Below are 112,502 nucleotides of genomic sequence, written 5' to 3'. Positions count from 1 at the left end.
CAAGGGGGTCAGGTCGGCGGGCATGGGCTCGACTGTAGCGAGCCTGCAGATGCTGCGTGATGGACAGTCAATGTCGCTGTGCGCGGCGCGACTCGAACCAGTCGACCAGCAATTCGAGTTCGGAGGACTTGTCGAAGAAGGCGTCGACGCCCAGCGCCTGGGAGCGCTCGCGCATTTCGGCCGTGGCGTAATTGGTGAGGACGATGACTTGCTGGTTCTTGCCACGGTCACGGCAGGCCTTGATGACGCCGAAGCCGTTGCCCTGCAGCAGGAAGAGATCGACGATCGCCAACTCCCATTCATCGCGATGCGCATGCAGCCAAGCGACGGCCTCGTTCTCCGAATCGGCGCAGGCCACGACTTCCGCCTCGGCCACATCCTCCAGGAATCCGACCAGGTTCTCCCGGATCAATGCACTGTCTTCAACGAGGTAGGTCTTGCAAGCCATGTGCACACGATGCGCGTGCGCAAGCGAGTTGTCGGTGGGCCATGCGGTTCAAAGTGGGTAGGCGCTCGCCTACCCATTCACTCGATGTTCAGGGAGAAGGAGTCAACCTAAGCAGCCACCGCCGCCCGGCTCCGGATTCCCAGCCGCGCCGGCGACACATACTGCTCCCGATAAATCTCGAAAGGCATCGTGTCCGCCGCCTCGATAGCCGCCTGGGCGTCCAGCGAGTCCTGCGTCATCTGCTCGAAATGCGCCAGCTGGTGCGGCTCGAGCGGCAGGTCGAGGATCGCCTGGCGGGTACGCTCGGACTGCGCCCGGACGAAACCGACGAAAGAGTTGTCATGCGACTCGGCCATCGCCGCCAGCACGCGCGCCGAGGGCAGGCTGTCGGGGTTGCGCAGCCCCTCTGTCGCAGCGGCCAGTGCGTCGGCATGGTCATGCCCGCCATGCGCCGCGTCCAGCGCGGCGGCGATCGGCGCGAACTCGTCCACCAGCGTCGCTCCCCATTCGGCCAGCGACACCTCGGCGCCCGCCTTCCGCAACTTGAGTCCAGGCTCGCGGCCGCGTGCAGCGGTCAGGTGCTGGTTGTGGGCCAGTTCGGCGATTTCCTGCGGGGTGTCGTCCGGGCTGTCGCTCAGCAGGCAGTGCAGCAGGAACATGTCGATGAAGCGCATGGTCTGCGCCGAGATGCCGACCGGCTCGAAGGGGTCCAGGTCCATCAACCGCACCTCGACATACTCGACGCCGCGCTCGCGCAGCGCATGCAGCGGGCGCTCGCCCGAATAGATCACGCGCTTGGGCCGGATGGTGCCGTAGAACTCGTTCTCGATCTGCAGCAGGCTGGTGGCGAGCTGGTTGTAGTCGCCGCCGAGGTTCTGGATGCCGATGGCTTCGTAGGCCGGCCAGGGCTTGGTCAAGGCCTCTTGCAACGAGGCGCCATAGCCGTCCAGGCTGTTGTAGCTCACGGCCAGCGAAGCCTGCGCCTCGCTCTGGTAGCCGAGCCGCCCCATGCGCAGCGAGGTGCCGTGCGGCATGTACATGGTGCCACCGTCGCCGAGCGGCTGCAGTTCATGCGGACGGCCGGCGACGAAGGTCGAACACAGGGCCGGCGAGGCGCCGAAGAGGTACAGCAGCAGGAAGGCATGCCGGCGGAAATTGCGGATCAGCGCGAAGTACTGTTCGCTCGACACATCGGGCAGGGACCAGTTGTAGTGGATGCCCGAGATGGTCTGCATGCGCCGCCCATAGCGGTGGCTCAGGCCCATGCGGTAGACGCTCTTGGCACGGCCGACGTTGGACGAGCCGTAGCGGCCGATCGGGATGGTTTCATCGGTCGGCAGGCCGCAGGGCATGCTCGACACCCAAAGCCGCTCGTCGCCAAGCTCGGCCAGCACGCGGTAAGTGAATTGATGGACGTGCACCAGCTCGTCGAGTGCGGCCTCGGGGCTGGCATGGACGCCGGTGATCAGTTCGAGCTGGGACTCGCTGAAGTCGGTCGTGATGTGCGGATGCGTGAGCGCCGAACCCAGCGCCAACGGATGCGGTGTGGCCGCGAGCTTGCCGTCGGCCTGGGCCCGCAGGCTTTCCTTCTCGATACCGCGTCGGATTCCCTTCAGCCGCGCGGGCGAGAGCGCATTCAACCGCTCCGTCAATTTGCTCATAGGTTTCTTACTCGGTTCTTTTGTGGGGCAGGAAGGTAGCACGGGCCGGCAATGGCCGCTGACGTGCGCTGGATGGGCTGGTGCCGGCGCGGGGAACCGACGCGCGTCACGCTGTTTTACCAGCAGATGGGGGGCTGCGTCAGATGGACGCTGGCGTGCATTTTCGCATTGAATCGAGGCGGCGCGGGGTACAGTCCCGGCATGTCCAGCCAACGCCTGTCCAGCCCCGCCGCCGAACGCAACGGCCAGCCCATCCTCGATGTGCTGCGGCGCCTGCTACCGGCCGAGGCCCGCGTGCTGGAAATCGCCAGCGGCACCGGCCAGCATGCGGCCTTCTTCGCTGCGGCGATGCCTGGCTGGCAATGGCAGCCGAGCGATGGCGATGCGACGTCCCTGGATTCCATCGACGCATGGCGCACGGATGCGGCCAACGTGCTGCCGCCGGTCGCGCTCGACGTGATGGCTGCCGACTGGCCGGTGCAAGGCCCCTTCGACGCGGTGTTCTGCGCGAACATGCTGCACATCTCGCCCTGGGCCACCTGCGCGGCCTTGATGCAAGGCGCGGCGCGGCTGCTGAAGCCGGACGGCCTGCTCGTCACCTACGGGCCCTACCTGCAGGACGGCGTCGTGACGGCGCCGGGCAACATCGCCTTCGACGCCAGCCTGCGCGACCGCAATCCCGCCTGGGGCATTCGCCGGGTCGAGGACGTGGCGCGGGAGGCCGAGGCGGCAGGCTTCCTGTTGAATGAGAAGGTCGCGATGCCCGCCAACAATCTCGTCCTGGCCTTCGTGCGACCCGTTAAATAGCCGAATCGACCCGTCAGTGGACCGTCAGGCGGGCCGGCGCACACTCCGCGCCCCTCAGACTCTCCAGGAGATCGAGATGGCCACCGGCACCGCACGCGTCCCCGTACCCGGCAGCGACAAGAAGGCCGTTGCCGGTGCCCAATCTACCGGACTGGTTCCCAACGACGAGCGCATCGACGTCACTGTGCGCATCCGGCCCAGGACGGCAATCCAGAGCCTGGCACAGGGATCGGTCCAGGCCGACGCCCTGCCCGCGCAGCGCACCTACCTGAGCCGCGAGGAATACGGCGCCAGCCACGGCGCGGACCCGCAGGACATCGCCAAGGTCGAGGCCTTCGCCAAGGCCCACAAGCTGAGCGTGGTCGAGGCGAACGTCGAGCGGCGCAGCGTCGTGCTCTCGGGCGATGCGGCCGCGATGTCGGCGGCCTTCGGCGTCACGCTGCACCACATGGAGCACGATGGCGGCACTTATCGCGGCCGGACCGGCAGCATCTCGGTGCCGGCGGAGCTGGCGGACGTGGTGGTGGGCGTGTTCGGGCTGGACGACCGACCGCAGGCCGATCCGCACTTCCAGCAGAAAGTGCTGGGCCGCGCCTTCACGCCGCGCGCGGGCTCGACCTCCTTCACGCCGCCGGCGCTGGCCAAGCTCTACGACTTTCCGACCGGCGTCGACGGCTCGGGCCAATGCATCGGCATCATCGAACTCGGCGGCGGCTTCCGCCCCGCCGACATCAAGGCCTACTTCGCCGGGCTGGGCATTCCGGCGCCCAGCGTCAAGGCGGTGCTGGTCGATGGCGCGCACAACCATCCGACCACGGCCAACGGGGCCGATGGCGAGGTCATGCTCGACATCGAAGTGGCCGCGGCCGTGGCGCCCAAGGCGAAGATCGCGGTCTACTTCGCACCCAACACCAACCAGGGCTTCCTCGACGCGATCACCCACGCGGTGCACGACAAGGTGAACAAGCCCTCCGTGATTTCGATCAGCTGGGGCTCGGCGGAAAAGAACTGGACCGGCCAGGCCATGACGCAGTTCGACCAGGCCTTCCAGGCTGCCGCGGCCATGGGCGTCACGGTCTGCTGCGCGGCCGGCGACAACGGATCGGGCGACGGCGTGGGCGATGGCGCGGCGCATGTGGACTTCCCGGCGTCCAGTCCCTTTGCACTGGGGTGCGGTGGAACGCGGCTCGCGGCCTCGGCCGGGAAGATCACGTCGGAAGTGGTGTGGAACGAAGGCACGGACAGCTCGACCGGCGGCGGCGTGAGCACGACCTTTGCGCGTCCGGGCTACCAGGCCAATGCGCATGTGCCGGCGGCGCCCAACAAGTTCGTCGGGCGCGGTGTACCCGACGTGGCCGGCGACGCGGACCCGGCCAGCGGCTATGAAGTGCGGGTGGATGGCCAGAACATGGTCATCGGCGGCACCAGCGCCGTGGCGCCGCTGTGGGCCGGCCTGATCGCGCTGATGAACCAGAAGATCGGCAAGCCGGTGGGCTTTTTGAACCCGCTGATCTACGGGCAGTTGGCGGGCAAGGGCCTGTTCAACGACATCACCGTCGGCAACAACGGGGCCTACCACGCGGCGGCCGGATGGGACGCCTGCACCGGCTGGGGTTCACCCAATGGGGCGAAGCTGCTGAAGGCGCTGGGCGGGTAGTCAGATCTCGACCCGCGTGCCGAGTTCGATCACGCGATTGGCCGGCAGCTTGAGGTAGTCGGCCACATTGCCGATGTTGTGGGCCATGGTCGCGAACAGCTTCTCGCGCCAGAGCGGCATGCCCGCGCCCAGCGTGGGCACCACCGTCGCGCGGCTGAGGAAGTAGGAACTGCGCAGCGGTTCAAGCACCAAGCCATGCGCGCCACAACCCTGCAACGCCAACGGCACGTCGATCTCGTCCTTGAAGCCGTAGCTGATCGTGACCTGGTAGCACTCGGGCGCGAGCATGCTGACGGTGATGCGCTCGCTCTCGGGCACGTTCGGAATCTCCTGGATGGACACCGTCACGAACAGCACACGGCCATGGAGCACGGCGTTGTGTTCGAGGTTGTTCAGCAGGGCATGCGGCACCACGTCAGGGTTGATCGACATGAAGATCGCGGTGCCGGCGACGCGCACCGGCTGTTGCGCGAGCAGCGAGTCCATGAAGGGCTTGAGCGGTGTCGCGCCGGCGCGGGCACGGGCTTCGTCCAGCATCATCTGGCGCCCTCGGCCCCAGGTCGCCATCACCGTGAAGATCAGCAGGCCGATCAGCAATGGGAACCAGCCGCCTTCCACGATCTTCAGCAGGTTGGCACTGAAGAAGGTCAGGTCGATGACGAAGAAGAAGCCGGTGGCCATCACGCACAGCCACCAGTTGTAGTGCCAGGCGTAGCGGATCACGTAGAAGGTCAGGCAGGTGGTGATCAGCATGGTGCCGGTCACCGCGATGCCGTAGGCCGCGCCGAGGTTGGTCGACGAGCCGAAGCCGATCACGGCGGCGATGACGGAGGCCAGCAGCATCCAGTTGATCGCGGGCACGTAGATCTGGCCGATCTGCTCGTCGGAGGTGTGCTTCACGGCCATGCGCGGCAGGAAGCCCAGTTGCACCGCCTGCTTGGTCATCGAGTAGGCGCCCGAGATGACGGCCTGCGAGGCAATCACCGTCGCCACCGTCGCAAGGATGACCATCGGCACCAGCGCCCACGGCGGGAACATGTGGAAGAAGGGGTTGTCGAGCGCTTTCGGATCACGGATCAGCAAGGCGCCCTGCCCCAGGTAGTTGAGCGCCAGCGCCGGGAACACCAGCACGAACCATGAGAGACGTATCGGCGGCGCGCCGAAGTGGCCCATGTCCGCATAGAGCGCCTCGGCACCGGTGAGCGCCAGCACCACCGAGCCGAGCGCGACAAAGGCCAGCCAGCCGTGGTGCGCGCAGAAGGCCAGCGCCTCGAAGGGGTTGAGCGCCTCGAGGATCGCCGGCGTCGCGAGCGTGTGCATCAGCCCGCTCACTGCCAGCACCCCGAACCAGGCCGTCATCACCGGGCCGAACACCGCGCCGATGCCGGCCGTGCCCCACTTCTGCGCGACGAACAGGCCGACCAGCACGGCCAGCGTGATCGGGATCACGTAGGGCGCGAGTTTGGGCGCCGCGATCTCCAGCCCCTCGACCGCGCTGAGCACGGAGATGGCCGGCGTGATCACGCCATCGCCATAGAACAGCGCCGCACCGAAGACTCCCAGCAACAGCAGGATGTGGCGCAGTCGCGGACGGTCCGACACCGACGAGGAGGCCAGCGCCAGCAGGGCCATGATGCCGCCTTCACCGTGGTTGTTGGCCCGCATGATCAGCACCACGTACTTCAGCGACACCACCAGCATCAGGGACCAGAAGATCAGCGAGATCACGCCGAACAGATTGGCTGGGTCCAGCGGCAGGCCGTTGGCCGGATCGAACACAGTCTTCATGGTGTAGAGCGGGCTGGTGCCGATGTCGCCGAAGACCACGCCGATGGCGGCCAGCGCCAGTCCGGGCAGCGCTGCGCGACCATGCGCTCCATGCGCGGAGGTCGCTGCGTTATGTGTGACTGCGGATGCTGTCATGTCGTGTCTCCTCCTGGGTGGAAACGGCCCCGCCCTTTCAGCCGTTTGCAGTATGGGCCTGCGAACCTGACCTGGGGCCACTCCGACGATCGTGCGGGCCTGCGGCATAGACTGCCCGCCCATATGGATCACTATCGGGTGCTGGTGATTGGTGGGTATGGCTTCTTCGGCCGCAGGCTGGTGGAGCGGCTGGCGAGGCAGGAGCGCCTGCATGTGACCGTGGCGGGGCGCTCTGCGAGGAAGGCCGAGGGCCTCGTGGCCGCGTTGCGCCCGAAGGCGATGGCGAGGCTGGACAGCGTCGAGTTGGATGCGATGGCGGACTCACTGCCGGGCCTGTTGGGGCAATTGCGGCCCGGACTGGTCATCCACACGTCCGGCCCGTTCCAGGGGCAGGACTATCGCGTCGCGCTCGCCTGCATGTCGGCCGGCGCACACTACGTCGACCTAGCGGACGGCCGGGCTTTTGTGCAAGGCATCGGGGCGCTGGATGCGGGCGCGAAGGCCTCGGGCGTGCTGGTCACGAGCGGGGCCAGTTCCGTGCCGTCGCTGTCATCGGCGGTGGTGGATCGACTGGCGCGGGGCCTGCGTGAAATCAAATTCATCGACATCGGCATCAGCCCCGGCAACAAGACCGAGCGCGGGCTGTCCACGGTGGCCGGCATCCTGAGCTATTGCGGCAAGGCGTTGCCTGCCAGCGAAGGCCGCGAAGTGTTCGGCTGGTCGGGCGCGTATCGCCATCGCTATCCGGCGCCAGTCGGGTCACGGCTGCTGTCGCCTTGCGATGTGCCCGATCTGGCGCTGTTGCCAGGACGGTATGCGGGGCAGCCCACCGTGCGATTCGGCGCGGGGCTGGAACTGGAGTTTCTTCATCACGGCATGAACCTGATGGCCTGGCTTGCGCGCATCGGCCTGGTCAGGGACTGGTCGGCCTACGCGAGCTTGTTGAAACGTGCGGCGGACCTGTTCAAGACCTGGGGCTCGGACGCGGGGGCCATGCATGTCTCGGTCAGCGGCACGGGCAGCGAAGGCACGACGCTGCAAAGGCACTGGGCGCTTGTCGCGACGGATGGCGACGGACCGTACGTGCCCACACTGGCCGCGTCGGCGCTGGCGCGCAAGCTGGCCGCGGGGACGCTGTGCACGACAGGCGCCGTGCCTTGCATGGGACTACTCTCGCTGGAGGATTTCGAGGACGAGGCGCAGGGGTTGAAGATCACCATGACCGGCGATCCCGCATGACCACCATTGCGCTTGGCAAGCGTCAGCCCAGCACCTTCCGCAGCCACGCCCCCAGGTCCGCAATCTCCTCCAGGCACACCGAATGCTCCATCGGGTATTCGTGCCATTCGATCGCATAGCCCAGCGCCTTCAGCGCATCGCGCGAAGCGGTGGCGCGCGACATCACCACCACGCCGTCGTGCTGCCCGTGCGCCATGAAGATCGGCACGTCGCGGTTCATGGGCGTGGCCTCGGCGGCGGTGGTGGCGGCCAACGGCAGATAGCCCGACAGCCCGACGATGCCCGCGAGCCGCTCCGCATGCCGCAGGCCCGTCAGCAGCGCCATCGCGCAGCCTTGCGAGAACCCGGCGATCACGATGCGGCTGGCCGGGATGCCGCGCGTCTTTTCCTTCGCGATCAGGGCCTCGATGCTGGCCATCGACCGGCGCAGCCCGGCCTCGTCCTCGCCCTTGTCGCCGATCGGGCCGTAGATGTCGTACCAGGCCGGCATCGGATAGCCGTTGTTGATGGTGACCGGCATCACCGGCGCGTTGGGGAACACGAAGCGAACCGGGCCGATGCCGCTGAGGTCCAGTTCATTGCAGATCGGCACGAAGTCGTTGCCGTCGGCGCCGAGGCCGTGCATGAGGATGACCGAGGCGGTGGGGCGCGGGCCGGTTTCGATTTCGATGGGGGCGAGGGACATGGTGTGGTGTGCTGGATAGGCGCCGGGAACGGCGAGGCCGCGATTTTGTAGCATCGCCCCGATGTCCGCCCTGCCCGTCCTCTACTCCTTCCGCCGCTGCCCCTATGCCATGCGCGCACGCTTCGCGCTGATGGCGAGCGGCCAGCGCTGCGAGCTGCGCGAAGTCGTCTTGCGCGACAAGCCGGCCGAGTTGCTGACCGTGTCGCCGAAGGGCACCGTGCCGGTCCTCGTCGACACGGACGGCACGGTGATCGAGCAGAGCCTGGACATCATGTTGTGGACGCTGCATCGCCACGACCCCGACCAGTGGCTGCAGCCCGAGCGCGGCACGCTGGCCGACATGCTGGCGCTCGTTGCGCTATGCGACGGCGACTTCAAGCAGCAGCTCGACCGCTACAAGTACCCGAACCGGTTCGAAGGCGCCGATGCCGCGGTGCATCGGTCCAACGGTGCGCTGTTCCTCGCCGAACTCGACCTGCGGCTGCGCGACACACGCCATCTGTTCGGCGACCGCCCCGCGCTGGCGGACTACGCGATCGCTCCCTTCGTGCGCCAGTTCGCGCAAACCGACCTGCCCTGGTTCATAGCCCAGCCGTGGCCGGCGCTGCAAGCCTGGCTCGCCACGCTGACCGAATCCGCCTTGTGGTCCAACGCGACGCAGAAGTACGCGGCTTGGAAGGCCGGCCAGGCGGGCGTCACATTCCCCGCGTAGTCAGCGCTTCGTCGCCGCCTCCCGGCAGCGCTGCAGATTGCCGTCGAACTTCGCCGCCAGCCCCGGCTCGCATTCGCTGCCCTTGGGCATCACGCGGCAGAGGCCAACGATCACGAATTCATTCACGGCATCCGTGCACATCGAGTAGCGCGCCAGCTCGGGGTTGGCCGCCGTCTTGAAACCCCACACGCCCGAGAACTCGATCATGCGGCCCATGGCCTGCTCGAAATAGTCGCGGTCGCGTTCCTTGACCGCGTTGTCCATCTGAGGCAGTTCGTTGTCCAGGAATCGCACGGCGGCGGCCGGAAACTCGTCGGCCGTTGCCTGTGCCTGGGCGCCGGATGCGAATGCGGCCATGAGCGCCAGCGCGGCCAAGGTGCGCGCCGCCGGTTGAAGAAAGTTGCGAAGTGCCATTCGTTGCATGCGGTGTATTCGACTCGATTGGAGCGCGGATTGTCCAACACGGGCAAGACCCTCTCCCGCCGCACATCCGTACGTCAAGCAGTCCGCACCATGGCCTCGAAGCCCTTGTTAAGCTCCCCCGATGCCCCCGCCGCCCTCCCCCGCCAACCTCCCCACCTTGCAGGCGCCCGACGACGATCCGCAGCGCTGGCTCGAAGACATCGACGCGCACGCAGCCGTGCAATGGGCCGACGCGCAGACCAGCCGCACCCTGGCCGCATTCGGCGACGAGCGATTCAAGCAGGACCGCGATGCCCTGCAGGCCATCTACGACCGCGACGACAACCTGCCGATGATCACGCGGCGCGGCGCGCTGCTGTTCAACTTCTGGAAGGACGCGGCCCATCCGCGCGGCATCTGGCGCACCACGACGATGGCGCGCTTCAGGGCCGGCACGCCTGAGTGGGACGTGCTGCTCGACCTCGATGCGCTGGCCGCGGCCGAATGCGAAGACTGGGTCTGGGGCGGCGCCAGCACCCTGCCGCGCACGCACGACCGGGCCATGCTGCGCCTGTCGCGCGGCGGCGGCGATGCCGTCGTGCTGCGCGAGTTCGACATTCCCTCGCGCAGCTTCGTCACGGGCAGCAATGCGTTCACGCTGCCCTCTTCCAAGGGCGGCGTCGAATGGCTGGAGCGCGACACCCTGCTGCTGATCTCCGCACTGGGCGACGACAACGCCACGGAATCGGGCTACGGCCGCAAGGTGTGGCGCCGGCAGCGCGGCGCCGATCCGCTGCAGTCCCCGTTGCTCTTCGAAGTGCCGGCCACGCACATGTCCGCAGGCATGCAGGCGGGCCGCACCGGCGAACGTGAATGCGTCTGGTACTTCGCGCGGCCCGACTTCCGCAAGCTGGTGCTGTGGATGGGCGACCGCCACGGCCCGAAGACCCTCATCGACATCCCTGCCGACGCCATCCCGGAGATCTTCGAGGACTGGATGGTGCTGCGCCTGCGCAGCGACTGGACCCTTGGCGGCACGACGTGGCGCGAAGGCAGCGTGCTCGGCATAGGCCTCGCCGCGTACATCGGCGGCAGCCGCGCGATGACCTTGCTGTTCGAGCCATCGGACCGGCGTGCCGTGCAAGGCTTCTCGTGGACTGGCGGGCAACTGTTGCTGTCGATCCTCGACAACCTGAAGCCAGTGTTCCAGCGCTGGACACCCACCGCCCAAGGCTGGGCCTGCACGATGGTGACTGGCCTGCCGGACGACGGCACCGCCTACCTCTGGCCGCTCGATGCCTGCGAGGAAGAATCCACCGGCGATGCGCTCGCGATGTGCCTGGGCCCGCTCACGCCCGAGTCGCTCTACCTGCTGCCCGCAGACGCCGACAGCGCGCAACTGTTGCAACGCGCGCCGGAGCGCTTCGACGCAAGCGGCCTGGTCACGACGCGGCACGAGGCGATCTCCACCGACGGCGTCGCCATCCCTTACGTGATGACCGGCCCGGCCGACCCCACGCGGCACGAACCCGGCCGCGCGCCCGTGCACCTGTACGGCTACGGTGGCTTCGGCATCTCCGTGCTGCCCGGCTACAACGCATCCATCGGCAAGCTCTGGCTGGAGCGCGGCGGCGTGTCGGTCGTCGCGCAGATCCGCGGCGGCGGCGAGTTCGGCCCGGCCTGGGAGGACGCCGGCCGGCGGGAGGGCAAGCGCCAGTCGCATGACGACTTCGCAGCCGTGGCTGCCGACCTGGTGCGCCGCGGCGTGACCGTGCCCCGGCGCATCGCTGCGGAAGGCGGCTCCAACGGCGGCCTGCTCATCACCAACATGCTGACGCGCTATCCGGAGCGTTTCGGCGCGCTGTTCTGCACCATCCCGCTGGTCGACATGCGGCGCTACAACAAGCTGCTGGCCGGGGCGAGCTGGGTGGCCGAGTACGGCAACCCCGACATCGCCGAGGACTGGGCTTTCCTGCAGCACCTGTCGGCCTACCATTGCGCGGAACCGGGCCACGGCTACCCGCCGATCCTGCTGGCCAGCAACCGGCGCGACGATCGCGTGCATCCCGGCCACGCGCGCAAGATGGCTGCAAAACTGCAGGCCCTCTCGCAGGCCGCGTGGCTGCTCGAACTCGACGCCGGCGGCCATGCCTACGGCAAGAACAACGCCGAGCGCGCCACGTTCACGGCGCTTGGCTATGCCTTTCTGCGGAGATCCATCGAATGGCAATGATCAAAGACAACGCGCAACTGTTGCCACGCGGCATCGCCTGCATCCTGATCGGCCTGGCCGTGCTGCTGGCGCCGAACTTCCTGCAATCGCAGGCCTATCGCGAGATGTTCGCGGGCGCCTACGTGGTCGGCTGGTTCGCCATCGTGCTGGGCGTGGCGCTGATCGTGGTGGGGCTGGTCAAGCGGGCCAAGGGGCGCTGAGACAGGTTCTCGAGCCGCCGCAACCACACCCCGCGGCACGCGTCAACCTCAGTTGAGGTCTTGGCCGTGACCGCGTCCGGCCTTAGCGTCTCCTTTCCACTTCAAAGGAGATCGCGATGAAGGCTCGCACATCATGGTGCCAACGTTGCTCCCATTTGCCGTGGTGTCGGAGCTGTCACAGGCACTGGACGCTCCCGCTCGAATCTGCCTGAGCGAAGCCGACATGGAGCAGAACTTCAACGCTTCGGATGCTTCAGTGATCGCAAGCGTCCGGCAAACCCATCCCGAGTTCGCGGTATGAGCAAAGGTTGCGCGTATTCACCAACTCTTGATGGACACATGCACACCATCTCACTTCTGCCTTCCGGTGATCGCCGGCGACGCTGGGTGCACGACGCGCAGGTGCAACCAGTCCGGGGATCCAACCATCGAATGAGGGAACGCTGGGCGGGATTGTGCGTCTTGGCGGCGCTGGTGTCAGGTTGCGCGCCGATGCAGTCGCGGCCCCAGTATCGACAGCGGCCTGCGCCGCCGCCTGTGATGGTCAGTCTGATCGTCGAGCCGCACGCAGCCACTACCCAGGCCGAATTCGACCGGATGTATCCGTACTGCCAACGGGTCGCCGGACTCGTGCAGGGCTTCGACGGCATAGTCATCGATTGCTTGCGCGACTTGGGGAACACAGTATCGGTTCGTTGGTCGGACGGATTGGTATCGACGTATGGACCGACACGGATTCTGCAGCCGCCAATGCCCGAGGACCGGACGCAATCCGGATCGCTCCTGGGTCAAGCTGGCGGGGCGACGCTACCGCCACCGCCACCGCCACCGCCACCGCCACCGCCACCGCCACCGCCACCGCGACCACCACCACCACAGCCACAACCACAACCACAGCCACCACCACCGCCATTCCGATCTCCAGCCGCACCAACGGCGCTCACACCGGCAGACAAGAAGGCCATCGAGGATCTCGGCAAGTCGCTGCTAAAGGGCTATGTGTCTTGCAAGATCACGAAGAGCACCGCCATGAAAAGATGTGTCGCCGCTGTGGTTACCACCGGCATGATCGAGAACGTCGGGCCGCTCTTCTGCGCACATCCGGGCCAAGCTCGGAAAATCATGAGCGAGGAGGCTCTTGCGGCTGCGGTGCAATTTCTGGACTGTCCCCCGGGCACGCTTGAAGTCTTGCGTGCCGACTTCCAACGCTGATGGCTTCGCGCCAGTCAATGCCGAGTCCGGAGCCGTGGGTACGGGACCGACGATGACGCTTCATCGCAACGCGGCCCGCCGTCATCTCCGGATCAAGCAACCCCCGACTTCAGAACCAACTCCACATGCACGAGGAATTACGCCCGATTCGGGCTCGAGTCAAGCAGGACGATCAAGTGGGAACAAGCTGAGGTGGGCGACAGCGTCTGCCGGCCCCACTCAACCCCTGGCGGCTTCGCCGTGGATCCATCCCAGGAAAGCCTCGACCGAGGGCCGCTTCGCGTGACGCGGCGGATACACGACGAAGTGCGCCTTGACCTTGATGGCCTGGTCGAGGCCGAACAAGGGCTTGAGCTTGCGCTCCGCGATGTGCCTGGCCGCGATTGTCGTGCTCTCCAGCGCGACGCCCAGTCCCTGCGTGGCGGCATCGAGTGACATCTGCGCCCGGTCGAAGCGCACGGGAAACCACTCCGGCGCCCGCTTGTCACTGAACTGCGCATACCAGTCCGACCACTGCACCACGCTGACGTTGCTCTGGATCAGCTTCACGGTGGAGAGTTGCCCGATGCGCTTCAGGCCATGCTGCCGGATGAAGTCAGGGCTGGCGAGCGGCACGATGCTTTCCTCGAAAAGCGGCTCCACCACAAGGTCCGGCCAGTTCGGTATGCCGTAGCGAATGTCGATATCGGCCTGCCCGAGCGTGAAGTCGCTCGGCGTGTGGGCCGCTGAAAGGTTGAGCGCGATGTCCGGCCAGGCCTGCGCAAAGCCGCGCAACCGGTGCATCAACCAGAGGCTCGCGATGCTCGGCGCCGAGTGCACGTAAAGGCTGTTGCTCACGCCCTGGCGCAAGTCCTCCGTCGCCGACGCGATGGCCAGCAGCGCGCCCCCCACTTTCGACAGGTACATCTCGCCCGCAGCGCTGAGCCGCACGCCGTGCGCGCTGCGCTCGAACAGCCGTACGCCCAGGTGCGTTTCCAGGCGCGCCACCTGGTGGCTGATCGCCGAGGCGGTGAGGTGCAGCTCGGAGGCCGCAAGTGCAAAGCTGCGCCGACGCGCGACCGCTTCGAAGGCTTGCAGGTTGGTGACGGCGGGCAAGGTGGACATAGGGTCAACCCGGTCGTTGGATGATGAACCGTCATCTTACGCTGAAAACACATCGCTTGTCGTCATGCATGCATCTGACGACCATTGGCCCACACGAAGCCAATCCACTTCGCGGCACAGCGGCCACCGACCCCACATCGCATGTCGGAGCCGCATCGGAATCACCTCACTCTGGAGACAAAGCAATGCTTCTCAAGGACAAAGTTGTCGTCATCACCGGCGGCGCCGGGCTCAACGGCCTCGGGTTCGCCACGGCGCGCCTCATGGCCTCCCACGGCGCCCGCGTGGCCGTGCTCGACCTGGAGCGGGCCGATCCGGCCGCAGCGGCAGCGCAGCTCGGCCCGGACCATCTGGGCATCGTCGCCGACGTGACCGACAAGGACTCATGCGAGGCCGCCGCCGCAGCCGTGCTCAAGGCCTTCGGCCGCATCGATGCACTGGTCAACAACGCGGGCATCACGCAGCCCGTGAAGACGCTGCAGATCAGCGGCGCCGACTACGACCGCATCCTCGACGTCAGCTTGCGCGGCACGCTCTACATGTCGCAGGCCGTGCTGCCCGCCATGCAGCAGCAGACCAGCGGATCGATCATCTGCATCTCCTCGGTCTCGGCGCAGCGCGGCGGCGGCATCCTGGGGGGGCCGCATTACTCGGCGGCCAAGGCCGGCGTGCTGGGCCTGGCCCGTGCCATGGCCCGCGAGTTCGGCCCCAAAGGCATCCGCATCAACAGCATCACGCCCGGCCTCATCGGCACCGACATCATCAAAGGCAAGCTCACCGAGGAGAAGAAGGCCGAGATCGCCGAGACCATCCCGCTGACTCGCCTGGGCCGCGCCGAGGACATCGCCGGCGCCTGCGTCTTCCTCAGCAGCGACCTCTCGCTGTACTGCACCGGCATCACGCTCGACGTGAACGGCGGCATGTTGATCCATTGAGCCGACGAACTTCATTTCAACGAACAGGAGACAAGACATGAACAAGCTGACAACCACCGGACTCCACCGTCGCCAGTTGCTGAAGGCAAGCGCTGCGTTGCCGCTCATTTCCATCCTCACGCACCGCGCCGACGCGGCCGAGTTCGAACTCAAGTACGCCACCGGCCAGGACCCGACACACCCGGTCAACCTGCGCGCCAAGGAAGCGCTCGACCGCATCCGCGAGGCCACTTCGGGCCGCGTCAACATCAAGCTCTTCCCGGCCAACCAGTTGGGCAGCGACACCGACCTGCTGTCGCAGGTGCGCAATGGCTCGGTCGAGTTCTTCAACCTCTCGTCGCTGATCCTGTCGACCTTCGTGCCGGTGTCGGGCATCACCAGTGTCGGCTTCGCGTTCAAGAACTACGACGACGTCTGGAAGGCGATGGACGGCGACCTCGGCAACCACATCCGCGCCGAGATCGCGAAGACGCCGATCTTCACCGTCTCCAAGATCTGGGACAACGGCTTCCGCCACGTGACCTCCTCCGGCAAGGAGATCAAGAGCGCGGCCGACCTCAAGGGCTTCAAGGTGCGCGTGCCCGCCGCGCCGCCCTTGACCTCGCTGTTCAAGGCGCTGGATGCCGCGCCCTCGCCCATCAATTTCAACGAGGTCTACACCGCGCTGCAGACGAAAGTGGTGGAAGGCCAGGAGAACCCGCTCGCCATCATCGCCACCGCGCGCCTCTACGAAGTGCAGAAGAGCTGCAGCCTGACCGGCCACGTGTGGGACGGCTACTGGGTGCTGGGCAACAAACGCGCCTTCGACAAGCTGCCGCAGGACGTGCAGCAGGTCATCAAGCGCGAGCTCGACAAGTCGGCCACCGACCAGCGCGCCGACGTGGCCAAGCTCAGCACCAGCCTGATCACGGACCTCAAGGCCAAGGGCATCAACTTCGTCGACGTGCAGCAAGACGACTTCCGCAAGAAGCTCGCGAGCACGGGCTTCTACGGCGAGTGGAAGTCGAAGTACGGCGCTGCGCCGTGGGAACTGCTGGAAAAGGTCTCCGGCAAGCTCGGTTGACCGGCGGCACCTCGCGCCGGTGAACGCCGGGGCGGGGTGGCTCTTTCACACAACTCCTGATCGGGAAGCCGCGCGTTGCCGCGCAGGCCCACGGCCCCCTGTCGCCTGAAAGAAAGCTATGAACATTCCTCATGACGATCCCGCGCTGGCGGTTGATTTGAGCCGGCCAGCGCCAGTAGCCTGGCTGGAGACGCTCAACAAGGCGCTCGCCACGATGGTGGAGTTTCCGGCCGCGCTGCTGGTGCTGGCCGAAGTGGTGGTGCTGCTGATGGGCGTGACCAGCCGCTACGTGCTGCACGAGCCGCTGGTCTGGTCGGACGAACTGGCATCGATCCTGTTCCTGTGGCTGGCGATGCTGGGATCGGTCGTCGCGTTCCAGCGCGGCGAGCACATGCGCATGACGGCCATCGTCGGCAAGCTGGAGCCGCGCAAGCGCGCCTTCCTGGACCTGGTCGCCATCGCCTCGGCCATCGCCTTCCTGGCCTTCGTGGTCCACCCGGCCTACGAGTTCGCGCAGGACGAGGTCTATGTCACGACGCCGGCGATGGGCATCGTGAACTCCTGGCGGGCGGCTGCCTTGCCGATCGGCCTCGGGCTGATGCTGCTGGTCGGCGTGATGCAGATCTTCCGCCTGGGCACGATCAAGGATGCGCTGCTGGCGGTCGGTCTCGTTGCCCTCGTCCTTGGCGTGATTGCGCTGGCCGGGCCGCTGCTGGTCAAGCTGGGCAACTGGAACCTGCTGATCTTCTTCGTGTTCGGCGTGGGTGCCATGGTGCTGCTTGGCCTGCCCATCGCGTTCGCATTCGGACTGGCGACCTTCGGCTACATCGCGTTGACCACCTCCACGCCGACGGTCGTCGTCGTGGGCCGCATGGACGAAGGCATGAGCCACTTGATCCTGCTCGCTGTTCCACTGTTCGTGCTGCTGGGACTGCTCATCGAGATGACGGGCATTGCCCGCGCCATGGTCAACTTCCTGGCCAACCTGCTGGGGCATGTGCGCGGTGGACTGTCGTATGTGCTGATCGGGGCGATGTACCTGGTGTCCGGCATCTCGGGCTCCAAGGCGGCGGACATGGCGGCCGTTGCACCGGCCCTGTTCCCGGAGATGCGCAAGCGCGGCGCCAAGCCCGGCGACCTGGTGGCCCTGCTGTCCGCAACGGGTGCGCAGACCGAGACGATTCCGCCCTCGCTGGTGCTGATCACGATCGGGTCCGCCACGGGTGTATCGATTGCGGCGCTGTTCACCGGCGGCCTGCTGCCCGGCGTGGTGGTCGGTGCGACGCTGGCCGCACTCGTGTGGTGGCGCTATCGCGGCGAATCGCTCGAAGGCGTACGCAAAGCGTCGGGTCGCGAGATCGGCAAGTCGCTGATGATTGCCGTCCCCGCGCTGGCCCTGCCTGTCGTCATCCGCGCCGCGGTGGTCGAAGGCGTCGCCACGGCGACCGAGGTGTCCACCATCGGCATCGTCTACGCGATCGTCGCCGGGCTGCTCGTGTACCGGCAATTCGACTGGAAGCGGGTCTACCCGATGCTGGTGAGCACGGCGTCGCTGTCAGGCTCCATCCTGTTCATCATCGGTGCGGCCACCGGCATGGCCTGGGCGCTGACGCAGTCCGGCTTCTCGACGGCGCTGGCCGATGCGATGAAGGCACTGCCGGGCGGTGCGATCACCTTCATGGCGGTCTCGGTGGTGGCTTTCATCATCCTGGGCTCGGTGCTCGAAGGCATCCCGGCGATCGTGCTGCTCGGCCCGCTGCTGTTCCCGATTGCCCGCCAGGTCGGCATCCACGAAGTGCACTACGCCATGGTCGTCACGCTGGCGATGGGCATCGGGCTCTTCGCCCCGCCCTTCGGTGTCGGCTACTACGCGGCTTGCGCGATCAGCCGTATCCATCCGAACGAGGGCATGAAACCCATCGTGGGCTACATGGTCGCCCTGTTCATCGGGACGGTAGTCGTCGCTGCCATTCCCTGGATTTCGACTGGCTTCCTCTGATTGCTCCCTGCCAACCCGCGCTTCCAAGTTCAACTCACACAAGGAAATTCCATGACTGATTTATCCACGCTTCAACAAAGCGCCTACCGCATCCGCCGCTACGCCCTGCGCATGGGCGAAGTCCAAGGCCAAGGCTACATCGGCCAGGCCCTCGGCTGGGCCGACGTGCTCGCCGTGGCTTACAAGCACGCGATGACCTACAAGCCGGAAGATCCGGAATGGGAAGGCCGCGACCGCTTCCTGCTCTCCCATGGCCACTACGCCATCGCCGCGTATGCCGCCTTGATCGAAGCCGGGATCATTCCCGAGGAAGAACTGGAAACCTACGGCAGCGACGACAGCCGCCTGCCGATGTCGGGAATGGTCACCTACTCACCCGGCATGGAGATGTCCGGCGGCTCGCTCGGCCAGGGCCTGCCGATCGCCGTGGGCATGGCGCTCGGCCTGCGCCTGAAGGGCAACCCGGCCTTCGTCTACAACTCGATGTCCGATGGCGAACTCGACGAAGGCTCGACCTGGGAAGCCGCCATGGGCGCCGCCCACCACCGCCTGTCGAACCTGATCTGCCTCATCGACATCAACAACCAGCAGGCCGACGGCCCCTCCGGAAAGATCATGGGCTTCGAGCCGCTCGCCGACAAATGGGCCGCCTTTGGCTGGCACGTACAACGCGTCGACGGCAACGACCTGCCCGCCGTCATCGCCGCCTTCGATGCGGCCCGCGCGCTGGAAGAGGACAAGCCCCGCGTCATCCTCTTCGACACCTTGATGGGCAAGGGCGTGCCCTTCCTCGAGACCCGCGACAAGAACCACTTCATCCGAGTCGATCCGCCTGAATGGCAACAAGCCATCGGCCATGTCGACAGCACCCAAACCGAAGGAGCCCTGTCATGAACGCCGTGATCGAAAACAAGAAGCCGAGGCTCACCACCTCCGCCATGATTGCCTCCATCGCCAGCGAGGGCCAGCGCGTCACCGCGGCGCCCTTCGGCAAGGCCATGGTCGAGCTGGGTCGCAACCGCCCCGAAGTCGTCGGCATGACGGCCGACCTCGCCAAGTACACCGACCTGCACCTGTTCGCCAAGGAGTACCCCGAGCGCTTCTTCCAGATGGGCATGGCCGAGCAGTTGCTGATGGCAGCCGCGGGCGGCATGGCCAAGGAAGGCTTCATCCCCTTCGCGACCACCTACGCCGTGTTCGGCACCCGCCGCGCCTATGACTTCGTGCACCAGGTGATCGCCGAGGAAAACCTCAACGTCAAGATCTGCTGCGCCCTGCCCGGCCTGACCACCGGCTATGGACCGAGCCACCAAGCCACGGAAGATCTCGCACTGATGCGCGGCATCCCCGGCCTGACGATCATCGACCCTTGCGATGCACTCGACATCGAACAGGCCGTGCCGCAGATGGCCGACCACCAGGGCCCCGTCTACATGCGCCTGCCGCGCGGCAACGTGCCGCTGGTGCTCGACGAGTACGACTACAAGTTCGAGCTCGGCAAGGCCAAGCTGATCCGCGACGGCAATGGCGTGCTGGTGATTTCCAGCGGCTTCATGACGATGCGTTCGCTGGAGGTTGCGGACAAGCTGAAGGCCGATGGCATCGATGTCGCCGTGCTGCACGTGCCGACGATCAAGCCGCTTGACGAGGCGACCATCCTGGCCGAAGTCCGGCGCCTGGGCCGGCTCGTCGTGGTGGCGGAGAACCATTCGGTGATCGGTGGTCTCGGCGAGGCGGTGGCGGGCCTGCTGATGCGCTCGGGCGTCACGCGGCCCTTCAAGCAGATCGGCTTGCCGGATGCGTTCCTGGACGCGGGCGCCCTGCCGACACTGCACGACAAGTACGGCATCTCCACGGAGGCGATGGGCCGGCAGATCAAGGGCTGGCTCTGAACATGACCGCCGCGACCAAGGTGGGCTTCATCGGCCTCGGCGCCATGGGCCGCGGCGCCGTCGGCAACCTGCTGGCCAAGGGCTTCGAGGTGGTGGGCTGCGACGTGCGGCCCGACGCGCTCGACTGGCTGCGGGAGAAAGGCGGCACGCCCGCCGGTTCGCTGGCGGAGATGGCGGCGCAGGTCCGCATCGTGGTTTGCTTCGTGGTCAATGCGCAGCAGACGGAGGCGGTGCTGTTCGGTAAAGGCGGACTGGTCGGCAACTTGCCGGCCGGCGCCGTGTTCATCGCTTGCAGCACCATGGACCCGGGCTACGTCCGCACGCTCGAAGGCCGGTTGGCGGCGCATTCGATCTCGCTGGTCGATGCACCCGTGACCGGAGGCGCGGTCGGTGCCGAGCGCGGCACCCTGACGATCATGGGCTCGGGCACGCCCGAAGCCTTCGAACTCGCACGCCCCGTGCTCGAGGTCTTCGGTGCCAAGGTGCACTACCTCGGCCCGGCGGGCAGCGGCGCGCAGATGAAGGTCCTGAACCAGTTGCTGTGCGGCGTTCACCTGGCCGCCGCGGGCGAGGCGCTGGCCTTGGCAAAGCGACAGGGACTGCCGCTCGACCTGACGCTGGAGATCCTCGGCAGTGGCGCGGCAGGTTCCTGGATGCTGGCGGACCGCGGCCCGAGGATGATCGCGGGCGAGTTCGACAAGGTGACTTCTGCGGTTGACATCTTCGTCAAGGACATGTCGCTGGTGCTGGACGCCACGCGCGAGTCGCGTTTTCCGGCGGCGCTTGCGCATGCGGCGTACCTCGCTTTCCTGGGCACCACCGCGCGGGGACTGGGCACGCAGGATGACGCGGCCGTGACGACAAACTACGACATCGCCAGAAGCGCCGCCTGACAGGGCAAGCTACTTCTTCAACACCTTCTTCACCACCTCGACCCCACCCAGCACCACCGCACCGGCAATCACACCCACCACGCCATCCACCACCATCGTCAGCAGCGATCCACCGATCCCTCCGATGCCCGCAGCCCAGGCCTCGACCGCATGGCCCATGGCGGGCACGCCATGGATCAGGATCGAGCCGCCCACCAGGAACATTGCGGCCGTGCCGGCCACCGACAGCGCCTTTATGAGCCAGGGCGCGAAGGCCAGCAGGCCGCGGCCCAGCGCGCGTTGCGCCGCACCCGCGCGCTGGCTCAGCCACAGGCCGGCGTCGTCGAGCTTGACGATGCCGGCTACCAGGCCGTACACGCCCACGGTCATGAGGAGCGAGATGCCGACCAGCACCGCAAGCTTCGACCCGAAGGGCTGGTCCGCCACGGTGCCCAGCGTGATGACGATGATCTCGGCGGACAGGATGAAGTCGGTGCGCACCGCGCCCTTGATCTTTTCCTTCTCGGCCGCCACCACGTCGACCGCCGGCGTGGCGATCGCTTCGACGTGCTGCTTGACCTCGGCCTCGTGCTCCGCCTTGTGCAGGTACTTGTGCGCAAGCTTCTCCACGCCCTCGAAGCAAAGGAACGCACCGCCGATCATCAGCAGCGGAATCACCGCCCATGGCAGGAAGGTGCCGATGAGCAAGGCCAGCGGCACCAGGATCGCCTTGTTGATCAACGAGCCCTTGGCCACCGCCCACACCACCGGCAATTCACGGTCGGCCTTGACGCCGGACACCTGCTGCGCATTCAGCGCCAGGTCGTCACCGAGCACGCCGGCGGTCTTCTTGGCCGCCACCTTGGTGAGCACGGAGACGTCGTCAAGCACCGTGGCAATGTCATCCAGCAACAGGAACAGGCTCGCTGCCATCGGCAACCCTTCGTAAAAACAAAATCAAAGATTGGTCAAGGCCAGCGTCAACAGCGCGGCCAGCGACAGGCCGAACAGGCTCAAGCCCAGCTTGCGGCGCCGATGTGTCAGCAGCCACAAGGTCACGCCCGAGAGCGACAGGAAGATCAGGCTGCCCGCCAGCGTGTCGATGAGCAGGATCCAGGCCACCGGCATGCCGGTGCCCTTGTGCATGTTGGTCAACGTGGCGATCAGGCCGTTGCTGGTGGTCGCCACGCCCACCGAACGATTGCCTTGCCAGTAGTCGACCTGCACCGTCTCGCGCGGACCGCCGAAGTTGAAGATCCAGTGCGCCGGCTGCTTGAGCGCAGGCGCGGTCTTGTCGCCCTTCTCGGCCCAGGCCACGTCGCGACCGGGTTCGATGCGCGTGTTGTTGGGCGGACCTTTCAGGCGCAACGCATCCTGTAGCCAGGCGGCCATGGCCTCCGGCGTGTCCGGCACCGGATCGGGCAACGCCAGTTGCGCGCGAGTGCGCTCCTGCGCCTGCGGCAGCTTGAGCACGTTGCGGTGGTTGAGCCAGATGCCGCTGAAGCCCATCACCAGCCCCAGCACCGCGCCCCAGAGGCCGAACCAGCCATGCATGTCGCGCAGCCAGCGCACCAGCGCCGTGCGACGCTGCTGCGCCGTGTCGCGCCCGGGAAACGTGGTGCCGATGTTCATCAGGCGACGCTGCGCTTGAGACGGACTTCCTCGATTTTGACGCCGCCGACCGACGTGGTCCGGGCGGTCTTCATCTCGCGCTTGAAGCCGGCGAGTTCATGGAAGCGGATCGCGCGGTCGTTGCGCAGCGGCACCCAGACGGTGACGGTGGTGCAGCCCTCTTCCTCGAGGCCTTCGCGCGCGGCATCCCACAGCGCGACGCCCACGCCCTTGTCCCAGTGCTCGGGCTTGACGTAGATGGCCCAGATCTCGCCGGCGGTGGACGGGGTCTTGGGGTCGCGGGAACGGTCGAAGCCGACGAAGCCGACGACCTGGCCGTCGAGTTCGGCCACATGGACCTGCGGCTCGCTGAATTCGATGGCCTCGCGCCACTTGGCTTCACGGGTGGCCGGGGCCAGCGCCTTCAGTTGCTCTTCGGGCAGCAGGCCTTCGTAGGCGGCGCGGGCGGCGGCGGCATGGACTTCGGCGACGGCGCGGGAATCGCTCATCTCGGCGGGGCGGACTTGGTAATCGGACATGGAATCGAACAACAAACTGAATTGGGGCGCTATTGTCGCCGCGTCGCTAAACTCGTCGGCTTCTTATCCCCCTGCATCCGGAACGGAGTTCGTCATGGCCAAAGGTCAGCAAAAGAGCAACAAGGAAGCGAAGAAGCCGAAGAAGGACACTTCACCGCCCAAGGCGCCCTCCGCCGGCGGCGGCGAACTGGTGCGCCCCACCGTCACCACGGCGGTGATCCCGCGCGGCAAGCTCAAGAACAAGTGAAGCCCGCGCCGCCCGCCCAGCCACGCAATCCGCTGCACGGCCTGACGCTGGAAGCCATCGTCACCGCGCTGGCGGATCACTACGGCTGGGAGGGGCTCGGCCAGCGCATTCCGGTGCGCTGCTTCACGCATGACCCGAGCGTCGGGTCGAGCCTCAAGTTCCTGCGCAAGACGCCCTGGGCTCGGGACAAGGTCGAGAGCCTCTACCTTTTCATGCTGCGCGACATCCGGCGCAACAAGCTGGCCGAGCCCGGCGACAGTCCGTGAGTGAAGAGACTCCAGCGCCGCCACGCTGGACGGTGCGCATCGAGCCGGCCGGCTATTCCTTCGAGGCCGCGCCCGGCCAGACCCTGCTGCGCGCCGCGCACGAGTCCGGCGTGGAACTTCCCAGTTCATGCCGCAACGGCACCTGCCGCACCTGCCTCTGCCGCATGGTCGAGGGCAGCATCCACTACCAGATCGATTGGCCCGGCGTCAGCCTCGACGAACGGGACGAGGGCCTGATCCTCCCCTGCGTGGCCGAGGCCACCAGCGACCTCACGCTCGACGTGCCCCTCGCGTACCAGTTCCTGTAGCTGGCCGTTGAAATTCAGCGCAAGGGGAATCGATGGGCCTTCTCGCGGACGCCAGGTCGCCGAAGATCAGCCAGGATCACCCGCCGTTCTCGTCGAAGAGCTTCTGGATCAAGGCGGAGTCGAGGTACGCGCGCACCTGGACGATCTTGTCGTTCTCGAAGCGAACGACCCAGCAATAGCGGTTGTCGAATCGCATGCCGTTCAATGCGGTGGCCATCGACTGCATCTCGACGGTGGCCCAGTCGCCGCTGGTCATGACGTGGACGACCCGAAGCTGCGTGCCACCGCGCAGAATCCTGGCGATCCGCGCGAAGGTGGCATCGATGAATTCGCGCTTCGTCCGAAAGTGGCCTGCCAGCGGATGGGTGCCGTGGACGGTCCAGTCCACCTTGTCGGCCACATGCGTGAAGAAGGCGTCGTAGCCGTGCTCCAGGAGCGAGAAGATCTTGCGAACGGATTCGATGTCGAGGGTCTGGGTCATGGTTGGTTTCCGGAAGTAATGGTTGTCTTGGGCCTGCGAGCCATCGCTGCGGCCAGCCCCATTGGTTCGTCGCGAAAGAGCTGTGCGTCCATCTGCACAGGGGCGACCACCAGGGGTGCGAAATCCATGCGGTCGAGGATGTCGCGCTGCAGGTCGACACCCGGTGCGATCTCGATCAGTTCAAGCCCGGTTGGCGTGAGCCTGAAGACGCAGCGTTCGGTCACGTAGAGCACCTCCTGCCCGCGCGCGGCCGCGTGCCCACCTGAAAACGTCCGCTGCTCGACCCGTGCCGGGAACTTGCAGGCCTGGCCATCGCATTCGATGGCCAGTTGACCGTTACGCACCCCGATGCCTGGCGCCGCCGACGTGAAGGTGCCCGCGAAGACCACCTTCCTGGCGTTCTGGCTGATGTTGATGAAGCCGCCGGCGCCCGCAATCTGCGTGCCGAAGCGCGACACGTTGACGTTGCCTTCGCGGTCGACCTGCGCCATGCCGAGAATCGCGAGGTCGAGCCCGCCGCCGTCGTAGAAGTCGAATTGGTAGGGCTCGTCGATGATCGCCTGGGCATTGATGACGGCGCCGAAGTTCAGCCCGCCGGCCGGCACCCCGCCGATCACACCGGGCTCCGCCGTGAGCGTGACGAGGTCCGCGATCTGCTCCTCGGCTGCCACGCAGGCCACGCCCTCGGGCATGCCGATGCCGAGGTTGACCACGCTGCCGGCCTCCAGTTCCATGGCCGCGCGCCTGGCGATGATCTTGCGAACACTCATCGCCAGCGTGGACGCATCGTCGAGCGGCACACGCATCTCGGCGGCGAATGCTGCGTTGTAGGCCGTGGCATAGGTCTGGCTGTGATGCTCGGGCGTGGCCACGACCACGCAATCCACGAGGATGCCCGGAATCTTGACCTGCCTCGGATTGAGCGTTCCCCTTTCGGCGATGCGTTCGACCTGGGCCAGGACGATGCCGCCCGAATTGTGCGCCGCCATCGCGAGGGACAAGGTCTCCAGTGTCAGTGCTTCCTTCTCCATCGTGATGTTGCCGTCCGCATCGGCGGTCGTGCCGCGCACGATGGCGACGTCGACGGGCATGGTCTTGTAGAACAGGAACTCTTCGTCGCCCAGCTTCACGAGGGAGACCAGATCGTCGACGGTGCGTTCGTTGAGCTTTCCTCCTTCGAATCGCGGATCGACAAAGGTGCCCAGGCCGACCCGGCTGAAGTGGCCGGGCCGACCTGCGGCGATGTCCCGGTACAGATGCGTGATGACGCCCAAGGGCAGGTTGTAGGCCTCGATCCTGTTGTCGATCGCCAGCTGCTGCAGCCGGGGCAGCAGGCCCCAGTGGCCTCCGATGGCGCGTCGCACCAGGCCTTCGTGGGCCAGATGGTTCACCCCCCGTTCCTTGTGATCGCCCTGCCCGGCAGCGAACAGCAAGGTGAGATTGCGCGGACGCTCCGGCGCGGGTCTTGCGTCGCCGGCGTCGAGGAACAAGGCTTCCAGCGCCAGCACGATCTCGTCGGCTACGCCGATTCCCACGAAGCCGCCCAGGGCGACCGTGTCGCCCCCGCGGATCAGCTTGACCGCATCGGCGGCAGAAACAATCTTCCGTGCGGGGCGCCTGCTGCGAGGCATGCGTCGCGCCGATGCGGAAGGGGATGGGCGATTGGTAGTCATGGTGTGCTGCTTGTCGATCGTGAGGCTTCGACTCTAGGCAACAGCGCGGGCCTTCGATGCAACGTGCATCCCATTGCTTGCCCGAGCGTCCGTTCCCGGCAGGCAGGAACCTGCCGATGGAGACGTACGGACATCGAATGGGACGCACGAACCATTGCGCAGGTCCCTTGCTTCCTACGATCGATGGATGTTCAAGCGGTCCCTTGCGTGGATCGCCATCGTCCACCATCACCTTTGACCAAGCCATGAAATCTTCCTACGCCAGCGGCCTGTGCCTGGCCCTGATCGCGACCCTCACAGCCTGCGGCGGCGGAGGCAACGCCAACCTCGATGCGGTGGCCGCAGCGGTCGCCGCGAGGACCACGACGGGTTCGATAGCTTCTACCCCCAAGGGATCAATCATCGACAGCAAGGTCACACAGCAGCACAGCACCGCCGACGTCGACACCGCCATGCAGAGCCTGACCACATCGGCAGCAGGCGCCACGCCCGCTGCCAGTGACATGCACATCGGCGCCGTGGAAAGCCGCGCCGGCGACGCGATCTGCGGCGTGACGATCCAGCACCTCACCTATTCCACGCTCGATCCCCAAGGCGCCCCGGCGACCGCCACGACGGCGCTGATGGTCCCCAACGGCACGAGCGCCGACTGCACCGGCTCGCGTCCCGTGCTGCTCTACGCGCACGGCACCACCACGCTCAAGAGCTACAACGCGGCCGACCCCGCGAAGACGCCCGAGGCCATGATGGTGGAGGCCTACTACGCGGCCCACGGCTACATCGTGGTCATGCCCAACTACCTGGGCTACGACACGTCGAGCCTGAGCTACCACCCCTACCTCAACGCCGAGGTGCAGGCCAACGACATGATCGACGGCCTGCGCGCCGGCCTGGCCCAGGTGGCCTCGGACGGCAAGGCCCAGGCCTCGAAGCAATTGTTCATCGCCGGCTACTCGCAGGGCGGCCACGTGGCCATGGCGACTCACAAGGTGCTGGAACGCGACCATGCGAACGAGTTCACCGTGACGGCAGCGGGCACCATGTCGGGGCCCTACGACCTTGTGCAGTTCGGCGACGACATCACTTCGCCGGACGGCACCGTCGACATCGGCGGCGTGCTGTTCATGCCCTACCTGATGCGCAGCTACCAGAACGCCTATGGCGGCATGTACCTCCAACCGTCCGACGTCTACCAGGCGCCCTTCGACCAGACCGCACCGACGATCTTCCCGACCGATACGCCGGTCTCGACGCTGATCGCCAACGGCTCGCTGCCGAACGACCCCACCTTCCGCCTGCTGTTCGGGCCCGGCGGACTGCTGACGGACAGCTTCCGCAATGCGTACCCGACGTCCAACTTCCGCGCGGCACTGGCCCGGAACACCTTGCTGGGCTGGACGCCGAAGGCACCCGTGGCCCTGTGCGGCGGCCTCGACGATCCGACGGTCTACTACTCCAACACCACCAGCATGCGCGACGACTTCGCCACGCGCGGACTGAAAGTGCCGACCTGGGACCTCGAGACGCGCTCCACGCTGCCCGAAGGCAAGGACGCCAGCGACATCTACGACGGATTCCAACTGGCCAAGCTGAAGGCCGGAAAGAACTGGGAGATGAAGTACCACGGCGAACTCGTGCCGCCCTTCTGCCATGCGCTCGTGCGGGGCTTCTTCGCGCAGGCCATGGCAAAGCAATGATGTGCCAGCAGCGGTCGCTGCGTGGCCGCGTCGTGTTCGTGGCTTGACACCACGGCGCACAAGCTGGGACGCAGGGGAAACAACCAAGGCGCGTGCCTCTTTATCGTTCACCCATGCAATCAATTCTTCACCCATCGACAAGTTCGAACACTGCCCTCTGGACCGGCCGGGTTCTCGGCGCCATCGTGGTCCTGGCGTTGCTGGTGGACGCGGGCGCGAGCCTCTTCGCGCCGCACCTGCTCGCGAAGGAAATGGAGGCGGCCGGCTTCCCGGCCGGGCTCCTGCCGGTCATTGGCGCGACCCTGCTCGTCTCGACGCTGCTCTATGCGCTCCCCATGACCAGCGTGCTCGGCGCAATCCTTGTCACCGGCTTCCTTGGGGGTGCCATCTGCACGCACTTGCGTCTCGGCGAGATCGGCTCGCCGCCGCAGATCATTTCGGTCCTGCTGGGAATTGCCGCCTGGACCTCGTTGTACCTGCGGCTGGATGCGATGCGCGAGCTGTTGCCGTCGACCCGCGGCTGATTTATCTCAAGCGCATGCATTCACTGCAATGCTCGTCACCCGACAACCCGTCTTTCGCAAGTTCTGGCACGCCGTCATGCCGCTGACCGAACTGGCAAACGGCCCGAAGCCTTTCCGGCTGCTCGGCGAAGACATCGTTCTCTTCATCGACGCCATCGGCCAGCCCGCTGCGCTGCGCGACCGCTGCTGCCACCGCACCGCGAAGCTTTCCAAGGGCTGGTGCGTCGACACCGACGGCAAGGCCTGCGGCAGCGGCGCCATCCAGTGCGGCTACCACGGCTGGACCTACGACCGCAGCGGCCAGGTGATCCGCATTCCGCAGTACGAGCCCGAACGCAGGATCTCGCCCGACTACAGGACCACGGGCTACCACTGCACCGCGCGCTACGGCTATGCGTGGGTCGCGCTCGAAGACCCGATCGCCGACATCCCGGCCGTGCCGGAGTTCGACGACCCGGCCTACCGCACGATCTTCCAGTTCTACGAAACCTGGAACACGAGCCCGATGCGCGCGCTGGAGAATTCCTTCGACAACGCCCACTTCAGCTTCGTGCACCGCGCCACCTTCGGCGTCGCCGCCAGCCCGAAGCCGAGCCGCTACGAGCTGGTCGAGAACGAAGGCGGCTTTCATGCCGAGACGGTGATCGACGCGGCCAACCCGGCCAGGTTCCACGCGATCAGCGGCGTGACCGACCCGATCACGACGCGCCACATGCGCAATGCGTATTTCCTGCCCTTCGCGCGCCGGCTCGACATCGAATACCCCTCGGGCATCCGCCACGTCATCATCAACTGCTTCACGCCGATCGACGACGGGCGCATGCAGCTGTGCCAATGGCTGTTCCGCAACGACCGCGAGGCCGATTGCGCCGCACAGATGCTGATCGACTTCGACGCGGAGATCACGCGCGAGGACAAGGACATCCTCGAATCGACCGACCCCGACGCGCTGATCGACACCCGTCGGCGCGGCGTCGAATACTCGATGGCGTCCGACAAGCCGGGCATGCTGATCCGCAAGCACCTGATGCAACTGCTTGCGAAGCACGGCGAGGCCGAGGTGCATCGCGGGAGGAAGGTCATCCCGCTCGCGCAAGCTGCCTGAACCCGCGGAGTCGCGTCCGGCGCCCTGCTCCCGCGGGCATACTGGTCCCATGCCCGATGCCCCATCTTCGACTTCGGTGCGTCGGCGCGTGCCGCGCTGGGCGCGCTGGCCAGTGAGGTTCATGTGCCTGCTCGCGCTGCTGATGCTCGGCCCGATCAGCGTGCTGGCCTTCGGCAACCTGGACCTGGACACACCTTGGCACCAGACGAGCCGTGAAAGCACCGGCCAGGCGCCCGACCCGGCGGTCGAGCGGGGTGCCGTGGTGCAGGTCTATGGCGCGCGCACCGTGCGATGGCGTGGCGCCTTCGGCATTCATCCCTGGATCGCGATCAAGCGCGCCGGCTCCGAGCGTTACACGACCTACCAGATCGTCGGCTGGCGGGCCCGTTACGGCGGCGATGCCCTGGTCACCAGCGAATCGAACGCCCCGGACATGCTCTGGTTCGGCGCCTGGCCGCAACTGCTGGCCGATCACCGGGGGGCCCGGGCCGAAGCCTTGATCGACCAGATCGAATCCGCGGTGGCGGCCTATCCCTGGCGCACGTCCTACCGCCTCTGGCCCGGCCCCAACAGCAACACCTTCGTGGCGTGGGTGGCGCGCCGGGTGCCTGGTCTTCGCCTGGACCTGCCGACCACCGCCATCGGCAAGGACTATCTCGGCGCGACCACCTTCTTCGACCACGCCCCGAGCGGCACCGGCTGGCAGGTGTCGCTGCTGGGCCTGGCCGGCGTGACGGTGGCACGTGACGAGGGCCTGGAATTGAATCTGCTCGGCCTGGGGTTCGGCATCGATGTCGACGATCGCGCCCTGCGGGTGCCCGGTTTTGGCCGGCTGCCGTGATGTTCGTGGCACTGGGTTTCTGGCTGCCCAGGCAATGCCACTCCGATGGCGGCGCGGGTCAGTGCAAGGTGGCGCTCAGCCACTGGTGCAAGCCGTCCTTGGCATTCGGCGACCTGGCTGCCGGGGCGTTGGGCGTCATCTTGCCGGCCTCACGCGCGCAGTAGCCGAATTGCTCGCGGAAGGCACGGCTGAAGTGGGTTGCCGTCTTGAAACCGAACTGCTCGGCAAGGGCGGCGATGGATTGCTCGCCCTCACCGCGGCACAGCAGCTCGTGGGCATGCGCGAGCCGTCGCTCCTTCACGTATTGCGAGACGCCACCCAATGGCTCGAAGAGCCGATAGAGGCTGGAGCGCGACACGCCAAGTTGCTTGCCCAACTGCAGCGGGCCAAAGCCTTCGACCCGCAGGTTCTGCTCCACCACGCACCGTGCGCGGTGCAGCAGGCCGTTCTGAATGGCCAGGCCGGCTTGCTCGCGCGCCTCGGGGCTCGAGATCACGCTGGAGGCCACCAGGCCGACCGTGGCGCGCGACAAGCCGGGCGCCTCATCGACCGTGACCTCCGACATTTGCGATGGCATGGCCAGCAGATGCTCGACAAGCAGTTGCGCGAACATGCCGCCGGGCACCAGGCCGTGGATGTCCATGCCGGCCGGCAAGAGCGCGTCGAGTTGCTCGCGGGGAATGAAGAGAGCCACGCAGTCGGACGACGTCTCGCTCGACTCGGTGCGGGCCATGTCGGTGATCACGAAGCGGCCGGGCGTGAGCCGGGTCTGCTGGCCATCCGCGTCGCAATTGAACCAGCCTTGCCGAACCAGGATGACGCGGTAGTGGTCCAGTCGGTCGGCGCGGATGTGGTGCTCGCGCCGGATGCGAATCTGGCTTGGCCCGAACCGTCCGGCGCTGACCAGCAGGCGATCGGCTCGCCACATGTGCACCGCCCCGTGGAATTGCGCCCGGGCCGAAGCATCGCTGGTTTGCACGTCCCAGCTCGGGGAGTGGCTTGCCTGGAAGGCCTCGAGTGCCTCATGCGCTGCAAACGCGCCCGAGTCGAAGCTCGAGCAGGGAATCCGTCGGAATGCGTGGGGGACGAGGGCAGTGGGCATGGACATTCTCCAGTGCCTCAATGGTGCTCTTCGGGGCCCCGGTTGGGTGTACCGAGCGTTCCAGTTCTTGCACGAGCGTCCCATCGAGGCCTCAGAACGCATACGCCGCCTTCAGCATCGCGCCGTTGGCGCGAAACCCATGGGCAAACTCGCCCGAGTACTCGAGCCGCACATCGAGGTTCTTCGTCGCGATCAGGTCCATGCCGACGTTCAGCTTGAAGCGCTCGTTGGGCAGTTCGGCGGTGGTCCGGAAAGTGCCCGCCTCCGGCACCGAGCCCTGCAGACTGGCGTTCGCAGTCCAGGCGTTCTGGCTGGAGAAGGCCACGCCGCCGCTGACAAAGCCGCGCAGCGTCATGCCATTGCCCAGGCCGAAGACGCTCCCGGCTTCGAGCATGGGCGAGACCGTGTAGGCGGTGCCATTGGCGGCGCCCACCTGCAGGTTCAGGCCGCCGGCGCCGCTTTCGCTGTAGGCGCCGGTGTGCAGGTGCACGGCGTGCAGGTCCACATAGGGCTTGAGATACCAGCCGTCCATGCCGATCTGGCGCGCAGCCCGGGCATGCAGCCCGACATGGGTCGCATCGAAGGTGGCGCTGGCCGTCTCCGGCACGTCGCCGAGCAGCACCTGGCGCCGGCTGTCGTAGCTTCCAGTTCCGGCATCGATCGCACCCGAGAAGATCCAGTCGCCCAACTGCTTCTTGGCAATCAGCGCAGCGGTCCAGCCCGTACCGCTCACGCTGGTTTGCGGCGCCGACAGGCTGGCCTGGTCATAGCCGATGGAGCCGCCCAGGAACCAGTCGTTGCCGACTGCCTTCTGGCCGCCAATCTGGAGCTTGCTGGAATGCGTGCCGTAGCCGACCGCGTTGGCGCTGGCGTCGCGGTTCGCGTCGGTGGCCACGGCGCGCGACCACAGGCAGTCCTGCTCGCGCACCTGCAAGCCATTGGCGCCGTCGAACTGCGGGCAACTGTTCATGCGCTCGACGAAGTCCTGGCTGGCTGCCAGGCGTGCCACGCCCACAGACTGCACGGCCTCGTTGCCCAGGGTGTCCATGGAGCTTTGCACATGGGCATCGTCCAGGTTCGACAGGCGCCCGTACACGCGGGCCATCTCGGGCGTCATGTTCCTCGTGAAGCCGGCATCCAGGTGCGTGGCCAGGCTCTGCTGGTTGGCCGAATAGCCGCGCTGGGTGCCGACGGCGGCGAACTGCGTATTGGGGGTGACTGTCAGGGAACCGCCTTCGATCGGGTCGTTCTGCACGCCAATCTGGTAGGTCACGCTGGAGTTGGACGAATCTATTGCGGTCACGTTGCCTGTCTGGTTGATCTGTCCGGCTGCCAGCACCTGGACGCTCGAGGGCTGCAGGCCGGCATCGGCCGGCACCGTGACGACGAACTGGCCTCCCGTCAGATTGGCATTTCCGTTGCTGACGATCAGATTGCTCGACGTCTGCTTGGTGAAGTCCACGGTGGTCAGAATGGTGCCGGCGCTGTTCAGAGTGCCCCAGAGCGTGCTGGTGGACGCAACCTGCGGCGAGGACATGGTGCTCCCCAGATCCAAGGAACCGTCGCTTCGGTTGTTGACCGTTCCCACGGTACTGCTGGTGCCAATGGTCCAGACACCATCGTTGTTCAGCCAACCCTGGTTGCCGAGCTGCAGGTCGCCGGTGATCCGGGCGCCCGATTGATTGTTGACGGCAGCGAACGCGCCGCTGTTGCTCCCGATGGTGCCGATGGCCTGCACGGCGATGCCGCCCGCGTTGGACACCGTGCCGTGGTTGTCCAGCGATCCGTTGCCGCCAGCGTTGTTGTTGCCGCTGAAGACAATGGCTGCCGCGCTTGTGTTGCCGAGGATGTTTCCGCTGTTGGTGACGTACAGGTTGCTGCTGGTGCCGGCCTGGCCCTCGGAGTTGGTGAAGACCGCGCTCGACCCCGCGCCACTGGCCTGCACGGTGGCGTTCGCGCCGATGTTCACGCTGACCGCCCCGGCCTTGCCCGCGCCGCCCGCGGTGCCCATGTAGGTGCCCCCCGTGGTCTGCACGAGGCCGCCGCCGCCGCCGACGCTCTGCGCAAAGATGGCATGGGCGTTCGCGCCGGTGGTGCTCACGACAGCGTTGGGTCCCACGTTGACCGTGACGTCTCCACCGGCGCCGATCAGGAACTTGGTGGCGGGGTCCCCGTTGTGCGGCCACGCAGGGAATGCCGTGGCGCCTGTGGCCAGGTTGGTCGCCGACAGATCGCCTGCCAGCAGACCGCCGGCGCCGACCGATTGCGCCAGGACGCCATAGGCGCCCGCGCCGGTGGTGCTGATCGAGTTGTTGACGGTGACGTCGATGCTCCCGCCTGTGCCCCACGTGGTGGCCGTGTTCACGAAGGGTGTGCCGGACGTCGGCGTGGCGCCGATGAGCGTGCCGCCGCTGCCGCCGAAGCTCTGCGCCAGGATGCCGTGTGCATTGCGGCCGCTGGTGCTGATGTTGTCGGCTGCCACGGTGACGCTGCCGCCGCTGCCGCAGGATGCGACCAGATAGCCATTGCATTGCGGCAGATTGCTGGGCGGATCGTTCGGCCCGACCGGGCCTACATAGGTGCTGCCGATGGACAGATTCGTCGTCATGCCGGCGATGCGCGAGTCGCCAGACGCAAGCGTGCTGCCTTGCGTGTTGCCGTCCGCGCTCGCGGTGGTGTGCATCACCGCCATCGCACCACCGCCTCCGCCGATGCTCTGCGCAAAGATGCCGATGGCGTCGTTGCCGCTTGTCCAGACGTGGGCGTTCCCGTTGTTGGTTGCCTGCACGTTGACCGCGCCGCCATTGCCGTGCACGTTGCCGCCGCCACCCATGGTGATGTCGAGCATGCCCGTGCTGGAGGCGTCGACGCTGTCGGTTGTCGTTGCATGGCCCCCGCCACCGCCCAGGCTTTGGCCCAGCACGCCGTAGCTGGCATCGCCTGCGGTCACGACCTGCCCGTACTGGTACACGGTCACGGTGCCGCCGTCGCCGGAGTTGAAGCCCGTGCCGCCGACGTTCGCGGTGGTGTCATGGTTCGTCAAGGCACCCGAGGTCGTGGCCGCCACGTGCGTCGCGCCCACCTCGCCGCCGCCGCCACCCACGCTCTGGGCCCAGATGCCCGCGGAGAGCGGGCCGTTGGTCAGGATCTGGCCGTTGTTGGTCACCTGCACGGTGCCGCCCGAGCCGTCGGGCACGTGGCCAGTGGGTGTCTTGTCGCCGGAGCCCAGGTTCAGGCCGTTCGATGCGCCTTGCTGGTCGGGCTCGGTGTTGGCCGGCGGCGGATTCTTGGCGAGCGCCGCGCGATACAACCCGGCAAAGTTGCCAAGATCGCTCATGCTCAGGTGGTCCAGGACCCCCTTCTTCCAGCCGATGGTGCCGCCGGCGTAGGTCGCGGTGTAGCCCGCCACTGAACTGTCGGCCAGAAAGTCCTTCAGGCTCAGCGTGGTCTGCGCATCGCCGCCCTTGGTAACGGTACCCGCCTTGCCGCCGCCGCCGCCCACCGATTGCGCGTAGATGCCGGCGGAGTTGCCGCCACGGGTGTAGACGTTCCCGTTGTTGGTCACGGTGACGGTGCCGCCGTTGCTGGGTGTGCCGCTGGAGCCGCCCACGGTGAGGTTGGCGGTGTTCTTTCCACCGGCTCCTTCGGTGCTGGCATGCCCACCGAGGCCGCCGCCACCACCGACCGATTGCGCAAAGATCGCATCCGCCGTATTTCCCAGCGTCATGACGTTGCCGTCGTTGTTCACGGCAACGGTGGTGCTGTCGCCGCCGCCACCGCCGGTGCCCCCGAGGGTGATGTTGAAGTTCGTGCTGTCGGCGCCAGCCTTCTTGAGGAAGTCGCTGTCGGTCTTGGCGGTGCCGCCCGAGCCGCCGCCGCCGGAGATGCTTTGCGCAAAGATGCCGCGCGCGCTGTCGCCAATGGTCCAGATCAACTGGCCGGCGGCGTTCGTCGCGGTGACGTTGCCACTGCTGCCACCCGTGCCGCCCTGGCCACCCACGTTGACGGTGACGTTGAGCGAATCGCCGGTGCCCACGGATTCATTGAGCGCCGACGAATCGCCGCCATTGCCACCGCCGCCGCCGATGCTCTGGGCCAGCATGCCGTGCGCGCCCGCGCCGCTGGTCATGATCACGCCGTTGTTGATGGCGGTCACGTCGCCGCCGGTGCCGCCGCTCTTGCCGCTGCCACCCACGCTCACCGCCAGGCTCAGGTTGGGAACCGGCCCAGGCGCGGCCAGCGTCCAGGAATCTGCCTTGCTGGAGCCGCCGTTGCCGCCACCGCCACCCACGCTCTGCGCGAGAAGCCCCCAGGCGTCCGCGCCGGAGGTCAGGATCTGCCGGTTGTTCACGGCTTGCACGTTGCCGCCGTCGCCGCCACCCCCACCCGACCCACCCAGCGAGACGTTGATGTCGAGTTGCGTGCTGCTGGTCATGGACGCGGCCGAGCCCCCGTCCCCACCGCCGCCGCCAACGGCTTGTGCGACCAGCCCCTTCGAATGATCGCCGCTCGTGTAGACGATGCCGTTGTTCACTGCGTCAACCCAGACCTGGCCCTTGGACCCTGGCGTCCCTGCGGAGCCGCCGCCACCCCCTCGGCCACCCACTACATAGGCCAGGGCCCCGATAGAGGTCGAGCCCGCCGAGCCGCCCGCGCCGCCGCCGCCACCGATGCTCTGCGCGACCAGCGCGCTGGAGTTGTTGCCTTCCGTCCTGATGACGTAGCCCGCGCCGGACGACTGCCCGTTGAAGAGATCCACATAGTTGCCGTCGCCGCCGCTCTCACCGTTGCCGCCGATGGCAAAGGTCACGCCAGCCGATCCCGTCTGCGCGCTGCCGCCCACACCGCCGCCACCACCGATGCTCTGCGCGATCACCGCCGCCGAGTCGTTGCCAGTGGTAGCGATCAGGCCATTGCCGCCCGTCTTGTCCGAGAAGGCTGCGTACACGGGAGCGCCATCGCCGCCCTTGGCGCCATTGCCCTGGTGCGAGGAAAAGGCGCCGCCGGCCTGTGCACCGTTGCCGCCGGAGCCGCCAATGGATTGCAGTACCACGCCGGGCGCCGAGAAGCCCGTGGTCGTGACCTGCATCGAACCATTGGCTGGATTGAGCGTGACCGCGCCTCCCGCGCCCGCGTTGCCGCCTGCGCCGGCCGCCGCGGCGGCGCCAGACGCCGCGCCACCGTTGCCGCCCACCCCGCCCAGGCTTTGCATGAGCACGCCGGCCACCAGGGAGGCCGCTTGCGCCACGTTGCCGTTCTGGTCGATCGGAATCTGCGCCCCGGCGGCGGCCCTTGGCGCGCCCACCGCGCTGATGACCGTGCCGTCCTGCACGTTGAGCGTGACGCTGCCGCCGGCACCGCCTGAACCACCATTGCCACCTGCGCCCTTGCCAAGGCCACCGGTGCCCATGGTGCCGTCGCTGCCCGCGCCGCCCTGGCTGACGGCCACCAGTCCCGAGCCCTGCGAGGCGATCGTGGTGGCGCCCAGCGTTGCGGTGATGCCGCCGGCCGTGCCGCCGGCGCCGCCGACGGCACCGTCGACTGAACCGACGGACTGGGCGCCGCTGCTCGGGGCGCCACCATTGCCGCCGGTGGACTGCAGCAGCACCGCCGTGGCGCCTGCCGCACTGCCGTTCCAGCCCTGGGTCGCGATGATCTGCGAGCCCGGCGCGACATAGTCTTCGAAGCTGACATTGCCGCCCGCGCCACCGCCACCGGGGCCGCCGGGCGTTCCCAGTTCCTGCTCCATCGTGCCCGGCGACGCGCCGTTGCCGCCGGTGCTGGTGACCAGCATGGTGGGCGAAGCGGAGGTGCCCGTCACTGCGCCACCGATGAACTGGGCACCCGCCCCGCCGCCGTTGCCGCCGCTGCCGCCGTTGCCGGATGAATCGCTCCCGTTCGAGCCGGTGCCGCCATCGCCGCCAACGCTGACGACGCCCAGCGCCGTGTTGCCGAAGGTGCCGGTGTCGACAAAGCTGTTGACGACGTCACCGGGCGTGCCGCCCGTACCGCCCGTGCCGCCCGGCGCGCCGACCATCCAGGAGCCGTTTTGCGCACCAGGTGGCGGCGTGCCGAACTGCGCATGGGCGCTGGTCCAGATCAGGCTGCCTGCGGAGACGCCGATGACCACCTGGATCAATTGGGCGATGCGTGTCTTTTGGGAGGGGCGGCGAGTCGTTCGCGCGCCGGATTGGGATGTCTTCATGGCATGTGTCGAGGGGTTGAACAGATGCCATCGAAGATAGGTTTGGGGGTGTTGTCGGAATGACCGATGCGTCCCATCTCTGAACCTGTGGACCCAACGTGTTCCCGTTCGTCGGGCCACCTGCAAAAGCCCCTTGCGTTCGTACGTGCAAGGGCTATGGTGGAGGCGGGCCATCCACTGGCCCATGCCTATTCATCAGCAAACAAAAGGTTGGGAGACGATCATGGAATCGATTGAACGCCAGGTCATGGCGAAGGTATCTTGGCGGCTCGTGCCGTTCTTGATGTTCTGCTACTTCATCGCGTACCTGGACCGCGTGAACATCGGATTCGCAGGCGCGAGCATGAGCAAGGACCTCGGGCTCACCGCGGCCGCATTCGGCGGGGCGGCCGGCATCTTCTTCGTCGCGTACTTCTTCTTCGAGGTGCCCAGCAACCTGATGCTCGAGCGCTTCGGCGCGCGCAAGTGGATCGCCCGGATCATGTTCACCTGGGGCATCATCACCGGCGCGCAAGCCTTCGTGGTCGGCGAGACCTCGCTCAACATCATCCGCCTGCTGCTGGGCGTGGCCGAAGCGGGCTTCTTCCCCGGCATCATCTTCTATCTCACCCTCTGGTTTCCGTCGGCCTATCGCGCGCGCATCTGCGGGCTGTTCATGTTCGCGATCCCGATCTCGACCGTGATCGGCGCGCCCATCTCCGGCCTGCTGCTCAACCTGGACGGCATGGGCGGCCTGCATGGCTGGCAGTGGATGTTCATCATCGAGGCCATCCCGGCGGTGCTGCTGACCTTTGCCGTCCTCTACTACCTCACGGACCGTCCGAAGGAAGCCAAGTGGCTCACCGAAGAAGAGAAGACCTGGCTGCAACAGCGGCTCGATGACGAGCGCGCCAATCGCGAGAGCGCACACCACATGTCGTGGAAGCAGTCGCTCATGAACCCGCGCGTGATCGCCTTCGGCTTCCTTTACATGGCGGCCGTGATCCCGCAGTACGGCCTGAGCTTCTTCCTGCCGCAGATCGTCAAGGCCTTCGGCGGCCTGGGCAACATCGAGATCGGCCTGATCACCTCCCTGCCCTATGCGGTGGGCTCCGTCGGCATGATCCTGTGGAGCCGCCATTCCGACACCACCGGCGAGCGCAAGTGGCACACGGCCATCCCGCTGGTCTTCATCGTGGTGGGCCTGATCGCTGCGGCGATGGCGCCCAGCGCGGTCACGAAGATGATCTGGCTCTGCGTGGCGGGCTTCGGCTTCTTCGCGGTGTTGCCCGTGTTCTGGACGCTGCCGACGGCCTACCTCAGTGGCGCGGCAGCGGCGGCCGGCATCGCGGCGATCAACTCGATCGGCAACCTCGGCGGCTTCTTCGGGCCCAAGATCTTCGGCATCCTGAAGGACAGCACCGGCAGCGACAACGCGGGCCTGTACTTCCTGGCCGGCTGTGCCGTGGTGGGCATCGTCCTCGTGCTGACGCTGGGCCACAACCCGACGCTGGAGCGCGCGGGGGCAGTGCGACCTGCGACGGCCCGCTGAGCGGGTACCGAGGCTATTTCTTGGAGGCCGACGCGTCGGCCGTCGCCACGATCCGGTCACGCTTGGCCAGCGAGGGAAACAGCCACAGCCAGCCCACCGCCACCAGCACCGTGCCTACGCCACCCAGCACCACCGAGCCCACCGGGCCGAGCAAGGCGGCAGTGGCGCCCGATTCGAACTCGCCGAGCTGGTTGCTGGCGCCGATGAAGATCGAATTCACGGCGCTCACGCGGCCGCGCATCTCGTCGGGCGTCTCCAGTTGCACCAGCGTCTGCCGTATCACCACGTTGACCATGTCCGCGCCGCCGGACACTGCCAGCGCCAGCAGCGACACGATGAAGCTCTGCGAGATGCCGAACACGATCATGCAAACGCCGAAGGCCGCCACCGCCGCCAACAGGGTGCGGCCCACGTTGCGCTCGATGGGCCGGCGCGTCAGCGCGATCGAGGTCAGCAGCGCGCCCACCGCGGGCGCGCCACGCAGCAGGCCCAGGCCCCACGGCCCGGTGTGCAGGATGTCCTTGGCATAGATCGGCAGCAGCGCCACCGCACCACCGAGCAGCACCGCGAACAGGTCGAGCGAGATCGCGCCGAGCACGGTCTTGCGCCGCCAGATGAAGTCCACCCCCGCGAACAGCGTCTGCAGCGTGACCGGCGCCTTGGGCGGCGGGGCATGGGCATAGCGCAGCCGCGCCACCAGCACGCCACCCGAAATGAACAGCAGCGTGCAGGCGCCATACACCACGCTGATGCCGGCCACGAACAGCAGCCCGCCGATGGCCGGCCCCGCGATGATCGCGCCTTGCGTGCCGGCCGAGCTGAAGGCCATCGCGCGCGGCAGCATGATCGGCGGCACCAGCATCGGCGTCAGTGCCTGCTGCGCCGGCATCTGGAAGGCCCGCACCGCGCCGAGCACCAGCGACAGACCCAGCAGCAGCCCGCGCGAATCCAGCTGCAGATGACCGGCCACCAGCAAGGTCAGCGCCACCGACGCCTGCACCGACAGGCAGACGGCCACGATGCGCCCGCGGTGATGCCGGTCGACGATGTGGCCGGCATAGAGCGCCAGCAACAGCGCCGGCATGAACTGGAACAGGCCGACCAGCCCCAGGTCCCACGCGCTGCCGGTCAGGTCGTACATGTGCCAGCCGATCGCCACCATCAGCATCTGCGTACCGGCCGTGCCGAACAGGCGCGACATCCACATGTGCATGAAGGGCCGCTCGCGCGTGAGCTCGGAAAATCCAGGGGCGGCGGCTTGGGACTCGGGCATCGCTTCGAGGATAGCCCACGGGCCACGGACCTAAACTGACCGCCCGATGATTTCCCTCGCTCACGAAACGCACGACACCGTCCGCGTCATCCATGAGGACGCGCACCTGCTGGTCCTCGACAAGCCCGCCGGCCTGCTCTGCGTGCCCGGCCGCGGCCCGGACAAGCAGGACTGCCTGAGCACCCGTGCCCAACAACAATGGCCCGATGCACTCATCGTCCACCGGCTGGACATGTCGACCAGCGGCCTGGTGCTGATGGCCCGCAGCGCAGAAATGCAGCGTGCATTGGGCGACGCCTTCGCGGATCGCCGCGTCGACAAGCGCTACGAAGCGGTGGTCGATGGCCTCTTGCCGATGTCAGCGGACTGGGCCTTGATCGATGCCCCGCTGATGGCCGACTGGCCGCGCCGCCCGCTGCAGAAGGTCGATGCCGCCGGCAAGCCGAGCCAGACGCGCTGGCGCGCCCTGCGACAACTGGACGACGCCACGCATGTCGAGTTAAAGCCGCTCACTGGCCGCTCGCACCAGTTGCGGGTGCACCTGCTGTCGATCGGCCACCCGATCCTCGGCGACGCACTCTACGGGAGCGAAGCGGTGCAAGCCCGCGCCCCGCGCCTCCTGCTGCATGCGACCACGCTGGCCTTCACCCACCCCGCGACGCAGCAGCCGATGCGCTTCGAGAGCCCCGCCCCCTTCAGGTCTTGACGACCAGGACGGGCATGTGCGCGTCCTGCAAGACGCGCTGCGTCACGCTGCCCAGCAGCAGCTTCTCGATGCCCGAGCGCCCGTGCGAACCCATCACGATCAGGTCGGCGCCAATGGCATGGGCGGTGTCAACGATCCCCTCATGCACCACATGGCCGTCAATGACGCGCTGGTCGCTGTGCAGCCCCTCGGCCGCCAGCGCAGCCACGCCGCGCGCGAGCGCCGCGTTGGCGCTGGTGGTGGCCGCGGCCAGGTATTCGTTCTGGCCCAGCGCATAGTCCGCGCCCACGCCGATGAAGGGGTAGTTGTCGATCACGTGGATCAGCGTGATCCGGCTGCCAAAGGCCAACGCCAACGCGCTGGCCTTGCTGACCGCCGTCATCGACGTTTCGGAGCCGTCGATCGGAACCATGATGTGATTGAACATGACCACCTCTCCTTCAAGCAAAGCATGCGGTGCGCATATCAATTAAACGTGCGGCAGACAGGCACGATGACTGTAGGACCGCGACAGCAAGCCCACAAGCCCGGCCAACCCTCGGGCCCGCACTTTGGCGGCTCACGCAAGTCGCGGGCCATGTGGACCAGGCTCAAACTTCGTCGCCCTGGAAAGCCTTCGCCCTGCAAGTGACGACCAAGGTGTCCCGCCAGCCCCCATGGTTCTCGTTCCAGGGCTGGATTGGCGTGGACTCGTGGATGACGCGGGCATCGTCGAGCAGCAGCAGGCTCCACGGCTGGGTCATCGTGAAGCGCTCGCCGCGCCGGCCGTTGGCCTCGAACACGCGCGTCTCGCCACCCTTGACGTTGTGCCTGCCCACGAGCGCCACCGCCACCAGGTCCACACCGTCGCGGTGCGCGCCCTCGGGGGTGGGCCGTCCGATGCCGCCCGCGGTGTCGATGCGGAACTGGTGCGCCTCCACATACCAGGTCTGCGCGCCGCGCAAGGCGCTGGCGGCGCGCGCCACGCTCAGCATCAGGTGCTGCCACGCCGGCTTCACCAGCGTGTGCGCCTCCATCGGCGCGAACCAGCGTTGCATGCCGCCGTGCAGGGCGTTGTATTCCACCGGTTGCCAGTGGGCGCGATGCGGCGCCAGGTGCAACGCATCGTTGGCCACGGTGAAGCAGGCGTGCCGGCGCTGCCGATAGCGGCCGCCGTCCTTCAGGTAGTCGTCGGGCGGCAGCGTGTCCCAGTCGGGGTGCATGGCGTCTAGATCGTCCAGCGGATGGCCGATCCATTCGGCCACCGCCTCCGGGTCCAGCACGGCATAGCCGTCTTCGCGCAGCGCGGTGTCGAGTTGGGCGGGCGAGCAGAAGCGGGGGGCGAACTCGGTCATGCGCGTGTGCCTTCGCGCCCGGCGTTGTGGTGGGCGCGCATCTAGGCCGAGACCTTCACGCCCTTCCAGAACGCGACGCGGTCGCGCACGGCTTCGGCTTCGGGCTTGGGGTCGGCGTAGTACCAGGCGGCGTCGGCGTTCAGCTCGCCGTTGACGAGCAGCGAGTAGTAGTTGGCCGATCCCTTCCAGGCACAAGTGGTGCGGTGGTTGCTGAAGGTGACGAAGTCGCGGTTGAGCGCGCTCATCGGGAAGTAGTGGTTGCCTTCGACCACGACGGTGTCGTCGCTCTCGGCGATGGTGGCGCCGTTCCAGGTTGCTTTCATTGACCAGATTCTCCGGGGCATCCCGCAACGTGCGGGCTGTCGATTATTGTGCCGTTGCGACAGGCAGCCAGTGCACGCTGAAAAGGCGCTCCGCATCGGTCCACACCGGGCCGATGCCGAAGCCCGCCTTCACCGCGAGGGTGCGCAGGCCTTCGATGCTGAACTTGTGCGAGTTCTCGGTGTGGATGGTCTCGCCTTCGGCAAAGGTGAAGCGCTCGCCGAGCAGGTTCACCGCATGGGCTCGCTTGCTCACCAGGTGCATCTCGATGCGCTGCAGCGGCGCGTTGTAGAAGGCCGCGTGGGCGAAGTTGCCGGGGTGGAAGTCCGCGCCCAATTCCGCGTTGGCACGGTGCAGCAGGTTGACGTTGAAGGCCGCGGTCACGCCCTGCGCGTCGTTATAGGCCTCGTGCAGCAGCGCCGGGTCCTTGATCAGGTCCACGCCCAGCAACAGGCCTCCGCCGCGCAGCATCTGCGCCGCGCTCTTGAGGAAGGCCAGCGCCTCCTCGGGGCTGAAGTTGCCGAGCGTCGAGCCGGGGAAGAAGCCGACCCGGCGGCCACCGTCCACCACTGGCGCGGGCAGCGCAAAGCGGCGTGTGTAGTCGGCCACGATGGGCACGACTTCCAGGCCCGGGTAGTCGGCCCGCAGGCGCGCCACGGCGCCATCCAGGTGCTCGCCCGAGATGTCGATAGGCAGGTAGCGCTTCGGCGCCTCCAGCGCATCGAGCAGCAGGCGCACCTTAGTTAGCGAGCCCGCGCCGAATTCGACGATCTCCGCCGCCGGCCCGATGTGGTTGGCGATCTCCGCGGCACGGTCGGTGAGGATGCGCAGTTCGGTGCGCGTCGGGTAGTACTCCGGCAGCGCGCAGATGCGGTCGAACAGCGCGGAGCCGGCTCCGTCGTAGAAGTACTTCGGCGGAATGCTGCGCGGCTTGCTGGCCATGCCGCTGAGCATGTCCTGCGCAAAGTCGGACAGTGGCTGATCTTGCAGCGCCGGCAGCGAATCGATGTTGAAGGATGGATTGCGCATGTCTCAAATCTCCCGCGCGAGCCGCAGCCCGGTGAACTGCCAGCGCGCGGCCGGCGGAAAGAAATTGCGATAGGTCGGTCGGGCATGCCCGCCCGGCGTGGCCGAACTGCCGCCGCGCAGCACGAGTTGTCCGACCATGAACTTGCCGTTGTATTCAGCCGCGATGCCGGGCAGCGGGCGAAAGCCCGGGTACGGGTCGTAGGAAGAACGCGTCCACTGCCAGACGTGGCCGGTGAGTTGCCGGATGCCGGACAGGTGGCTCGCGGCTTCCCATTCGAATTCGGTCGGCAGCCGCGCGCCGGCCCATTCCGCATAGGCCGCGGCCTCGTAGAAACTCAGTTGCGATACCGGTGCGTCCGGCTCCAACGCTCGCACGCCATGCACACCGAAGACCTGCCAACCCGTTGCATTGCCGGCGCCGTGGCCGTGCAGCGCCAGGCGCGGGTCATCCGGCGCCAGCCAATAGGCCGGGCAACGCCAGCCCTGCGCCTGAACTGCGGCCCAGCCGTCGGACAGCCACAGTTCGGCGCGCTGGTACCCACCGTCGGCGATGAACTGCGCATAGTCGCCACAGGTCACGAGCCGATCGGCCATCTCGAAGGGCCGCAGCAGCACCTGGTGCCGCGGTGTCTCGTTGTCGAAGGCGAAGCCTTCGCCCGCGTGGCCGACTTCCACCAGGCCGCCCGCATGGCGCAGCCAGCGCACCGGCTGCGGCACGGCCGCCAGCCGCAACGCGGGGCCGGAGGCCGATCGATACGCCGGCAACAACGGGTTGCACGACAACGCATGAAGGATGTCGGTCACCAGCAGTTCCTGGTGCTGCTGCTCATGGTGCAGGCCCAGCGTGACGATCGCCTCGACCTGCGGCCACGCGCCCCCGCCCGGCTGGCCGAGCAAGGCCTCCACGGCCTCGTCCACGTGGGCGCGGTAGGCACGCACCTCGTCGGCTGAAGGCCGCGTCAGCAGACCCCGCTGCGGCCTGGGATGGCGCGGGCCCAGCGCCTCGTAGTAGGAGTTGAAAAGGTAGTGGAAGCGCTTGTCGAAAGGTCGATAGCCGCTGGTATGCGGCTGCAACAGCACGGTCTCGAAGAACCAGGTGGTGTGGGCCAGGTGCCATTTGGTCGGGCTCGCGTCAGGCATCGACTGGATGCACTGGTCCTCGGGCGACAACGGGGCCGCCAGGGCGAGGGTCTGGGCACGCACGGCACGGTACTGCTGGCGCAGGTCGCTGGCCGCCTGCGCGAGCGGGCTGTCCGGATTCATGCGGTCTCCATCGCGGGCAAAGCGTGGTTGTAGCCGATCACGCCGATCGCTGCTCGTAGGACAAATTCGCTCAGGCTGACGGTTCTTCTGAATCCTTTCGGCTCCGCGGGCAAATCGTCCAACCCACCGCGCTAGGGAATCCCCTGAGTCGACATGGATAATCGGCCGGATGAGCACCTCGCCTGCCCCCAACGCACGTCCTCACATCGTCATCATCGGCTGCGGCTTCGGCGGGCTGGAAGCGACCCGGGCGCTGCAACGAGCGGATGTCGACATCACCGTCATCGAGCGCACCAACCACCATCTGTTCCAGCCGCTGCTGTACCAGGTGGCGACGGCCGGGCTGGCGGCGCCATCGATCTCGGCGCCGTCACGCAGCCTGTTCCGGAACCAGCGCAACGTCACGACGCTGATGGCCGAAGTCAGCGGCTTCGCGCCGGCGACGCGCGAGGTGATCCTGGCCGACGGCCAACGCATCGGCTACGACCACTTGCTGGTGGCCGCCGGCACCACGCACAGCTACTTCGGCCACGACGACTGGGCCGCCCACGCGCCCGGCCTGAAGACGCTGGCGGACGCCTTCACCGTGCGCGGCAAGGTGCTCTTTGCCTTCGAAGCGGCCGAGCGGGAGTCCGACCCGGAGAAGCGCCGCGCCATGCTCACCTTCTGCGTGATCGGCGCAGGTCCGACCGGCGTGGAGATGGCCGGCACGATGGTCGAAATCGCGCGGCACACGCTGAAGGGCGAGTTCCGGCACTTCAATCCGGCGGAATCGCGGGTGCTGCTGATCGAGGGCGGCTCGCGCGTGCTGCAAGCCATGCCGGAGAGCCTGAGCAAGAAGGCGCAGTCGCATCTGGAGGAGCTGGGCGTCGAGGTGCAGTTGAATGCCAAGGTCACCGCCATCGATGCCAATGGCCTCAGCTTCCAGACCGGCGGCGGCGCGGATGGCACGCCCGCGAACGTGCAACGGGTCGACAGCCACTGCGTGGTGTGGGCCGCGGGCGTGACCGGGTCACCGCTGGGACGAATCCTTGGCGAAGCGCTCGGCATGAGCGTCGACCGCGCGGGCCGGCTCAAGGTCGAACCTGACCTGAGCCTGACCGGCCATCCCGAGATCAGCGTGGTCGGCGACCTGGCCGCGGCCATGAGCTACCACAAGGGCAAGGAGCCCAAGCCGGTGCCCGGCGTGTCGCCCGGCGCCAAGCAGATGGGCCGCACCGCGGCGGCCAACATCCTGCGCCGCCTCAAGGGCCAGCCGACCGAGCAGTTCCGATATGCCGACTACGGCAACCTGGCCACCATCGGCCGCAACGCCGCCGTGGTCGACCTGAGCACGCCGCTCGGCCCGCTGCGCTTCAGCGGTCGGCTGGCCTGGCTGTTCTGGCTGTTCGCGCACGTCTACTTCCTGATCGGCTTTCGCAACCGATTGATCGTGCTGATGGACTGGGCCAGCGCCTATGGCACCTACCAGCGCAGCGCGCGCGTGGTGCCCGAGACCTCGCCTGAGCACCGGCCGGCGAACCACGGCTGAGGCAGCCGCGCTGGCATTGCGCCGCGCGTGAAGCGCGCGCCCTCGCTCGCCGGCGGGGGATATTTCCCTCACATGTGCGGACGTTTCCGTGCGACGCCCTGCCGGCATCCTGCATCGGAAACGGGACCTTTGGCGCCCAATTCAGGCGCTGGGTCACACATGGACCTGAGCACCTCAGTCCGCCGAGCGCGGATCGTCTTTTTCAGGGAGATTCAAATGAACGACGTTATCGATCAAAAGAGCCAGGGCACCGACGCCGCAGCCCTGTTCGACACCGCATTGGCCGTCATCGCCGCGTGGATCGAGATCCTGCGCGCCGAGATCCACACGCAATGCACCTCGGCCCGCCCGCTGAGCAAGCAGATCCACCCACTGACGCGCAAAGTGGCCGAAGCCGTCGCCGTCGGCCGCAAGCTGCGCCGCAACGACCTCGCGGCGATCACGGCAACCATCGACTACTACACCTCGCTGATCGAGTCACGTCGCCGGGAGGAAAGCCATGCTGCCTGAGGATCCGCTGCTGTTGATCGGCTTTCAGATCTTCATTGGCTTGTGGACTGCGCTGGCATTGGCGGTGGTCCACCTGGGGTGAGCCCGCGACGGCCGACTCGAGGCCGCTTCAGGCTTTCACCGCCGACTCGGCTTCCTGCAACAGCCGCCACATCACCTTGCCGCTGCCGCTCTTCGGCAGCGCATCGACGAACTGCACCTTGCGCGGGATCTTGTAGACCGCCATGTTCTCGCGGCACCAGTCGATGATCTCCTGCTCGGTGGTGTCCTTGTGCGTGGCGCGCAGCACGATCACCGCCTTGACCGATTCGCCGCGGTAGTCGTCCTTGGTCGAGATCACGCAGGCTTCCTGGATCGCGGGGTGTTTGAACATCAGCAGTTCCACCTCCGCCGGCCAGACCTTGAAGCCGCTCGCGTTGATCATGCGCTTGAGGCGGTCGGTCATGAAGAAGTAGCCGTCCTCGTCCATGCGGCCCATGTCGCCGGTGCGGAAGAAGCGCTTGCCCTCGAAATCGACAAAAGCCGCGGCCGTGGCCTCGGGGCGCTTCCAGTAGCCCTGGAAGACTTCGGGCCCGTGCGTGATGATCTCGCCCGATTCGCCGATGGGCATTTCCTTCAGCGTGTCAGGGTCGACCACGCGCGAGTCGGTGCCCATGTAGGGGATGCCGAGGCACTGCTGCTTCGGGTTCTCGAAAGGGTTGGCATGCGAGGGCGCGGCCGTCTCGGTGAGGCCGTAGCCTTCCTGGTACTTGAGACCGTAGGAATCCAGGAGGCGCTGCGCGATGGCCTGCGGCATGGCGGCCCCGCCACCGCCGATGTAGACCAGGCTGCTCAGGTCGTAGTTGGCGAAGTTGGGGCTGGCCAGCAGGTCGATGACCATGGTCGGGATGTTGGTCCAGCTCGTGACCTTCCAGCGCGAGATCAGGCGCCCGGCCACGTCGCGGTCCCAGCGCGGCATGATGACCATGGTGCCGCCGAACACGATGGTCGTGTGCATCAGGCTCACGGTGCCGGTGATGTGGAACATCGGCACCACGGCCAGCATCACGCCTTCCGACGAGCCCAAGCCCCAGAGCTGGCTTGCGAAGGCGTTGTGGTTGAGGCTCGAATGGTTGTGGATGCAGCCCTTGGGCAGGCCGGTGGTGCCGCTGGTGTAGGGCAGGAGCGCCATGTCGTTGGCGCCCACGACGTGCGGCGGAGCTTCGTGGTCGGCGTTGACCGCTTCCTTCCAGCTCATGACCTGGCCGCCTTCGAGCTTGGCCGACGGGTATTGCGTCAGCAGCCAGTCGCGCCATGCTGGAGCCGGCGCTTCGTCGCCTTCCACGGCCGGGTCGAAGGTGTCGGTGAACTGCGTGACGATCACGTGCGCCAGGCGTTGCGCCGGTGGCAGCGCGTCGCTGGCCTTGGCCAGTTCGGGTGCGAGGTCGCCGGTGGTGATCGCGACCTTGGCATCGGGGTCGGTGATGTAGTGCTTGAGTTCCTCGGCCCGGTTCATCGGGTTGACCGGCACCACGACGGCATTGGCCCGCAGGATCGCGAAATGCGCGATGACCAGTTGCGGGCAGTTCTGCATGTCGAGCACGACACGGTCACCGCGCCGCACGCCCAGCGCGTACAGCGTGCCGGCCAGGCGCTCGGCCTGCGCCATGAATTCGCGGTAGGTGATGACGCTGCCGAAGAAGACCAGCGCGGGCTTGTCGGGATAGCGGGCGGCGCTGGTGGCCAGGTTGTGCCACAGCGAGGTGGCGGGGACGGTGATCGACTTCGGCAGGCGCGCGGGCCAGAACTTGTAATGCGGGCGGTCCATTGGGTCTCCTGGAGAGAGGCCGAGCCTACGCGGCAGCGCAGCAAATCCAAATCAGGGAAGCCCCGATGGCGTCACCTTGGCGACCCCGGGCGGGACGCGACACATGACTACAGACAAGTTCCCGGCGAGGCCCTACAACCGCAGGTCCTTCAACCCATCACGAGGAATCCACATGCCCGAAAAGCACGCAAGCGTCCATTGGGAAGGCGCCGGCAAGACCGGCAAGGGTCAGATCAGCACAGAGACCGGTGCACTCAAGGCCTACCCCTACGGCTTCGCCAGCCGCTTCGAGGACGACCGCAAGGGCACCAACCCCGAGGAGATCCTGGGCGCGGCACACGCGGGCTGCTTCACGATGGCCTTTGCCTTTGCGCTGGAAGGTGCGGGCCTGGCGGCCACGTCGATCGACACCAAAGCCGCCGTGCGGCTGGTGAAGGATGGCGACGGCTTCAAGATCGACCGCATCGCGCTGGAACTGGAAGCCGCCATCCCCGGCATCGACGAAGCCACCTTCCAGAAGATCGCGGCCGGGGCGAAGGCAGGTTGCCCGCTGTCGAAGGCACTGGCGAGCGTGCCGGAGATCACGATGAAGGCGACGCTCAAGAGTTGATGCTTTTTGCGCGGGCAACAGCACGCTGCCCGTCGCTTCGACGTATTTTCGGTGGTGCTGCGCCATCGTGATACCGCGCGGTATGTTGCTTGCAGGCATCAACTATCTGCACGCTCATCGGGGATTTCCCCCGACCTGATTCCATCTGTCATTCCCGCGACCCGGTGGGTCCTTGACGCGCTTCAAGAATCGAGGCGGGGCTTGGCGTGCGCGCTATCCCCGCATCCCTCGATCGATAGAACTTCCGGAGACAGACAGATGAAAAAGAGCAGCGTCAAAGCCTTGCGCTTGACTGCCATGTGCGTGTTGTTGGGCAGCGCCCTCGTGGGCTGCGGCGGCGGTGGTGGCGGCGGCTACAGCTTCCCCATCGTGACCACGCCCCAGAAGCCCGACACTCCACCACCCGACACGCGCGTCGCCGTCACCTCGATCACCGTCTTCGGCGACAGCCTCAGCGACGTGGGCACCTACGCGGCCGCCACCGGCGACCCGGCCAATCCCGGCAAGTTCACGGTCAATCCCGGCAAGGTATGGGTCGAGAACATCGCCGACGCCTTCGGCCTGACCGTGACGCCCAACCGTTCGCTCACGCTGGATGAAACCGCCAGTGGCGTGAAGGGCGCGGGCGTGGGCACGGCCACCGTGATCGGCGGCAACGGCTATGCCGAAGGCGGGGCACGCATCGCCGCGCTGCCCAGCGAAAGCGGCATCGGCAACAACCAGATCGTCGCGCCGATCTCGCGCCAGATCACCAATTACCTGGCCAGCCATGCCAAGTTCCCGGCGACCGAACTGGTGGTGCTGGACGGCGGCGGCAACGACACCTATGCGCAGTTCAGCTCGGTGTGCTGGGGCACCGAGGACAACGGTCCGGGTACTGGTGGCGGCAACGCGACCATCGCCGGCGCGACCAGCGAGATCATGACCGCCGCCTATGCGCAGGTGGCCAACATCAAGCGCATCCATGACAACGGCGCACCGGTGGTGCTGGTGGCGGCCGCCTCCGACTGGAGCGGCAACCCCTTCGGCGCGCACTACCTGAGCGATGCCTACCAGACCACGGGCTGCTACACCAAGGTGCCCGCATCGCAGATCACGGCCTGGACCGACCAGTTCAACGCCATCCTCAAGGCCGGCATCGCCGGCATGAGCAACGTGGTCTACGTGGACTTCGCATCCGACTTCGCCGATGCCGTGACCAACCCGACGAAGTACGGCTTCGTCAATGTCGACGCGCCGGCCTGCACCGTGGCCAGCGCCGCCCTCTGCACGGCCGCAACGCTGGTGGCGCCGGATGCCGCGACGACCTACCTGTGGTCCGACGCGTTCCACCCGACGCCGCGCGGGCATCAGCTTCTGTCGGACTCGGCGCTCAATGCACTGAAAGCGACGACGAAAAAGTCGTCGTGATGCTTCGACGCGGCGTCTGAAGGCGTGAAGATTTCGTAGCGAGGGCGCCGAGGTCGGGTCGAGGAACGGAACCGCACTCACGTGCGGTGAGTACCGCAGGCCCGAGATCGGTGGCCGCAGTAGAAAGATTCACGCCTTCATGTGCGGAAGAGCCCGTTGAGTTCCACGCCCGATGCCGCGTCCGCGAATCCATCGAACCGGCCCTTCTCAGCGAGCCCGCGGGCGGCGCGCATGAAACCGCCCCAGGCCGCGCGGGCCATCGCTCCGCCCACGCTCACGCGCCGCACGCCCAGCGCCGCGATGTCGTGCATCGTCAGGTCACTGGCCGATCCGACCAGCAGGTTGACCGGCTTGGGCGCGACGGCCGCGACCACGATCTCGATCTGCTCGCGGGTACGGATGCCGGGCGCATAGAGGCAATCGGCGCCGGCTTCCGAATAGGCCTTGAGCCGGGTCACCGCGTCATCCAGGTCCGGCCGACCGGCGAAGAAGTTCTCTGCACGACCGACCAGCAAGGTGTCGCCACCGGCCTTGTCGATGGCATGGCGGGCCGCGCGGATGCGCGCGACGGCCATCTCGATGTCCAGCAAAGGATCGGCCGCGTCGCCGGTCGAATCCTCGATCGACAGGCCGGCCACGCCAGTCTCGATGGCCAGGCGGACGCTTTCGGCAATGCCCTGCGGATCCGCCGCGAAGCCGCTTTCGAAATCGGCATTCACCGGCAGGTCGGTGGCGGCGACCATCTCGCGCAGGTGGTCCAGCACCTGCTCGCGCGACATGTCGCCATCCGCACGACCGAGCGACCAGGCACAGCCGGAACTCGTGGTGGCCAGGGCCTTGAAGCCCAGAGACTTCAGGTAGCGCGCACTGCCCACGTCCCACGGGTTCGGAATGACGAAGCAGCCGCTCGCGTGCAGTTGCCGGAAGGCGCGGCGCCGGGCCGCGATGTCGGAAGAGGAAGGGGTCACGAGGTCACCTCTCTGGCGTTGTGCGGCATGCATCGTAGCCGGGGTTGCGACAGTGGCGCGAGCGCTGGGGGCTGTGGCAAGCTCGCCATTGCATGAGACCCACTCCCGAACGCGCCTGCGGCGCCTGCCCCTCCGAACGGACGTCCATTTCACGACGCGGCCTCATCGGCGGCCTGGTAGGCGCTGCGCTGATGCCGGCGCCGCTCGCCGCCTTCGCCGGTTTCAATTTCTTCACCAGCGAATACACCGCCAGCCGCGCCGAGCTTGAAGCCCAGATCGCCAAGCGCTTTCCGATCCAGCAACGCTATGCCGAGATCTTCGACGTGCTGCTGCGCGATCCGCGGCTGACACTGGATGCTCGCAACAACCGCGCGGCGATCTCGGCCATCGTGGTCATCGGCAGTCCGTTGATGCAGCCGTCCGCGGTCGGCGGCATCGTGTCGGTCAGCAGCGCGCTGAAGTACGACGTCGCCGCACTGACACTGCGACTCGACCAGCCGCGCGCCGACCGCATCGAGCTGCAAGGCCTCGGCGGACAGGACGCCGCGCGACTCCAGCAAGTGGGCGGCCTGGTCGCGCAGGAATTGCTGCGCGACTACCCGCTGCACACCTTCAAGAAGCAGGAACTGACCGTGGGCCGCAAGACCTACGAGATCGGCGCCATCACGGTGCTGGACGATGGCATCAAGGTGGAACTCAAGTGAGCATTCCCGGATGAACCCTTCTGCGAAGACGCTTGCGGTGCGTCGTTGGTGCATGCCGATCCTCGTTGGCGCGCTGCTTGCCGGCTGCGCCGCGCCACGTGCCTCGCCAGCGGGCGTCTTCGACCTGCAAGCCCATCGCGGTGGCCGCGGCCTCGCGCCCGAGAACACGCTCGCCGCCTTCCGCAACGCGATGCAACTCGGCGTGACCACACTCGAACTCGACATTGGCCTCACCGCCGACAACGTGGTCGTGATCTCGCACGACACCGCGCTCAACCCTGACCACACGCGCGATGCCAGCGGCGCATGGCTGCCGAAAGTCGGGCCGGCCATCCGGGCGATGACACTGGCGCAAGTCCAAAGCTACGACGTCGGCCGGCTGAATCCGGGCAGCAGCTACGGCAAGCCCTTCGCCGGCCAGCAGCCCAGCGACGGCGAACGCATCCCGACGCTGGCCGCGCTCTTCGCCTTGACCAGCGAGCGCGGCGACACCCGGGTCCGCTTCAACATCGAGACCAAGGTCGACCCCACCAAGCCGGAAGAAACCGCCGCACCGGAGCCGATGGTGCGTGCCCTGCTCGCCGAGATCGACAAGGCCGGGATGGCCCGGCGCGTGACTCTCCAGAGCTTCGACTGGCGCACGCTCTCGCTGGCCGGCCAACTGGCGCCCGAGCTGCCGCGCGCCTACCTCACGAGCGCGCGAACCCTGCGCGACAGCCGATGGACGCTGGGCCTGGATGCCGCGAGCTTCGGCTCCACGCCGCAACTGGTGCAGGCCGCGTCGGCAGGCGGCAAGGCACCGGTGATCTGGTCGCCCGCATTCAACGACCTGACGGCAGCGCAAGTTCGCGAGGCGCATGCCTTGAAGATGACCGTGCTGCCTTGGACGGTGAATCAGCGCGCCGACATGCTGCGGCTGCTGGACATGGGCGTCGACGGCATCATCACGGACTTTCCGGATGTGCTGCGCGACGTGCTGCGCGAGCGCGGTATCGCCTACTCGTCCAACTGACACGGCCCATCTTTCGTGTCGCGCCAAGACAGGCGAGCCCATGGCCATTCGGTTTGACTGTTCTCCAGCGCACTGAGCCGTGTGCGGAAGGCGTTTGAAGTGCCGCAGATGCGCACGATCTTCGAGCGCGGGTTGCTGTGGGCGGCGCGATAACAATTGCTTCCACTGTGCAACCAATCACATCCGGGCGTTCTTTGAAAGCGCCGCCCACTGGATTGCCGTGACTACAAAAGTTAGTCTGGACGCGGGCGTTTCAATTCTTCCGAGGCCGTTCGTTCTAAGCCTGCGAACCGCCAGATCGGACGCCCCCGCGAAAGGACTTCCCATGAAATCGCACAGCATTGAACTGATCGTCGACGAGCCCATACCGGGGCATTACTGCTGGGTCCTGCTCAAGCATGAATCGCCCGACCAGAACCCCGTCCCCGTCGACTACGCCGCGGGCCCGATGCCCACCTACACCGCCGCCATGAAGGAAGGCATTGCCGCCCTCGAGCGCCGCGCCGAATCACGCGCGGCCTCCAACGGCCCGAACACGCTCCACTGAATTCGCAGGTAGCCGCGCGCTCAGCGCGGTCGCGGGTGTTCCTGGCGCCAGTTCCACGGCGCTACGGGATCCTCGTCCCGCCAGAGCCCCGCATGCTTCGCCTTGGCCTCGACCTCGGCAAACTCATACTGGCCGCGCTCCTGCGGCGTCTGTTCCTCCGCGAAATGCGGCTCCCACCACGCCAGCCCCAGCGTGATCATGGCAAGCCCCGCATCCAGCGTCCTCGCACACGGCTCGCGCGTGCATGAATTGGGCGCCACCATCACCTTGCACACGCTTCGACCGTAGCGGTCCGGATTGCCACGGCATTCCAGCCGCGCCATCTTGTCGAGCACCAAGCCGCTCAAGGCCTGCCGGGCACGGCGGCCGAAAGCCTGGTTGCTCTCCGGCGCGTCGATGCTGGCGAGGCGCACGGTGAGGAGGTTCTGCGGCAGCGCTGCTTCGTCGCAGAGCGCCTTGAGGGTGTCGCCATCCGAGACGGACAGCACGAGGCAAAGCATGGCAGTGGCGGCAATGGGCATGAGGCATATGGTGCCAAACAAATCGATGCGCTACCCTCGACGCCCACCGCCGCTTTCGCGGCAGCCGGGAGTCCATGTGGCCAAGGACAGCAAGCAGAAGCCCGCAGCACCCACCCGACCTCGCCTCTCGCGCGACGAGCAGCAAGCGCTCGGCAAGAGCCTGCGCGAGAAGTGCCCGCGCGATTCGCATGCGATCTGGGTCCCGCGACCCCATCGCCCCAGCCCCCTGGCATTGATCGAACAGTCCAACAAGGGCCGCGTGCCCGGCCTGATCCCGCTGCGCATGGGCCGGATGGTGCGCACGCCCTTCACCTTCTACCGCGGCGCCGCGCTCAACATGGCGGACGACCTGGCGAAGACGCCCGCCAACGGCCAGCGCGTGCAGGCCTGCGGCGACTGCCACCTGATGAACTTCGGCGCCTTCGCGACGCCGGAGCGGCGGATGATCTTCGATCTCAATGACATGGACGAAACGCTGTCCGCGCCCTGGGAGTGGGACCTCAAGCGGCTGGCCGCCAGTTTCGTGCTGGCTTGCCGCAACAACCGCTTCAGCGAGGGTACGGCGCGCGATGCGGTGATGGCCTGCGTTCGCTCGTACCGGGAGCGCATGGCGGAGTACAGCCAGATGTCGGCGCTGGACACCTGGTACTCGCGCATCGAGATCAAGCAGGCCGTGGACGCCCTCAGCAACGAGAACGGCCGCAAGCGCCTGGAAAAGCGCATCGCACAGGCCCGCGCGCGCAGCGTGCTGGAGCACGACTTCCCCAAGCTCGCGGCAATGCGCGGCGAAACGCCCACCATCAAGGACAACCCGCCGCTGGTCTACCACCCGCGTGACGACCACGAGAAATCTGTCCTGGAGCAGGCCCAGGATGCCTTCGCCCTGTACCGCGAAACGATCCAGGAAGACCGGCGCACGCTGCTCGACCGCTACGAACTCAAGGACATCGCCTTCAAGGTGGTCGGCGTCGGCAGCGTGGGCACCTTCTGCGGCGTGCTGCTGCTGATGGCCAGCGAGACCGACCCGCTGTTCCTGCAGGTCAAGGAAGCCCGCCCCTCGGTGCTGGCGGCCTATGCCGGCAAGACCCCGTATCCGAACGAGGGGCAGCGCGTGGTGAACGGCTACCGGCGCATCCAGTCGGCGAGCGACATCTTCCTGGGCTGGTCGAAGGGGCTGCATGGCCGCCACTACTTCGTGCGCCAACTCAGGGACATGAAGGTCAGCGCGGAGGTCGAGATCATGGCGCCCGGCACGATGTCCGAATACGCCGCCCTGTGCGGCTGGACGCTCGCGCGCGCCCATGCGCGCTCCGGCGCACCCGCGGAGATCAGCGGCTACCTCGGCAAGAGCGAGACCTTCGACAAGGCGATCACGAAGTTCGGCGTCGCCTATGCGGACCAGACAGAAGTCGATCACAAGGTTCTGCTGGATGCCGTGCGCTCGGGGCAGGTCGAGGTGACGGTCGAGCCTGAATAGTCGCGCGCGTCGGCCGATCCGACTTCGCAATCAAGCGCAGGACAAGGCGGAGCGCCGAAGACAGTGCCGTAGCACGGGGAGGTGATCCAACACAGGCATGCGTTGGATGGCGAAGTCGGCGCCTCGCCTATCATCGCCGCCGATGTCCCATACCCCCTTGCCGCCCGCCGGCGCCATCACCGACGTCGCCGGCATCGAGGCCGGCCACTTCTCCGACACCCGCCGTCCCACCGGCTGCACCGTCATCCTCGCGCGCGAAGGCGCGGTCGGCGGCGTCGACGTGCGCGGCGCAGCGCCCGGCACGCGCGAGACCGACCTGCTCGCGCCCGGCAACCTGGTCGAGCGCGTGCACGGCGTGATGCTGGCCGGCGGCAGCGCCTGGGGCCTGGCCGCCGTCGACGGCGCTGTGCGCTGGCTGGAGGAGCGCGGCGTCGGCATGGATGTGCGCTACGGCACGCTGCCCATCGTGCCGGCCGCCGTGCTGTTCGACCTGCCGATGGGCGACCCGCGCATCCGGCCCGACGCGACAGCGGGCTACGCGGCCTGCGAGGCGGCGTCGCGCCAGGCGCCGGCGGAAGGCAACGTCGGCGCCGGCAGCGGGGCGCTGGTGGGCAAGCTGTTCGGCATCGACCGGGCCATGAAGGGCGGCATCGGCACGGCCTCGGTGACGGTGGCCGGCGTCACGGTCGGCGCGCTGATCGCGTGCAACGCACTCGGCGACGTGATCGACCCCGACACGGGCCAGGTGGTGGCCGGCGCACGCACGGCGGATGGCCTCGCGCTGCTCGACACGCGCCGCGCGCTGCTGCGCGGCGACTTGCCCCAACCCCTGCTGGCCGGCACCAACACCACCATCGGCGTGGTCGCGACGGATGCGGTGCTGACCAAGGTGCAGGCCAACCGCCTCGCGATGGTGGCGCACGACGGCCTGGCGCGCAGCATCAACCCGGTGCACACGATGAGCGACGGCGACACGCTGTTCGCGCTTGCCACCTGCCGCGCACCCGCCACCGGCGCCACGCCGGGCATGACCGTGCTGAGCGCGATGGCGGCGGAAGTGGTGGCGCGCGCGACGCTACGCGCCGTGCGAGCTGCGGAATCGCTGACGGTGGGCGGCCGCCATGCGCCGGCCGCGCGGGACCTGCGGTAGCGACGGCGGCACGAAGTCGCCCTGCGCGCGCGGCTCACCACGGTGCGCCGCTGCGCCTTGGTCGGAGGACAGCTTGTCGAAGTCGCCCCGCACCACCGCCACCAGGTCCAGCGCAACCAGTACCAGCGCGCACCCGGCCGCGCAGCGCACCAGGTCGCTGACCAGTTGAAGCTCGGGAAAGATGTCCTGCCCCGCCAGCACGGCGAGCAAACCGATCGAAACCAACTGCACCGCAACCTGCGCGGCAACCGGAAGACGTAGGTTTTCTTGTGACATTCGCACTCCTCCCGCTCGGTCGGTTCAGGCCGCCGCCATCAGCGACGGATCGCAGTGGTGGCGTTTTCATGCGGCCTGGCCGATGTCGACGAGCAGCGAACCGGCCTTCGCAATGTAGATATTCAACGGCCCCGTATCAATCCCCCCGCTTGGGTGTATGCATGCCTGCATGCCGTGCGATCAACGATTCGGCGCCGCGAGGTCGGGCCGGGTTGCCAGGATCATCGATACCAGCTCGGTCCGGTTCTTCACGCCGCACCGGTGCATGAGCGGGCTGATCCGGCTCTTGATGGTCTCGGCGCTCTTGCCCAGCAACTGGCCGATCTCCTTGTTGGTCTTGCCCTGGATCAGCAGGCGGACGATGTCCTCCTCCACCGGCGTCAGCTTGGGCCGCCGGGCCGGCGCGGTGGTCGTCGGTGCAGGCACCGGTTCCTGCATGGGCTGGATGCGGCACAAGGCGGCGTGCAGCGGCGGGAGCAACTCGTGTTGCAAGGCATCGGCATGCGCCTCGGCATCAGGGGGCACGTTGTACAGGGCGATCGAGCACAGGAACTGGTTCGCCCCGTGCCCGAGTCGATCCCCCATGGCCAGCATGTTGTGCATGCCCGCGTCCCTGAACGTGGTCAGCCAGTGCGGGTCCATGCCCTCCACATCGTCGGCGCGGCCGCTGTCGAAGAACACGTGTTTCTTGCCGGACAGCATGAGTCGGCTGAGCATCGGGCTGACAACGTTCGAGCCAAGCCGCACGATGGTGCCAAGGTAGGACTCGGTGAGGCCCGTGCTCCACAACTGGGTGCCCGAATAGCCGGCCGAATGCCCCAGCGCCTGGCCCACCAGCGCGGCTCGATGCGGCACCAGATCCTGGAGCGGCCCCTCCAGCCACTGCTTGAGCGAATCGGGATGGTCGACCTTTTCCAGACTGCGCGCCCAGGCGGCGCCCGGCGTTTGTATAGTCACTTCGTTCCCCCTGAAAGGCCGTGCTCTTGCCGAAACCGCAGCCTGCTTTAAAACGTGTTCCGCTGTTACCAAGTGCAACGGATCGTCATTCTGATGACGAGACGGAATCCACGTCAAACGCTTTGCACGCAAGTTGCGACGACTGAAAACTTTAGGTCCACATGCCACGCGCACTTCGTCTCTTTCTGCTGACCATCCGGGACCTGATCGTCTCGATCGGGCCCGTGATCTTCATCGTGATCGGCCTGCTGATCGCGGCGTACTGGTACCTCGATCCGCAGCCGCCCAAGACCGTCGTGCTGGCGACCGGGCCCCAGGGCAGCGCCTATTCCGAGTTCGGCAAGCGCTACCAGCAGGCGCTGGCCACCAGCGGCATCAAGGTCGAGTTGAAGCCGACCGAGGGCGCGCTCGACAACCTGGCCCTGCTGCGCAACGGCGGCGCCGACGTGGCCTTCGTGCGCGGCGGCGCGGCCGATGTCGTGGCCGACGAAGAGGCGGGCATCACCTCGCTCGGCAGCCTGTTCTACGAGCCGATCTGGGTGTTCTATCGCGAGGAAGCGGGCCGCAAAATCGATCGCAAGACCGGCGCGCTCACCTCGCTCGCGCAACTCAAGGGTCTGCGCGTCAACATCGACAAGGCCGGCAGCGGCGTGCCGCAGATCATGGACAAGCTGTTCGCCGCCAACCACATGGAAGCGAAGGACATGGATCTGTCCAACCTCGAGCCCGGGCCGGCCAACGCGGCGTTGCAGGCCGGGCTGATCGATGTGGTAGTGCTGGCGTCGGCCCCGCAGTCGCCGCTGGTGCGTGAACTGCTGCGCTCGCCGAACATCAAGCTGATGCCTTTCGACCAGGGCGATGCCTATGCGCGGCGCTTCGCCTTCCTGTCGGCCGTCGCATTGCCGCGCGGCGTGGTCACGCTGGACAAGGACATCCCGCCGCATGACGTGGCATTGCTGGCGGCCACCACCTCGCTGCTGTCGCGCGAAGAGACCCACCCCGCCCTGCGCCAGTTGTTCGCGCAGACCGCGCAAAAGCTGCACAGCGAGGCCGGCTGGTTCAACCGCGCGCGCGACTTCCCCAACACGCGCACCAGTGAACTGCCGGTCAGCCCCGAAGGCGATCGCGCCATCAACGGCACGCCGCCGTTCTGGCAACGCTACCTGCCGTTCTGGGCCAGCAACCTGGTCGAGCGCATGTGGCTGGTGCTGGGCGGCCTGATCGTGCTGATGCTGCCGCTGTCGAAAGTGGTGCCGCCGCTCTACACCTTCCGCGTGCGCTCGCGCGTGTTCCGCTGGTATGCGCGGCTGCGCGACGTGGAGAACAAGCTCGAAGCCGGCACCGGCGAGCGCGACGCACTGCTCAAGGAACTCGACGACATCGACCGCAGGGTCAACAAGGTGGCCGTGCCGCTGTCCTATGCCGACGAGCTCTATGCGCTGCGCAACAACATCGTGGCCGTGCGCAAGCGGGTGATCGCCGCGCGCGGCGCCCCTGAGGCTTCGGTCAACGCGTGAGGCGCAGGAGCTTGCCGCTGGCGCCGTCGGTCAACACATAGAGCCAGCCGTCGGGTCCCTGGCGCACGTCGCGAATGCGCTCGACGCGCTCGGCCAGCAGGCGTTCCTGCGACACGACGGTGTCACCGCTCATCGTGAGGCGCCACAGCGACATGCCGGCCAGCGCCCCGACGAACATGCTGCCTTGCCATTCAGGAATGTTCGGCGCCGAATAGAAGGCCAGGCCGCTGGGCGCGGTGGATGACTTCGGCGTGCCAGGCGTCCAACCCGATCCGTCGATCTTGTCCCAGTGCCAGGCGGGCTGTTCCATGCCGGCCATGGCGGTGCCCACGCCCACCTGCGTGAGCGTGCCGTACTCCTGCCCGAAGCTGATGGTGGGCCAGCCGTAGTTGCGGCCCGCCTGTGTCAGGTTGACCTCGTCGCCGCCTTGCGGGCCGTGCTCGCTGGTCCACAGCTGATTGGTGCCCGGCCGCATGGCCGCGCCCTGCGGATTGCGGTGACCATAGCTCCAGATGGCCGGCTGCGCGCCCGCCACGCCGAAGTTCGGGTTGCCCGGCGCCGGAGCGCCGTCGGTGGTGATGCGCGCCACCTTGCCATTGCCACGCGTCAGGTCCTGTGCGAAGCCGCGCTGCGAATCGAGCTGTCGTTCGCCCATCGTCACGAAGAGGTAGCCCTGGTTGTCGAATGCGAGCCGCGAGCCGAAGTGCCCCTCGCTCTGGACCTTGGGTGCCTGTCGATAGATCACCGTCACGCCCGACAGCGTGCGGTTGTCCGCATCGAGTACCGCGCGAATCACCGCGGTGCCGTTGAGCGTGGCATCGGCGGTGTCGCGCTCGGCGATGGTCATGTAGATGCGCTTGTTGGTGGCAAAGGCCGGGTCGAGCGCGACGTCGAGGAGGCCGCCCTGGCCGTCGCTGTCAACCGCCGGCACGCAACACACGATGTCGTTGCCGCCGTTGATGGCGGAGCCGTTGGCATTGCGAATGTGCAGCCGGCCGGTGCGCTCGGTGATAAGCATGCGGCCATCGGGCAGGAAGGCAAGCGACCAGGGGTAAGGCAGGCCGGTGGCGACCTCCGTCACCTTCAGCGGGCCCGAAGGCGGCGCCGGCGTGGCGGCGGCGGGCGGTGGGGCCGCTACGGGAGGCCCCGCGGGCGCTGCCGCAGGTCCGGCTGCGGGCGCAGCGGGTGGGGCGGCCACCGGTGTACCCGCGGGTGCCGGGGCGGGCGCTGGTGCATTTTCATTCGTGGTTGCCGGCGCGTTGACCGCGGCGATGGGCAATGCGATACCACCGCCACTGCCTCCCCCACCACCGCAACTCACGAGCAACACGGGCGCGACGGCCCACAGCAGATTCTTTTTCGACATGTTCATCCCTGACGTCATTTCATCGGAACCAAGACAGCATGCATGGTGAGACTGTCCATGGTCGCGCCCACAAAAAAACCGCCTTGCGGCGGTTTCATTTGTAAGCGCAAACCCCTTTTGGGAGGGGTTTGTAGCACAACGGCTTACTTGAGCGCCTTGTAACGCATGCGGTGCGGCCGCGCGCCCTCTTCGCCCAGACGCTTCTTCTTGTCGGCTTCGTACTCCTGGTAGTTGCCGTCGAAGAAAGTCCACTGGCTGTCGCCTTCGGCTGCGAGGATGTGCGTCGCGATGCGGTCGAGGAACCAGCGGTCATGGCTGATGACCAGCACGGAGCCCGCGAATTCCAGCAGCGCATCTTCCAGTGCGCGCAGGGTTTCCACGTCCAGGTCGTTCGACGGTTCGTCCAGCATCAGGACGTTGCCGCCCGCGATCAAGGTCTTGGCCAGGTGCAGGCGACCACGTTCACCACCGGACAATGTGCCGACCTTCTTCTGCTGGTCGCTGCCGTTGAAGTTGAAGCGGCCGGCATAGGCGCGGCTGGCCATCTGGAACTTGCCGACGTTGATGATGTCGAGGCCGTTCGAGATGTCTTCCCACACGGTCTTGTTGTTGGCCAGTTCGTCGCGGTGCTGGTCGACGAAGGCCATCTTCACGGTCTGGCCGACGACGATCTCGCCCGAGTCCGGCTTCTCCTTGCCCGCCAGCAGCTTGAACAGCGTCGACTTGCCGGCGCCGTTGGGGCCGATGATGCCGACGATGGCGCCGGCCGGGATGTTGAAGCTCAGGTTGTCGATCAGGAGGCGGTCGCCGAAGGACTTGCTGACGTTCTTGAACTCGAACACCTGGCTGCCCAGGCGCTCGGCCACGGGGATGAAGATTTCCTGCGTTTCATTGCGGCGCTGGTATTCGACGTCGCTCAGTTCCTCGAAGCGGGCCAGGCGCGATTTGCTCTTGGCCTGGCGTGCCTTCGGGTTCTGGCGCGACCATTCGAGTTCCTTCTTCAGCGCCTTGGCATGGGCCTCTTCGCTCTTCTGTTCCTGCGCCAGGCGTTCGCCCTTCTGCTCGAGCCAGGTGCTGTAGTTGCCCTTCCATGGAATGCCGCGACCACGGTCCAGTTCCAGGATCCACTCTGCAGCGTTGTCGAGGAAGTAGCGATCGTGGGTGATGGCCACGACGGTGCCGGTGAAGCGCTTGAGGAACACTTCCAGCCATTCGACCGATTCGGCGTCCAGGTGGTTGGTGGGTTCGTCGAGCAGCAGCATGTCGGGCTTGGACAGCAGCAGGCGGCACAGCGCGACGCGGCGCTTCTCACCGCCGGACAGCACGCCGATCTTCGCGTCCCACGGCGGCAGGCGCAGCGCGTCGGCGGCGATTTCCAGCTGGTGCTCGGAGTCGGTGCCGGCGGTGGCGATGATGGCTTCCAGCTCGGCCTGTTCGGCGGCGAGCGCGTCGAAGTCGGCGTCTTCGGCGGCGTACAACTCGTACACCTGTTCGAGCCGGGCCTTGGCCGCGTAGACCGCGCCCATTGACTCTTCCACCGACTCGCGCACCGTGTGCTCGGCGTTGAGCTTGGGCTCCTGCTCCAGGTAGCCGATGGTCAGACCGGGCATCGGGATCGCTTCGCCCTCGATCTCCTTGTCGACGCCGGCCATGATCTTCAGCAGCGACGACTTGCCGGAGCCGTTGAGGCCCAGCACGCCGATCTTGGCGCCGGGGAAGAAGCTGAGGGAAATGTCCTTCAAGATCTGCCGCTTGGGCGGCACGGTCTTGCTGACGCGGTTCATTGTGTAGACGTACTGGGCCATCTGTGTGTTAGTGCTCGTTCGGAATGGGGTTGGAGGGCGCGCGCCAGGTGCGAATCGCAGGCGGCAAACCGTCGATTATCGTCCCGTGTGATAATACGGGTCGTTGCCGGGTCCAGTTGCCCGCAACAGCGGCTCTTCTGCCGGGGACAAGTCGGCTCATCACAGGCCTTCGGCTCCCACTCCTGATCTCATCTGCCTTGACTGGCCGGGTTGCTCCCAGACAAAAGAGCGCCGCGGCGGGCCGATGCCACTGCGCCATGGAAGGCGCTATTACTCTCAATGAACTTTGACGATCTGAAGTTGGCCCCGGCCATCCTGAAGGCTGTGCACGAGCACGGTTACGACACCCCCACCCCCATCCAGGCGCAAGCGATCCCCGTGGTGCTCGAAGGCCACGACCTGCTGGGCGGCGCACAGACCGGCACCGGCAAGACGGCCGCCTTCACGCTGCCGATGCTGCATCGCCTGGCCACCGGCGAAACGGCCACCAACAAGTTCGGCGGCACCGGCATCCGTGCCCTGGTGCTGACCCCCACGCGTGAACTCGCGGCCCAGGTCGAGGAGTCCGTCCGCACCTACGGCAAGTACCTCGAACTCGACTCCACCGTGATCTTCGGCGGCGTCGGCATGAACCCGCAGATCAGCAAGCTGAAGAAGGGTGTGGACATCCTCGTGGCCACGCCCGGCCGCTTGCTCGACCTGCAACAGCAAGGCATGCTGGACCTGGCGCAAGTCGAGATCCTGGTGCTCGACGAAGCCGACCGCATGCTCGACATGGGCTTCATCCATGACGTGAAGAAGGTGCTGGCGCTGGTGCCCAAGGACAAGCAGAGCCTGCTGTTCTCGGCCACCTTCAGCGACGAGATCCGCGACCTCGCGGCCACGCTGCTGAAGAACCCGCAAAGCGTGCAGGTCACGCCGCGCAACACCACGGTGCAGCGCATCACGCAGGTGATCCACCCCGTGGGCCGCGGCAAGAAGAAGCAGTTGCTCGCGCACATCATCAACGAGCACAACTGGAGCCAGGTGCTGGTGTTCACGCGCACCAAGTTCGGCGCCAACAACGTGGCCGAGTTCCTGACCAAGAACGGCATCGAGGCAATGGCGCTGCACGGCAACAAGAGCCAGAGCGCCCGCACGCAGGCGCTGGCCGGCTTCAAGAGCGGCGAGATCCGCGCGCTGGTCGCCACCGACATCGCGGCCCGCGGCATCGACATCGACGAGCTGCCGCACGTCGTCAACTATGAAATCCCGAACGTCAGCGAGGACTACGTTCACCGCATCGGCCGCACCGGCCGTGCCGGCAACAGCGGCGAGGCGGTGAGCCTGGTTTGCCTGGACGAAGAAGGCTTCATGCTGGAGATCGAGCGCTTCACCAAGCAGACGATCCCGGTCAAGCTGGTCGACGGTTTCGGCCCCGATGCCGGCGAGCGCGCCGAGCCGATCGCCATGGGTCGCCAGACGATCTGGGGCGGCGCCGGACGTCCGCCGAGCCGTGAAGTCATGCAGGCGGCCGCCAAGGCTGCCCGCACGGAGATGCTGCAACGTGTTCGCGAGAACAAGGCTGCGCAAGGCGGCGAAGGGCGTGGCGGCAATGGCGGCCAACGTCGTGGCGCAGGCGCTGGCAATAGCGGCGGTGAAGGCCGCAACGCAGGTGGCGCAGGCCACGGTGCGAATGGCGGCGGTGGTGGCGGCCAGGGCGGTCGTCGCCGTCGCGGCGGTGCTGGCGCTGGCGCAGGTGCCGGCCATCAGGGCGCCGCGCGCGCGCCGCAGCCGCACGCCACGCATCACGGTCATCAAGCCAACCACGGCATGCCGCATGAAGAGCGGCAGCCACGCCATCACGGCAACAGCCACAGCCCGACGCAGGCCGACCAGCTCGCACATCGTCGCGCGGAGTCGGTCGCCAGCGGCGTCGCGGGTCAACCCGATCCGTTGCGCACCAGCGTCGACAGCATGGGCGGCGGTCGCGGTCGTCGCACCGGCGGCGGTGGCGGCTACGGTGGTGGCAACCGCTCGGGCGGCGGTGGCCGTTCGGGTGGTGGCGGCTACGGCGGCGGCGGTGGCGGTGGTCGCTCGGGCGGCGGCGGTTATGGCGGCGGTGGTCGCTCCGGCGGCGGGCGCTCTTACTGAGCCTCCAGGATCGGGTCGATAACGGCCTGGTCTCCACATCCAGAAGGCGCCATCGGCGCCTTTTTTCATGGGCTGTCGGCGCCGACGAATCGGCACCCCGGCCTGGACCGCCTCCCTTACACTCGCCCCCACTTCCAACGGGAGACTCCGATGACCGACACCCTTCGATTCGTTGTCTACACGGCCATCCTGACCTGGGTGGCGCTCCTGGCGGCGAGCCTCATCCGTGCCAGGGGATGGACCTTTGCCGGCATGACGCTCGCCATCGGCAATCGCGACAAGATGCCGGAGCCCTCGCCGTTGGCGGGTCGCGCCATGCGCGCGAGCCAGAACACGCTGGAGGGTTTCGTGCTCTTCGCGGCCGTCGCCCTGGCCGCCCATGCGGCGGGCGTGGATGGCCCGAGGGTCGCCATGGGTGCGCAGATCTACTTCTGGGCGCGGGTCGTCTACCTGCCGGTCTACTACGCCGGGATCGTCTTCCTGCGCACGCTGGTGTGGGGGGTCGGCATTGTGGGCCTGGCCATCATGGTCTCGGCCATGTTGTAGCGCTTGCCCCGCTGGCGGGCCGTGGTCAATCCGGTCGCCGGTGGTCGGGATGCTGCTTTTCGAAGCGCCGTTCGGCCGCGACAAGATGGCTGATCAGCACATGCGAAATGAGATTGACGCCGACGCCGCCGAACATCAGCGGAAACAGGTAGAGCGCAAACGACAGTTCCGACAGGAACAGGGCGTCGTCGGCCAGCGATTCCGTCGCGGACGCTGCCGCGGCCATGTGCCGCAGGAAGTAGATGTCAACCCCGGCGATGGCCACCAGCGTGATGCCGAGCACGAGCACGGTGTTGCGTGACACGGCCCGCTTCGCAAGAAGGACGGCGTAGATCGCGATCGGCACCGCGACCGAGGCAATCGCCATGAACCAGAAGCTCAGTTCTGCGAAGACTGAATTTTTCATTTCGAGTGATTCCAGGGGCAAGCAACGACGTCCGGGGCCGATTCTGAAGGCAATGAATTAGATTGCGTCATGCCCGACATCCCGCCCAACTTCGCCACCCTCTTCCTCGCCACTGGCAACCTGCTGAACCTGGCGCTGCCGAACCGCATCTTCTACGAGAACCAGGACGGCTACACGCAGCAGGAGTACGAACGCAAGATCGCCTGGACTGGCGAGCGCTTCCGCGCGCTCAATGCGGACGTGCTGGCGGTGCAGGAAGTGTGGGATGAAGCGGCGCTGAAGGACTGCATCGCGGCCAGCGGGCTGCGCTATGACTTCGTCGCGGTGCCGGGTGCGGAGAACATCCCACCGGCCCAGGGAGCGCAAGGCACGCCGCGCGTGGGCATCGCGACGCGGCTGCATGTGGAGGATGTTCGCTCCTTCACCGAATTCCAGCCGGGCTTCGTCGTCGACGTGCCGGGGCTGGGCCCGCACACGCGCTTCGAGCGCCCGCCGCTGCTGGCCACGCTGCGCATGAAGCATGGCCAGTTGGTGCATGTGATGTCGGTGCACCTGAAGTCGAAGCGGCCGAAGTTCCTGCAGGATGCGAACGGCAATGCCGTCGAGGACCGCGACGACCGCAAGGTGGCAGTGCGTGCCTCCTTGCGATCGCTGCTGATGCGCGGCGCCGAAGCGGCTGCGTTGCGCTGCATCGTCATCGATCTGATGCGCGGCTCGGGCACGCCGCTGGTCGTGATGGGCGACTTCAACGACAACCCGCACAGCGTGACGACCCAGCTCGTGGCTGCGACCTCCGACGTGGCCTACGACAAGGCTGCGCGGGACGTGGCCTTGTTCAATGCCTACGAGATGCAGGGCGAGTCGGCGCTGAAGAAGGACGTGGCCTACTCGCACATCCACCAGGGCTATCCGGAGGTGCTGGACCAGATCCTCGTCAGCGAGGAGTTCATGCCCGGCAGCCACCACAACCTCGGCGACGTGCGCCGCGTCGACTACTTCAACGACCACCTGCACGAGGGGCGCGACCGCTCGCGCTCGGACCATGGGTTCGTGCGCGCACTGCTGCGGTTGCGGACGAACTGATCCCGGACCCCGGTCGCCACGGGGCGGGGTCCAAGGCCTCCCTGGCCGTCTCCAGGAAGAGCCGCAGCCGTGCAGAGACGCCCTTGCGCGTGGGCACCAGCGCAATGACGGGAGCGTCCTGCAGCTTCCAGTGGGGCAAGAGTTCCACCAGTTCGCCTCGCGCGATCAGGGGCGCGGCCTCCCACTCCGAACGCACCATGACGCCCAATCCGCCGACAGCCCAGTCCGTGATGACCGATCCGTCATTCGAGGACAGGGCGCCGGCCACACGCACGGTGACGGATTTCCCGGCTCCCTGCGCTTCGTTTGAGAACTTCCATCGGATCAGGTCATCGTCGTTTTCCTTCAGGCAAAGACACGGGAGATCCTGAAGTTCGCCTGGATGGACGAGCGGCTGGGCCAGGCGCTTGAGAAAGCGGGGGCTGGCACAGAGAAGCCGGCCATTGGGCGCGATCGGGTGCCCGACCCAGGACGAATCCTTGACCTCGCCGATGTGGACGACGACATCGAAGGCTGCGGCGTGTCGCATCGGGTTCTCAAACAGCGCCAGCGTGACCGAGATGTCAGGGTGATCGCGATGCAGCCGCGCCACGACCCGCGCGAGATGCTGCCGCCCGAAGCCAAAGGGCGCCGCGATCTTGAGGTGGCCCGACATGGCCTTCGACCCTGTCGCGATGCGCTCCGAGAGTTGCTCCAGCCGCTCGAGCAGTTCTGCCGCTTCGGCACACAAGCGCTCGCCTTCCTCGGTGAGCGCGATGCCGCGAGCGCTCCGGGTCGCCAGGTGGACGCCGACGCTGTCCTCGAGCTTGCGCAATCGCACGGTGAGCGCAGGGGGCGTCAGGTCCAACGAGCGCGCGGCGCCAGCAAGCGAGCCCGTGTTCTGCAAGGCTCGCATCAACCGGAGGTCACCGAGTTCAAGCATTAGCTTTTCCTTAATGAAGCGTTTGATTTCATATAAACACAAGGCAATGCTGAGAGCCTACAGTGAAGGCCACTGAAGGAACACCACCATGACAAGCCTGCTGGAACTCAACACCCCCGCCGCAGTGGTCGACACCGCGCGAATGGAACACAACATCGAACGGATGCAGAAGCGCATGGATGCGCTGGGCGTCAGCTTCCGTCCTCACGTCAAGACGACCAAATGCCTGCCCGTGGTCCAGGCCCAGATCGCGGCCGGTGCGCGCGGCATCACGGTCTCCACGTTGAAGGAGGCGGAGCAGTTCTTCGACGCGGGCGTGACGGACATCCTCTACGCCGTCGGCATGGTCGTCACCAAGCTGCCCCAGGCATTGGCGCTTCGACGGCGTGGTTGCGACCTGAAGATCATCGCGGACAGCGTTGCGGCGGCCGAGGCCATCGGCGCCTTCGGACGTGAGAAAGGCGAAGTGTTCGAGGTGTGGATCGAGATCGACACCGACGGGCATCGGTCAGGGATCACCCCGGAGGAGGAAAAGCTGCTGGGCGTTGCGCGGGCCCTCGAATCGGCCGGCATGAAGCTGGGCGGCGTGCTGACGCATGCAGGATCGAGCTACGACTACGACACGCACGAAGACCTGTTGAAGATTTCCGAACAGGAACGCCATGGCGTGGTGCGCGCAGCCGAGCGTCTTCGCACCGCCGGCTTCGCATGCCCCGTCGTCAGCCTGGGCTCCACGCCGACCGCCTTGACCGTGCCGGAGCTCGACGGCGTGACGGAGGTTCGCGCGGGTGTCTACGTCTTCTTCGACCTGGTCATGCACAACGTGGGGGTATGCGGCACGAGTGACATTGCGCTCAGCGTCCTGACGACCGTCATCGGTCATCAGGAGGAAAAGGGGTGGGCCATCGTCGATGCCGGCTGGATGGCGATGAGCCGCGACCGCGGGACGCAGAAGCAGAAGCACGACTTCGGCTTCGGGCAGGTGTGCACCCTGGCGGGCGAGGTGCTCGACGGCTATGTCGTCAGTTCAGCCAACCAGGAGCATGGGATTGTTTCCCGCGTCGGTGACGCGGATGGCGACATCGCGAGGCGCTTCCCGATCGGGACGCGACTTCGCATCCTTCCCAACCATGCTTGCGCGACCGGTGCGCAACATCCGGAGTACCACGCGCTCTCGGCCTCGGGTGCCACGGAGGCCTGGCCCCGCTTCTACGGATGGTGAACGCTCAGGGCAGGAGTTCGAACTTGAGCTCCGACAACGGCGTCACCTTCTCGTCCCGCGTCAGCTTGTACTCGGTGTTCGGGCCGAGCCACTTGGCCCACAGCTTGTCGATCTCGCCGGCCTTGTCGAGCGCATAGAGCGCGGCATTGACCTTGGCCAGCAGCACGGGTTCGTCCTTCTTCATGCCGATGCCGACCGGCTGCAACACCATCGGCTCCTTGATCATCTTGAGCTCGACGCCGGAGGTCTTGGACTGGTTGACCAGCTTGGTGATGGTCATGGTGTTGGCGACCATGCCCATCGACTTGTTCTGCTGCACGGCCATGAAGGCGGAGCCGGTGTCCTGGAAGGTGACCGGCTCGGAGCCGTTCATCTTGATCGACAGCTCCGAGGTGGAGCCCTTGGTCGAGCTCAGGCGCTTGCCCTTGAAGTCGGCCTTGGTGGTGCCGGGGTCGGAGGCCTTGACGGCGAGCATTTCCTTGGCGACGTAGTACGGGTCGCTGAACTGGATCTGCTCGCCGCGGCTCTTGGTGTAGGCCAGGTTGGCGACGGTGATGTCGACGCGGCCGAGCTTGACCTCGGGCACGCGGGCCTCGACCGACAGCGGCGTGACCTTGGCCGGCACGCCAAGCTGCTTGGCCACCGCGTTGCAGAGGTCGACGTCGAAGCCGACCATCTCGCGCGTCTTCGGGTCCGGCGCGGCGAAGGGCGGCACGTCGGCGAAGGTGCCGCACTTGAGTTCCTTGCGTTGCTGGATCTCGTCCCACTGGTCGGCATGGGCGAGCAGGCCCAGCGTGGACAGGCAGCAGCCGATGGCGGCGAGACGGAAAGCGGTCTTCTTCGACATGATGGACTCCGGTTGAGTGATGAGGTTGATGTGTGACGGAAAGGGTTCTGGATTCAGTGCGCCCGCAGGTCCGACAGGAAGCGCTTGGCGCGCGGATGCTGCGGGGCGTTGAAGAAAGATTCAGGGTCGGCCTTCTCGAGAATCTGGCCGGCGTCCATGAACCAGACGCGGTCGGCAACCTCGCGGGCAAAGTTCATTTCGTGCGTGACGCACATCATGGTCATGCCGTCGTTGGCCAGGCCGCGCATCACCGACAGCACTTCGCCGACCATCTCCGGGTCGAGCGCGCTGGTGGGTTCATCGAACAGCATCGCAGGCGGCTCCATGGCGAGAGCACGCGCGATGGCCACACGCTGCTGCTGGCCGCCCGACAACTGCGCCGGATAGGAGCCGGCCTTGTTCGCCAGGCCCACGCGTTCCAGCAACTGCATGGCCTTCTCGCGCGCCGCCGAGCGCTTCACGCCCAGCACGCGCATCGGCGACAGCATGATGTTCTCCAGCACCGACAGGTGCGGGAACAGGTTGAAGCTCTGGAACACGAAGCCGATGCGGCTGCGCAGCTTGTTCAGCGCTGCGCTGCTCAACGGCGCATGGATGTCGTGGCCATCGAACAGGAGCTGGCCCGACTTCACTTCTTCCAGGCGGTTGACGGTGCGGATCAGCGTCGACTTGCCGGAGCCCGAAGGGCCGCAGACCACGACGACCTCGCCCTTCTTCACTTCGGCATTGACGTCGGTCAACGCCTGGTACTCGCCGTACCACTTGTTGATGTTGTTGAACAGGATCATCGGAGTGTCCTCGCCGCCTTGCGGTCGGCCTTGGGCTGGAACGGGGGTCATGCGTTTGTCTCCGGATGTACTTGGGTTCGGATCGTCTTGTGCGATCTCAGGGAAGGATTGCCACGGTGGGCGGCATCGGCGTCACGTCTTCGTCGAGCACCTTGACCGGAGCCGCACCGAGCCGCTTGTGGGCGATGCGCCGCTCCACCCACTGCGCCAGTTGCGTGAGGCTGAAGCAGACGACGTAGAAAGTCATGGCCAGGATGAAGAAGACCTGGAAGGGCTTGGTCAGCAACTGGTTGTTGATCTGGTTGGCGGCGAAGGTCAGTTCCTGCACGTTGATCACGTAGCCCAGCGTGGTCTCCTTGATGGTGGAGATGAACTGGCTCAGCATGCTCGGCAGCATGTTGTAGAGCGCCTGCGGCAGGATCACGTACCACATGGTGCCGAGGTGGCTGTGGCCGAGTGCGCGCGCCGCTTCGGACTGGCCCTTGGGCAAGGACTGGATGCCGGCGCGCACCACTTCGGAAAGATAGGCGCCTTCGTAGATCACCAGCGTGCAGAGCATGGTGGTGAAGCCGGAGACTTCGCGGCCGATCAGCAGCGGCACCAGGAAGTAGACCCACAGGATCACCATCAGCAGCGGCACGCCGCGCACCACGTAGACCAGCACGGCGGCGGGCCAGCTCAGCAGCTTCCAGGGCGAGAGCCGGGCCAGTGCCAGCAGAACGGAAAGTGGGAACGCCAGCGTGATGCCGAGCACCGAGAGCATCAGCGTCGCGACGATGCCGCCCATCGGGCCGTTGGGGTACTGCCCGATGAGCAGCAGCAGCCAGTTGTCGCGCAGGATTTCGTAGATGCTGTACATGGCCTTACCTTGCGCCGGCAATGCGATAGCGGCGCGACACACCCGCGCCAATGGCCATGATCACCAACGAGAACAGGAGGTAGAGCACCGTCGCGACGCTGTAGGCCTCGAAGGCGCGGAAGCTCTGGCTCTCGATTTCCTTGACCGCATGGGTGAGTTCGGCCACGCCGATGGCCATGGCCAGGCTGCTGTTCTTGAAGAGCGAGACGCTGTGGTTGATGAGCGCCGGGATCGCGTTACGGATGGCCTGCGGCAGCATCACGTGGCGCATCGATCCGATGTAGCCGTGGCCCAGTGCACGGGCCGCTTCTGCCTGCCCGGCCGGGATGGCGCGCAGGCCGCTGCGCATGTCCTCGCTGAAGTACGCGGCCTGGCAAAGACCCAGCGCGATGATGGAGATCAGCAGCTCGGCATTGTGGTTCGACAGCCATTCCTGCACCGGGTCCGGCAGCAGGCTGAAGATGCCGAAGTACCAAAGCATCAGTTGCACCAGCGTCGGCACGTTGCGGTGGTAGGAGACATAGGCCGCGACCGCGCGCTCTGCGATGCGGTTGGTGCTGAGCCGCACCACCAGCAGCACGATGGCGATGGCCATGGCCAGCAACCAGGAGCCCGCCGCGATCTTCAGCGTCATGACGATGCCGTGCAGCAGCATCTGGCCGAACTCCGGTTTCAACAGCACCGCGAGAAGGTCGAAGTCTTTCATGCGCCGGTCCTTGTCGTTGTGTGTGGGTGCGTTGCGGCGGTTGCTGGATCAGGCCTGCGCCGCTTCCGGCCGGGTGGTGGAGAGTCCGCCGGGCACTTGCAGCGTGGGCGTGATCTCCATGTGGCCCACGTTCACCGCGATCGGCGCGGCAATGGCGAAGGCGATGGCGTTGGCGATGTCCTCGGCTTTGGGCAGCTCGAAGCCTTCGACGAAGCGCTTGTAGGTTTCCTCGGAGTCGCCGTGCACGTGGGCAAAGATGTCGGTGGCCACGCGGCCCGGGCAGATCTCGGTGACGCGCACGCGCTTGCCGAAGACGTCGATGCGCAACTGGCGCGACAGCATGCTGACGGCTGCCTTGGTCGCGTGGTAGGTGCTGTTGCCGCCGAAGTTGTAGGCCGCGGCGATGGAGCTGATGTTGACGACGTGGCCACGGTCGCGTGCCACCATGCCCGGCACGACCAGGCGGCACAGGTGCAGCACGGCGCGCAGGTTGACGTCGACCAGCAGGTCGATGCCTTCGGCGTCGGCCTTGAGGATGGAGCCGGGGCGGTCGACGCCGGCGTTGTTGACGAGCACGTCGAAGGGGACTTCGCTCGCCAGCTTGGTCATGGCCTCGAGGTCGCTCACGTCGAAGGCATGGGGAATGCACCCGGTGCGCGCTGCCAGTTCTTCCAGCTTGCCGGCACTGCGCGCCACCGCGTGGACCTTCAGGCCCTCCTTGCTGAGGCGCTCGACCACGGCGGCACCGATGCCCGAGGAGGCGCCTGTGACGAGGGCGGTCTTGTAGTCAGAAAACGGCATCTTCGGATCTTTCGTTGGGGAGTGTTTTCATTGTGTCGAGGGCGGTGCTTTGGCGCCAAGACGGAATGTCTGTGGAGAGATAAGGGGTCCTTATGTCGCCCTGAAGGCGTGCATGTGGATGCTGCAACGCACCATGAGGGGGCTGTTCATCCCTGGACCTGTTGGCGCGAGATCGGCACGACGCGGCCTGCGGACTCGACCACTTCGCGCACCGTGCGCGCCAGGTTCACCGCGCCGGGCGTGTCGCCATGCAGCAGGATCGAATGGACCTTCATCGGGATCTTCTTGCCGCTGTACGTCGTAACGGTGCCGTCGTCGAGCAGCTGCTTCACACGCGCCAGCACGGCCTCCTTGTCGTGGATCACGGAATCGGGCAGCTTGCGCGGCACCAGCAGGCCGTGGTCGTCGCAGGCGCGGTCGGCGAGGAAGGTGGTGGCGACGCGCAGGCCGCAAGCGGCCGCAGCGTCCTCGATGGCGCGGCTGGCGGACGAGCTGATGATGAGATCGGGGTCGAAAGCGGCGACGGCACGCACCAGTGGCGCGGCCAGTTGCGCATCGGCCGCGGCCATGTTGCCGAGGGCGCCGTGGAAGCTCATGTGGGTCATGCGGTGGCCGGCAGAGCGGGCCATGCCGGCGAGCGCGCCGAGCTGGTAGGTCACATAGGTGGCCAGTTCGACCGGGTCGATCTGCATCTGGCGCCGGCCGAAGCCGAGCAGGTCCGGGAAGCCGACGTGCGCGCCGACGTCGACGCCGCGCGACTGCGCCATGCGCACGGTGCGGTCCATGATGACCGGATCGCCGGCGTGGAAGCCGCAGGCCACGTTGGCCGAGGAGACGATGTCGAGCAGCGCCTCGTCCTCGCCCATGCGCCAGGGGCCGAAGCCCTCGCCGAGGTCGGCGTTCAGGTCGATGTCCATGTCTTGGTCCTTGGGTTCATTCGAGGGGCTGGAGGTCGAGCAGTGGTTCGCCCCAGCCGACGGGCTGGCCGCTGTCGACGTGCAGTTGGGTGACGACGCCAGCTTGTGGGGCATCGACGGATTGCAGCAGCGGGCCGATCTGCAAGAGGCCGAGGGGCTGGCCTGCGGCGACCTGCTCGCCGACGCTGGTCAATGCGGTCGCCTGCATGGGGTGGGTGTGCAGGAAGATGCCCAGTGAGGACGCTGCAACAGGCGTGGCTTCATTCGGCGGCGCTGCGTCTTCGTCGGTGTCCAGTTCGAGGATCTCTTCGGACGCGCCGTTTCGTTCAAGGCGAATAGAACCTTCAGGCGTGCGCAAGTCCAGCAGGCCGATATCGGTGCCGGCCAGCCACTGGATCAATTGCTGGAGTTGTTCGGTGCGCGGCATGTCAGTTCACCTTCGGCGCACTGCGATGCAGGTCGACGACGCGCTTTACCTTGTCCAGCCAGGCCTCAACCTCGTCCAGCGCCGCGACGGCCTGGTCCCAGTCGACCTGGATGAAGCGGATGCGGCTGCCGATCGGTGCCTGGCCGAGGCGCCAGAGGTCGGCCTCGATGACCGTGCCGAACTTGGGATAGCCGCCCGAAGGCTGCGCATCGCGCATCTGGATGATGGGCTGGCCGCTGTGCGGCACCTGGATCACGCCGGGCACGATACCGTGCGAGCGCATTTCCATGGGTGCGATCGGGCGCAGCGCCTCGCCCTCCAGGCGGTAGCCGTAGCGGTCGCTCTGCGCGGTGATCTTCCATTCGCCGGCCCAGAACTCGGCGCGCGAGCTTTCTTCGAAGGCTGCGTATTCGGCAGAGGGCAGCACGCGCACGGCGAGCACCTCGTCCTTGTAGAGCGGCAGTGCCAGCGCGGGCGGGACCAGGCCGAAGCCGTTCTTGCATTCGGTCCCTGCTCCGGCTGCGCGCAGCCTGTCGCCACGCTTGAGCGCCCGGCCTTCATGGCCGCCGAAGGCGCCGCGCAACTGCGTGCTGCGTGAGCCCAGCACTTCGGGCACATCGACACCGCCCGCGACGCACAGCACCGCGCGGCTGCCGCGATGCGGGCCGGCTTGCGGCAGGCCCAGCGTCAGCACCTGGCCGGCGCGCGCCTGGTGGCTCCACCACGGCATCAGCGACTGGTCGTCCAGCTTGGCTGCGCAATCGGCGCCGGTCAAGGCAAAGGCGCAGTCCTCGTCGAAGCGCACCTTGAACGGAAACACCGGCACCTCGACACCGGCCGCATTGACGTCGTTGCCAAGCATCAGGTTGCCGGCGGCCAGCGCCAGGTTGTCCATCGCGCCGGATGTACCCACGCCCCAGCGCAGGCTGCCGGCGCGGCCGAGGTCCTGCACGGTGGCCAGCGCGGCGGAAGAAAGCACTTCGATCATTTGACGATCCTTTCGACGCGGAAGCGGATCATGTCGCCCGGCTGCAGCAGCACCGGCGGGTCTTGCGTGGGGTCGAAGAAGGACATGGCGGTGCTTCCAATGGTGTTCCAGCCGCTCGGCCCGGCCGAGGCCGACACGCCGGTCTGCGCGCCGCCGATCGACACGGCGCCGCCGGGAATGCTCAGCACCGGCACCTTGCGGCGCGGCGTGGCAATGCGTGGGTCCATGCCGCCGAGGTAGCAGTAGCCGGGGTGACTGCCGAGTGCGTAGACGGGATAGGTCGGTGCGCTGTGCAGCGCGACGATTTCCTCGGCGCTGAGGCCGGTGTGCGCGATGACGTCGGCCATGTGCGGGCCGCCCTCGCCGCCATAGACAACCGGGAGTTCGATGAGGCGGCCTTCGATCGGCAGTTCGACTGCGGCGTCCCATGCCTTGTGGAGCCGGGCTTCCAGTTCCTCGAGTGCGCTGGTGCTGCGCGGGGGGCGCACGAAGGTCAGCATGAGGTTGTTCATGCCGGGGACGGATTCGCGGAACTCGGGCCAGGCCTGCGTTTCGCGGGCCAGCGCCCAGATGCGTTTCTGCGAGGCGAGTTCGAGTTCGCCGGGGGCTTCGAACAGCAGCGCGGTCGTGCCGAGCAGGCTGATGGAGGCGGCGGGCTTCGGCGGCGCGGATTTCGCAGCGCTTGTCTTGCGCGCCGTACGCGGGGTTGTCGTGGTGCTCATTGGGCTGCCCTCTGCTGAAGCCAGCGCTCCAGATGGTGGATGTCCACGCCGCCGCCGGCAAAGCCTTCGTCCTGCAAAACTTCGCGATGCAACGGCACATTGGTCGAGATGCCCTCGATGCGCATCTCCGCCAGCGCCAGGCGTATGCGATCGAGCGCATCGTCACGCGTGCGGCCGTGCACGATGAGCTTGGCGATCATCGAGTCGTAGTACGGCGGCACGCGATAGCCTGCGTTGGCATGCGAGTCGACTCTTACGCCGAAGCCGCCGGGCACCTGCCAGCCGGTGATGCGCCCCGGCGAAGGCGCGAAGGTCCGGGGATCTTCCGCGTTGATGCGGCATTCGATCGCGTGGCCGTGGCATTGCACATCGGCCTGCGTGAAGGACAGGCGCTCGCCGCGGGCCACGCGGATCTGCTGCTGCACGATGTCGATGCCGGCCGTCATCTCGGTCACCGGATGCTCGACCTGCAGGCGCGTGTTCATCTCGATGAAGAAGAAGGCGCCGCGCTCGTAGAGGAACTCGAAGGTGCCGACGCCGCAGTAGCCGATCTGCCGGCAGGCCGCGGCGCAGCGCTCGCCGACCTCGGCCACCAGCGCCTCGTCGATGCCCGGCGCGGGCGCTTCCTCGATCACCTTCTGATGCCGGCGCTGCAGCGAGCAGTCGCGGCTGCCGAGCCAGACCGCATTGCCGTGGCTGTCGGCCAGCACCTGGATCTCGACATGGCGCGGATGCAGCAGGAACTTCTCGATGTAGACCTCGGGGTTGCCGAAGGCGCGGCGCGCTTCCTCGCGGGTCAGCGCCATCGCGTCGAGCAAGGCGGCTTCCTCGTGCACCACGCGCATGCCACGCCCGCCGCCACCGCCTGCGGCCTTGACGATGACCGGGTAGCCGATGTCGCGTGCCAATGCGAGCACCTGCGCCGGATCGTCCGGGAGGCCTTCGTCCGGCCCCGGCACGCAAGGCACGCCGGCACGCCGCATCGCGTTCTTGGCCGCGACCTTGTCGCCCATGGTGCGGATGCAGGTGGCGCTCGGGCCGATGAAGGTCAGGCCGGCTCGCTCGACCTTTTCGGCGAAGCCCGCGTTCTCGGAGAGGAAGCCGTAGCCCGGATGGATTGCCTGCGCGCCGCTGACCTCCGCCGCGAACAGGATGGCAGACTGGTTCAGGTAGCTCTGCCCCGGCGCGGCCGGGCCGATGCACAGCGCCTGGTCGGCCTGCGCGACATAGCTGGCGTCGCGGTCGGCCTCGGAATGCACGACCACCGTCTTGAGGCCGAGGCCACGGCAGGCGCGCTGGATGCGGAGCGCGATTTCCCCGCGGTTGGCGATGAGGACGGTGTCGAACATGCGCGTCATCCTTCCGTTGCGAAGCGGAACATCGGCTGGCCGGCCTCGACCTCTTGGCCGGAGGCGACCAGCACTTCGAGCACCGTCGCGTCACGCTCGGCTCGCACTTCGTTGAACACCTTCATGGCTTCGATGACGCAGAGCGGCTGACCTGCTTTCACGGCCTGGCCGACCGTCACGAAGGGCGGCTCACCCGGCGTCGATTGCAGGTGCACCACGCCGAAGAGCGGGGCGAGGCATTCGTTTGCCACGACAGCTGCTGCAGGCTTTGCCGCAGCCTTGGTGCCAGCCTTGACGACGCCGCGTTCACCTGCGGCGCGTACCGAAGCCGCAGCACTGCGCGGCCTCGCATTCCCCAACGCCGACTGCTTCACCAGCCGCAGCGTGCTGCCGTTCTCGCTGAATTCCAGCTCCGACAGGTCCGAGCCTGCCAGCGCATCGATGAGCGTCTTGATCTGTTCCTGCTTCATGCATCGTGCGCTGGATCGCGCATCCGTTGGACCGACGCATCCAGCGGACGCGTGACGGCATGCATGAAAGGTAACGGCCGGCGCGCTTCCTGCCAAAGACGGATTGGCTGTGCCGGGATAAGGGGGGCTTATGACATCGATCAGGACAAGGCGGTCAGCTCGGGCGTGGGCGTCGACATCACCGTACCGGCCAACTCCACGACGAGTTCCAGCACGATGTCCTTCACCGCCTGCGCCGGTTCCGACAGCGGCAGGTGGTCCGACAGACACAGCGCCAGCGGCGCCTCGATCACCGGCTCGACGATCTGGAACTGCCAGGCGCCGCAGGCGGCCACCACCTCGCGCGCCATCGAGGCCGGCAGGATGCTGGCGCCCAGCCCGTCGGCGACGGCGGCCGTCAGCGTGAAGGCCGACTCGATCTCGGCCACCACATGCGGCACCATGCCCGCCCGCACGAAGGCCGCATCGACCAGCTTGCGCACCACGTTGTAGGGACGCGGCAGCATCAACTCCATATCGCGGAGGTCGGCCAGCTTGACCGGCTGCGCGGGCGGCGGCGTGGAGGCCGGGCCGACCAGGAACAGCGGCTCCTTCAGCAGCGGCTGGAAGGTCAGGCCGTGAATGGCCTTGTCGCCGTAAAGCACGGCCAGGTCCATGCGGCCGTTCATGATGAGTTCGCTCAGCGTGGTGCCGTAGTTCTCGTTGAGATAGAGCAGGATGCCGGGGTGGCGCGCGCGCACGGTGCGCAGCAGCGGCAGCGACAGGGCCGAGGCGGCCGTGCCCGGCGCCAGCCCGACCGACACCTGCCCCGACAGCCCCTCCCCCGCCGCCTCCATGTCGACCCGCGCCTGCTCGCACTGCCGCAGGATGATCTGCGCATGGCGGTAGAGCACCTTGCCGGCCTCCGTCGGCGTGACGCCGCGCTTGGTGCGCACGAGCAACTGTTGCCGCACCTCGCCTTCGAGCGTCGCAAGCTGCTGGCTCAGGGCGGGCTGGGCAATGAAAAGAACCTCGGCCGCCTGCGTCAGGCTGCCGATGTCCACGATCTTCACGAAGTATTTGAGGCGTCGCAGGTTCACACGGGGTCCTACGCAAAAGCCGAGCCTAGCACCGGGGCGACGGTGTGACCATCGGACGACACCCAAGACACCGTTGACCACTTCGCCCGCCCCGCGCCCGCGTTGCAAATCGAGGCCGGTTCAACGCCGTCATAAGCAGCGCCTATCGATACAGACCGATCTCGTCTTGGCCTTGCAGCGGCGATCTGCGTACCGTTACGCCCCATGCACCGCTCACTCCAAGGAAGTTCCGTGAACACCCCCTCCCGCATTTCGTCGCGCGTCCGCCGCATCAAGCCCTCGCCGAGCACCTCCGCCGCCGACCGTGCCAACGAACTGCGCCGGCAGGGCAAGTCCATCGTCAACCTGGTCGTCGGCGAGCCCGACTTCGACACGCCCGCCCACATCCGCCGCGCCGCCACCGAGGCCATGGACAAGGGCGCCACACGCTACACGCTGATGTCCGGCACGGTCGAACTGCGCCAGGCCATCGTCGCCAAGCTCAAGCGCGAGAACGGGCTGGACTACGCGATGAACGAGATCATCGTGACCAGCGGCGCCAAGAGTGCGATCTACAACGCCTTCGCGGTCACGGTGGAGCCGGGCGACGAGGTCATCATCCCCGCGCCCTACTGGGTCTCGTATCCCGACATGGTGATCGCCTGCGAAGGCCAGCCCGTGATCGTCGCCTGCCCCGAGGCCAACGGCTTCAAGCTCACGGCCGCGCAACTGGAGGCGGCCATCACGCCGCGCACCCGCTGGCTGCTGATCAACTCGCCGAGCAACCCGACCGGCGCGAGCTACACCGCCGCCGAATACCGCGCGCTGGCCGACGTGCTGCTGAAGCACCCCCACGTGATGGTGATGACCGACGACATCTACGAGCACATCCGCTTCGACGGCGAGACCACCGCGCACATCCTGGCCGTGGAGCCGGCGCTGCGCGACCGCACGCTGGTGGTGAACGGCGTCTCCAAGACCTATGCCATGACCGGCTGGCGCATCGGCTTCGCCGCCGGCCCGGCCGACCTGGTCACGGCGATGGACACGCTGCTCTCGCAGACCTCCGGCAACTGTTGCTCGGTCAGCCAGGCCGCGGCAACCATGGCGCTCAACGGCGATCAGAGCTTCGTCGCGGAGAGCGTGGCCGTCTACAAGCAGCGCCGCGACCGCACGCTGGCCAACATCAACGCCATCCCGGGCCTGAGCTGCGCGACGCCGCCGGGCGCGTTCTACCTCTACATCAACTGCAGCGACCTGATCGGCAAGAAGACGCCGGCCGGCAAGCCGCTGCAACAGGACGGCGACGTGGTGATGTACCTGCTGGAGAACGCCGGCGTGGCCACGGTCGCGGGCACGGCCTATGGCCTCTCGCCTTACTTCCGTCTGTCGATCGCGACCTCCATCGAGAACCTCGACGAGGGCTGCAAGCGCATCGCCGGCGCCGTCGCCGAACTGCATTGAACAACCAGACAACAACACCAAGGACACACCGTGCAATTCAAAGCCATTCGCAAGAACCCCTCGGCCGCACAGGCCGACCCCAAGATCCTCGAAGCGCTGCGCGACATCCCCGTGGCTGCGCTGAGCGACAACATGCACCGCAACATCGGCAGCGTCGGCCTGCGGCCGTATCACCGTGCCGGCAAGAAGACCATGGCCGGCACGGCCGTCACCGTGAAATCGCGCGGCGGCTGCAACCTGACGATGCTGCGCGCCTTCGAGTTCTGCCGGCCCGGCGACGTGCTGGTACTGGATGGCGGCGGCGACATGTCGAACGCGATGATCGGCGGCATCCTCTCCTTCTATGCTGCGAAGATCGGCACGGTGGGCGTGGTGCTCGACGGCTGCATCCGCGACCTGGCGGAGATCTCGGAACGCGATTTTCCGGTGTATGCGCGTGGTGTGAACCACCGTGGGCCGTACAAGGATGGGCCTGGCGAGATCAACGTGCCGGTGGCAGTGGGCGGGATGGTCGTGAACCCCGGTGACATCGTCGTCGGGGACATGGATGGGCTGATGGCTTTTTCGCCGGACGACGCCGAGTGGCTGATCGAGAAGGCGCGGGCTCACCTTGCCACGGAGGCCGAGACGATCCGCGCGATGACCGAGGGGCGCTGGGATCGGTCCTTCATCGACGCGCTGGAAGCACGCTGCCCGAACTGAGGCGCGCTGCGTGAATTGAGGCGCACCGCGTCGACCTTGTATCGTCCGGCGTTGGACGCAGGCCGAGGCTGCGCGCTGGCGAGTCGTCTCCTACACTGGCCGCCTCCTACGCATCCGCACATGGCAGCCACAACGCAGTCACCGCCTGCTAATGCCCACGACTTTCTCGAGAAGTGGCATTGGTACCGCTCGCTGTCGGACGCCTTGCGCGCCTCGACGCTGCAGGCCGCAGTCCTGAAGTATCCGAAGGCCGGGGACACCATAGCTCGCGCTGGCGAGCCAAGCACCCACTGGTACGGCGTGATTCAGGGCTACCTGCAGATGTACGTCGTGAATCCGCAGGGGGCAGAGACCACCCTGTCCTGCATGCGGAAGGGCGAATGGGGCGGCGAGGGCTCCTTGCTGAAAAAGGAACTGCGCCAATACGACCTGCGCGCGCTCACCGATTCCCGGGTCTGCCTTATTCCCCTGGAGACTTTCGACACGCTGCGCTATGCCTCGATCGAGTTCAACCACTTTCTCTGCGACATCATGAACGCACGCATGGGCGAGTTTGTCGGCATGCTCGCGGCGGCTCGGCTGGGAAGTCCGGAGATGCAGTTGGCGAAGGCACTGCTCATGCTCGTCGACCGCCAGGGAGAAGACCTGCAGGAGCTCGCCCTCTCGCAGCACGCGCTGGCATTGATCTCGGGCCTCTCGCGGCAGCGCGTCAACATGGCCGTCAGCGTGTTCAACAACCTCGGGATTGTTCGAAGCGCGCCGCGCAAGGGTTTGTTGCAGGTCCATGTGCCGAGGTTGCATGCGCATGCCCGTTCGGAGCTGTCGGGCGCAGTGGCTACGCTCAGCCCTTCCGCATGATCTCCTGCCGGCGACGGTCCTGCGCGCGGCGACTGCCCGCATCGCTCATGCCGGACGTCAGTCGCTCGTCCAGGGTCGACATCCGCTCTTCGATCTGTCGAAGCACGCTGTCCTGCAATGCCCGCTTCGACATCGCGTAGGCGGTGTTGCAATCGGGCGTGATGCAGCGGGCATATTCGATCGCGGTTGAAAGCAGCCTGTCGGGCTCCACCACTTCGTGGAAGAAGCCAAGCCGTTCCGCCTCATCGAGGGGATAGAGCTTGCCGCGCAGGGTCGCGAGCGCGCCGACCTGGTCCCCCAGGGCGTACTTGATGATCTCGACGTAGGCTGCAGGCATCGGAATGCCGATCGGCACTTCGTTCAGTCCGAACTTCGCGGACTTGCGCGCGGCCACCCGGAAATCACAGTCAAGTGCCGTGATGAGGCCACCCGCGATCGCATGGCCGTTCACTGCCGCCACCGTAGGTCGTGGGTACCTGAATATCCTCAGGTTGGTTTCGCGGTAGGCGCGGTACCACTCGCGGACCTTGTCTTCGCTGCCGCTGCCGAAGATCTCGAAGCTGTACTGGAAGTCGATGCCGGCAGAGAACACATCGCCCTGCCCCGTCAGCACGACCGGCAAGGCATTGAAATTCCGTTCGAGGCAGTCGAACGCCTGATGCAGGTCGGCAAAGAACCGATCGTTCTGGACGTTCACCTTGTTGGTGTTCATGCGCACGACGGCGCAGCCGTCAACCACTTCGATGTCCCAGGGCATGGAGGTCTCCTTCGTGAATGGGAGGAACTCTATGGAATTTGCGCAGCGTTGCTTGTCGTCGTGACGACCACGAAGTCCTGGCGTGGCGACCTATTCGTCCATCCCGGCCGGATGGACCATCCGCTTGCTCGCCAGTTCGAGCAGGATCGCCTTGACCGCTTGGGCAGGCTCCGACAACGGAAGGTGATCCGAGCAGCACAGCGCCAGAGGCATCTCGAGCGCGGGCGATGCAATGCGCCGCAACTCGCCCGATGCCGACTTGGCCACACCGCGTGCCACGGAACACGGCAGGATCGTTGCTCCGACACCCGACGCCACCGCGGCTGCCAACGTGTCGGACGACTCCATCTCCGCGACCACGCGCGGCACCACATGCACCGCTGCAAAGGCCTGGTCGACCCGCCGGCGCAGTTCGTTGGTCGCTCGTGGCAGCAACAGGTCAATGCCGCTCAGGCTTTCGAGCTTGACCTCCCCCCCATCGCCCAACACACCCGGCGGCGCCACGATGAAGAGGTTCTCGGTCAGCAGATGATCGAAGCTGAGCCCCTGCATCGCGCGCCCGCCGCCATACAGCACGGCCATGTCCATCCGGCCTTCGCGCACCACGTCGCACAGCGTGGTACCGAGGTTCTCGTTGATGTGCAACACGATCTGCGGGTAGCGGCCATGCACGGCCTGGAGCAAGGGCAGCGCGAGCGTCGAAGCCGCGGTGCCGGGTGCGAGCCCCACGGACACCTGCCCTGACAAAGCGCGCCCCGCGTTGAGCACATCGGCCTGTGCCTGTTCGAACTGCCGCAGGATGAGTTGGGCGTGGCGGTACAGCGCCTTGCCCGCCTCCGTCGGCTCCACGCCCTTCTGCGTGCGAAGCAACAGTTGCTGCTTGAACTCTCCCTCCAGCGTCGCGATCTGCTGGCTCAAGGCCGGCTGCGCGACATGGAGAACCTCCGAGGCCTGGGTCAAACTGCCGACGTCGACGATCTTCACGAAGTACTTCAAACGCCGGAGATTCACGGGGGCCTCATGGTGATGGTTGCGGGCTCTTTCGAAGCAAGCATCAAGCCACCATACGCACGCGTCAACCGGGGTTACGATCACGCGACCATGACGGTGAATTTCAAGACCTTGAAGAGCTTTGTCACCGCAGTGGATGCCCGCAGCCTGTCGGCCGCGGCGCAGCAACTGGGCCTGGCGCAATCGGCGCTGAGCCAGCACATCGCCTCCCTTGAAGAGCACTTCCGGCACAAGCTGCTGAGCCGCTCGAACGCCGGCGTCACGCCCACGCGGCCGGGCACCGCGCTCTACCGGCATGCGCAGTTGATCCTCAACCATCTGGAGCAAGCCGAGGGTGAACTGATGGCCGCCGGCGAAGCAGGGTTCATCGCCGGCCCGGTGTCGGTGGGCCTGGCCACCTACAGCACCGCGTCGATCCTCTCGACGCCGCTGCTACAGGCCGTGCGCCGCGAATGCCCCAACGTCAACCTGTTCATCAACGACAACTTCGGGCTTGTGCTCAGCGAGATGGTGATGACGGGTCGCATGGACATGGCCGTGATCTACGCGGGCAGCCCGATCAAGGGCCTGCAATTGCAGCCGCTGCTGACGGAGGAACTGTTCTTCGTGGCGCCGGCCGGCACCGCGCTGCCCGCATCGGGCGATCAGACCATCCCGCTGCGCGCGGTGGGCGGCTTCGACCTGCTGCTGCCCAGCCGCATGCACTTCCTGCGCCGGCTGATCGACGACGAATTTGCGCGCATCGGCGTCGCGCCGCGCATCACGGCGGAGATCGAGTCGGCGGCCACGCTGCGGCAGGCGATCGATGCGGGACTGGGCGCCACGATCCTGCCGGCCGCGGTGGCGGGCGTGTCGTCGGCAGCCAATGGGCCTGTCGTGCGCCGCATCGTCGAGCCGGCAATGCAGGCGACGATCTCGCTGTGCGTGACGGACCATCTGCCGATGTCCGACCAGGCCAGCGCGGTGCTGGCCATCCTGCGCAGGCAGGTCGACGAATTGTTCGCCGAGGGACGCTTCGCCGGCATCCGCGCACCCGACGCGCCGGCCTGACCTTCAGTGTGTTTCGAGCGCGGCCGTGGCTGGCGCGGACAACTGGCGCATCGCACTCACCCCTTCCGCCACGAACGGGTCGGCATGGTAGTAGAGCAACTGCGCCCCCATGGACACGAGGTGCTCCACGTCCTGCCGCACGACCAGCGTGCCCGCCACCTTGCCGGCCGCGCGAATGCGCTGCAAGGTCTCGTCCACCAAGTCGAGCACGGGCTGCGCGCGGCGCTTGCCCGGCGCGACCGCGGGCGAATAACCCATCGACTGCGACAGGTCGCCCGGCCCGACGAAGAAGACATCGATGCCTTCGACCGCCAGGATCTCGTCGAGATTGCGCACCGCCTCCACCGACTCGACCATGCCGACGAGCAGCTTGTTCGCATGGTCATCCGGCACGGCATAGCGGAAGGTGTGCACCACCTGCCGCGCGATCTCTGCCGTGTGGATCAGCGGCACCATGACGCCGTCCGCGCCGGCATTGAGGCAGCGCGTGATGGTCGAGCGCTCCTGGTTCTGCGGCCGCACGATGCCGAAGCCACCCGCATAGCGCGCGGCCTTGGCCATGTGGTGAATGTCCTCGTAGCTCGCGAGCCCGTGCTCGCAGTCGATGAAGACCGAATCGGCACCCGAGCGCACAAGCTTCTCGCACAGCGTTGGCGAGATGTGGTTGGGGTTGACCATCAGCACGGAGTCGCCGCGTGCCAGGCGTTGGTGGAGTGAGGTGCTCATTGCTTTGTCTCTCGTTTCAAGGCTTGCCAGGCGTGCCTTCGGGCGCGCCCAACCAGCGGCTGATCTCGACATCCGGCCCCTGGTCGCGCGCGAGCGTGGGGCTGATGACGAGTTGTTCGATGGTCGTGCCCTGCGGCAACGTGCAGGCCAGCAGGATGGCGCGGGCCACGTCCTCGGGTGCCACCATGGCGGCGCGTTCCTCCGCCGTCGGCGGGCGCACGCGCGTGTCCATGATGGGCGTGTTGACCTCGCCGGGCAGGATCGTCGTCGAGCGGATGTTGTTGTTGCGGAAAGTGCCGTGCAGGAAGCCCATGAGATTGACCACCGCTGCCTTGGCCGCACCGTAGGGTGCGCCGCCGAGCAGGTTGGGCCGCACGGCCGCCAGCGACGACACCGTCACCACCGTCCCCGCGCCGGCCGCGAGCATGCCGGGCAGCACCGCCTGGATCAGTACATAGACAGCAGTGAGGTTGACCGAGATCGCCGATTCCCAGTCGTCCGCCTCGATCCAGCGGATGTTGCGCACGCGGCTCGTCAGGCCTGCGTTGTTGATGAGGATGCCGACCGGGCCGACCTCGGCCTCGATCCATCGCACCAGCTCCTGCAACTGCTCGCGGCTCTGGAGATCGGCCTGTCGCGCCCAACCTTCACCGCCCGCCGCCTTGATCTCGGCCACTACCGCATCAAGCGGTTCCTTGCGCCGCCCCATGACCACCACGTGCGCACCTTCGGCAGCCAGCATCAGGGCCGTCGAGCGCCCGATGCCCGAGCCGCCGCCGGTCACGAGCGCGACCTGCCCCTTCAGCGACGCGCCAGCCGTCACGCCAGCACCTCGGCGGGCTTGGCCGCGGGCGCTGCCACCGTCGCAGGCTCGGGCGCGTAGCCATAGTCGATGCGCGCCCGCTCCGTGCTGACCAGGCCCTGGCGCAAGTCGTCTTCCACCAGTTCACGCGGGCGCTCCAGCGCCTCGCCCCAGCCACCGCCGCCAGGCAGTTCGATCTGCAAGCGCTCGCCCGGTGCCAACACCAGCCGCCCCTTGGCGAACACCGCCTTGCCGTCATGCAGCACCGCGCCGTTGCGACCAGCCTGCCCACCCAGCACGCCGAGGCAGGGGTACTTCACATGCTCGGTGCTGAGGTAGATGTTCATCTCGCGGTCCGACAGGTTGCGGATCACGCCGCGCTGGCCCAGGCCGCCGCGGTACTTGCCCGGCCCGCCCGAGTCGGGGATCAACTCCTTGCATTCGGTCAGCACCGGCACCGCCAGCTCGTACATCTCGATCGGCGTCACGCGGCAGTTCGACGGGAAGCTCAGCGTGTCGAGGCCGTCCATCGACGAGCGACCGCCTTGGCCACCGTGGAAGTTCTGCGCGCTGCCATACGCCGTGCCGTCGGAACGCTGGCCCTGGCAATTGATGCCCCAGATCGGCGCGCCGCCGCTGTCGCCCATGGCGCCGTGCGGTACCACGTCCTGCAAGGCCTTGAAGATCAGGCTGGGAATGCAGTGGCCGACCAGGTTGCGCGCCGCACCGGCCGCATGGGGTCGCGGGTTGAGGATGGAGCCCTCCGGCGCGGAGTCGGTCAACGCCACCATGCAGCCTTCGTTGTTGGGCGTGTCCGGGTCCAGCAGGCACTTGAGCGCATACACGCTGTGCGCCACCCGGTAATGCGGCACCACGTTGATGCCGCGCGCCACCTCGGGCGAGGTGCCGGTGTAGTCGACATGGATCGAGTCGTCACCCACCTCGACGTTGACGCACAGCTTGACCTCGGTCTCGAAGCCGTCGATGGTCATGTCGGCCTTGTAGCTGCCGTTGGGCCAGGCCGCAATGGCTTGGCGCATGTGGCGCTCGGAACGGCTGAAGATCGCTTCGCCCAAGCCTTCGCAATCGTCCAGCCCGTACTCGTCCATGAAGCGCATGAACTCGCGGCACATCACCTCGTTGGCCGCCACCATGCTCTGGATGTCACCGCGCACTTCATGCGGCAGGCGCACGCTGGCCTCGATGACAGAGAACACGTCGGTGTTCGGCTGCCCGGCCTTGAACAGCTTGAGCATCGGGATGCGGATGCCCTCCTCGAACATGTCGGTCGAGTCGGGCGACTGCGGACGTCCGCCGATGTCGGGCAGGTGGGCGATGCTGCCCGCGTAGGCGACGATCTTGCCGTTGCGGAACATGGGCGTGAGCATCACCATGTCCGGCAGGTGGCCGGTGCCGATGATCGGGTCGTTGGTCGCGAGCACGTCGCCCGACTCCAGCGACTCGGGCGGGAAGGCCGGCAGGAAATAGTTCTGCGCGGCCATCGGCAACGTGGTGATGAACACCGGGATCGACCAGGTGCACTGCGCCAGCGCGCGGCCCTTGGCATCGAGCAAAACGTTCACGTAGTCGTGGTTCTCGCGCACGATCGGCGAGAAGGCAGTGCGGCCGAGGGCGCTGTCGGCCTGGTCGGCAATGAACACCAGGCGGTCCCACATCACTTGCAGCGTGATCGGGTCGTTGAAGTCGGGCTTGAGCATGGACATGACGTGTGACCTTCAGTTCAGAAGCATGATGAGGTTGTGCTGGGCATCGAGCGACGCGCTCGCGTTGGGGCCCATGACGACGGTGGACTCCCGCTGCTCGATGATGGCGGGGCCTTCGACGGGCACGCCGGGCAGCAGCGCGTAGTGGTCATAGACGGGCGTGTCGACGGTCTTGCCGAGTTCGGAGAAAAACACCGGGCGCGTGCCCTTGCGCGGGTCACGCACCGCGCCGGCTTCGCCGCGCAGGTTGGCGAGTGAGACAGCAGCCTTCGGGCCGCTGGCACGGATGCGCCAGGTGATGATCTCGGCATCGGTGCCGCTCACGGCCCGGCCATACAGCGCGACGTAGTTCGCATGGAAGCGCGACAGCAGCTCCGGCAGGAAGGCTGGGTCGGCCGGGTCGATGTCGGGCAACGCAACCGAGATCTCGTAGCCCTGCCCCACATGGCGCATGTCGACCGTGTACGAGAAGCTGATGCGGTCCGCCGGCACCTTGCTGGCCAGCACCACTTCGCGGCCCTGGTTGGCCAGGCTGGTCTTGACCACGTTCACCGCGCTCGGATTCCAGGCCGACAGGCGCATCGGCAAGCTGGTCGACAGGTCGGCTGCCACCGGCGCGCCGAGCAGTCCGATCGCCGAGGTGACCCCCGCGCCCAGCGGGCAGATCACCTTGCGGATGCCGAGCTTGCGCGCCACGCCATAGGCATGCACCGGACCCGCACCGCCGAAGGCGATCAGCGGCAGGGCACGCGGGTCGACGCCGCTGTCGGTCGCCTGCATCGAGGCGGCCTCGGCCATGCTTTCATTGACCATGTCGTGGATGCCCCAGGCGGCGCGCTCGGCGCTGATGCCCAGGTCCTTGGCGAGGCGCTCCATCGCCGCAGCGGCGGCCGGGCGGTCGAGCGCAAAATCGCCGCCGAGGAAGGACTTCTCGTCGAGGTAGCCGAGCAGCAAATCCGCATCCGTCACGGTCGGCTCGGTGCCGCCGCGGCCGTAGCAGGCCGGTCCGGGCGCCGCCGCCGCGCTGCGCGGGCCGACGCTCAGCAGCCCCATCTTGTTGCGCGCCGCGATGCTGCCGCCACCGGCGCCGATCTCGATCATGTGGATCGACTGGATCTTCAGCGGAAAGCCGCTGCCCTTGCGGAAGCGCTCGTGGCGCGCTACTTCGAGATCGTTCGCCACCATCGGCTGGCCGTTCGGGATCAGGCACAGCTTGGCCGTCGTGCCGCCCATGTCGAAGGACAGCACGCTTTGCTCGCCGGCCTGGCGCGCATAGTCGGCTGCGGCCACGGCGCCTGCAGCCGGCCCTGATTCGATGAGACGCACCGGCGTGCGCGAGGCCGACGAACTGGGCACCACGCCGCCGCTGGAAGTCATCCACAGCAACTGCCCTTCGACGCCACGCTGCGACAACTCGCGCTCCAGGTGGTTCACATGGCCGACCATCATCGGCCGCGTGTAGGCATTGACGACGGTGGTGGAGGCCCGGTCGTATTCACGCACCTCGGGGCACACCGTCGACGACAGCGACACCGAGATGTTCGGCGCCACTTCGGCGATCAGCTCGGCCACGCGCCGCTCGTGCTGCGCGTACTTGTAAGCATGCAGCAGGCACACCGCAACCGACTCGACCTTGCGTTCGAGCAGCGTGCGGGCGATGGCGCGCACGCCCTCCTCGTCCAGCGCCTTGATGATGGTGCCATCGGCGGCGATGCGCTCCTCCACACCAAAGCACAGCTCGCGCGACACCAGCGGGGCCGGGTACTGGATGCGCAGGTCGTACAGGTCGTAGCGGCCTTCGGTGCGAATGCGCAGCATGTCCTGGAAGCCGTCGGTGGTGATGAAGGCGGTGTGCACGCCACGGCGCTCCAGTACCGCGTTGGTGACCACCGTGGTGGCGCCAAGAATCTGCAGTGCGCCGTTGGACTTGGCCTTGCTCGCGTTCTTCGCACGCACCTTGGCGAGCAATTCATCCACCCCCTGCAGCACCGCACGCGCAGGCGCGTCCGGCGTGCTCAGGACCTTGTGCAGCAGGATGGTGCCGTCGTCCTCGGTCATGGCGAAGTCGGTGAACGTGCCACCTGTGTCGAATGCCAGTTTCATGCTTTTCAGCTCCTAAGTGTTCGGTTGAGTTGCCTGGACTTCAGGCGGTGGCGGTGTCGGTTGCGCGGCGGCCTGTCATGAACAGTTCGCCCAGGTCGGCGTTGCTCAGCTCGCTGCAGGGGCTGTCCCAGATCACCTTGCCCAGGCGAAGGACCACGGCGCGTTCGGCCGCCTCCATCGCCTTGCGGGTGTTCTGCTCGACCAGCAGGATCGTGCGGCCGCCCTTGTGCAGGCGCTTGAGTTCATTGAAGACCAGCGTGATGGCCTGCGGCGAGAGGCCGACCGAGGGTTCATCGACCAGCAGGATCTCCGGCCGGCGCAGCACGGCCATGGCCATCTCGAGCAATTGTTGCTCGCCGCCCGACATGTTCCCGGCCAGCTCGTTGCGGCGCTTCTGGAGGATCGGGAACAGGTCGTAGACGTAGTCGCGCTCGCCCTTGAGGTCGCCGTCCTTGATCGTGTAGGCCGCCATCTCCAGGTTCTCGTCGATGGTCATGAGCTGGAAGTTGCAGCGGCCCTGCGGCACGTAGGCGATGCCGTGGCCGAGCATGGCCTGCGGCTTGAGGCCGGCGATGTCCTTGCCCTTCCAGCGGATCGCGCCGCCCTTGTGGGTGGTCATGCCGAAGAGCGACTTCAGCAGCGTCGACTTGCCGGCCCCGTTGGGCCCGAGCAGCGTCACGAATTCGCCGTGGCGGATCTTCAGGTCCACACCGTGCAGGATGTCCAGGTGGCCGTAGCCGGCATAGAGATTGTCGATTTCGAGTTCCATGGTGGGCTCCGTGTTCAGCCGCCGAGATAGGCTTCGATGACTTCGGGGTTCTTCACCACGGCCTCGGGCGTGTCGTCCGCCAGCTTGGCGCCCTGGTGCAGCACCACCACGCGATGGCTGAGGTTCATCAGCACGTCGGTGTTGTGTTCGATCACGACGAAGGTCACGCCCAGTTCGCGGTTCGCATGCTCGATGCTCTGGATCACCTTCTCGATGAGGATCGGGTTGATGCCGGCCAGCGGCTCGTCCAGCAGGATCAGTTCCGGCTCGGGCATCAGCATGGAGGCGAACTGGAGCAGCTTCTGCTGGCCGCCGGACATGTTGCCCGCCGGCAGGTGCGCCACGCGCGAGAGCCCCGTGATCTCGATCAGTTCCTTGGCCCGCTTGCGCAAGGCAATCACGCGGCGCTTGGCAGAAGGCCCGATCCAGAAGGTCGACAGCACATTCGGAAAGCTCGACATCTGGCCCGCCAGCACCAGGTTCTCCTCGCAGTCCAGCGTCGGGAAGACCACCGTCTTCTGGAAGCTGCGCAGGAAGCGGCCTTCGCGGGCGATGCGGTTCATGGGCCAGTCGGTGATGTCGACGCCCTTGAGCAGCACGCGGCCGGCGTCGCTTTTTTGCAGGCCGGTGCAGCAGTCGAACAGCGTCGACTTGCCGGAGCCGTTGGGGCCGATCAGGCCCATCACCTCGCCGCGACGCACTTCGATGTCGACGCCTTGCAGGGCCGCCACCGCTCCGTAGTTCTTGCGCAGGCCTTCGATGCGCAGCATGGATGTATCGGCAGTCATTTCGCCACCTCCTTGTCGCTGCCGATGCCGGCGATGCGTGCCGCAAAGCGTTCGAACAATGGCGCCAGCCCTTGCGGGAACACGAACACCAGGCCAAGCAGCACGATGCCGTAGATCACCATGCGCAGTTCTGGCGTGATGCGCAGCGCTTCCGACACCGCGACGAAGACGAAGCTGCCGATGACCGCACCCGGGATCTTGCCGACGCCGCCACCCAGCACGATGATGAGGATGGTGTTGGAATAGTAGGCCTGGAACACCAGCGGGCTCACCACCGTGGAGAAGTGGGCGTAGAGGCTGCCGCCGAGGCCGGCGAACACTGCGCTCAGCATGAACACCAGCAGCTTGTAGGTCCAGGTCGGCACGCCGAGCGATTCGGCCAGGCGCTCGTTGTCGCGGATGGCCACCATGCAGCGGCCGGCCGGCGAGCGGATCAGCGCCACGAAGCCCAGCACCGCGAGCGCGGCAATCACCAGCGCGAGGTAGAAGTACTCCGGCGCCTGGACGACGGTGAAGGCCCAGTCGCCGAAGCCGATCCGCGGACGCGGCACACCGGAGAGCCCCATGTCGCCGCGCGTCAGGTCGACCCAGTTCTTCGACACCATCTGCGCGATCACGACCAGGCCTAGCGTACACATCACGAAGGAGGTGTCGCGCAGCCGCAGCGCCGGGATGCCGAGCGGCAAGGCAATGAGCCCGGCTGCCAGCCCCGCCACCACCAGGTTCACGATGAACGAGGTGCCGAAGTGGATCGACATCAGCGCTGAAACATAGGCGCCAAAGCCGAAGAAGACGCCCTGTGCGAGCGAGAGCATGCCGGTGTAGCCGAGGATCAGGTTCAGGCCCAGCGCGGGCAGGAGGAAGATCATCGCCAGCACCATGGCGTGCAGGTAGTAGTCGCCCAGGAAGAGCGGCGCGGCGAGCAGCGCGGCCAGGCCCAGGGCGCAAGCGCTCCAGTTGACCGTGGCCAGCCGCGCGGCGGGCAGGCGGGGAGTGTCCAGCGTGGTGGTTGACATGATGGCCTGTTGCATGGGATTTGTTGTCAGAACCTGGCCTTGCTGCTGAACAGGCCGTGCGGCCGCAGCATCAGCATCAGGAGCAAGGCGATGAAGCCGACGGAGTCGCGGTACTGCAGGCCGATGTAGCCCGCGACCAGGCTTTCCACGACGCCGAGCAGCAAGCCCGCGATGAGCGTGCCGCGCACGTTGCCCATGCCGCCCATGACGATCACGGCGAAGGTCTTCAGCGTGATCGACTCACCCATGCCACCGTAGATGCTCACGTTGATGGGGCCGGTGAGGATCCCCGACAGCGCCGCGATCGCCACGCCGATCAGGAAGGTCTTGCGCACCACCTGCTCGACGTCGATGCCGTTGACCTGGCAGCACTCGATGTTCTGCGACACGGCACGGATCGAACGGCCCAGACGCGTGCTGCGCACCATCCATTCGAGCGCGACGAACACCACGACGGTGACGCCGACCAGGATCACGCGTTGCTGCGACATGCCGAAGTCGCCCAGCTCGATCGGCTCGATCCAGCCGCCCGAGAACACCTTGTAGCCGCCGCCAAAGGCGAGGATCACGACGTTCTGCAGGATCAGCGACAGGCCCAGCGTGGCCAGCACACCGGCCTGGAAGGGCTGGCCGACGAGCCGCTGCATGACGGCACGACCGATGACCACCGCGATCACGCTGACGATCGCGACGCCCCCGATGATCGCCAGGCTGTATTCGCTGGTCAGGTGGCTCATCACCCACCAGGCCGCGAAGGTGCCCAGCATGTAGTATTCGCCGTGCGCGAAATTGATGGCGCGCAGCACGCCGAAGATCATCGTCATGCCGGCAGCGACCAGGGCGTACATCGACCCGGTGATGATGCCGTTGACGATCTGCTCGAGGATGAAGGAGTCCACTGTGGATGTCCTTGGAGGAGGTTCTTGCGCCTTACTTGGCGCTGGTCCCGTAGTCCACCTTGGTGGTGATCATTCCCTTGATGACCGGCTTGGCATCGACGATCTCGACCAGCGCCATCGGCAGCACGGCCTGGTTGTGGTCGTCGAAGGTCACGCTGCCCATCGGGCTCTCGTACTTGATGCCGGCCAGCGTGTTGCGCACGTCTTCGCCCTTCGCGCTCTTCGCATTGCGGATCGCCTGCGCGATCAGCTGCAAGGTGTCGTAGTGCGTGTAGGCATGGTTGTTGGGCATCTCGCCGCCATTGGCCTTCTTGTAGTCCTCGACGAACTTCAGGCTGCGCGGCGCCGGCACTTCCGGTAGCCAGGCCGCTGCCTCGACCGCGCCGTTCATGACCTTGGGCGCCGCGGCGATGGTGTCCTTGGTGTTGAACTCGCCGTTGCCGACCAGCGCGATCTTGCCGGCCAGGCCCAGCTCCAGCATCTGCCGCGCGATGATCGGCGTGGTGTCGGCCTGGCCGTAGAGGATGATGGCCTGCGCGCCCGAGCGGCGGATCTTGCTGAGCACCGTGCGGAAGTCGGTCTCGGAATCCTTGTAGTAGTCCTCGCTGAGGATCTCGGCGCCTTCGTACTTCGGCAGGTAGCGCTTGGTGAACTTGATGGCGCCGCGGCCGTAGTCGCTGTCCACCGACAGCACGGCGAACTTCTTGAAGCCCTTGTTCTTGACCGAATACTCCAGCACGGTCGCTGCGCGCACTTCATCGGTCGGGTAGTTGCGGAAGGTCCACTTGAAGCCGCCGACGCCGGCCTTGTAGGTGATGTCGGGGTTGGACGATGCGGCATTGACGAGCAGCACCTTCGACTCTTCGGCGAGCGGCTGCATCGCCAGCGTCACCGAGCTGCAGATGTCGCCGATGATGATCGGCGTCTTCTCCAGGCTGATCATGCGCTGCGTGGCCGCGACGCCTTCGGACGGCACGCATTGGCTGTCACCGCTCACCAGTTGCACCTTGCGTCCGAGCAGGCCGCCGGCAGCGTTGATCTCGCTGGCTGCCAGCGCCGCACCCTTGTTCGCGAAGGCGCCGTAGCGCGCGTTCGGGCCGCTCATCGGGCTGATGATGCCGATCTTGATGGGGTCGCCCGCCTGCGCCGCGGCATACGAGAAGGCACACAGGCCCAGAAGCGCAACAGCGGCGCCCCGTGCAGCCGCGCCAAGGGTGGGGGTCGTGGGAATACAGCTCATCGCATTTCTCCGGTCGATTGCAGGTGAATGGTGGGGTTGTGAATGAATGGTAGGAACGGCGCGGCGAAAGGGCCAATACGGAATCCGGCTTCGGGCATCGCCATTCCTGATGGGGCCTACGAAAGCTCTGCCACGGCCGCCGCGATGCGCCGACAGCCTTCCTCGATCTGCTCGACGCTGGTGGCGGTCGACATGCGGAAGTAGGGCGACAGGCCATAGGCCGTGCCGGCCAGCACCATGACGCCGCCCGCCTCCAGGAAATGGATGACGACGTCGTTGTCGGTCTCCAGCACCTTGCCCGCGGGCGTGCGCTTGCCGATCAGGCCGCCGCAGTGCGGATAGAGGTAGAAGGCGCCACCCGGTGCGCGGGCACGGATGCCGGGGATTTCGTTCAGCAGGCGCACCGCCGTGTCGCGCCGCTTCCGGTACGTCGCGACCCATTCGGGCAGGAAGGTCGGCGCCGAATTGAGCGCGACCACCGCTGCCGCCTGGCTCATGGACGACACGCCGCTGGTGGACTGCGACTGCAGCATGTCCAGCGCGCCGATGATGTCTTCCGGCCCGGCCGCATAGCCGATGCGCCAGCCGGTCATCGCATAGGTCTTGGAGACGCCGTTGACCAGCAGCGTGCGATCCCGCAGCGCCGGCTCGATCACGAGCAAATGTTGCGCCTCCACGTCGTCGAAGCGGATGTGCTCGTAGATGTCATCGGTCAGCACCATCACCTGCGGGTGGCGCATGAGTACATCGGCCAGAGCGCGCAACTGGGCCGGCGTGTAGGTGGTGCCGGTCGGGTTGGTCGGCGAGTTGAAGACCAGCCAGCGCGTCTTTGGCGTGATTGCGGCTTCCAGCGCCTCGGGCGTGAGGCGGAAGTCGTCTTCCTCGCGGCATTGGACGATGACGGGCGTGCCGTCGCAGGCCAGCACCATGTCGGGGTAGGACACCCAGAAAGGCGCCGGGATGATGACTTCCATGCCCTCTTCCACCGTCACCGACAGCGCATTGAACAGCGCATGCTTGGCGCCGCAGGTCACGATGATGTCGCGCGGCGAATAGTCCAGGCCGTTCTCGCGCTTCAGCTTGGCCGCGATGGCCTGGCGCAGCGCGAGCGTGCCGGCCACAGGCGTGTAGCGCGTCTCGCCACGCTCGATCGCGTCGCAGCCGGCCTGGCGGATGTGCGCCGGCGTGTCGAAATCGGGCTCGCCGATGGCCAGGTTGATGATGTCTCGGCCTTCGCGACGCAGTGCGGCGAAGCGCTCGGCCGCCGCTGCGCTCGGGGATGGCTTGATGCGACGGATGCGCGACGAAATCCGGGATGCGGTCACTGGGGTTCCTCTGCGTTGCAATGGAACGAACGGTAGGCTTTTCCGGCCGTGGCGGCCAAGACGCCTTTGTTCTACGGCGTTCGCATTCGCTGATGGCGGCGCGTGATCGCGGCCCGGCATAAGCATTCCGGATGGGATCAGACCGAACTCGTCTTGTTGCGCACCGGCGCGGTGCGTAAGGTGGCGCCTTCGCCTCGAACCACCCCGGAGACATCTTGCGCCCATCCGTCCTGGCCACCCGTGCCACCTTCCCCGACATCGCCGACCGCCTGCACCTCTACTTCGACGTCGAGGACAACCCCTCGGACACCATCTGGAGCCCCGCCGAACTGCGCCAGCGCCTGCAAGGCAAGCAGGGCGTGATGAGCACCGGCAGCGAGCGCATCGACGCCGCGCTGCTCGACGCCTGCCCGCAGCTCAAGGCGGTCTGCAACGTCGGCGTGGGCTACAACAACGTCGACGTGGCGGCTTGCACCGCACGCGGCGTGCTGGTCACCAACACGCCCGACGTCCTGACCGAGACCACCGCCGACTACGGCTTCGCGCTGATGATGGCCACGGCCCGGCGCATTGCCGAGTCGCAGGACTTCGTGCGGCGCAAGGAATGGACGAAGACCGGCATCTTCGACATGTTCGTGGGCGGCGACGTACACGGTTCGACGTTGGGCATCCTGGGCATGGGCCGCATCGGCCGTGCCATCGCGCGGCGCGGGGCGCTCGGCTTCGGCATGAAGGTGATCTATCACAACCGCTCCCGCCTCTCCGCCGATGCCGAGGCCGAATCCGGCGCAAGGTACGTCGACAAGGCGACCTTGCTGAAGGAAGCGGATCACCTGATCCTGGTGCTGCCCTACTCGCCCGAATCGCACCACACGATCGGCGCGGCCGAGCTGGCGCAGATGAAGCCATCGGCCACGCTGACCAACATCGCACGCGGCGGCATCGTCGATGACGCCGCGCTGGCCGACGCCCTGCGCGCCGGCACGATCGCCGCTGCGGGCCTCGACGTGTTCGAAGGCGAGCCTTCCATCCACCCTGGTTTGATCGGCTTGCCGAATGCCCTGCTCACACCCCACATCGGCAGCGCATCAGTACAAACGCGCCGAGCCATGGCGGCCCTGACCATCGACAATCTGATCGCCGCGCTCGGCTTCGGCCCGCGCTCCGGCCAGCCGCCCACGCCCGTCAACCCGCAGGTGTTGACCCAGCAAGCCACCGATTCCAGGAGTACCGTTTGAACCCCGTCCTCAAGAGCTTCGACCTCACCGGGCGCACCGCGCTCATCACCGGCTCCAGCGCCGGCATCGGCTTGGCGCTGGCGCGCGGCCTGGCCGGCGCCGGTGCGCGCATCGTGCTGAATGCGCGCAACGCGGCGAAGCTCGAAGCCTCTGCCGAAGCGCTGCGTGCCGAAGGCGCGCAGGTCGTCACTTCCGCCTTCGACGTGACCTCGGGTGAAGCCGTCAACGCCGCCATCGAGAAGATCGAGACCGAGACCGGCCCCATCGACATCCTCATCAACAACGCCGGCATGCAGCGCCGCAACCCGCTCGACCAGTTCGAAGAAGCGCACTGGCACGAGATCATCAAGACCAATCTCGACAGCGTGTTCCTCGTCGGCCAGGCAGTCGCCAAGCGCATGATCCCGCGCAAGCGCGGCAAGATCATCAACATCTGTTCTGTGCAGAGCGAACTGGGCCGCCCCGGCATCGCGCCTTATGCGGCCACCAAGGGCGCCCTGAAGATGCTGACCAAGGGCATGGCCATCGACTGGGGCCAGTACGGCATCCAGGTCAACGGCATCGGCCCGGGTTACTTCAAGACCGAGCTCAACGATGCGCTGGTCAAGAACGCGGAGTTCTCTGCCTGGCTGATCGGCCGCACGCCCTCGCGCCGCTGGGGCGACGTGGAAGACCTCGTGGGCGCCGGAGTGTTCCTCTCCAGCGACGCGTCGAACTTCGTCAACGGCCACATCCTCTATGTCGACGGCGGCGTGACCGCTCAACTCTGAACCGATCAAGGCACACAGCACCATGGAAGCCCTCGTCATCCACGCCCCCGGCGACCTGCGCGTCGAGCAATACGAAACCGCCGAGCTCGGCCCCGATCAGCTGCAAGTGCGCGTGCGCTGCGGCGGCATCTGCGGCTCCGACCTGCACTACTACCAGCACGGCGGCTTCGGCACCGTCCGCATCAAGGAGCCGATGGTGCTGGGCCATGAAGTGGCCGGCATGATCGAAGCCGTCGGCGCCCAAGTCACGAAGTACAAGCCGGGTGACCGCATCGCGATCAGCCCGAGCCGGCCCTGCGGTCTTTGCAAATATTGCCAGGAAGGCTTGCAGAACCATTGCCTCGACATGCGCTACTACGGCAGCGCGATGCGCACGCCGCACGTGCAGGGGGCCTTCCGCCAGCAGATCGTGGTGGAGCAGCACCAGGCGCATCTGCTGGCCGATTCGGTGAGCGATGGCGAAGGCTCGATGGCCGAGCCCTTTGCGGTGGCGCTGCATGCGGTGCGGCGCGCGGGACCGCTGCTCGGCAAGCGCGTGCTGGTCACGGGCTGCGGCCCGATCGGTGCGCTGGCGATCATCGCGGCGCGGCGTGCGGGTGCGACCCACATCGTCGGCACCGACGTTGGCGCGCATACGCTGGGGAAGGCGCTCAAGGTCGGCGCCGATGAAGTCGTGAACGTCGCCGAAGACCCGCAAGGCCTGGCCCGCTTCACCGCCGACAAAGGCAGCTTCGACGTGCTCTTCGAAGCCAGCGGCAATGCCCGCGCCCTGGTCGGTGCATTCGACGCACTGCGCCCGCGCGGCATCATCGTGCAGATGGGCCTGGGCGGCGAGTTCACGCTGCCGATCAACACCATCGTCGCCAAGGAGTTCGACCTGCGCGGCACCTTCCGCTTCCACGAGGAATTCGCGGTCGCGGTGGAACTGCTCAACAAGGGCCTGGTCGACGTAAAGCCGCTGATCTCGGCCACGCTGTCGTATCGCGATTCGGCCCGTGCGTTTGCGCTGGCGGCCGATCGGTCCCAGGCGATGAAGGTGATCCTGAACTTCGACTGAGGCAGGCCCGAATCGATGGAAGGGCTCCGGCTCGACAGGTCCTCAGGGAACTGGGTCGAGCAGTGCCTTAAGCGCCTTGTTCTTCCAGGCCTGGCGGATCAGCAGCTTGACGACAGCGGTATCTGCCAAGGCCAGCGTCACCCTGACGCCAACCACCTTGCTGCCCCAAAGCAATTTCTCGACGAATTCCGGGTACATCGCCAGCGCTTGTTCTCGCTGTTGTTCCGACACGAAGACGTGAATGTGCGCTTGCTCGGGCGGGGTCGTGACAAAGATCTTGCCTCGCACGCGGAATGAGCCGAAGTGATGGTGCGGCTCCTCGGTGACTTCCGGCAGCGCCATCGCGTACTTTCGAACGGTCGCGAACTTCACTTCGGTCGTGCCCGCTCAACGGTGGTGGCAAGCGTGCTTCAGCCAGCGGCGACGCGACGATGGTGTCCGATCTCGAAGTCGTTGCGCCCGCTGCGGTCCACGCCCTTCAACAGCCACAACGGTCGCTGCCCAAAATTGACAGCCACGCCGGTCTTGCCATCCGACGGGCGCAGGTCCCGCTCGAACACCGACGTGGCTGGCATGTAGCGCAAGGCCACGCCCGTGCGGCGCTTGGTCGACGTGTTGGCCTTGGCGCCGTGGATCATGTAGACGTCATGCAGTGACATCTGGCCCGGTTGCAACTCGAGGTCGACCGCGTCGGCTTCGTCGAAGGCGCCTTCGGCCATGCGCTGGTTCAACGTGAGATCGGTGCGGTCTTCATGCAGGTGCGGGTGCAGCACCTCGCCGATATGCGAACGCGGGATCACGCGCAGGCAGCCGTTCTCGACCGTCGACTCCTCCAGCGCGACCCACACCGTGCAATTGGCGAGCGGGCGAATCGGCCAGTAGTGGCCGTCCTGGTGCCACGGCGTCTCGAAGCCCTCGGACGGCGGCTTGCAGAACACATGGCAGCCCCAGAGGATCACGTCCTCGCCGATCACGCCGGAGACGAGCTCGACGATCTCCGGGTCCATCGCGAGGTCGAGGAAGGAGCGGCTGCCGCGCACGCCCTCGCCGTTGTCGCCTTCGATGTGCGCGGAGACCAGCTTCTCCGGCCGCACGCCGGGGTTGTCGCGAATCAGCGCATCGAGCGCCTCGCGCATCTGCGTCACGCGATCAGCCGGCAGGCGGAACTGCGGGATCACATAGCCTTCCGCGCCGTACTGGGCGATCTCACTGGCGGACAAGCGTGCCATGGCCTTTCTCCTTGATCGATCAGCTCCGGACGAACATCGTCACCAGCGGCTCGTCGCCGACCTGGCGGCTCCAGTGGCCGTGCACCGTCGCGTCGAAGGTCGCGCCTTCGGGCAGCTTGTCGTCCGAATAGAAATGCTCGCCGGCCTTGAAGACGCGCGATACGCCGCCTTGCAGGCCGATCTCCATCTGCCCTTGCAGGATCAACACCCATTGCGGCGTCACGGTGCAGTGGAACTGGCTGCGAAAACCCACCGGGCTGTGGCGCAACTGGTAGCCCTGCGACGGAAAGAGTTGCGACAGCTGCGAAGCCGCCGTGCCCTCGCCGAGTTCAATGGCCTCCTCCCGAAAGCGCGCCTTGCCGTCCGTGTCGGTGAAGAGGATGACTTTGGTGAATGCGGTCATGTCGTCGAGCCCTTCAATCGAGGCGCAGGCCGCTGGCGCCGTCGAACACGTGCGCATTGGCCGGATCGAGCGCCAGGTAGACCGTGTCGTCCGGCCCCACGTCCGTGCGGCCGTGCATCACCAGCACCAGCTTCTCCTGCCCCACCTGCACCAGCAGTTCTGTCTCCGCGCCGGTGGGTTCCACCACGACCACCTGCGCCGGGATGCCTTGGTTGGCGGGCGCCAGCACCAGGTCGGTGGGCCGCACGCCGTAGTGCACCGACTGGCCGTCCGTGACCTTCGCGCCATCCGGCAACGGCCAGTAAGCACCCTGCGCCTCGACCCAGAAACTGCCCTCGACCTTGCGCGCCGTGCCCGCCAGCACGTTCATCGACGGCGAGCCGATGAACTGCGCCACGAACAGGTTGCCCGGCCGATCGAACAGTTCCAGCGGCGTGCCGATTTGTTCGATGATGCCGTCGTGCATGACCACGATGCGGTCGGCCATGGTCATGGCCTCGATCTGGTCATGCGTCACATAGACGGTGGTGGTCTTCAGGCGCTGGTGCAGCGCCTTGATCTCGGCACGCATGGCCACGCGCAGCTTCGCGTCGAGGTTGGACAGCGGCTCGTCGAACAGGAACACCTTCGGATCGCGCACGATCGCGCGCCCCATGGCCACGCGCTGCCGCTGGCCGCCCGAGAGCTCACGCGGGTAGCGACCGAGCAACTTGTCGAGGTTCAGGATCTTCGCGGCCTTCTCGACGCGCTCGGCCGTGACGCCCTTGTCCGCATCGCGCAGGCGCAGGCTGAAGGCCATGTTTTCACCGACCGTCATGTGCGGATACAACGCATAGCTCTGGAACACCATCGCGATGTCGCGGTCCTTCGACTCCAGCTCGTTGACGACCTTGCCATCGATGAGGATCTCGCCGCCGGTGATGTCCTCCAGGCCCGCAAGCATGCGCAGCAACGTGGACTTGCCGCAGCCCGAGGGGCCGACCAGCACGACGAACTCGCCGTCCGTGATCTCGAAGCCCAGGCCCTTGAGGATGTCGGTCTTGCCGAATGATTTCTTGATATTGCGGAATGTGACGGAAGCCATTGAATCTCCTCGTTGTCGTTTTAGCTCTTCACAGCACCGGCCGTGAGACCGCCGACCATGTAGCGCTTGAAGGTGTAGTAGATGGCTGCCGGGGGCAACGCGTAGATCAGGCCCGTCGTCATCAGCAGTTCCCACGGCGAATCGTCGGCGGACAGGAAATTGCCGAGTGCCACCGCCAAGGTCACGCTCGTGTCCTTCGACAGCAGCAGGAAGGCAAACAGGTACTCGTTCCAGGCCAGCAGCAGCGCATAGGTGCCCACGGCCACCAGCGACGGCACCATCAACGGCAGGTACACCAGGCGGAACAGTTGCAGCGGCGAGGCGCCATCCATCCGCGCGGCTTCGTCGAGTTCGTAGGGCAGCTTGTCCGAAGCCTGCTTGAGCACCCAGATGCAGTACGGCGAAGCGATCGTCACCATGGCCAGGATCAGCGACCACTGGCTGTTGAGCAGCCCGTAGTTGCCCATGGTCTTGTACATCGGCACGGCCAGGAAGGCAGCCGGGATGAAGTACGTGAACAACGCCATGTTCATCACCGTGCGTCCGCCGCGCACGCGCAGCCGGCTGATGGCGAAAGCGGCCGTGGTCGCCACGAACAGCGTGAGCACGCCGACCGAGATCGCGATGAGCAGCGAGTTCCAGAGTTGCTGCCAGAAGTGGGTCAGGTAGAAGTGCTTCTCGCCGAACACGATAGCGAAGTTCTGCAGCGTCGGGTGCGTCGGCCACAGGTGCCCCGAGGTGGCCGAGTCCCTGGGCGAGATCGCGAACAGCACCATGTGGTAGACCGGGATCAGCGTCCACAGCACCACCGGGATGCCGATGAGGAGCAGCTTGGCCTCGGTCGCGATGGCCTTGGGGGTCCAGCGCTTTGTCATTTGGAGAGCCTCTTCATCATGAAGTACACAAGAGGCAGCACGAGCGGCATTGCCACCACGATCGATGCCATCGACAAGTCCACCTGGTCCAGCCGCAGATAGCGAATACCGAGCGTCGCCAGGACGTGCGTCATGTCGGCAGGGCCACCACCGGTCAGCAGGTAGACGCTGTTGAAGTCACCGAGCGTCCAGATCATCGAGAGGATGGTCGAGGTGAGGTACAGCGTCTTGAGCGCCGGCCAGCTGATGAACTTGAATTTCTGCCAGGAGGTGGCGCCGTCCACAGAAGCAGCCTCGTATTGCTCGGAAGGAATGGCGAGCCGGCCCGCGACGAGGATCAGGGTCCAGAACGGCAGCGACTTCCACACATGCATCAGCATCGCGAAGGTCAACGCCAGCGTCGGGTCGTTGAGCCAGTTCGGCCCATCGGCACCCGTCAGGCGGAAAATGGTGGTGTTGATCACGCCCCACTCCGGGTTGAGCATGAAGCGCACCGACAGGATGGTCGGGATCGAGGGCATGGCCCACGGCAGGATGAACAGCGCCGAGACGATCTTGATCCACCAGCGCGTCTGCACGAAGAAGCCCGACAGGATCAGCGCCAGGATCATCTTGACGTTGATGGCCACGACGAGGAACACCAGTGTGTTGATCACCGAGCGCAGGAAGATCGGGTCCGCCTCCAGGTGCACGTAGCTCTGGGGATGGCGCGCGAGCCAGAGGCCGTAGCCCACCGGGTACAGCACGAACACCACGAAGATCAGCAGGTAGGGCAGGACCATCCATCGGCCCCACGTCTGCCATCGGTCCTTGCGCTGCAAGGGCGCCACCGCGGCGACCGGTACGGTAGTACTGCTCATGGACTCCTCCACTTCTTCAAACGAGTCAGGGATCAAGGGCCAACTGTCCCTCGATCCACATTCCAGAAACACCGCAGACCCGGATGTCTAGGGCCTCTGGTGTTGCCCCCGGCGAGGGGGTGGTCGGCCCGCGAAGCGAGCCGACCTGGGGGTGAGCGAAAGTTACTTCGCGACCACCTTGATGCGCTCGATCATCTCGTCGACCGCCTTGTCGACGGGGATCTTGTCGGTCACGACGCGGCTCATCGCCTTGGCCCACACGTTCTCGTTGTTGAGAATGGTGAACTTGTAGTTCTTCGTGAATTCGAAGGTCACCGTGCCGGCAGCGTACTGGTTGAACACCGACTTGCGATGCTCGTTGGCTTGCCAGAACGGGCTGGCCTGGCCGGCCTTGGTCACCGGGAACCAGCGGCCGAGCGAACCTTCCACGTACGGCGTCAGGTTCTCTTCCTGCATCAGGAACTCGACGAACTCCTTCGCACGCTTCTTGTTCTTGGCTTCCTTGAAGATCACGCCGGTCTTCACAGCGGTGCGGTAGACCATCTTGCCGCCGTCCGGCTTGCTCGGGAAGCCGGCCGTCTTGATGCGTTCGGTGAAGTTCTTCTTGGCCTCCTCACGCTGTTCCGGCGTGAGCGTCTGGTTGTCCATGTCGTCGAGCCACTTGGCGGCGATCGAGATGGTCGCGTTGTGCGTCATCACGGTCGTCTTGTTGTGGAAGGCGACGTTGTTGTCCGGGTCCTTCCAGCTCGTCGACGACGGCGGCGTGCAACCCTTGATGTAGGGCATCGTGTAGTCGGTCAGCGCGCCGACCAGGCCGGCCTTGACCTTGGGGTCGTCGACCAGCAGCTTGCCGTTGTCGTCGACCATCTTCACGTTGTAGGCATCCGCGAAGGTCAGGAAGGAATAGAACGAGTCGCTCGAATCCACGCCCATGGGCTGGCCGATGCCGAAGGTGCGCTTGCCCGACTTGGCACGGCTGCCGGCCTGGACCTTTTCGCACCAGAAGGGCCAGTATTCCTTCCAGGTCGTCGGGATGTCGGATTCCTTGAAGCCGGCTTCGGCCAGCATGTCGGACCAGTACTCGACGTGCATGGTCTGCTGCTTGATCGGGAAGGCGTAGTAGGCCTTCTGCTTGGTCTTGTCGTCGTAGAGGAAAGTGGTCTCGACGGTGTTGGGTGCGAAGCGCGCCTTCATCGGATTGATGATGCTGCTGATGTCCTCGAGCTTGTCCTCGAAGGCCCACTTGCCGGTGACCTGGAAGTCATACACGTCGGCATAGGCCACGTCGGGCGGGCTACCGGAGTCGAGCGCAGACACGGTCTTCGGGATCATGTCCTGGATCGGGTACTGCGACAGGTCGATCTTGACGTCCTTGTGCTTCTCTTCGTACTTCTTGATGGCCGCGAACAGCGCATCGTCTTCTGCCTTGTAGAAGCCCTTGACCCACCAGACGGTGAGCTTTTCCTGGGCGGCCGCCTGGCCAGTGGCCACGAGCCCCAGCGCAACGAGCGATGCGGCGAATAGCGGTTTCAATTTCATGGTGAGATGTCTCCTTGATGACGGATGCTTCGATTGCTACGGGGGAACGGAAAAACTCAGTGGGCCTTGAGCCGTGGCGGCGGCCGACTCAGGCGCGGCAGGCGGCGGCGCGAGCCGAGCACGGCCTCGATGTCGGTGCGCGCGCCGTCGATCAGCTTGAGGATGGCGCGCTCGGCCTTCGCAGGCTCGTGCGCGATGACCGCGTCCAGCACCGCGCGATGCATGGGCAGCGAGAGCGCCGGGCCGTTGCTGCGCGTGGTGGAAATCTCGAAACTGGTGCGCAGCAACGCGTTCAAGGCCTTGCTCATCTGCGTGAGCATGCGGTTGCGCGCAGCGCGCAACACGCCGTGATGAAAGCGCAGGTCATGGGTGACGTAGTCGCCGCCGTGCTCGATGGCGTCCTTCATGCCGGCATAGGCCGCCTCGATTTCCACGATGTCCTCGGCGGTGGCGCGTTCCGCCGCCAGGCGCACCGCCGCGGGTTCGACCACGCGGCGCAGGTCCTGCAAGTCGCGCAGGAACTCCGGCGTGAGGCCGACCCGCGCCTGCCAGGTGATGACATCGGGATCGAACCAGTTCCACGAGTCCTGTGGCAGCACGCGGCTGCCGACCTTCGGGCCGGTCACGATCAGTCCCTTGGCCGCCAGCGCCTTGATGGCCTCGCGCACCACGGTGCGGCTCACGCCCAGTTCCTCGCCCAGGATCGGCTCCGGCGGTATCACGCCGCCCTCGCGATAGCGGCCCGCGACGATGGACTCGCCGAGCAGGTCGACCGTGTGGCCGTGGGCGTTCTTGATCATCGGCCGCGGCTCAGGAAGCGACCGGGGTCAACAGCGGCTGCCCGGCGAAATGCGCGCGCAGGTTGTCGAAGGTGAGTTGCCCCATCGCCTCGCGCGTCTGCCGAGTGCCGCTGCCGATGTGCGGCGTGAGCACCACGTTGTTCATCTCGCGCAGTACCGCGGGCACATTGGGTTCGTCGACGAACACGTCGAGCGCCGCGCCGGCGATGTCGCCGGCCTGCAAGGCCGCGATGAGCGCCGGCTGGTCGACGACCGTGCCGCGCGCCACGTTGATCAGGTAGCCCTGCGGCCCGAGCGCCTTCAGGACCTTGGCATCGATCATGCCGCGCGTGGCCGCGCCGCCGGGCGTGATGACGACGAGGAAGTCGACGGCCGCCGCAAGCGCTTCGGCGTTGGGGTAGTAGGTGTAGGGCACGCCGGCGCGCGGCGAGCGCGCTGTGTACGAGATGTCCATGCGGAAAGCCTTGGCCCGGTCCGCGATGGCCTGGCCGATGCGGCCGATGCCGACGATACCCAGGCGCGCGCCGGTGGCCTTGCGCGCCAGCGGGATCGGACCATTGAGCCACGAGCCGGCGCGTACGAACTTGTCAGCCTGCGGGATGCGCCGCGCGATCGACAGCAGCAGGCCGATGGCCAGGTCAGCCACATCGTCGTTAAGCACCTCCGGTGTGTTCGTGACAGGCACGCCGCGCTCATGCGCTGCCGCCACGTCGACACCGTCATAGCCCACGCCAAAGACCGAGATCACTTCGAGCGCCGGCAGCTTCGCGATCAACTCGCGCGGCACCTTGGCCTCGCCATTGGCCACGACGCCACGGATGCGCGGTGCGACCGCCGCGAAGGCGTCCGGGTCGCTCACGTGGATGCGGTCGTGCACCGTGTATTCGGCGCGCAGCTGGTCCATCAGGAAGGGCATCAGCGGCGCGACGGCCAGGACCTCGATCTTGTCGCTCATGACTTGATCCCGACCTTCTCGACCAGTTGCTTGAAGTACGCGTGGTCGCGTTCCATGGCTTTGCCGAAGGCGTCGGCATCGAGGTAGGAGAAGCCGAGGTTGAGCTTGTCCATCGATTCGCGCATGCCGGGGTCGGCGGCCGTCTTGCGCGCCATCTCACGCAGCGCATTGACGACGTTGTCGGGCGTGGCCTTGGGCACGCCCAGGCCGCGCCAGGTGCCGATCGACAGGTCGATCTTGCGCTCCTTCAGCGTGGGCACCTTGTCGAAGGCCTTGAGCCGCTCGTCGGCCATCACGGCCAGGATCTTGAGCTTGCCGCCCTGCACATGCGTGGCGACTTCGGCGGGGCTGACTGCCACCGCATCGATGTGCCCGCCGAGCAAGGCGATCACGCCCGGCGCCGCGCCCTGGAACGGGACGTGGCTCAGCTTGGTGCCGGTCTTGTCCTCGAAGCCTGCCGCAGCCAGGTGCCAGATCGAGCCATTGCCCGAATTGCCGACCTTCATCTCGCCCGGCTTGGCCTTGCAGGCCGCGATGAATTCCTCGATGGTGTTCCAGGGTGCATCGGCCTTGACCGTGATGGCGGCCGGGTCGGCGTTCAGGCGCGCGATGGGGCGGAAATCGGCATAGGTGAACTTGGAGAGGTTCAGGTGCGGCAGGATCACCAGCTCGGCGATGAGCACGCTGACCTTGTAGCCATCGGGCTTGCTGTTCAACACTTCGCCCATGCCGATCACGCCGCTGGCGCCGGGCTTGTCGTTGACGATCAAAGGCTGCGGGAAGTTCTTCTTCGCCAGTTCGGCAAAGCTGCGTGCCAATGCATCGGTGCCGCCGCCGGCCGATGCAGGCACGACGAGTTCCACTGGCTTGCTGGGATAGTCTTCGGCAAAGGCTGCGAAAGAGGTTGGCAAGAGCATGGCCGCGAGACCCTGGAGGACCTGGCGGCGGTGCGCCGAGAGAGTGCTTTGCATGTGATGGACCCGTTGATATTTCACTCGGAAACCCTAGGGTGAGGGCTTGGTTCGCGGCTTATCATATGATGATTGAAATGGCCGTCGCTGCAGGGAAACCCTGACTTGCGGCCTCCCAAAACATGCCATACGGAGACATGAACCAATGCATTGGGTCGCGGTCGATTGGGGCACCAGCTCCTTGCGTGGCGCGCTGCTCGACAGCACCGGAAAGGTGCTTGCGGAGCAGGGCCATCCGCGCGGCATCCTGAGCGTTCCCGCGGGCGGATTCCCCGAGGTCTTCGAGTCGCTGTTCGGGGAGTGGATGCGGCCCGAAGGCACGCGCTGCATCATCTCCGGCATGGCCGGCAGCCAGCAGGGCTGGGTCGAGGCGCCCTACTGCGCCTGCCCCGCCGGGCTCGCCGACGTGGTGCGCAGCATCATCGACATCCAGCCGGGCCGCATCGCCCTGGTGCCGGGCCTCCGCGACGAACATGCGGGCGTGCCCGATGTGATGCGTGGCGAGGAGGTGCAGATCTTCGGCGCCATAGCGCTCACCGGCTTGCGCGACGGCGTCTTCGTGCTGCCGGGCACGCACAACAAGTGGGTGCGCGTGAAGGGCGGGCGCGTGGAGGGTTTTCGCACCTTCATGACGGGCGAGTTCTATGCGTTGCTGAGCCAGCATTCGATCCTCGCCCGCACGCTCGATGCCGATGCACCGCTCGATGAAGCCGCCTTCCTGCAAGGTGTGACGCAATCCGGCAATGGCGAAGGGCTGCTGCACAACGCCTTTGGTGCGCGCACGCTGGCCTTGTTCAACCGCATGCCCAAGTCGCAGTTGTCGAGCTATCTCTCCGGCCTGCTCATCGGCGAGGAACTGCGCACGCAGTCCTTGCAGACGACGCGAGAGGTGGTGCTGATCGGCTCCCCCGCCCTGACGAAGCGCTACGCGTTGGCCATCAGCGCTACCGGCGTCAGCACGCGCACGCTCGGCGCAGAAGCAACATGGGCCGGGCTGCATGCGCTGGCCACTCAACTACTACCCACACCATGACCGCACTCGCCACGTTCCAGGCTGCGATGCAGCAGCTTCCCCTCATCGCGATCTTGCGCGGACTCACGCCGGCCGAGGCCGCCGACGTGGGCGATGCCATCGTCGAGCCGGGCTTCAGGTTGCTCGAAGTCCCGCTCAATTCACCGCAGCCGCTGGAGAGCATCGCCCTGATGCGCCAGCGCTTTCCGCAGGCGCTGGTCGGCGCGGGCACGGTGCTCGATGCCCGGCAGGTGCGCGAGGTGCATGGGGCCGGCGGGCAACTGATCGTGTCGCCGAACTTCAACGCGGAAGTCATCGCCGAGGCGGTGCGGCTGGACATGGTCTGCCTGCCTGGCGTGATGACGCCCACCGAAGCCTTCGGCGCGCTGGCCGCGGGCGCCACGGGCCTCAAGCTGTTCCCGGCCGAACTGGCCTCGCCCGTCGTCGTGAAGGCGCTGCTGGCGGTGCTGCCGGCCGGCACGCCGCTGATGCCGGTGGGTGGCATCGCGCCGCACAACATGGGCGAGTGGCGGGCCGCGGGCGCGGCCGGCTTTGGCATCGGCTCGTCGCTCTACAAGCCCGGCAAGTCTGCAGCAGCCGTCCGCGAGGACGCCACGAAGTTCGTGTCGGCATGGGCCGGCACCATCAACGCCTGAGGAACACCACCATGGTTGAAACGATCATCAAGGGCAACGTCCACGACACGCCCGAAGCGCAATACAACCAGCCGCGCGTGCGCAAGCTGCGAGAAGACCTGGCGCTGGCCCTGCGCGCCGCTGCGCACCACGGGCTGTCGGAAGGCGTCTGCAACCACTTCAGCGTGCTCGTGCCGGGCGCCAGCGACCGCTATCTCATCAACCCGCGCGGCCTGCACTGGAGCGAGATCGGGCCCGACGACATCGTCCTCATCGACGTGCGCGGCAAGGTGCTCGCGGGCCGTCATCGCGTCGAGCCCACGGCCCTCTTCATCCATGGCGCCGTGCATCGCCTGACAGGCCATGCAGTGGTGCTGCATTGCCACATGCCCTATGCCACCGCGCTCACGCTGACCGTCGACCGCGCGCTCGATCCCACGCTGAGCCAGAACGCGATGCGCTACATCAATCGCATCGCGATCGACACCGTCTACAACGGCCTCGCGCTCGACGATGCGGAGGGCGAGCGCATCGCCAGGGCCATGGCCGGCAAGGACGTGGCCTTCCTCGCGAACCACGGCGTGATCGTGGCCGGCGCAACCATCGCGCATGCCTACGACGACCTCTACTACCTGGAGCGCAGTTGCCTGCACCAGGTGATCGCGCAGCAGACTGGCCGGCCGCTGGTGCCGGTGGATCCGGCGCTGGCTGCTCGCGTGGCGGCGCAGATCCAGGGGGAACGGGAGCAGTCCGACCTGTTCTTCGAGGCGCTGCGGCGGATGTTGCCGGCGCCTTGATCCACGCGGGGCCGTCGTGCGCGGTTGACGCCGGCCCCTCGCAGTTCTGGCGACGTTGGCCAACGACAAGATGCCGCCTCCCATGAACGTCAATGCATACGAAACGCCGCAGGGTTTTGGAGCGTCGCAGCGAGCCGACACACGCCCGTCAGTCGCGTAACAAACCGTTACCATCCTCCGCGCCAATCCTTGAGCGGCCAGCGCTGCGGCCAGTCGCCGAGCGCCGTGTGCCGCCGTGTACCAAAGCATTCGCGGAGACAAGACAAAGATGGATCGACGTTCCTTCATCGTGGGCACGGGCGCAAGCGTTGCGCTGGGCGCCGCGCGTGTCGCGCAAGCGGCCGAGTCGAGCAGTGGCGACATCGTGATCGGCCAGAGCGCTGTGCTCTCGGGTCCGCTCGCGCCGTCGGTCCTCGTCATGCAAGGCGGCTCACGGCTGGCCTTCGACGAGGTCAATGCGCAAGGCGGCATCGCGGAACGCAAGATCCGCCTCGTTTCGCTCGACGACACGCTCGACAGCGCCAAGGCGCAGGCCAACTACAAGACGCTGGTCCAGCAGCACAACGCCCTCGCCTGCTTCCTGGGCGTCGGCGCCGCACCGACGCTGGGCGGACTGGCGCCGCTGCGCGACAGCGGAACGCCGCTGGTGGGCGCGACGGCGGTGTCCGATTCGGTGCGCGAGAAGTCCGAGGGGGTCGCCTTCTACACGCGGGCCAGTCAGGGGCGCGAGGTCGAAGCGCTGCTGCAACAGATCAGCACGGTGGGCCTCACGCGCATCGGTTTCGCGTGGATCCGCTCGCCCGGTGGCGCCGAGGTGCTGGCGCAGCTCAAGAAGGCGGCGCAGAAGTTCAAGATCGAGGTGATCAGCGAAGTGGCGGTGGCGCCCGACGCCAGCGATGTCGAGGCCGCCGGCAAGGCGATGGCGGCACAGCCGGTGCAGGCGGTCATCGTGTATCACACGGCAGCGCCGGGCGCGGCCTTCGTGAAGACGGTGCTGGCCAACGGCGGCGCACCATCGTTCTATGCACTGTCGATCTTCGCGGGCGACGTGGCCGCCAAGCTGCTGGGCGAGCAGGCACGCGGCATCGCCGTATCGCAAGTCACGCCCTACCCGTGGGACAACGCCAACACCGACTCCATCCGCTACCGCCAGGCGGCCGAGAAGGCCAAGGTGCCGCTGGGCTATCAAAGCTACGAGGGCTACATCGCGGCCCGCGTGCTGGTCGATGCGATGCGCCAATGCGGCGGCGAGCTGTCGCGCGCGAGGTTGCGTACGGCACTGGGCAAGCTCAAGACACGCGTGGCCACGCTGGACATCGACTTCGGCACCAACCGCAGCAATACCGGTACGCAGTTCATCGAACTCGTGCAGGCGCGGAGCGACGGCCGGTTCGTTCGTTGATCATCGAAAGAGCGGCCTGGCCGCTCCTTCAGGACCTCGCTGCCTGTCGGGTGTAGCGCAGAAACAGCAAGGTCGATCCCGCGAGCGCCATCGCGAAGTAGACGAACACCGCGGCCAGGCCCAGGTTCG

109 protein-coding genes and 1 pseudogene (2 of these 110 only partly in view) are annotated in these 112,502 nt (G+C 66.6%); 46 read left to right on the top strand and 64 right to left on the bottom strand.

Going from position 1 to position 112,502, the window contains the following annotated elements:
- The 3 genes from WKW79_RS11820 to gshA all read right to left on the bottom strand — a co-directional run.
- On the bottom strand, window positions 1-24 hold the 5' end (the start) of the coding sequence (locus WKW79_RS11820) for an alpha/beta hydrolase (protein ID WP_340335347.1). 1,128 nt of this gene lie to the left of the window's left edge; only the first 24 of its 1,152 coding nucleotides appear in the window; it begins with the start codon at window positions 22-24; its stop codon lies beyond the left edge, outside the window.
- Between the two features lie 43 nt (window positions 25-67).
- Window positions 68-448, bottom strand: coding sequence for a response regulator (locus tag WKW79_RS11815; protein WP_340335346.1), 381 nt, complete (start codon window positions 446-448; stop codon window positions 68-70).
- 107 nt (window positions 449-555) lie between these two features.
- Window positions 556-2,109, bottom strand: a complete 1,554-nt coding sequence (gshA, locus tag WKW79_RS11810; protein WP_340335345.1) for a glutamate--cysteine ligase — start codon at window positions 2,107-2,109, stop codon at window positions 556-558.
- Window positions 2,110-2,310: 201 nt separating this feature from the next.
- Here gshA and WKW79_RS11805 point away from each other — a divergent pair, with 201 nt between their 5' ends.
- Together WKW79_RS11805 and WKW79_RS11800 are read left to right on the top strand one after the other, a co-directional pair.
- Window positions 2,311-2,916 carry a DUF938 domain-containing protein gene (locus WKW79_RS11805; protein WP_340335344.1) on the top strand — a complete coding sequence of 202 codons (606 nt, stop codon included), beginning with the start codon at window positions 2,311-2,313 and terminating at the stop codon, window positions 2,914-2,916.
- A gap of 76 nt (window positions 2,917-2,992) precedes the next feature.
- Window positions 2,993-4,573, top strand: a complete 1,581-nt coding sequence (locus WKW79_RS11800; protein ID WP_340335343.1) for a S53 family peptidase — start codon at window positions 2,993-2,995, stop codon at window positions 4,571-4,573.
- On the opposite strand, the gene WKW79_RS11795 is transcribed toward WKW79_RS11800, so the two are convergent.
- Window positions 4,574-6,496, bottom strand: a complete 1,923-nt coding sequence (locus WKW79_RS11795; RefSeq protein WP_340335342.1) for a potassium transporter Kup — start codon at window positions 6,494-6,496, stop codon at window positions 4,574-4,576.
- A 123-nt stretch (window positions 6,497-6,619) separates the two neighbouring features.
- Between WKW79_RS11795 and WKW79_RS11790 the strand changes: the two genes are divergently transcribed.
- Entirely contained in the window at window positions 6,620-7,735 is a 1,116-nt protein-coding gene (locus tag WKW79_RS11790) for a saccharopine dehydrogenase family protein (protein WP_340335341.1), read from the top strand.
- 22 nt (window positions 7,736-7,757) lie between these two features.
- Here WKW79_RS11790 and WKW79_RS11785 read toward each other — a convergent pair whose 3' ends face one another.
- Window positions 7,758-8,420, bottom strand: a complete 663-nt coding sequence (locus WKW79_RS11785; protein ID WP_340335340.1) for an alpha/beta hydrolase — start codon at window positions 8,418-8,420, stop codon at window positions 7,758-7,760.
- Window positions 8,421-8,481: 61 nt separating this feature from the next.
- Between WKW79_RS11785 and WKW79_RS11780 the strand changes: the two genes are divergently transcribed.
- The gene (locus WKW79_RS11780; protein ID WP_340335339.1) at window positions 8,482-9,132 is read left to right on the top strand and encodes a glutathione S-transferase; all 651 of its coding nucleotides are present in this window, start codon (window positions 8,482-8,484) and stop codon (window positions 9,130-9,132) included.
- Here the strand turns inward: WKW79_RS11780 and WKW79_RS11775 are convergent, their stop codons facing one another.
- Entirely contained in the window at window positions 9,133-9,546 is a 414-nt protein-coding gene (locus WKW79_RS11775; RefSeq protein ID WP_340335338.1) for a hypothetical protein, read from the bottom strand.
- A 130-nt stretch (window positions 9,547-9,676) separates the two neighbouring features.
- On the opposite strand from WKW79_RS11775, the gene WKW79_RS11770 reads away from it, so the two are divergent.
- Window positions 9,677-11,767, top strand: coding sequence for a prolyl oligopeptidase family serine peptidase (locus WKW79_RS11770; RefSeq protein ID WP_340335337.1), 2,091 nt, complete (start codon window positions 9,677-9,679; stop codon window positions 11,765-11,767).
- Window positions 11,758-11,967 (top strand): hypothetical protein, encoded by a 210-nt coding sequence (locus WKW79_RS11765; RefSeq protein WP_340335336.1) that lies wholly within the window; start codon window positions 11,758-11,760, stop codon window positions 11,965-11,967. The genes WKW79_RS11770 and WKW79_RS11765 overlap by 10 nt, the downstream gene beginning before the upstream one ends.
- A gap of 1,431 nt (window positions 11,968-13,398) precedes the next feature.
- On the opposite strand, the gene WKW79_RS11760 is transcribed toward WKW79_RS11765, so the two are convergent.
- The gene (locus tag WKW79_RS11760; protein ID WP_340335335.1) at window positions 13,399-14,283 is read right to left on the bottom strand and encodes a LysR substrate-binding domain-containing protein; all 885 of its coding nucleotides are present in this window, start codon (window positions 14,281-14,283) and stop codon (window positions 13,399-13,401) included.
- Between the two features lie 185 nt (window positions 14,284-14,468).
- Here WKW79_RS11760 and WKW79_RS11755 point away from each other — a divergent pair, with 185 nt between their 5' ends.
- The 6 genes from WKW79_RS11755 (at window position 14,469) to WKW79_RS11730 (ending at window position 21,065) form a co-directional block, all read left to right on the top strand.
- Entirely contained in the window at window positions 14,469-15,218 is a 750-nt protein-coding gene (locus tag WKW79_RS11755; RefSeq protein WP_340335334.1) for an SDR family NAD(P)-dependent oxidoreductase, read from the top strand.
- A 37-nt stretch (window positions 15,219-15,255) separates the two neighbouring features.
- On the top strand, window positions 15,256-16,281 hold the full coding sequence (locus tag WKW79_RS11750) for a TRAP transporter substrate-binding protein (protein ID WP_340335333.1): 1,026 nt from the start codon (window positions 15,256-15,258) through the stop codon (window positions 16,279-16,281).
- 118 nt (window positions 16,282-16,399) lie between these two features.
- Window positions 16,400-18,280 (top strand): TRAP transporter large permease, encoded by a 1,881-nt coding sequence (locus WKW79_RS11745; protein ID WP_340335332.1) that lies wholly within the window; start codon window positions 16,400-16,402, stop codon window positions 18,278-18,280.
- Between the two features lie 51 nt (window positions 18,281-18,331).
- On the top strand, window positions 18,332-19,174 hold the full coding sequence (locus WKW79_RS11740) for a transketolase (protein WP_340335331.1): 843 nt from the start codon (window positions 18,332-18,334) through the stop codon (window positions 19,172-19,174).
- Window positions 19,171-20,172 (top strand): transketolase family protein, encoded by a 1,002-nt coding sequence (locus WKW79_RS11735; RefSeq protein WP_340335330.1) that lies wholly within the window; start codon window positions 19,171-19,173, stop codon window positions 20,170-20,172. Before WKW79_RS11740 ends, WKW79_RS11735 begins: the two co-directional genes overlap by 4 nt.
- Before the next feature lie 2 nt (window positions 20,173-20,174).
- Complete coding sequence (locus tag WKW79_RS11730; protein WP_340335329.1) at window positions 20,175-21,065, top strand: NAD(P)-dependent oxidoreductase; 891 nt, start codon at window positions 20,175-20,177, stop codon at window positions 21,063-21,065.
- A gap of 9 nt (window positions 21,066-21,074) precedes the next feature.
- Here the strand turns inward: WKW79_RS11730 and WKW79_RS11725 are convergent, their stop codons facing one another.
- Genes WKW79_RS11725 through WKW79_RS11715 form a run of 3 tightly spaced genes read right to left on the bottom strand, consistent with a single transcriptional unit; the run spans window position 21,075 to window position 23,194 of the window.
- Window positions 21,075-21,977: a DUF808 domain-containing protein gene (locus WKW79_RS11725; RefSeq protein WP_340335328.1), complete on the bottom strand. Its 903-nt coding sequence runs from the start codon at window positions 21,975-21,977 to the stop codon at window positions 21,075-21,077.
- A 24-nt stretch (window positions 21,978-22,001) separates the two neighbouring features.
- Window positions 22,002-22,676: a PepSY-associated TM helix domain-containing protein gene (locus WKW79_RS11720; RefSeq protein ID WP_340335327.1), complete on the bottom strand. Its 675-nt coding sequence runs from the start codon at window positions 22,674-22,676 to the stop codon at window positions 22,002-22,004.
- Window positions 22,676-23,194 carry a GNAT family N-acetyltransferase gene (locus WKW79_RS11715; RefSeq protein WP_340335326.1) on the bottom strand — a complete coding sequence of 173 codons (519 nt, stop codon included), beginning with the start codon at window positions 23,192-23,194 and terminating at the stop codon, window positions 22,676-22,678. The genes WKW79_RS11720 and WKW79_RS11715 overlap by 1 nt, the downstream gene beginning before the upstream one ends.
- On the opposite strand from WKW79_RS11715, the gene WKW79_RS11710 reads away from it, so the two are divergent.
- The 3 genes from WKW79_RS11710 to WKW79_RS11700 are packed head-to-tail and all read left to right on the top strand — an operon-like array spanning window position 23,193 to window position 24,015.
- The gene (locus WKW79_RS11710) at window positions 23,193-23,441 is read left to right on the top strand and encodes a hypothetical protein (protein ID WP_340335656.1); all 249 of its coding nucleotides are present in this window, start codon (window positions 23,193-23,195) and stop codon (window positions 23,439-23,441) included. The two genes, WKW79_RS11715 and WKW79_RS11710, sit on opposite strands and share 2 nt — an antisense overlap.
- A complete protein-coding gene (locus tag WKW79_RS11705; RefSeq protein ID WP_340335325.1) occupies window positions 23,438-23,707 on the top strand; it encodes a VF530 family protein in 270 nt (89 codons plus the stop codon). Before WKW79_RS11710 ends, WKW79_RS11705 begins: the two co-directional genes overlap by 4 nt.
- On the top strand, window positions 23,704-24,015 hold the full coding sequence (locus tag WKW79_RS11700; RefSeq protein WP_340335324.1) for a 2Fe-2S iron-sulfur cluster-binding protein: 312 nt from the start codon (window positions 23,704-23,706) through the stop codon (window positions 24,013-24,015). The genes WKW79_RS11705 and WKW79_RS11700 overlap by 4 nt, the downstream gene beginning before the upstream one ends.
- 76 nt (window positions 24,016-24,091) lie before the next feature.
- On the opposite strand, the gene WKW79_RS11695 is transcribed toward WKW79_RS11700, so the two are convergent.
- Together WKW79_RS11695 and WKW79_RS11690 are read right to left on the bottom strand one after the other, a co-directional pair.
- Window positions 24,092-24,496, bottom strand: a complete 405-nt coding sequence (locus tag WKW79_RS11695) for a nuclear transport factor 2 family protein (RefSeq protein ID WP_340335323.1) — start codon at window positions 24,494-24,496, stop codon at window positions 24,092-24,094.
- Between the two features lie 29 nt (window positions 24,497-24,525).
- Window positions 24,526-26,127: pseudogene (locus WKW79_RS11690) on the bottom strand (acyl CoA:acetate/3-ketoacid CoA transferase); the annotation flags it as partial.
- 287 nt (window positions 26,128-26,414) lie between these two features.
- Between WKW79_RS11690 and WKW79_RS11685 the strand changes: the two are divergent.
- From WKW79_RS11685 to WKW79_RS11670, 4 genes are all read left to right on the top strand, one after another.
- The gene (locus tag WKW79_RS11685; protein ID WP_340335322.1) at window positions 26,415-27,866 is read left to right on the top strand and encodes an alpha/beta hydrolase family protein; all 1,452 of its coding nucleotides are present in this window, start codon (window positions 26,415-26,417) and stop codon (window positions 27,864-27,866) included.
- 185 nt (window positions 27,867-28,051) lie between these two features.
- Window positions 28,052-28,390, top strand: a complete 339-nt coding sequence (locus tag WKW79_RS11680; protein WP_340335321.1) for a DoxX family protein — start codon at window positions 28,052-28,054, stop codon at window positions 28,388-28,390.
- A 28-nt stretch (window positions 28,391-28,418) separates the two neighbouring features.
- Window positions 28,419-29,495 (top strand): aromatic ring-hydroxylating dioxygenase subunit alpha, encoded by a 1,077-nt coding sequence (locus WKW79_RS11675; protein ID WP_340335320.1) that lies wholly within the window; start codon window positions 28,419-28,421, stop codon window positions 29,493-29,495.
- Between the two features lie 49 nt (window positions 29,496-29,544).
- Window positions 29,545-30,336, top strand: a complete 792-nt coding sequence (locus WKW79_RS11670) for a DUF3750 domain-containing protein (RefSeq protein WP_340335319.1) — start codon at window positions 29,545-29,547, stop codon at window positions 30,334-30,336.
- Between the two features lie 58 nt (window positions 30,337-30,394).
- Here the strand turns inward: WKW79_RS11670 and WKW79_RS11665 are convergent, their stop codons facing one another.
- Together WKW79_RS11665 and WKW79_RS11660 are read right to left on the bottom strand one after the other, a co-directional pair.
- Window positions 30,395-31,438 carry a helix-turn-helix domain-containing protein gene (locus WKW79_RS11665; protein ID WP_340335318.1) on the bottom strand — a complete coding sequence of 348 codons (1,044 nt, stop codon included), beginning with the start codon at window positions 31,436-31,438 and terminating at the stop codon, window positions 30,395-30,397.
- A gap of 91 nt (window positions 31,439-31,529) precedes the next feature.
- Window positions 31,530-37,643 (bottom strand): hypothetical protein, encoded by a 6,114-nt coding sequence (locus tag WKW79_RS11660; RefSeq protein ID WP_340335317.1) that lies wholly within the window; start codon window positions 37,641-37,643, stop codon window positions 31,530-31,532.
- Between the two features lie 223 nt (window positions 37,644-37,866).
- Here WKW79_RS11660 and WKW79_RS11655 point away from each other — a divergent pair, with 223 nt between their 5' ends.
- Entirely contained in the window at window positions 37,867-39,174 is a 1,308-nt protein-coding gene (locus WKW79_RS11655) for an MFS transporter (RefSeq protein WP_340335316.1), read from the top strand.
- Window positions 39,175-39,187: 13 nt separating this feature from the next.
- Here the strand turns inward: WKW79_RS11655 and WKW79_RS11650 are convergent, their stop codons facing one another.
- Complete coding sequence (locus WKW79_RS11650; RefSeq protein WP_340335315.1) at window positions 39,188-40,447, bottom strand: MFS transporter; 1,260 nt, start codon at window positions 40,445-40,447, stop codon at window positions 39,188-39,190.
- 46 nt (window positions 40,448-40,493) lie between these two features.
- On the opposite strand from WKW79_RS11650, the gene WKW79_RS11645 reads away from it, so the two are divergent.
- Window positions 40,494-41,153: an RluA family pseudouridine synthase gene (locus WKW79_RS11645; RefSeq protein ID WP_340335314.1), complete on the top strand. Its 660-nt coding sequence runs from the start codon at window positions 40,494-40,496 to the stop codon at window positions 41,151-41,153.
- Here WKW79_RS11645 and WKW79_RS11640 read toward each other — a convergent pair.
- The 5 genes from WKW79_RS11640 to egtB all read right to left on the bottom strand — a co-directional run bounded on the left by WKW79_RS11640 (window position 41,143) and on the right by egtB (window position 45,100).
- On the bottom strand, window positions 41,143-41,580 hold the full coding sequence (locus WKW79_RS11640; protein WP_340335313.1) for a universal stress protein: 438 nt from the start codon (window positions 41,578-41,580) through the stop codon (window positions 41,143-41,145). The two genes, WKW79_RS11645 and WKW79_RS11640, sit on opposite strands and share 11 nt — an antisense overlap.
- 163 nt (window positions 41,581-41,743) lie before the next feature.
- Window positions 41,744-42,487 (bottom strand): 2OG-Fe dioxygenase family protein, encoded by a 744-nt coding sequence (locus WKW79_RS11635; protein WP_340335312.1) that lies wholly within the window; start codon window positions 42,485-42,487, stop codon window positions 41,744-41,746.
- Between the two features lie 41 nt (window positions 42,488-42,528).
- Window positions 42,529-42,810, bottom strand: a complete 282-nt coding sequence (locus WKW79_RS11630) for a DUF427 domain-containing protein (RefSeq protein ID WP_340335311.1) — start codon at window positions 42,808-42,810, stop codon at window positions 42,529-42,531.
- 43 nt (window positions 42,811-42,853) lie between these two features.
- On the bottom strand, window positions 42,854-43,837 hold the full coding sequence (gene egtD / locus WKW79_RS11625; RefSeq protein WP_340335310.1) for an L-histidine N(alpha)-methyltransferase: 984 nt from the start codon (window positions 43,835-43,837) through the stop codon (window positions 42,854-42,856).
- Window positions 43,838-43,840: 3 nt separating this feature from the next.
- Window positions 43,841-45,100 (bottom strand): ergothioneine biosynthesis protein EgtB, encoded by a 1,260-nt coding sequence (gene egtB, locus WKW79_RS11620; protein ID WP_340335309.1) that lies wholly within the window; start codon window positions 45,098-45,100, stop codon window positions 43,841-43,843.
- Between the two features lie 169 nt (window positions 45,101-45,269).
- On the opposite strand from egtB, the gene WKW79_RS11615 reads away from it, so the two are divergent.
- Entirely contained in the window at window positions 45,270-46,631 is a 1,362-nt protein-coding gene (locus tag WKW79_RS11615) for an NAD(P)/FAD-dependent oxidoreductase (protein ID WP_340335308.1), read from the top strand.
- 159 nt (window positions 46,632-46,790) lie between these two features.
- Window positions 46,791-47,141, top strand: coding sequence for a hypothetical protein (locus tag WKW79_RS11610; protein WP_340335307.1), 351 nt, complete (start codon window positions 46,791-46,793; stop codon window positions 47,139-47,141).
- A 109-nt stretch (window positions 47,142-47,250) separates the two neighbouring features.
- Here WKW79_RS11610 and WKW79_RS11605 read toward each other — a convergent pair whose 3' ends face one another.
- Window positions 47,251-48,948: a long-chain fatty acid--CoA ligase gene (locus WKW79_RS11605; protein ID WP_340335306.1), complete on the bottom strand. Its 1,698-nt coding sequence runs from the start codon at window positions 48,946-48,948 to the stop codon at window positions 47,251-47,253.
- A gap of 172 nt (window positions 48,949-49,120) precedes the next feature.
- On the opposite strand from WKW79_RS11605, the gene WKW79_RS11600 reads away from it, so the two are divergent.
- On the top strand, window positions 49,121-49,558 hold the full coding sequence (locus tag WKW79_RS11600; protein WP_340335305.1) for an OsmC family protein: 438 nt from the start codon (window positions 49,121-49,123) through the stop codon (window positions 49,556-49,558).
- 258 nt (window positions 49,559-49,816) lie between these two features.
- Entirely contained in the window at window positions 49,817-50,968 is a 1,152-nt protein-coding gene (locus WKW79_RS11595; protein WP_340335304.1) for an SGNH/GDSL hydrolase family protein, read from the top strand.
- A gap of 137 nt (window positions 50,969-51,105) precedes the next feature.
- Here the strand turns inward: WKW79_RS11595 and WKW79_RS11590 are convergent, their stop codons facing one another.
- Window positions 51,106-51,936 (bottom strand): isocitrate lyase/PEP mutase family protein, encoded by an 831-nt coding sequence (locus tag WKW79_RS11590; protein ID WP_422823873.1) that lies wholly within the window; start codon window positions 51,934-51,936, stop codon window positions 51,106-51,108.
- A 92-nt stretch (window positions 51,937-52,028) separates the two neighbouring features.
- On the opposite strand from WKW79_RS11590, the gene WKW79_RS11585 reads away from it, so the two are divergent.
- The 3 genes from WKW79_RS11585 to WKW79_RS11575 all read left to right on the top strand — a co-directional run bounded on the left by WKW79_RS11585 (window position 52,029) and on the right by WKW79_RS11575 (window position 54,199).
- A complete protein-coding gene (locus tag WKW79_RS11585) occupies window positions 52,029-52,640 on the top strand; it encodes a DUF1439 domain-containing protein (protein WP_340335302.1) in 612 nt (203 codons plus the stop codon).
- Window positions 52,641-52,650: 10 nt separating this feature from the next.
- Window positions 52,651-53,652 carry a glycerophosphodiester phosphodiesterase gene (locus tag WKW79_RS11580; RefSeq protein WP_340335301.1) on the top strand — a complete coding sequence of 334 codons (1,002 nt, stop codon included), beginning with the start codon at window positions 52,651-52,653 and terminating at the stop codon, window positions 53,650-53,652.
- A gap of 325 nt (window positions 53,653-53,977) precedes the next feature.
- A complete protein-coding gene (locus tag WKW79_RS11575) occupies window positions 53,978-54,199 on the top strand; it encodes a hypothetical protein (protein ID WP_340335300.1) in 222 nt (73 codons plus the stop codon).
- Window positions 54,200-54,219: 20 nt separating this feature from the next.
- Here WKW79_RS11575 and WKW79_RS11570 read toward each other — a convergent pair whose 3' ends face one another.
- Window positions 54,220-54,720 carry a thermonuclease family protein gene (locus WKW79_RS11570; protein WP_340335299.1) on the bottom strand — a complete coding sequence of 167 codons (501 nt, stop codon included), beginning with the start codon at window positions 54,718-54,720 and terminating at the stop codon, window positions 54,220-54,222.
- Window positions 54,721-54,796: 76 nt separating this feature from the next.
- Between WKW79_RS11570 and WKW79_RS11565 the strand changes: the two genes are divergently transcribed.
- Both WKW79_RS11565 and WKW79_RS11560 read left to right on the top strand, forming a co-directional pair.
- Complete coding sequence (locus tag WKW79_RS11565) at window positions 54,797-56,197, top strand: DUF2252 domain-containing protein (RefSeq protein WP_340335298.1); 1,401 nt, start codon at window positions 54,797-54,799, stop codon at window positions 56,195-56,197.
- Between the two features lie 142 nt (window positions 56,198-56,339).
- Complete coding sequence (locus WKW79_RS11560; RefSeq protein WP_340335297.1) at window positions 56,340-57,347, top strand: P1 family peptidase; 1,008 nt, start codon at window positions 56,340-56,342, stop codon at window positions 57,345-57,347.
- Here the strand turns inward: WKW79_RS11560 and WKW79_RS11555 are convergent.
- A complete protein-coding gene (locus WKW79_RS11555; protein ID WP_340335296.1) occupies window positions 57,273-57,623 on the bottom strand; it encodes a hypothetical protein in 351 nt (116 codons plus the stop codon). The genes WKW79_RS11560 and WKW79_RS11555 overlap by 75 nt on opposite strands.
- Window positions 57,624-57,803: 180 nt before the next feature.
- Window positions 57,804-58,580: a helix-turn-helix transcriptional regulator gene (locus WKW79_RS11550; protein WP_340335295.1), complete on the bottom strand. Its 777-nt coding sequence runs from the start codon at window positions 58,578-58,580 to the stop codon at window positions 57,804-57,806.
- Window positions 58,581-58,741: 161 nt separating this feature from the next.
- Here WKW79_RS11550 and WKW79_RS11545 point away from each other — a divergent pair, with 161 nt between their 5' ends.
- The gene (locus WKW79_RS11545) at window positions 58,742-60,097 is read left to right on the top strand and encodes a TAXI family TRAP transporter solute-binding subunit (protein WP_340335294.1); all 1,356 of its coding nucleotides are present in this window, start codon (window positions 58,742-58,744) and stop codon (window positions 60,095-60,097) included.
- Here WKW79_RS11545 and WKW79_RS11540 read toward each other — a convergent pair.
- Window positions 60,087-61,463: a PQQ-dependent sugar dehydrogenase gene (locus WKW79_RS11540; RefSeq protein ID WP_340335293.1), complete on the bottom strand. Its 1,377-nt coding sequence runs from the start codon at window positions 61,461-61,463 to the stop codon at window positions 60,087-60,089. The two genes, WKW79_RS11545 and WKW79_RS11540, sit on opposite strands and share 11 nt — an antisense overlap.
- Window positions 61,464-61,606: 143 nt before the next feature.
- Window positions 61,607-63,268 carry an energy-dependent translational throttle protein EttA gene (gene ettA, locus WKW79_RS11535; RefSeq protein WP_340335292.1) on the bottom strand — a complete coding sequence of 554 codons (1,662 nt, stop codon included), beginning with the start codon at window positions 63,266-63,268 and terminating at the stop codon, window positions 61,607-61,609.
- 279 nt (window positions 63,269-63,547) lie between these two features.
- On the opposite strand from ettA, the gene WKW79_RS11530 reads away from it, so the two are divergent.
- Both WKW79_RS11530 and WKW79_RS11525 read left to right on the top strand, forming a co-directional pair.
- Window positions 63,548-65,401, top strand: a complete 1,854-nt coding sequence (locus WKW79_RS11530) for a DEAD/DEAH box helicase (protein ID WP_340335291.1) — start codon at window positions 63,548-63,550, stop codon at window positions 65,399-65,401.
- A 150-nt stretch (window positions 65,402-65,551) separates the two neighbouring features.
- On the top strand, window positions 65,552-65,947 hold the full coding sequence (locus WKW79_RS11525; protein WP_340335290.1) for an MAPEG family protein: 396 nt from the start codon (window positions 65,552-65,554) through the stop codon (window positions 65,945-65,947).
- A gap of 25 nt (window positions 65,948-65,972) precedes the next feature.
- Here the strand turns inward: WKW79_RS11525 and WKW79_RS11520 are convergent, their stop codons facing one another.
- A complete protein-coding gene (locus tag WKW79_RS11520; protein WP_340335289.1) occupies window positions 65,973-66,353 on the bottom strand; it encodes a hypothetical protein in 381 nt (126 codons plus the stop codon).
- A gap of 69 nt (window positions 66,354-66,422) precedes the next feature.
- On the opposite strand from WKW79_RS11520, the gene WKW79_RS11515 reads away from it, so the two are divergent.
- Entirely contained in the window at window positions 66,423-67,436 is a 1,014-nt protein-coding gene (locus tag WKW79_RS11515; RefSeq protein ID WP_340335288.1) for an endonuclease/exonuclease/phosphatase family protein, read from the top strand.
- On the opposite strand, the gene WKW79_RS11510 is transcribed toward WKW79_RS11515, so the two are convergent.
- Window positions 67,351-68,358 (bottom strand): LysR family transcriptional regulator, encoded by a 1,008-nt coding sequence (locus WKW79_RS11510; RefSeq protein WP_340335287.1) that lies wholly within the window; start codon window positions 68,356-68,358, stop codon window positions 67,351-67,353. The two genes, WKW79_RS11515 and WKW79_RS11510, sit on opposite strands and share 86 nt — an antisense overlap.
- A gap of 88 nt (window positions 68,359-68,446) precedes the next feature.
- Here WKW79_RS11510 and WKW79_RS11505 point away from each other — a divergent pair, with 88 nt between their 5' ends.
- Entirely contained in the window at window positions 68,447-69,580 is a 1,134-nt protein-coding gene (locus WKW79_RS11505) for a DSD1 family PLP-dependent enzyme (RefSeq protein WP_340335286.1), read from the top strand.
- 4 nt (window positions 69,581-69,584) lie between these two features.
- On the opposite strand, the gene WKW79_RS11500 is transcribed toward WKW79_RS11505, so the two are convergent.
- The 12 genes from WKW79_RS11500 to nac (WKW79_RS11445) all read right to left on the bottom strand — a co-directional run bounded on the left by WKW79_RS11500 (window position 69,585) and on the right by nac (WKW79_RS11445) (window position 79,533).
- Window positions 69,585-70,427: an ABC transporter substrate-binding protein gene (locus WKW79_RS11500; protein WP_340335285.1), complete on the bottom strand. Its 843-nt coding sequence runs from the start codon at window positions 70,425-70,427 to the stop codon at window positions 69,585-69,587.
- A 53-nt stretch (window positions 70,428-70,480) separates the two neighbouring features.
- The gene (locus WKW79_RS11495; RefSeq protein WP_340335637.1) at window positions 70,481-71,215 is read right to left on the bottom strand and encodes an amino acid ABC transporter ATP-binding protein; all 735 of its coding nucleotides are present in this window, start codon (window positions 71,213-71,215) and stop codon (window positions 70,481-70,483) included.
- Between the two features lie 97 nt (window positions 71,216-71,312).
- Complete coding sequence (locus tag WKW79_RS11490; protein WP_340335284.1) at window positions 71,313-72,074, bottom strand: amino acid ABC transporter permease; 762 nt, start codon at window positions 72,072-72,074, stop codon at window positions 71,313-71,315.
- A 4-nt stretch (window positions 72,075-72,078) separates the two neighbouring features.
- Window positions 72,079-72,780, bottom strand: coding sequence for an amino acid ABC transporter permease (locus WKW79_RS11485; RefSeq protein ID WP_340335283.1), 702 nt, complete (start codon window positions 72,778-72,780; stop codon window positions 72,079-72,081).
- Between the two features lie 48 nt (window positions 72,781-72,828).
- The gene (locus WKW79_RS11480) at window positions 72,829-73,581 is read right to left on the bottom strand and encodes an SDR family oxidoreductase (protein ID WP_340335282.1); all 753 of its coding nucleotides are present in this window, start codon (window positions 73,579-73,581) and stop codon (window positions 72,829-72,831) included.
- Between the two features lie 146 nt (window positions 73,582-73,727).
- Window positions 73,728-74,498: a LamB/YcsF family protein gene (locus tag WKW79_RS11475; RefSeq protein ID WP_340335281.1), complete on the bottom strand. Its 771-nt coding sequence runs from the start codon at window positions 74,496-74,498 to the stop codon at window positions 73,728-73,730.
- 16 nt (window positions 74,499-74,514) lie between these two features.
- Window positions 74,515-74,925, bottom strand: coding sequence for an acetyl-CoA carboxylase biotin carboxyl carrier protein (locus tag WKW79_RS11470; RefSeq protein WP_340335280.1), 411 nt, complete (start codon window positions 74,923-74,925; stop codon window positions 74,515-74,517).
- A gap of 1 nt (window position 74,926) precedes the next feature.
- Window positions 74,927-75,913 (bottom strand): 5-oxoprolinase subunit C family protein, encoded by a 987-nt coding sequence (locus tag WKW79_RS11465; protein WP_340335279.1) that lies wholly within the window; start codon window positions 75,911-75,913, stop codon window positions 74,927-74,929.
- On the bottom strand, window positions 75,910-76,635 hold the full coding sequence (gene pxpB, locus WKW79_RS11460; protein ID WP_340335278.1) for a 5-oxoprolinase subunit PxpB: 726 nt from the start codon (window positions 76,633-76,635) through the stop codon (window positions 75,910-75,912). The genes WKW79_RS11465 and pxpB overlap by 4 nt, the downstream gene beginning before the upstream one ends.
- A complete protein-coding gene (gene accC / locus WKW79_RS11455) occupies window positions 76,632-77,984 on the bottom strand; it encodes an acetyl-CoA carboxylase biotin carboxylase subunit (protein ID WP_340335277.1) in 1,353 nt (450 codons plus the stop codon). Before accC ends, pxpB begins: the two co-directional genes overlap by 4 nt.
- A gap of 5 nt (window positions 77,985-77,989) precedes the next feature.
- Window positions 77,990-78,454, bottom strand: a complete 465-nt coding sequence (locus WKW79_RS11450; RefSeq protein ID WP_340335276.1) for an acetyl-CoA carboxylase biotin carboxyl carrier protein — start codon at window positions 78,452-78,454, stop codon at window positions 77,990-77,992.
- Between the two features lie 140 nt (window positions 78,455-78,594).
- Window positions 78,595-79,533, bottom strand: coding sequence for a nitrogen assimilation transcriptional regulator NAC (gene nac / locus WKW79_RS11445; RefSeq protein ID WP_340335275.1), 939 nt, complete (start codon window positions 79,531-79,533; stop codon window positions 78,595-78,597).
- A 204-nt stretch (window positions 79,534-79,737) separates the two neighbouring features.
- Between nac (WKW79_RS11445) and WKW79_RS11440 the strand changes: the two genes are divergently transcribed.
- The 3 genes from WKW79_RS11440 to WKW79_RS11430 all read left to right on the top strand — a co-directional run bounded on the left by WKW79_RS11440 (window position 79,738) and on the right by WKW79_RS11430 (window position 82,536).
- Window positions 79,738-80,976: an aspartate transaminase gene (locus WKW79_RS11440; RefSeq protein ID WP_340335274.1), complete on the top strand. Its 1,239-nt coding sequence runs from the start codon at window positions 79,738-79,740 to the stop codon at window positions 80,974-80,976.
- A gap of 30 nt (window positions 80,977-81,006) precedes the next feature.
- Complete coding sequence (locus WKW79_RS11435; RefSeq protein WP_340335273.1) at window positions 81,007-81,678, top strand: RraA family protein; 672 nt, start codon at window positions 81,007-81,009, stop codon at window positions 81,676-81,678.
- Between the two features lie 204 nt (window positions 81,679-81,882).
- The gene (locus WKW79_RS11430; protein ID WP_340335272.1) at window positions 81,883-82,536 is read left to right on the top strand and encodes a Crp/Fnr family transcriptional regulator; all 654 of its coding nucleotides are present in this window, start codon (window positions 81,883-81,885) and stop codon (window positions 82,534-82,536) included.
- Here the strand turns inward: WKW79_RS11430 and WKW79_RS11425 are convergent.
- Together WKW79_RS11425 and nac (WKW79_RS11420) are read right to left on the bottom strand one after the other, a co-directional pair.
- Entirely contained in the window at window positions 82,520-83,293 is a 774-nt protein-coding gene (locus WKW79_RS11425; protein ID WP_340335271.1) for an enoyl-CoA hydratase/isomerase family protein, read from the bottom strand. The two genes, WKW79_RS11430 and WKW79_RS11425, sit on opposite strands and share 17 nt — an antisense overlap.
- A 90-nt stretch (window positions 83,294-83,383) precedes the next feature.
- Complete coding sequence (nac, locus tag WKW79_RS11420; RefSeq protein WP_340335270.1) at window positions 83,384-84,304, bottom strand: nitrogen assimilation transcriptional regulator NAC; 921 nt, start codon at window positions 84,302-84,304, stop codon at window positions 83,384-83,386.
- Between the two features lie 90 nt (window positions 84,305-84,394).
- Here nac (WKW79_RS11420) and WKW79_RS11415 point away from each other — a divergent pair, with 90 nt between their 5' ends.
- Window positions 84,395-85,354 carry a LysR substrate-binding domain-containing protein gene (locus tag WKW79_RS11415; protein ID WP_340335269.1) on the top strand — a complete coding sequence of 320 codons (960 nt, stop codon included), beginning with the start codon at window positions 84,395-84,397 and terminating at the stop codon, window positions 85,352-85,354.
- Between the two features lie 3 nt (window positions 85,355-85,357).
- Here WKW79_RS11415 and WKW79_RS11410 read toward each other — a convergent pair whose 3' ends face one another.
- The 10 genes from WKW79_RS11410 to WKW79_RS11365 all read right to left on the bottom strand — a co-directional run bounded on the left by WKW79_RS11410 (window position 85,358) and on the right by WKW79_RS11365 (window position 96,746).
- Complete coding sequence (locus WKW79_RS11410) at window positions 85,358-86,080, bottom strand: HpcH/HpaI aldolase family protein (RefSeq protein ID WP_340335268.1); 723 nt, start codon at window positions 86,078-86,080, stop codon at window positions 85,358-85,360.
- Between the two features lie 16 nt (window positions 86,081-86,096).
- Window positions 86,097-86,903 (bottom strand): SDR family oxidoreductase, encoded by an 807-nt coding sequence (locus tag WKW79_RS11405; RefSeq protein ID WP_340335267.1) that lies wholly within the window; start codon window positions 86,901-86,903, stop codon window positions 86,097-86,099.
- Complete coding sequence (locus WKW79_RS11400) at window positions 86,900-88,606, bottom strand: hydantoinase B/oxoprolinase family protein (protein WP_340335266.1); 1,707 nt, start codon at window positions 88,604-88,606, stop codon at window positions 86,900-86,902. The genes WKW79_RS11405 and WKW79_RS11400 overlap by 4 nt, the downstream gene beginning before the upstream one ends.
- A 12-nt stretch (window positions 88,607-88,618) precedes the next feature.
- Window positions 88,619-90,709 (bottom strand): hydantoinase/oxoprolinase family protein, encoded by a 2,091-nt coding sequence (locus tag WKW79_RS11395; protein ID WP_340335265.1) that lies wholly within the window; start codon window positions 90,707-90,709, stop codon window positions 88,619-88,621.
- Between the two features lie 40 nt (window positions 90,710-90,749).
- Window positions 90,750-91,478, bottom strand: a complete 729-nt coding sequence (locus WKW79_RS11390; protein WP_340335264.1) for a branched-chain amino acid ABC transporter ATP-binding protein — start codon at window positions 91,476-91,478, stop codon at window positions 90,750-90,752.
- A gap of 14 nt (window positions 91,479-91,492) precedes the next feature.
- Window positions 91,493-92,266: an ABC transporter ATP-binding protein gene (locus tag WKW79_RS11385; protein WP_340335263.1), complete on the bottom strand. Its 774-nt coding sequence runs from the start codon at window positions 92,264-92,266 to the stop codon at window positions 91,493-91,495.
- Window positions 92,263-93,282 (bottom strand): branched-chain amino acid ABC transporter permease, encoded by a 1,020-nt coding sequence (locus WKW79_RS11380; RefSeq protein WP_340335262.1) that lies wholly within the window; start codon window positions 93,280-93,282, stop codon window positions 92,263-92,265. The genes WKW79_RS11385 and WKW79_RS11380 overlap by 4 nt, the downstream gene beginning before the upstream one ends.
- A gap of 26 nt (window positions 93,283-93,308) precedes the next feature.
- Window positions 93,309-94,181, bottom strand: a complete 873-nt coding sequence (locus WKW79_RS11375; RefSeq protein ID WP_340335261.1) for a branched-chain amino acid ABC transporter permease — start codon at window positions 94,179-94,181, stop codon at window positions 93,309-93,311.
- Between the two features lie 31 nt (window positions 94,182-94,212).
- Window positions 94,213-95,421 (bottom strand): ABC transporter substrate-binding protein, encoded by a 1,209-nt coding sequence (locus WKW79_RS11370; RefSeq protein ID WP_340335260.1) that lies wholly within the window; start codon window positions 95,419-95,421, stop codon window positions 94,213-94,215.
- A 116-nt stretch (window positions 95,422-95,537) separates the two neighbouring features.
- Window positions 95,538-96,746, bottom strand: coding sequence for an aspartate transaminase (locus WKW79_RS11365; RefSeq protein ID WP_340335259.1), 1,209 nt, complete (start codon window positions 96,744-96,746; stop codon window positions 95,538-95,540).
- Between the two features lie 215 nt (window positions 96,747-96,961).
- Between WKW79_RS11365 and WKW79_RS11360 the strand changes: the two genes are divergently transcribed.
- The 3 genes from WKW79_RS11360 to WKW79_RS11350 are packed head-to-tail and all read left to right on the top strand — an operon-like array spanning window position 96,962 to window position 99,811.
- Complete coding sequence (locus WKW79_RS11360; protein WP_340335258.1) at window positions 96,962-97,984, top strand: 2-hydroxyacid dehydrogenase; 1,023 nt, start codon at window positions 96,962-96,964, stop codon at window positions 97,982-97,984.
- Entirely contained in the window at window positions 97,981-98,754 is a 774-nt protein-coding gene (locus WKW79_RS11355; RefSeq protein WP_340335257.1) for an SDR family NAD(P)-dependent oxidoreductase, read from the top strand. The genes WKW79_RS11360 and WKW79_RS11355 overlap by 4 nt, the downstream gene beginning before the upstream one ends.
- Before the next feature lie 22 nt (window positions 98,755-98,776).
- Window positions 98,777-99,811: an L-idonate 5-dehydrogenase gene (locus WKW79_RS11350; protein ID WP_340335256.1), complete on the top strand. Its 1,035-nt coding sequence runs from the start codon at window positions 98,777-98,779 to the stop codon at window positions 99,809-99,811.
- Window positions 99,812-99,853: 42 nt separating this feature from the next.
- Here the strand turns inward: WKW79_RS11350 and WKW79_RS11345 are convergent, their stop codons facing one another.
- The 10 genes from WKW79_RS11345 to WKW79_RS11300 all read right to left on the bottom strand — a co-directional run bounded on the left by WKW79_RS11345 (window position 99,854) and on the right by WKW79_RS11300 (window position 108,527).
- On the bottom strand, window positions 99,854-100,183 hold the full coding sequence (locus WKW79_RS11345; RefSeq protein ID WP_340335255.1) for an MmcQ/YjbR family DNA-binding protein: 330 nt from the start codon (window positions 100,181-100,183) through the stop codon (window positions 99,854-99,856).
- Between the two features lie 38 nt (window positions 100,184-100,221).
- A complete protein-coding gene (locus tag WKW79_RS11340; RefSeq protein WP_340335254.1) occupies window positions 100,222-101,040 on the bottom strand; it encodes a phytanoyl-CoA dioxygenase family protein in 819 nt (272 codons plus the stop codon).
- Between the two features lie 19 nt (window positions 101,041-101,059).
- Window positions 101,060-101,443 (bottom strand): cupin domain-containing protein, encoded by a 384-nt coding sequence (locus WKW79_RS11335; RefSeq protein WP_340335253.1) that lies wholly within the window; start codon window positions 101,441-101,443, stop codon window positions 101,060-101,062.
- Window positions 101,444-101,456: 13 nt separating this feature from the next.
- A complete protein-coding gene (locus tag WKW79_RS11330; RefSeq protein ID WP_340335252.1) occupies window positions 101,457-102,527 on the bottom strand; it encodes an ABC transporter ATP-binding protein in 1,071 nt (356 codons plus the stop codon).
- A gap of 20 nt (window positions 102,528-102,547) precedes the next feature.
- Window positions 102,548-103,402 (bottom strand): carbohydrate ABC transporter permease, encoded by an 855-nt coding sequence (locus WKW79_RS11325; protein WP_340335251.1) that lies wholly within the window; start codon window positions 103,400-103,402, stop codon window positions 102,548-102,550.
- Window positions 103,399-104,262: a carbohydrate ABC transporter permease gene (locus tag WKW79_RS11320; protein ID WP_340335250.1), complete on the bottom strand. Its 864-nt coding sequence runs from the start codon at window positions 104,260-104,262 to the stop codon at window positions 103,399-103,401. The genes WKW79_RS11325 and WKW79_RS11320 overlap by 4 nt, the downstream gene beginning before the upstream one ends.
- 162 nt (window positions 104,263-104,424) lie before the next feature.
- The gene (locus tag WKW79_RS11315) at window positions 104,425-105,801 is read right to left on the bottom strand and encodes an ABC transporter substrate-binding protein (protein ID WP_340335249.1); all 1,377 of its coding nucleotides are present in this window, start codon (window positions 105,799-105,801) and stop codon (window positions 104,425-104,427) included.
- Window positions 105,802-105,857: 56 nt separating this feature from the next.
- Window positions 105,858-106,601, bottom strand: a complete 744-nt coding sequence (locus WKW79_RS11310; RefSeq protein WP_340335248.1) for a FadR/GntR family transcriptional regulator — start codon at window positions 106,599-106,601, stop codon at window positions 105,858-105,860.
- A 10-nt stretch (window positions 106,602-106,611) separates the two neighbouring features.
- A complete protein-coding gene (locus tag WKW79_RS11305; RefSeq protein ID WP_340335247.1) occupies window positions 106,612-107,556 on the bottom strand; it encodes a 2-hydroxyacid dehydrogenase in 945 nt (314 codons plus the stop codon).
- Window positions 107,553-108,527: a Bug family tripartite tricarboxylate transporter substrate binding protein gene (locus WKW79_RS11300; RefSeq protein ID WP_422823869.1), complete on the bottom strand. Its 975-nt coding sequence runs from the start codon at window positions 108,525-108,527 to the stop codon at window positions 107,553-107,555. The genes WKW79_RS11305 and WKW79_RS11300 overlap by 4 nt, the downstream gene beginning before the upstream one ends.
- 145 nt (window positions 108,528-108,672) lie before the next feature.
- On the opposite strand from WKW79_RS11300, the gene WKW79_RS11295 reads away from it, so the two are divergent.
- The 4 genes from WKW79_RS11295 (at window position 108,673) to WKW79_RS11280 (ending at window position 112,373) form a co-directional block, all read left to right on the top strand.
- Window positions 108,673-109,560, top strand: a complete 888-nt coding sequence (locus tag WKW79_RS11295) for a 2-dehydro-3-deoxygalactonokinase (RefSeq protein ID WP_340335246.1) — start codon at window positions 108,673-108,675, stop codon at window positions 109,558-109,560.
- Entirely contained in the window at window positions 109,557-110,195 is a 639-nt protein-coding gene (locus WKW79_RS11290) for a 2-dehydro-3-deoxy-6-phosphogalactonate aldolase (RefSeq protein WP_340335245.1), read from the top strand. The genes WKW79_RS11295 and WKW79_RS11290 overlap by 4 nt, the downstream gene beginning before the upstream one ends.
- Window positions 110,196-110,206: 11 nt before the next feature.
- Window positions 110,207-110,971, top strand: coding sequence for an aldolase (locus WKW79_RS11285; RefSeq protein WP_340335244.1), 765 nt, complete (start codon window positions 110,207-110,209; stop codon window positions 110,969-110,971).
- Window positions 110,972-111,239: 268 nt separating this feature from the next.
- On the top strand, window positions 111,240-112,373 hold the full coding sequence (locus WKW79_RS11280) for an ABC transporter substrate-binding protein (RefSeq protein WP_340335243.1): 1,134 nt from the start codon (window positions 111,240-111,242) through the stop codon (window positions 112,371-112,373).
- Between the two features lie 28 nt (window positions 112,374-112,401).
- Here the strand turns inward: WKW79_RS11280 and WKW79_RS11275 are convergent, their stop codons facing one another.
- Window positions 112,402-112,502: the end of an MFS transporter gene (locus WKW79_RS11275; RefSeq protein ID WP_340335242.1), read on the bottom strand. Its footprint extends 1,147 nt past the window's final position; only the last 101 of its 1,248 coding nucleotides appear in the window; its start codon lies off the right edge, out of view; the stop codon is at window positions 112,402-112,404.

Source organism: Variovorax robiniae (genome assembly GCF_037889955.1).
Lineage (GTDB): Bacteria > Pseudomonadota > Gammaproteobacteria > Burkholderiales > Burkholderiaceae_C > Variovorax > Variovorax robiniae.
This window is presented reverse-complemented; position numbering and strand designations above follow the sequence as displayed.

Coding starts and splice junctions, on each gene's coding strand:
- WKW79_RS11815 (WP_340335346.1), bottom strand. CDS start 448: ATGGCTTGCAAGACCTACCTCGTTGAAGACAGTGCATTGATCCGGGAG.
- gshA (WP_340335345.1), bottom strand. CDS start 2,109: ATGAGCAAATTGACGGAGCGGTTGAATGCGCTCTCGCCCGCGCGGCTG.
- WKW79_RS11805 (WP_340335344.1), top strand. CDS start 2,311: ATGTCCAGCCAACGCCTGTCCAGCCCCGCCGCCGAACGCAACGGCCAG.
- WKW79_RS11800 (WP_340335343.1), top strand. CDS start 2,993: ATGGCCACCGGCACCGCACGCGTCCCCGTACCCGGCAGCGACAAGAAG.
- WKW79_RS11795 (WP_340335342.1), bottom strand. CDS start 6,496: ATGACAGCATCCGCAGTCACACATAACGCAGCGACCTCCGCGCATGGA.
- WKW79_RS11790 (WP_340335341.1), top strand. CDS start 6,620: ATGGATCACTATCGGGTGCTGGTGATTGGTGGGTATGGCTTCTTCGGC.
- WKW79_RS11785 (WP_340335340.1), bottom strand. CDS start 8,420: ATGTCCCTCGCCCCCATCGAAATCGAAACCGGCCCGCGCCCCACCGCC.
- WKW79_RS11780 (WP_340335339.1), top strand. CDS start 8,482: ATGTCCGCCCTGCCCGTCCTCTACTCCTTCCGCCGCTGCCCCTATGCC.
- WKW79_RS11775 (WP_340335338.1), bottom strand. CDS start 9,546: ATGGCACTTCGCAACTTTCTTCAACCGGCGGCGCGCACCTTGGCCGCG.
- WKW79_RS11770 (WP_340335337.1), top strand. CDS start 9,677: ATGCCCCCGCCGCCCTCCCCCGCCAACCTCCCCACCTTGCAGGCGCCC.
- WKW79_RS11765 (WP_340335336.1), top strand. CDS start 11,758: ATGGCAATGATCAAAGACAACGCGCAACTGTTGCCACGCGGCATCGCC.
- WKW79_RS11760 (WP_340335335.1), bottom strand. CDS start 14,283: ATGTCCACCTTGCCCGCCGTCACCAACCTGCAAGCCTTCGAAGCGGTC.
- WKW79_RS11755 (WP_340335334.1), top strand. CDS start 14,469: ATGCTTCTCAAGGACAAAGTTGTCGTCATCACCGGCGGCGCCGGGCTC.
- WKW79_RS11750 (WP_340335333.1), top strand. CDS start 15,256: ATGAACAAGCTGACAACCACCGGACTCCACCGTCGCCAGTTGCTGAAG.
- WKW79_RS11745 (WP_340335332.1), top strand. CDS start 16,400: ATGAACATTCCTCATGACGATCCCGCGCTGGCGGTTGATTTGAGCCGG.
- WKW79_RS11740 (WP_340335331.1), top strand. CDS start 18,332: ATGACTGATTTATCCACGCTTCAACAAAGCGCCTACCGCATCCGCCGC.
- WKW79_RS11735 (WP_340335330.1), top strand. CDS start 19,171: ATGAACGCCGTGATCGAAAACAAGAAGCCGAGGCTCACCACCTCCGCC.
- WKW79_RS11730 (WP_340335329.1), top strand. CDS start 20,175: ATGACCGCCGCGACCAAGGTGGGCTTCATCGGCCTCGGCGCCATGGGC.
- WKW79_RS11725 (WP_340335328.1), bottom strand. CDS start 21,977: ATGGCAGCGAGCCTGTTCCTGTTGCTGGATGACATTGCCACGGTGCTT.
- WKW79_RS11720 (WP_340335327.1), bottom strand. CDS start 22,676: ATGAACATCGGCACCACGTTTCCCGGGCGCGACACGGCGCAGCAGCGT.
- WKW79_RS11710 (WP_340335656.1), top strand. CDS start 23,193: ATGGAATCGAACAACAAACTGAATTGGGGCGCTATTGTCGCCGCGTCG.
- WKW79_RS11715 (WP_340335326.1), bottom strand. CDS start 23,194: ATGTCCGATTACCAAGTCCGCCCCGCCGAGATGAGCGATTCCCGCGCC.
- WKW79_RS11695 (WP_340335323.1), bottom strand. CDS start 24,496: ATGACCCAGACCCTCGACATCGAATCCGTTCGCAAGATCTTCTCGCTC.
- WKW79_RS11685 (WP_340335322.1), top strand. CDS start 26,415: ATGAAATCTTCCTACGCCAGCGGCCTGTGCCTGGCCCTGATCGCGACC.
- WKW79_RS11675 (WP_340335320.1), top strand. CDS start 28,419: ATGCTCGTCACCCGACAACCCGTCTTTCGCAAGTTCTGGCACGCCGTC.
- WKW79_RS11670 (WP_340335319.1), top strand. CDS start 29,545: ATGCCCGATGCCCCATCTTCGACTTCGGTGCGTCGGCGCGTGCCGCGC.
- WKW79_RS11665 (WP_340335318.1), bottom strand. CDS start 31,438: ATGCCCACTGCCCTCGTCCCCCACGCATTCCGACGGATTCCCTGCTCG.
- WKW79_RS11660 (WP_340335317.1), bottom strand. CDS start 37,643: ATGAAGACATCCCAATCCGGCGCGCGAACGACTCGCCGCCCCTCCCAA.
- WKW79_RS11655 (WP_340335316.1), top strand. CDS start 37,867: ATGGAATCGATTGAACGCCAGGTCATGGCGAAGGTATCTTGGCGGCTC.
- WKW79_RS11650 (WP_340335315.1), bottom strand. CDS start 40,447: ATGCCCGAGTCCCAAGCCGCCGCCCCTGGATTTTCCGAGCTCACGCGC.
- WKW79_RS11645 (WP_340335314.1), top strand. CDS start 40,494: ATGATTTCCCTCGCTCACGAAACGCACGACACCGTCCGCGTCATCCAT.
- WKW79_RS11640 (WP_340335313.1), bottom strand. CDS start 41,580: ATGTTCAATCACATCATGGTTCCGATCGACGGCTCCGAAACGTCGATG.
- WKW79_RS11635 (WP_340335312.1), bottom strand. CDS start 42,487: ATGACCGAGTTCGCCCCCCGCTTCTGCTCGCCCGCCCAACTCGACACC.
- WKW79_RS11630 (WP_340335311.1), bottom strand. CDS start 42,810: ATGAAAGCAACCTGGAACGGCGCCACCATCGCCGAGAGCGACGACACC.
- egtD (WP_340335310.1), bottom strand. CDS start 43,837: ATGCGCAATCCATCCTTCAACATCGATTCGCTGCCGGCGCTGCAAGAT.
- egtB (WP_340335309.1), bottom strand. CDS start 45,100: ATGAATCCGGACAGCCCGCTCGCGCAGGCGGCCAGCGACCTGCGCCAG.
- WKW79_RS11615 (WP_340335308.1), top strand. CDS start 45,270: ATGAGCACCTCGCCTGCCCCCAACGCACGTCCTCACATCGTCATCATC.
- WKW79_RS11610 (WP_340335307.1), top strand. CDS start 46,791: ATGGACCTGAGCACCTCAGTCCGCCGAGCGCGGATCGTCTTTTTCAGG.
- WKW79_RS11605 (WP_340335306.1), bottom strand. CDS start 48,948: ATGGACCGCCCGCATTACAAGTTCTGGCCCGCGCGCCTGCCGAAGTCG.
- WKW79_RS11600 (WP_340335305.1), top strand. CDS start 49,121: ATGCCCGAAAAGCACGCAAGCGTCCATTGGGAAGGCGCCGGCAAGACC.
- WKW79_RS11595 (WP_340335304.1), top strand. CDS start 49,817: ATGAAAAAGAGCAGCGTCAAAGCCTTGCGCTTGACTGCCATGTGCGTG.
- WKW79_RS11585 (WP_340335302.1), top strand. CDS start 52,029: ATGAGACCCACTCCCGAACGCGCCTGCGGCGCCTGCCCCTCCGAACGG.
- WKW79_RS11580 (WP_340335301.1), top strand. CDS start 52,651: ATGAACCCTTCTGCGAAGACGCTTGCGGTGCGTCGTTGGTGCATGCCG.
- WKW79_RS11575 (WP_340335300.1), top strand. CDS start 53,978: ATGAAATCGCACAGCATTGAACTGATCGTCGACGAGCCCATACCGGGG.
- WKW79_RS11570 (WP_340335299.1), bottom strand. CDS start 54,720: ATGCCCATTGCCGCCACTGCCATGCTTTGCCTCGTGCTGTCCGTCTCG.
- WKW79_RS11560 (WP_340335297.1), top strand. CDS start 56,340: ATGTCCCATACCCCCTTGCCGCCCGCCGGCGCCATCACCGACGTCGCC.
- WKW79_RS11555 (WP_340335296.1), bottom strand. CDS start 57,623: ATGTCACAAGAAAACCTACGTCTTCCGGTTGCCGCGCAGGTTGCGGTG.
- WKW79_RS11545 (WP_340335294.1), top strand. CDS start 58,742: ATGCCACGCGCACTTCGTCTCTTTCTGCTGACCATCCGGGACCTGATC.
- WKW79_RS11540 (WP_340335293.1), bottom strand. CDS start 61,463: ATGTCGAAAAAGAATCTGCTGTGGGCCGTCGCGCCCGTGTTGCTCGTG.
- ettA (WP_340335292.1), bottom strand. CDS start 63,268: ATGGCCCAGTACGTCTACACAATGAACCGCGTCAGCAAGACCGTGCCG.
- WKW79_RS11530 (WP_340335291.1), top strand. CDS start 63,548: ATGAACTTTGACGATCTGAAGTTGGCCCCGGCCATCCTGAAGGCTGTG.
- WKW79_RS11525 (WP_340335290.1), top strand. CDS start 65,552: ATGACCGACACCCTTCGATTCGTTGTCTACACGGCCATCCTGACCTGG.
- WKW79_RS11520 (WP_340335289.1), bottom strand. CDS start 66,353: ATGAAAAATTCAGTCTTCGCAGAACTGAGCTTCTGGTTCATGGCGATT.
- WKW79_RS11515 (WP_340335288.1), top strand. CDS start 66,423: ATGCCCGACATCCCGCCCAACTTCGCCACCCTCTTCCTCGCCACTGGC.
- WKW79_RS11510 (WP_340335287.1), bottom strand. CDS start 68,358: ATGCTTGAACTCGGTGACCTCCGGTTGATGCGAGCCTTGCAGAACACG.
- WKW79_RS11505 (WP_340335286.1), top strand. CDS start 68,447: ATGACAAGCCTGCTGGAACTCAACACCCCCGCCGCAGTGGTCGACACC.
- WKW79_RS11500 (WP_340335285.1), bottom strand. CDS start 70,427: ATGTCGAAGAAGACCGCTTTCCGTCTCGCCGCCATCGGCTGCTGCCTG.
- WKW79_RS11495 (WP_340335637.1), bottom strand. CDS start 71,215: ATGATCCTGTTCAACAACATCAACAAGTGGTACGGCGAGTACCAGGCG.
- WKW79_RS11490 (WP_340335284.1), bottom strand. CDS start 72,074: ATGTACAGCATCTACGAAATCCTGCGCGACAACTGGCTGCTGCTGCTC.
- WKW79_RS11485 (WP_340335283.1), bottom strand. CDS start 72,780: ATGAAAGACTTCGACCTTCTCGCGGTGCTGTTGAAACCGGAGTTCGGC.
- WKW79_RS11480 (WP_340335282.1), bottom strand. CDS start 73,581: ATGCCGTTTTCTGACTACAAGACCGCCCTCGTCACAGGCGCCTCCTCG.
- WKW79_RS11475 (WP_340335281.1), bottom strand. CDS start 74,498: ATGGACATCGACCTGAACGCCGACCTCGGCGAGGGCTTCGGCCCCTGG.
- WKW79_RS11470 (WP_340335280.1), bottom strand. CDS start 74,925: ATGCCGCGCACCGAACAACTCCAGCAATTGATCCAGTGGCTGGCCGGC.
- WKW79_RS11465 (WP_340335279.1), bottom strand. CDS start 75,913: ATGATCGAAGTGCTTTCTTCCGCCGCGCTGGCCACCGTGCAGGACCTC.
- pxpB (WP_340335278.1), bottom strand. CDS start 76,635: ATGAGCACCACGACAACCCCGCGTACGGCGCGCAAGACAAGCGCTGCG.
- accC (WP_340335277.1), bottom strand. CDS start 77,984: ATGTTCGACACCGTCCTCATCGCCAACCGCGGGGAAATCGCGCTCCGC.
- WKW79_RS11450 (WP_340335276.1), bottom strand. CDS start 78,454: ATGAAGCAGGAACAGATCAAGACGCTCATCGATGCGCTGGCAGGCTCG.
- WKW79_RS11440 (WP_340335274.1), top strand. CDS start 79,738: ATGCACCGCTCACTCCAAGGAAGTTCCGTGAACACCCCCTCCCGCATT.
- WKW79_RS11425 (WP_340335271.1), bottom strand. CDS start 83,293: ATGCCCTGGGACATCGAAGTGGTTGACGGCTGCGCCGTCGTGCGCATG.
- WKW79_RS11415 (WP_340335269.1), top strand. CDS start 84,395: ATGACGGTGAATTTCAAGACCTTGAAGAGCTTTGTCACCGCAGTGGAT.
- WKW79_RS11410 (WP_340335268.1), bottom strand. CDS start 86,080: ATGAGCACCTCACTCCACCAACGCCTGGCACGCGGCGACTCCGTGCTG.
- WKW79_RS11400 (WP_340335266.1), bottom strand. CDS start 88,606: ATGTCCATGCTCAAGCCCGACTTCAACGACCCGATCACGCTGCAAGTG.
- WKW79_RS11395 (WP_340335265.1), bottom strand. CDS start 90,709: ATGAAACTGGCATTCGACACAGGTGGCACGTTCACCGACTTCGCCATG.
- WKW79_RS11390 (WP_340335264.1), bottom strand. CDS start 91,478: ATGGAACTCGAAATCGACAATCTCTATGCCGGCTACGGCCACCTGGAC.
- WKW79_RS11385 (WP_340335263.1), bottom strand. CDS start 92,266: ATGACTGCCGATACATCCATGCTGCGCATCGAAGGCCTGCGCAAGAAC.
- WKW79_RS11380 (WP_340335262.1), bottom strand. CDS start 93,282: ATGTCAACCACCACGCTGGACACTCCCCGCCTGCCCGCCGCGCGGCTG.
- WKW79_RS11370 (WP_340335260.1), bottom strand. CDS start 95,421: ATGAGCTGTATTCCCACGACCCCCACCCTTGGCGCGGCTGCACGGGGC.
- WKW79_RS11350 (WP_340335256.1), top strand. CDS start 98,777: ATGGAAGCCCTCGTCATCCACGCCCCCGGCGACCTGCGCGTCGAGCAA.
- WKW79_RS11340 (WP_340335254.1), bottom strand. CDS start 101,040: ATGGCACGCTTGTCCGCCAGTGAGATCGCCCAGTACGGCGCGGAAGGC.
- WKW79_RS11335 (WP_340335253.1), bottom strand. CDS start 101,443: ATGACCGCATTCACCAAAGTCATCCTCTTCACCGACACGGACGGCAAG.
- WKW79_RS11330 (WP_340335252.1), bottom strand. CDS start 102,527: ATGGCTTCCGTCACATTCCGCAATATCAAGAAATCATTCGGCAAGACC.
- WKW79_RS11325 (WP_340335251.1), bottom strand. CDS start 103,402: ATGACAAAGCGCTGGACCCCCAAGGCCATCGCGACCGAGGCCAAGCTG.
- WKW79_RS11320 (WP_340335250.1), bottom strand. CDS start 104,262: ATGAGCAGTACTACCGTACCGGTCGCCGCGGTGGCGCCCTTGCAGCGC.
- WKW79_RS11315 (WP_340335249.1), bottom strand. CDS start 105,801: ATGAAATTGAAACCGCTATTCGCCGCATCGCTCGTTGCGCTGGGGCTC.
- WKW79_RS11310 (WP_340335248.1), bottom strand. CDS start 106,601: ATGATCAAGAACGCCCACGGCCACACGGTCGACCTGCTCGGCGAGTCC.
- WKW79_RS11305 (WP_340335247.1), bottom strand. CDS start 107,556: ATGAGCGACAAGATCGAGGTCCTGGCCGTCGCGCCGCTGATGCCCTTC.
- WKW79_RS11300 (WP_422823869.1), bottom strand. CDS start 108,527: ATGCAAAGCACTCTCTCGGCGCACCGCCGCCAGGTCCTCCAGGGTCTC.
- WKW79_RS11295 (WP_340335246.1), top strand. CDS start 108,673: ATGCATTGGGTCGCGGTCGATTGGGGCACCAGCTCCTTGCGTGGCGCG.
- WKW79_RS11290 (WP_340335245.1), top strand. CDS start 109,557: ATGACCGCACTCGCCACGTTCCAGGCTGCGATGCAGCAGCTTCCCCTC.
- WKW79_RS11285 (WP_340335244.1), top strand. CDS start 110,207: ATGGTTGAAACGATCATCAAGGGCAACGTCCACGACACGCCCGAAGCG.
- WKW79_RS11280 (WP_340335243.1), top strand. CDS start 111,240: ATGGATCGACGTTCCTTCATCGTGGGCACGGGCGCAAGCGTTGCGCTG.